Annotated in this window: 121 protein-coding genes and 2 tRNA genes (2 of these 123 cut by a window edge); 61 read left to right on the top strand and 62 right to left on the bottom strand. The window is 64.3% G+C overall.

Translation table 11 applies throughout. The features are described from left to right. From GGR23_RS17835 to infC, 9 genes are all read right to left on the bottom strand, one after another. Positions 1-104: the 5' portion of a DUF4160 domain-containing protein gene (locus GGR23_RS17835; protein WP_183367679.1), read on the bottom strand. It extends 130 nt beyond the left edge of the window; only the first 104 of its 234 coding nucleotides appear in the window; it begins with the start codon at positions 102-104; the stop codon falls past the left edge of the window. A 1-nt stretch (position 105) separates the two neighbouring features. Further along, positions 106-1,188, bottom strand: a complete 1,083-nt coding sequence (gene pheS / locus GGR23_RS17840; RefSeq protein WP_183367680.1) for a phenylalanine--tRNA ligase subunit alpha — start codon at positions 1,186-1,188, stop codon at positions 106-108. Positions 1,189-1,328: 140 nt separating this feature from the next. Continuing rightward, on the bottom strand, positions 1,329-1,733 hold the full coding sequence (gene rplT, locus GGR23_RS17845; protein WP_183367681.1) for a 50S ribosomal protein L20: 405 nt from the start codon (positions 1,731-1,733) through the stop codon (positions 1,329-1,331). A 36-nt stretch (positions 1,734-1,769) separates the two neighbouring features. Next, positions 1,770-1,973: a 50S ribosomal protein L35 gene (gene rpmI / locus GGR23_RS17850; protein ID WP_183367682.1), complete on the bottom strand. Its 204-nt coding sequence runs from the start codon at positions 1,971-1,973 to the stop codon at positions 1,770-1,772. 154 nt (positions 1,974-2,127) lie between these two features. Further along, on the bottom strand, positions 2,128-3,474 hold the full coding sequence (locus GGR23_RS17855) for a sensor histidine kinase (RefSeq protein ID WP_183367683.1): 1,347 nt from the start codon (positions 3,472-3,474) through the stop codon (positions 2,128-2,130). Next, positions 3,471-4,136: a response regulator transcription factor gene (locus GGR23_RS17860; RefSeq protein ID WP_183367684.1), complete on the bottom strand. Its 666-nt coding sequence runs from the start codon at positions 4,134-4,136 to the stop codon at positions 3,471-3,473. Before GGR23_RS17860 ends, GGR23_RS17855 begins: the two co-directional genes overlap by 4 nt. A 1-nt stretch (position 4,137) precedes the next feature. Next, entirely contained in the window at positions 4,138-4,719 is a 582-nt protein-coding gene (locus GGR23_RS17865) for a PepSY domain-containing protein (protein ID WP_183367685.1), read from the bottom strand. A 168-nt stretch (positions 4,720-4,887) separates the two neighbouring features. Further along, positions 4,888-5,508 carry a hypothetical protein gene (locus GGR23_RS17870; protein ID WP_183367686.1) on the bottom strand — a complete coding sequence of 207 codons (621 nt, stop codon included), beginning with the start codon at positions 5,506-5,508 and terminating at the stop codon, positions 4,888-4,890. A 156-nt stretch (positions 5,509-5,664) separates the two neighbouring features. Then, entirely contained in the window at positions 5,665-6,201 is a 537-nt protein-coding gene (gene infC / locus GGR23_RS17875) for a translation initiation factor IF-3 (RefSeq protein ID WP_343066701.1), read from the bottom strand. A gap of 276 nt (positions 6,202-6,477) precedes the next feature. Between infC and GGR23_RS17880 the strand changes: the two genes are divergently transcribed. Together GGR23_RS17880 and GGR23_RS17885 are read left to right on the top strand one after the other, a co-directional pair. Further along, positions 6,478-7,293: an alpha/beta hydrolase gene (locus tag GGR23_RS17880; RefSeq protein WP_183367688.1), complete on the top strand. Its 816-nt coding sequence runs from the start codon at positions 6,478-6,480 to the stop codon at positions 7,291-7,293. 110 nt (positions 7,294-7,403) lie between these two features. Beyond that, positions 7,404-8,006: a transglutaminase-like cysteine peptidase gene (locus GGR23_RS17885; protein WP_382342408.1), complete on the top strand. Its 603-nt coding sequence runs from the start codon at positions 7,404-7,406 to the stop codon at positions 8,004-8,006. Positions 8,007-8,075: 69 nt separating this feature from the next. Here the strand turns inward: GGR23_RS17885 and mbfA are convergent, their stop codons facing one another. After that, positions 8,076-9,059 carry an iron exporter MbfA gene (gene mbfA / locus GGR23_RS17890; RefSeq protein WP_183367690.1) on the bottom strand — a complete coding sequence of 328 codons (984 nt, stop codon included), beginning with the start codon at positions 9,057-9,059 and terminating at the stop codon, positions 8,076-8,078. Positions 9,060-9,231: 172 nt separating this feature from the next. On the opposite strand from mbfA, the gene GGR23_RS17895 reads away from it, so the two are divergent. Further along, entirely contained in the window at positions 9,232-10,020 is a 789-nt protein-coding gene (locus GGR23_RS17895; RefSeq protein ID WP_246365829.1) for a C40 family peptidase, read from the top strand. After that, positions 10,013-10,492, top strand: coding sequence for a group III truncated hemoglobin (locus GGR23_RS17900; protein ID WP_183367691.1), 480 nt, complete (start codon positions 10,013-10,015; stop codon positions 10,490-10,492). The genes GGR23_RS17895 and GGR23_RS17900 overlap by 8 nt, the downstream gene beginning before the upstream one ends. A 30-nt stretch (positions 10,493-10,522) precedes the next feature. On the opposite strand, the gene GGR23_RS17905 is transcribed toward GGR23_RS17900, so the two are convergent. From GGR23_RS17905 to GGR23_RS17915, 3 genes are all read right to left on the bottom strand, one after another. Continuing rightward, on the bottom strand, positions 10,523-10,891 hold the full coding sequence (locus GGR23_RS17905) for a hypothetical protein (RefSeq protein WP_183367692.1): 369 nt from the start codon (positions 10,889-10,891) through the stop codon (positions 10,523-10,525). A gap of 69 nt (positions 10,892-10,960) precedes the next feature. Then, positions 10,961-11,506, bottom strand: coding sequence for a GNAT family N-acetyltransferase (locus GGR23_RS17910; RefSeq protein WP_183367693.1), 546 nt, complete (start codon positions 11,504-11,506; stop codon positions 10,961-10,963). Beyond that, complete coding sequence (locus GGR23_RS17915) at positions 11,507-12,076, bottom strand: helix-turn-helix domain-containing protein (protein WP_246365785.1); 570 nt, start codon at positions 12,074-12,076, stop codon at positions 11,507-11,509. A gap of 156 nt (positions 12,077-12,232) precedes the next feature. Here GGR23_RS17915 and GGR23_RS17920 point away from each other — a divergent pair, with 156 nt between their 5' ends. Both GGR23_RS17920 and lepA read left to right on the top strand, forming a co-directional pair. After that, the gene (locus tag GGR23_RS17920) at positions 12,233-13,384 is read left to right on the top strand and encodes an MFS transporter (protein WP_183367695.1); all 1,152 of its coding nucleotides are present in this window, start codon (positions 12,233-12,235) and stop codon (positions 13,382-13,384) included. 71 nt (positions 13,385-13,455) lie between these two features. Continuing rightward, the gene (gene lepA / locus GGR23_RS17925; RefSeq protein WP_183367696.1) at positions 13,456-15,282 is read left to right on the top strand and encodes a translation elongation factor 4; all 1,827 of its coding nucleotides are present in this window, start codon (positions 13,456-13,458) and stop codon (positions 15,280-15,282) included. Between the two features lie 122 nt (positions 15,283-15,404). Here lepA and GGR23_RS17930 read toward each other — a convergent pair whose 3' ends face one another. Next, positions 15,405-15,980 (bottom strand): hypothetical protein, encoded by a 576-nt coding sequence (locus tag GGR23_RS17930; protein WP_183367697.1) that lies wholly within the window; start codon positions 15,978-15,980, stop codon positions 15,405-15,407. Between the two features lie 73 nt (positions 15,981-16,053). Continuing rightward, positions 16,054-16,755 carry a type 1 glutamine amidotransferase gene (locus GGR23_RS17935; protein WP_183367698.1) on the bottom strand — a complete coding sequence of 234 codons (702 nt, stop codon included), beginning with the start codon at positions 16,753-16,755 and terminating at the stop codon, positions 16,054-16,056. A 119-nt stretch (positions 16,756-16,874) separates the two neighbouring features. Between GGR23_RS17935 and GGR23_RS17940 the strand changes: the two genes are divergently transcribed. Beyond that, positions 16,875-17,186: an Rdx family protein gene (locus tag GGR23_RS17940; protein ID WP_183367699.1), complete on the top strand. Its 312-nt coding sequence runs from the start codon at positions 16,875-16,877 to the stop codon at positions 17,184-17,186. Positions 17,187-17,209: 23 nt separating this feature from the next. On the opposite strand, the gene GGR23_RS17945 is transcribed toward GGR23_RS17940, so the two are convergent. Continuing rightward, on the bottom strand, positions 17,210-17,641 hold the full coding sequence (locus tag GGR23_RS17945) for a BA14K family protein (RefSeq protein WP_183367700.1): 432 nt from the start codon (positions 17,639-17,641) through the stop codon (positions 17,210-17,212). 163 nt (positions 17,642-17,804) lie between these two features. Here GGR23_RS17945 and GGR23_RS17950 point away from each other — a divergent pair, with 163 nt between their 5' ends. The 8 genes from GGR23_RS17950 to GGR23_RS17985 all read left to right on the top strand — a co-directional run bounded on the left by GGR23_RS17950 (position 17,805) and on the right by GGR23_RS17985 (position 24,352). Further along, entirely contained in the window at positions 17,805-19,238 is a 1,434-nt protein-coding gene (locus tag GGR23_RS17950; protein ID WP_183367701.1) for a phosphomannomutase, read from the top strand. A gap of 81 nt (positions 19,239-19,319) precedes the next feature. Further along, a tRNA-Leu gene (locus GGR23_RS17955) sits at positions 19,320-19,404 on the top strand. Between the two features lie 675 nt (positions 19,405-20,079). Continuing rightward, positions 20,080-20,820, top strand: coding sequence for a septum site-determining protein MinC (minC, locus tag GGR23_RS17960; RefSeq protein WP_183367702.1), 741 nt, complete (start codon positions 20,080-20,082; stop codon positions 20,818-20,820). A gap of 31 nt (positions 20,821-20,851) precedes the next feature. Further along, positions 20,852-21,667, top strand: a complete 816-nt coding sequence (minD, locus tag GGR23_RS17965) for a septum site-determining protein MinD (RefSeq protein WP_183367703.1) — start codon at positions 20,852-20,854, stop codon at positions 21,665-21,667. Further along, positions 21,664-21,927, top strand: a complete 264-nt coding sequence (minE, locus tag GGR23_RS17970; RefSeq protein WP_183367704.1) for a cell division topological specificity factor MinE — start codon at positions 21,664-21,666, stop codon at positions 21,925-21,927. Before minD ends, minE begins: the two co-directional genes overlap by 4 nt. A gap of 191 nt (positions 21,928-22,118) precedes the next feature. Then, positions 22,119-22,547 carry a MerR family transcriptional regulator gene (locus tag GGR23_RS17975; RefSeq protein ID WP_183367705.1) on the top strand — a complete coding sequence of 143 codons (429 nt, stop codon included), beginning with the start codon at positions 22,119-22,121 and terminating at the stop codon, positions 22,545-22,547. Next, positions 22,483-22,911 carry a carboxymuconolactone decarboxylase family protein gene (locus tag GGR23_RS17980; protein WP_183367794.1) on the top strand — a complete coding sequence of 143 codons (429 nt, stop codon included), beginning with the start codon at positions 22,483-22,485 and terminating at the stop codon, positions 22,909-22,911. The genes GGR23_RS17975 and GGR23_RS17980 overlap by 65 nt, the downstream gene beginning before the upstream one ends. Positions 22,912-23,188: 277 nt before the next feature. Further along, positions 23,189-24,352, top strand: coding sequence for a DUF2778 domain-containing protein (locus tag GGR23_RS17985; RefSeq protein ID WP_183367706.1), 1,164 nt, complete (start codon positions 23,189-23,191; stop codon positions 24,350-24,352). Between the two features lie 78 nt (positions 24,353-24,430). Here GGR23_RS17985 and GGR23_RS17990 read toward each other — a convergent pair whose 3' ends face one another. After that, on the bottom strand, positions 24,431-25,297 hold the full coding sequence (locus GGR23_RS17990) for an NAD(P)-dependent oxidoreductase (protein WP_183367707.1): 867 nt from the start codon (positions 25,295-25,297) through the stop codon (positions 24,431-24,433). Between the two features lie 273 nt (positions 25,298-25,570). On the opposite strand from GGR23_RS17990, the gene GGR23_RS17995 reads away from it, so the two are divergent. Both GGR23_RS17995 and GGR23_RS18000 read left to right on the top strand, forming a co-directional pair. Then, a complete protein-coding gene (locus GGR23_RS17995) occupies positions 25,571-27,049 on the top strand; it encodes a DHA2 family efflux MFS transporter permease subunit (protein ID WP_183367708.1) in 1,479 nt (492 codons plus the stop codon). A gap of 110 nt (positions 27,050-27,159) precedes the next feature. Continuing rightward, positions 27,160-27,960 (top strand): DUF2066 domain-containing protein, encoded by an 801-nt coding sequence (locus GGR23_RS18000; protein ID WP_183367709.1) that lies wholly within the window; start codon positions 27,160-27,162, stop codon positions 27,958-27,960. Between the two features lie 42 nt (positions 27,961-28,002). Here GGR23_RS18000 and GGR23_RS18005 read toward each other — a convergent pair whose 3' ends face one another. Further along, positions 28,003-28,377 (bottom strand): VOC family protein, encoded by a 375-nt coding sequence (locus GGR23_RS18005; RefSeq protein WP_183367710.1) that lies wholly within the window; start codon positions 28,375-28,377, stop codon positions 28,003-28,005. Positions 28,378-28,636: 259 nt separating this feature from the next. On the opposite strand from GGR23_RS18005, the gene GGR23_RS18010 reads away from it, so the two are divergent. Next, entirely contained in the window at positions 28,637-29,566 is a 930-nt protein-coding gene (locus tag GGR23_RS18010; RefSeq protein ID WP_183367711.1) for an aldo/keto reductase, read from the top strand. Positions 29,567-29,590: 24 nt separating this feature from the next. Here GGR23_RS18010 and GGR23_RS18015 read toward each other — a convergent pair whose 3' ends face one another. Further along, positions 29,591-30,403, bottom strand: coding sequence for a PfkB family carbohydrate kinase (locus GGR23_RS18015; RefSeq protein WP_183367712.1), 813 nt, complete (start codon positions 30,401-30,403; stop codon positions 29,591-29,593). 55 nt (positions 30,404-30,458) lie between these two features. Then, the gene (locus tag GGR23_RS18020; protein ID WP_183367713.1) at positions 30,459-31,472 is read right to left on the bottom strand and encodes an SIS domain-containing protein; all 1,014 of its coding nucleotides are present in this window, start codon (positions 31,470-31,472) and stop codon (positions 30,459-30,461) included. 207 nt (positions 31,473-31,679) lie between these two features. On the opposite strand from GGR23_RS18020, the gene GGR23_RS18025 reads away from it, so the two are divergent. Continuing rightward, positions 31,680-32,411, top strand: coding sequence for a UTRA domain-containing protein (locus GGR23_RS18025; RefSeq protein ID WP_183367714.1), 732 nt, complete (start codon positions 31,680-31,682; stop codon positions 32,409-32,411). Positions 32,412-32,425: 14 nt separating this feature from the next. On the opposite strand, the gene GGR23_RS18030 is transcribed toward GGR23_RS18025, so the two are convergent. From GGR23_RS18030 to GGR23_RS18075, 10 genes are all read right to left on the bottom strand, one after another. Beyond that, the gene (locus tag GGR23_RS18030; protein WP_183367715.1) at positions 32,426-33,313 is read right to left on the bottom strand and encodes a DMT family transporter; all 888 of its coding nucleotides are present in this window, start codon (positions 33,311-33,313) and stop codon (positions 32,426-32,428) included. Beyond that, positions 33,303-34,274: an amino acid ABC transporter permease gene (locus tag GGR23_RS18035; protein WP_183367716.1), complete on the bottom strand. Its 972-nt coding sequence runs from the start codon at positions 34,272-34,274 to the stop codon at positions 33,303-33,305. The genes GGR23_RS18030 and GGR23_RS18035 overlap by 11 nt, the downstream gene beginning before the upstream one ends. A gap of 46 nt (positions 34,275-34,320) precedes the next feature. Continuing rightward, a complete protein-coding gene (locus GGR23_RS18040; protein ID WP_183367717.1) occupies positions 34,321-35,601 on the bottom strand; it encodes an NAD(P)/FAD-dependent oxidoreductase in 1,281 nt (426 codons plus the stop codon). A gap of 65 nt (positions 35,602-35,666) precedes the next feature. Then, positions 35,667-36,482, bottom strand: a complete 816-nt coding sequence (locus GGR23_RS18045) for a transporter substrate-binding domain-containing protein (RefSeq protein ID WP_183367795.1) — start codon at positions 36,480-36,482, stop codon at positions 35,667-35,669. Between the two features lie 210 nt (positions 36,483-36,692). Beyond that, complete coding sequence (ppk2, locus tag GGR23_RS18050) at positions 36,693-37,709, bottom strand: polyphosphate kinase 2 (protein WP_183367796.1); 1,017 nt, start codon at positions 37,707-37,709, stop codon at positions 36,693-36,695. A 115-nt stretch (positions 37,710-37,824) separates the two neighbouring features. Next, on the bottom strand, positions 37,825-39,195 hold the full coding sequence (locus GGR23_RS18055; protein WP_183367718.1) for an HD-GYP domain-containing protein: 1,371 nt from the start codon (positions 39,193-39,195) through the stop codon (positions 37,825-37,827). Between the two features lie 65 nt (positions 39,196-39,260). Then, a complete protein-coding gene (locus GGR23_RS18060; RefSeq protein WP_183367719.1) occupies positions 39,261-39,596 on the bottom strand; it encodes a hypothetical protein in 336 nt (111 codons plus the stop codon). 26 nt (positions 39,597-39,622) lie between these two features. Beyond that, positions 39,623-40,480 carry a C40 family peptidase gene (locus GGR23_RS18065; RefSeq protein WP_246365813.1) on the bottom strand — a complete coding sequence of 286 codons (858 nt, stop codon included), beginning with the start codon at positions 40,478-40,480 and terminating at the stop codon, positions 39,623-39,625. 61 nt (positions 40,481-40,541) lie between these two features. Beyond that, complete coding sequence (locus GGR23_RS18070) at positions 40,542-40,889, bottom strand: MarR family transcriptional regulator (RefSeq protein ID WP_183367720.1); 348 nt, start codon at positions 40,887-40,889, stop codon at positions 40,542-40,544. Between the two features lie 41 nt (positions 40,890-40,930). Continuing rightward, positions 40,931-42,319: a leucyl aminopeptidase family protein gene (locus tag GGR23_RS18075; protein ID WP_183367721.1), complete on the bottom strand. Its 1,389-nt coding sequence runs from the start codon at positions 42,317-42,319 to the stop codon at positions 40,931-40,933. Positions 42,320-42,452: 133 nt separating this feature from the next. On the opposite strand from GGR23_RS18075, the gene GGR23_RS18080 reads away from it, so the two are divergent. Then, the gene (locus tag GGR23_RS18080; protein WP_183367722.1) at positions 42,453-43,289 is read left to right on the top strand and encodes a tetratricopeptide repeat protein; all 837 of its coding nucleotides are present in this window, start codon (positions 42,453-42,455) and stop codon (positions 43,287-43,289) included. An 88-nt stretch (positions 43,290-43,377) separates the two neighbouring features. Here the strand turns inward: GGR23_RS18080 and GGR23_RS18085 are convergent, their stop codons facing one another. The 10 genes from GGR23_RS18085 to GGR23_RS18130 form a co-directional block, all read right to left on the bottom strand. Further along, positions 43,378-44,364, bottom strand: a complete 987-nt coding sequence (locus GGR23_RS18085; RefSeq protein ID WP_183367723.1) for a type II secretion system F family protein — start codon at positions 44,362-44,364, stop codon at positions 43,378-43,380. A 12-nt stretch (positions 44,365-44,376) separates the two neighbouring features. Beyond that, complete coding sequence (locus tag GGR23_RS18090; protein WP_183367724.1) at positions 44,377-45,375, bottom strand: type II secretion system F family protein; 999 nt, start codon at positions 45,373-45,375, stop codon at positions 44,377-44,379. Between the two features lie 9 nt (positions 45,376-45,384). Further along, on the bottom strand, positions 45,385-46,869 hold the full coding sequence (locus GGR23_RS18095; RefSeq protein WP_183367725.1) for a TadA family conjugal transfer-associated ATPase: 1,485 nt from the start codon (positions 46,867-46,869) through the stop codon (positions 45,385-45,387). A 33-nt stretch (positions 46,870-46,902) separates the two neighbouring features. Continuing rightward, on the bottom strand, positions 46,903-48,195 hold the full coding sequence (locus GGR23_RS18100) for a CpaE/TadZ family protein (RefSeq protein ID WP_183367726.1): 1,293 nt from the start codon (positions 48,193-48,195) through the stop codon (positions 46,903-46,905). A 34-nt stretch (positions 48,196-48,229) separates the two neighbouring features. After that, positions 48,230-48,946: a CpaD family pilus assembly protein gene (locus GGR23_RS18105; RefSeq protein WP_246365816.1), complete on the bottom strand. Its 717-nt coding sequence runs from the start codon at positions 48,944-48,946 to the stop codon at positions 48,230-48,232. A gap of 11 nt (positions 48,947-48,957) precedes the next feature. Continuing rightward, positions 48,958-50,511, bottom strand: coding sequence for a type II and III secretion system protein family protein (locus tag GGR23_RS18110; RefSeq protein ID WP_183367727.1), 1,554 nt, complete (start codon positions 50,509-50,511; stop codon positions 48,958-48,960). 13 nt (positions 50,512-50,524) lie between these two features. Beyond that, entirely contained in the window at positions 50,525-51,328 is an 804-nt protein-coding gene (gene cpaB, locus GGR23_RS18115) for a Flp pilus assembly protein CpaB (RefSeq protein ID WP_183367728.1), read from the bottom strand. A 98-nt stretch (positions 51,329-51,426) separates the two neighbouring features. Beyond that, the gene (locus GGR23_RS18120; protein ID WP_183367729.1) at positions 51,427-51,945 is read right to left on the bottom strand and encodes a prepilin peptidase; all 519 of its coding nucleotides are present in this window, start codon (positions 51,943-51,945) and stop codon (positions 51,427-51,429) included. 224 nt (positions 51,946-52,169) lie between these two features. After that, positions 52,170-52,346, bottom strand: coding sequence for a Flp family type IVb pilin (locus GGR23_RS18125; protein WP_183367730.1), 177 nt, complete (start codon positions 52,344-52,346; stop codon positions 52,170-52,172). A gap of 193 nt (positions 52,347-52,539) precedes the next feature. Next, the gene (locus GGR23_RS18130) at positions 52,540-52,716 is read right to left on the bottom strand and encodes a Flp family type IVb pilin (RefSeq protein WP_183367731.1); all 177 of its coding nucleotides are present in this window, start codon (positions 52,714-52,716) and stop codon (positions 52,540-52,542) included. A 435-nt stretch (positions 52,717-53,151) separates the two neighbouring features. On the opposite strand from GGR23_RS18130, the gene GGR23_RS18135 reads away from it, so the two are divergent. The 7 genes from GGR23_RS18135 to GGR23_RS18165 all read left to right on the top strand — a co-directional run bounded on the left by GGR23_RS18135 (position 53,152) and on the right by GGR23_RS18165 (position 58,690). Further along, entirely contained in the window at positions 53,152-53,598 is a 447-nt protein-coding gene (locus GGR23_RS18135; RefSeq protein WP_183367732.1) for a pilus assembly protein N-terminal domain-containing protein, read from the top strand. Between the two features lie 175 nt (positions 53,599-53,773). Further along, positions 53,774-54,355 (top strand): TadE/TadG family type IV pilus assembly protein, encoded by a 582-nt coding sequence (locus GGR23_RS18140; RefSeq protein WP_246365819.1) that lies wholly within the window; start codon positions 53,774-53,776, stop codon positions 54,353-54,355. Between the two features lie 62 nt (positions 54,356-54,417). Further along, complete coding sequence (locus GGR23_RS18145) at positions 54,418-54,999, top strand: TadE/TadG family type IV pilus assembly protein (RefSeq protein WP_183367799.1); 582 nt, start codon at positions 54,418-54,420, stop codon at positions 54,997-54,999. Positions 55,000-55,111: 112 nt separating this feature from the next. After that, positions 55,112-56,332 (top strand): phosphopentomutase, encoded by a 1,221-nt coding sequence (locus GGR23_RS18150; RefSeq protein ID WP_183367734.1) that lies wholly within the window; start codon positions 55,112-55,114, stop codon positions 56,330-56,332. Beyond that, positions 56,329-57,297 (top strand): adenosine deaminase, encoded by a 969-nt coding sequence (locus GGR23_RS18155; protein ID WP_183367735.1) that lies wholly within the window; start codon positions 56,329-56,331, stop codon positions 57,295-57,297. Before GGR23_RS18150 ends, GGR23_RS18155 begins: the two co-directional genes overlap by 4 nt. A gap of 119 nt (positions 57,298-57,416) precedes the next feature. Beyond that, positions 57,417-58,046 carry a uracil phosphoribosyltransferase gene (gene upp, locus GGR23_RS18160; RefSeq protein WP_183367800.1) on the top strand — a complete coding sequence of 210 codons (630 nt, stop codon included), beginning with the start codon at positions 57,417-57,419 and terminating at the stop codon, positions 58,044-58,046. A 137-nt stretch (positions 58,047-58,183) separates the two neighbouring features. Continuing rightward, positions 58,184-58,690: a TIGR02281 family clan AA aspartic protease gene (locus tag GGR23_RS18165; RefSeq protein WP_183367736.1), complete on the top strand. Its 507-nt coding sequence runs from the start codon at positions 58,184-58,186 to the stop codon at positions 58,688-58,690. A 3-nt stretch (positions 58,691-58,693) separates the two neighbouring features. Here the strand turns inward: GGR23_RS18165 and deoA are convergent, their stop codons facing one another. The 10 genes from deoA to GGR23_RS18215 form a co-directional block, all read right to left on the bottom strand. Beyond that, on the bottom strand, positions 58,694-60,007 hold the full coding sequence (gene deoA / locus GGR23_RS18170) for a thymidine phosphorylase (RefSeq protein WP_183367801.1): 1,314 nt from the start codon (positions 60,005-60,007) through the stop codon (positions 58,694-58,696). Then, positions 60,004-60,768 carry a deoxyribose-phosphate aldolase gene (gene deoC, locus GGR23_RS18175; RefSeq protein ID WP_183367737.1) on the bottom strand — a complete coding sequence of 255 codons (765 nt, stop codon included), beginning with the start codon at positions 60,766-60,768 and terminating at the stop codon, positions 60,004-60,006. The genes deoA and deoC overlap by 4 nt, the downstream gene beginning before the upstream one ends. Next, positions 60,761-61,570 carry a purine-nucleoside phosphorylase gene (locus GGR23_RS18180; protein ID WP_183367738.1) on the bottom strand — a complete coding sequence of 270 codons (810 nt, stop codon included), beginning with the start codon at positions 61,568-61,570 and terminating at the stop codon, positions 60,761-60,763. Before GGR23_RS18180 ends, deoC begins: the two co-directional genes overlap by 8 nt. After that, positions 61,567-61,959, bottom strand: a complete 393-nt coding sequence (locus GGR23_RS18185; RefSeq protein WP_183367739.1) for a cytidine deaminase — start codon at positions 61,957-61,959, stop codon at positions 61,567-61,569. The genes GGR23_RS18180 and GGR23_RS18185 overlap by 4 nt, the downstream gene beginning before the upstream one ends. A gap of 3 nt (positions 61,960-61,962) precedes the next feature. Then, complete coding sequence (locus GGR23_RS18190) at positions 61,963-62,934, bottom strand: ABC transporter permease (RefSeq protein WP_183367740.1); 972 nt, start codon at positions 62,932-62,934, stop codon at positions 61,963-61,965. A gap of 10 nt (positions 62,935-62,944) precedes the next feature. Next, positions 62,945-64,048 carry an ABC transporter permease gene (locus GGR23_RS18195; RefSeq protein WP_183367741.1) on the bottom strand — a complete coding sequence of 368 codons (1,104 nt, stop codon included), beginning with the start codon at positions 64,046-64,048 and terminating at the stop codon, positions 62,945-62,947. A gap of 10 nt (positions 64,049-64,058) precedes the next feature. After that, entirely contained in the window at positions 64,059-65,570 is a 1,512-nt protein-coding gene (locus GGR23_RS18200; RefSeq protein WP_183367742.1) for an ATP-binding cassette domain-containing protein, read from the bottom strand. Positions 65,571-65,854: 284 nt separating this feature from the next. After that, positions 65,855-66,847, bottom strand: coding sequence for a BMP family lipoprotein (locus GGR23_RS18205; protein ID WP_183367743.1), 993 nt, complete (start codon positions 66,845-66,847; stop codon positions 65,855-65,857). A gap of 268 nt (positions 66,848-67,115) precedes the next feature. Further along, positions 67,116-67,766, bottom strand: coding sequence for a peptide-methionine (S)-S-oxide reductase MsrA (msrA, locus tag GGR23_RS18210; protein WP_183367744.1), 651 nt, complete (start codon positions 67,764-67,766; stop codon positions 67,116-67,118). A gap of 39 nt (positions 67,767-67,805) precedes the next feature. Continuing rightward, on the bottom strand, positions 67,806-68,123 hold the full coding sequence (locus GGR23_RS18215) for a hypothetical protein (RefSeq protein ID WP_183367745.1): 318 nt from the start codon (positions 68,121-68,123) through the stop codon (positions 67,806-67,808). A 196-nt stretch (positions 68,124-68,319) separates the two neighbouring features. On the opposite strand from GGR23_RS18215, the gene GGR23_RS18220 reads away from it, so the two are divergent. Further along, positions 68,320-68,409: transfer RNA gene (locus tag GGR23_RS18220), tRNA-Ser, on the top strand. Between the two features lie 351 nt (positions 68,410-68,760). On the opposite strand, the gene GGR23_RS18225 is transcribed toward GGR23_RS18220, so the two are convergent. Continuing rightward, a complete protein-coding gene (locus GGR23_RS18225) occupies positions 68,761-69,174 on the bottom strand; it encodes a MerR family transcriptional regulator (protein WP_183367746.1) in 414 nt (137 codons plus the stop codon). Between the two features lie 77 nt (positions 69,175-69,251). Here GGR23_RS18225 and GGR23_RS18230 point away from each other — a divergent pair, with 77 nt between their 5' ends. From GGR23_RS18230 to merA, 4 genes are read left to right on the top strand one after another with little or no spacing between them, the layout of a single operon-like run. After that, positions 69,252-69,644, top strand: a complete 393-nt coding sequence (locus GGR23_RS18230) for a mercuric transporter MerT family protein (protein ID WP_183367747.1) — start codon at positions 69,252-69,254, stop codon at positions 69,642-69,644. Positions 69,645-69,656: 12 nt separating this feature from the next. After that, on the top strand, positions 69,657-69,989 hold the full coding sequence (locus GGR23_RS18235) for a heavy-metal-associated domain-containing protein (RefSeq protein ID WP_183367748.1): 333 nt from the start codon (positions 69,657-69,659) through the stop codon (positions 69,987-69,989). A gap of 4 nt (positions 69,990-69,993) precedes the next feature. After that, positions 69,994-70,242: a mercury resistance system transport protein MerF gene (merF, locus tag GGR23_RS18240; protein WP_183367749.1), complete on the top strand. Its 249-nt coding sequence runs from the start codon at positions 69,994-69,996 to the stop codon at positions 70,240-70,242. Position 70,243: 1 nt separating this feature from the next. Continuing rightward, positions 70,244-71,671: a mercury(II) reductase gene (gene merA / locus GGR23_RS18245; RefSeq protein WP_183367750.1), complete on the top strand. Its 1,428-nt coding sequence runs from the start codon at positions 70,244-70,246 to the stop codon at positions 71,669-71,671. Here the strand turns inward: merA and GGR23_RS18250 are convergent. The 5 genes from GGR23_RS18250 to GGR23_RS18270 form a co-directional block, all read right to left on the bottom strand. Continuing rightward, the gene (locus GGR23_RS18250; RefSeq protein ID WP_183367751.1) at positions 71,623-72,063 is read right to left on the bottom strand and encodes a hypothetical protein; all 441 of its coding nucleotides are present in this window, start codon (positions 72,061-72,063) and stop codon (positions 71,623-71,625) included. The two genes, merA and GGR23_RS18250, sit on opposite strands and share 49 nt — an antisense overlap. Further along, positions 72,060-73,397 carry a recombinase family protein gene (locus GGR23_RS18255; protein ID WP_183367752.1) on the bottom strand — a complete coding sequence of 446 codons (1,338 nt, stop codon included), beginning with the start codon at positions 73,395-73,397 and terminating at the stop codon, positions 72,060-72,062. The genes GGR23_RS18250 and GGR23_RS18255 overlap by 4 nt, the downstream gene beginning before the upstream one ends. After that, a complete protein-coding gene (locus tag GGR23_RS18260; RefSeq protein ID WP_183367753.1) occupies positions 73,394-73,903 on the bottom strand; it encodes a DUF2924 domain-containing protein in 510 nt (169 codons plus the stop codon). The genes GGR23_RS18255 and GGR23_RS18260 overlap by 4 nt, the downstream gene beginning before the upstream one ends. Before the next feature lie 414 nt (positions 73,904-74,317). Continuing rightward, positions 74,318-75,250, bottom strand: coding sequence for an ImmA/IrrE family metallo-endopeptidase (locus GGR23_RS18265; RefSeq protein ID WP_183367754.1), 933 nt, complete (start codon positions 75,248-75,250; stop codon positions 74,318-74,320). Beyond that, positions 75,247-75,570 (bottom strand): helix-turn-helix domain-containing protein, encoded by a 324-nt coding sequence (locus GGR23_RS18270; protein WP_200815355.1) that lies wholly within the window; start codon positions 75,568-75,570, stop codon positions 75,247-75,249. The genes GGR23_RS18265 and GGR23_RS18270 overlap by 4 nt, the downstream gene beginning before the upstream one ends. Positions 75,571-75,710: 140 nt before the next feature. Here GGR23_RS18270 and GGR23_RS18275 point away from each other — a divergent pair, with 140 nt between their 5' ends. From GGR23_RS18275 to GGR23_RS18415, 29 genes are all read left to right on the top strand, one after another. After that, entirely contained in the window at positions 75,711-75,953 is a 243-nt protein-coding gene (locus GGR23_RS18275) for a DUF2188 domain-containing protein (RefSeq protein ID WP_045449871.1), read from the top strand. 11 nt (positions 75,954-75,964) lie between these two features. Further along, positions 75,965-77,152, top strand: coding sequence for a hypothetical protein (locus GGR23_RS18280; protein WP_183367755.1), 1,188 nt, complete (start codon positions 75,965-75,967; stop codon positions 77,150-77,152). Next, on the top strand, positions 77,136-78,080 hold the full coding sequence (locus tag GGR23_RS18285) for a hypothetical protein (RefSeq protein WP_183367756.1): 945 nt from the start codon (positions 77,136-77,138) through the stop codon (positions 78,078-78,080). The genes GGR23_RS18280 and GGR23_RS18285 overlap by 17 nt, the downstream gene beginning before the upstream one ends. A gap of 101 nt (positions 78,081-78,181) precedes the next feature. Next, positions 78,182-78,391: a helix-turn-helix transcriptional regulator gene (locus GGR23_RS18290; RefSeq protein ID WP_050474479.1), complete on the top strand. Its 210-nt coding sequence runs from the start codon at positions 78,182-78,184 to the stop codon at positions 78,389-78,391. Positions 78,392-78,401: 10 nt separating this feature from the next. Next, complete coding sequence (locus GGR23_RS18295) at positions 78,402-78,890, top strand: hypothetical protein (protein WP_183367757.1); 489 nt, start codon at positions 78,402-78,404, stop codon at positions 78,888-78,890. Next, complete coding sequence (locus GGR23_RS18300; protein ID WP_133675955.1) at positions 78,887-79,183, top strand: hypothetical protein; 297 nt, start codon at positions 78,887-78,889, stop codon at positions 79,181-79,183. Before GGR23_RS18295 ends, GGR23_RS18300 begins: the two co-directional genes overlap by 4 nt. Next, the gene (locus GGR23_RS18305; RefSeq protein WP_183367758.1) at positions 79,183-80,070 is read left to right on the top strand and encodes an ATP-binding protein; all 888 of its coding nucleotides are present in this window, start codon (positions 79,183-79,185) and stop codon (positions 80,068-80,070) included. Before GGR23_RS18300 ends, GGR23_RS18305 begins: the two co-directional genes overlap by 1 nt. Positions 80,071-80,087: 17 nt before the next feature. Further along, on the top strand, positions 80,088-80,684 hold the full coding sequence (locus tag GGR23_RS18310) for a hypothetical protein (protein ID WP_183367759.1): 597 nt from the start codon (positions 80,088-80,090) through the stop codon (positions 80,682-80,684). Between the two features lie 7 nt (positions 80,685-80,691). Next, complete coding sequence (locus GGR23_RS18315; RefSeq protein ID WP_183367760.1) at positions 80,692-82,395, top strand: DEAD/DEAH box helicase; 1,704 nt, start codon at positions 80,692-80,694, stop codon at positions 82,393-82,395. A gap of 207 nt (positions 82,396-82,602) precedes the next feature. Next, positions 82,603-82,809 (top strand): DUF6511 domain-containing protein, encoded by a 207-nt coding sequence (locus GGR23_RS18320; protein ID WP_183367761.1) that lies wholly within the window; start codon positions 82,603-82,605, stop codon positions 82,807-82,809. After that, a complete protein-coding gene (locus GGR23_RS18325) occupies positions 82,809-83,576 on the top strand; it encodes a PD-(D/E)XK nuclease family protein (protein WP_183367762.1) in 768 nt (255 codons plus the stop codon). The genes GGR23_RS18320 and GGR23_RS18325 overlap by 1 nt, the downstream gene beginning before the upstream one ends. After that, the gene (locus tag GGR23_RS23540) at positions 83,543-85,861 is read left to right on the top strand and encodes an AAA family ATPase (RefSeq protein WP_210297013.1); all 2,319 of its coding nucleotides are present in this window, start codon (positions 83,543-83,545) and stop codon (positions 85,859-85,861) included. The genes GGR23_RS18325 and GGR23_RS23540 overlap by 34 nt, the downstream gene beginning before the upstream one ends. 434 nt (positions 85,862-86,295) lie before the next feature. Further along, positions 86,296-86,829, top strand: coding sequence for a crossover junction endodeoxyribonuclease RuvC (locus tag GGR23_RS18335; protein WP_183367764.1), 534 nt, complete (start codon positions 86,296-86,298; stop codon positions 86,827-86,829). Then, on the top strand, positions 86,826-87,257 hold the full coding sequence (locus tag GGR23_RS18340; protein WP_183367765.1) for a DUF6362 family protein: 432 nt from the start codon (positions 86,826-86,828) through the stop codon (positions 87,255-87,257). Before GGR23_RS18335 ends, GGR23_RS18340 begins: the two co-directional genes overlap by 4 nt. Before the next feature lie 15 nt (positions 87,258-87,272). After that, positions 87,273-87,782 carry an HNH endonuclease gene (locus tag GGR23_RS18345; protein WP_343066700.1) on the top strand — a complete coding sequence of 170 codons (510 nt, stop codon included), beginning with the start codon at positions 87,273-87,275 and terminating at the stop codon, positions 87,780-87,782. Between the two features lie 141 nt (positions 87,783-87,923). Beyond that, a complete protein-coding gene (locus tag GGR23_RS18350) occupies positions 87,924-89,315 on the top strand; it encodes a DNA methyltransferase (RefSeq protein ID WP_183367766.1) in 1,392 nt (463 codons plus the stop codon). Next, positions 89,312-89,542, top strand: a complete 231-nt coding sequence (locus GGR23_RS18355; RefSeq protein WP_183367767.1) for a DUF7220 family protein — start codon at positions 89,312-89,314, stop codon at positions 89,540-89,542. The genes GGR23_RS18350 and GGR23_RS18355 overlap by 4 nt, the downstream gene beginning before the upstream one ends. Before the next feature lie 16 nt (positions 89,543-89,558). Continuing rightward, complete coding sequence (locus GGR23_RS18360; protein ID WP_183367768.1) at positions 89,559-90,029, top strand: phage terminase small subunit P27 family; 471 nt, start codon at positions 89,559-89,561, stop codon at positions 90,027-90,029. Then, positions 90,013-91,785 carry a terminase TerL endonuclease subunit gene (locus GGR23_RS18365; RefSeq protein WP_183367769.1) on the top strand — a complete coding sequence of 591 codons (1,773 nt, stop codon included), beginning with the start codon at positions 90,013-90,015 and terminating at the stop codon, positions 91,783-91,785. The genes GGR23_RS18360 and GGR23_RS18365 overlap by 17 nt, the downstream gene beginning before the upstream one ends. 20 nt (positions 91,786-91,805) lie before the next feature. Next, on the top strand, positions 91,806-93,119 hold the full coding sequence (locus GGR23_RS18370; protein WP_183367770.1) for a phage portal protein: 1,314 nt from the start codon (positions 91,806-91,808) through the stop codon (positions 93,117-93,119). Then, complete coding sequence (locus tag GGR23_RS18375; protein WP_156460106.1) at positions 93,116-93,274, top strand: hypothetical protein; 159 nt, start codon at positions 93,116-93,118, stop codon at positions 93,272-93,274. The genes GGR23_RS18370 and GGR23_RS18375 overlap by 4 nt, the downstream gene beginning before the upstream one ends. Continuing rightward, positions 93,271-94,122 carry a head maturation protease, ClpP-related gene (locus GGR23_RS18380; RefSeq protein WP_183367771.1) on the top strand — a complete coding sequence of 284 codons (852 nt, stop codon included), beginning with the start codon at positions 93,271-93,273 and terminating at the stop codon, positions 94,120-94,122. The genes GGR23_RS18375 and GGR23_RS18380 overlap by 4 nt, the downstream gene beginning before the upstream one ends. A 10-nt stretch (positions 94,123-94,132) precedes the next feature. After that, a complete protein-coding gene (locus tag GGR23_RS18385) occupies positions 94,133-95,419 on the top strand; it encodes a phage major capsid protein (protein ID WP_183367772.1) in 1,287 nt (428 codons plus the stop codon). A gap of 67 nt (positions 95,420-95,486) precedes the next feature. Continuing rightward, positions 95,487-95,873 carry a hypothetical protein gene (locus tag GGR23_RS18390; protein ID WP_183367773.1) on the top strand — a complete coding sequence of 129 codons (387 nt, stop codon included), beginning with the start codon at positions 95,487-95,489 and terminating at the stop codon, positions 95,871-95,873. Between the two features lie 77 nt (positions 95,874-95,950). After that, entirely contained in the window at positions 95,951-96,520 is a 570-nt protein-coding gene (locus tag GGR23_RS18395) for a head-tail connector protein (protein ID WP_183367774.1), read from the top strand. Continuing rightward, positions 96,520-96,867, top strand: coding sequence for a phage head closure protein (locus tag GGR23_RS18400; RefSeq protein WP_183367775.1), 348 nt, complete (start codon positions 96,520-96,522; stop codon positions 96,865-96,867). The genes GGR23_RS18395 and GGR23_RS18400 overlap by 1 nt, the downstream gene beginning before the upstream one ends. Before the next feature lie 52 nt (positions 96,868-96,919). Beyond that, on the top strand, positions 96,920-97,204 hold the full coding sequence (locus tag GGR23_RS18405) for a DUF6127 family protein (RefSeq protein WP_183367776.1): 285 nt from the start codon (positions 96,920-96,922) through the stop codon (positions 97,202-97,204). A 74-nt stretch (positions 97,205-97,278) separates the two neighbouring features. Further along, positions 97,279-97,953, top strand: coding sequence for a YcbK family protein (locus GGR23_RS18410; protein WP_183367777.1), 675 nt, complete (start codon positions 97,279-97,281; stop codon positions 97,951-97,953). Continuing rightward, positions 97,950-98,207: a hypothetical protein gene (locus GGR23_RS18415; protein ID WP_183367778.1), complete on the top strand. Its 258-nt coding sequence runs from the start codon at positions 97,950-97,952 to the stop codon at positions 98,205-98,207. Before GGR23_RS18410 ends, GGR23_RS18415 begins: the two co-directional genes overlap by 4 nt. Positions 98,208-98,404: 197 nt before the next feature. Here the strand turns inward: GGR23_RS18415 and GGR23_RS18420 are convergent, their stop codons facing one another. The 6 genes from GGR23_RS18420 to GGR23_RS18445 form a co-directional block, all read right to left on the bottom strand. Next, positions 98,405-99,169, bottom strand: coding sequence for a nucleotidyltransferase domain-containing protein (locus GGR23_RS18420; protein WP_183367779.1), 765 nt, complete (start codon positions 99,167-99,169; stop codon positions 98,405-98,407). Next, positions 99,166-100,278, bottom strand: coding sequence for an HNH endonuclease (locus GGR23_RS18425; protein ID WP_183367780.1), 1,113 nt, complete (start codon positions 100,276-100,278; stop codon positions 99,166-99,168). Before GGR23_RS18425 ends, GGR23_RS18420 begins: the two co-directional genes overlap by 4 nt. A 235-nt stretch (positions 100,279-100,513) precedes the next feature. Next, positions 100,514-104,380: a helicase-related protein gene (locus tag GGR23_RS18430; RefSeq protein ID WP_183367781.1), complete on the bottom strand. Its 3,867-nt coding sequence runs from the start codon at positions 104,378-104,380 to the stop codon at positions 100,514-100,516. After that, on the bottom strand, positions 104,377-107,595 hold the full coding sequence (locus GGR23_RS18435) for a DUF1156 domain-containing protein (protein WP_183367782.1): 3,219 nt from the start codon (positions 107,593-107,595) through the stop codon (positions 104,377-104,379). The genes GGR23_RS18430 and GGR23_RS18435 overlap by 4 nt, the downstream gene beginning before the upstream one ends. Positions 107,596-107,614: 19 nt before the next feature. Further along, a complete protein-coding gene (locus GGR23_RS18440) occupies positions 107,615-108,223 on the bottom strand; it encodes a DUF7680 family protein (RefSeq protein WP_183367783.1) in 609 nt (202 codons plus the stop codon). Then, positions 108,220-110,318, bottom strand: the 3' portion of a protein-coding gene (locus GGR23_RS18445) for an ATP-binding protein (RefSeq protein ID WP_183367784.1). Its footprint extends 1,207 nt past the window's final position; the window shows 2,099 of its 3,306 coding nt (coding positions 1,208-3,306); its start codon lies beyond the right edge, outside the window; it ends in the stop codon at positions 108,220-108,222. Before GGR23_RS18445 ends, GGR23_RS18440 begins: the two co-directional genes overlap by 4 nt.

Genomic DNA, 110,318 nt, shown 5'->3' on the forward strand with positions numbered 1-110,318 from the left:
TTCGCTTCGCCGCCGTTTCCCTCCACATGGATATGTGGAGGCTCGTAACGGTCGCCGGAATAGAAGTGAAAGCGCAGGCCGTACTTGCGGAGCACCGTCGGCATCTTACTGGCTCAAGCCCCCGAACAGCGTCGGCATGTCGAGGGGGCGGAAGCCGTAATGGGTCATCCAGCGGACATCGGCGTTGAAGAAGTCGCGCAGGTCGGGCATGCCGTATTTCAGCATGGCGATACGGTCGAGGCCCATGCCCCAGGCAAAGCCCTGATATTCGTCCGGATCGAGCCCGCCCGCGCGCAGCACGTTCGGGTGAACCATGCCGCAGCCGAGGATTTCCATCCAGTCCTTGCCTTCGCCGAACTTCACCGAGGGGCCGGAGCGGTCGCACTGGATGTCGACCTCGAAGGACGGTTCGGTGAAGGGGAAGAAGGACGGCCGGAAGCGCATGGTGACCGAGGGCACCTCGAAGAAGGCCTTGCAGAACTCTTCCAGCACCCAGCGCATGTTGGCGACATTCGCCTTGCGGTCGACCACGAGACCTTCCACCTGATGGAACATCGGGGAATGGGTGGCGTCGCTGTCCTGGCGGTAGGTCTTGCCCGGAATGATGATGCGGATCGGCGGGGTCTCGGCTTCCATGGTGCGCACCTGGACCGGCGAGGTATGGGTGCGCAGCACCTTGCGCTCGCCCTTCTCGTCCGGATGGAAGAAGAAGGTGTCGTGCATCTCGCGGGCCGGATGGCCTTCCGGGAAGTTCAGGGCCGTGAAGTTGTAATAGTCCGTCTCGACATCGGGGCCTTCGGCAATCGAGAAGCCCATGTCGCCGAAGATCGCGGTGATCTCGTCGACGATCTGGCTGATCGGATGGATGCGGCCGCGCTCGGCGGGGGAGGAGCGAACCGGCAGGCTGACATCCACCGTCTCGGCCTTGAGGCGAGCGGCGATGGCGGCTTCCTTCAGCTCGGCCTTGCGGGCGGCGATGGCCTCCGTCACCTCGTTCTTGAGCGCATTGATGGCGGCACCGCGGGTCTGGCGCTCCTCGGCGCTCATGGCGCCCAGCGTCTTCAGGAGTTCTGAGACCGAGCCCTTCTTGCCAAGGGCGGATACGCGCACGGCCTCGATGGCGGCTTCATCGGCGGCCCCGGCCACCGCGCCCAGCAGTTCGGTTTTCAAAGTGTCGAGATCGGACATTCCTGGTTTTCCTGGCTTGAATCGGACAGAGTCGGGATCGGAAAAAGGCAGAGGGAGGCGGGCATAAGAAAAACCCGCGCCAGCCCAGCCAGCGCGGGTTTCCCAATCGGTTTTAGTGCAAAAGCTTGGGAAGCGCTGGCTTACTTGACCGCGCTTTCAAACTCGTTTGCCGTACCGGTTTCCTTGAGGTAGGCGAGTGCCTTCTTGGCGGCTGCGACGAGCGCGCCGAAAGCTGCCGGCTCATGGATGGCCATGTCGGACAGGACCTTGCGGTCAACGGCGATGCCGGCCTTGTTCAGGCCGTCGATGAAGCGGCCGTAGGTCAGGCCGAATTCACGCACAGCGGCGTTGATACGCTGGATCCACAGAGCGCGGAAATTCCGCTTCTTGATCTTGCGGTCCTTGTAGGCGAACTGCTTCGAACGATCCACAGCGGCCTTTGCGGCGCGGATCGTGTTCTTGCGGCGGCCGTAGAAACCCTTGGCTGCCTTGAATACCTTGTTGTGCTTGGCGCGGGACGTTACGCCACGTTTTACGCGTGCCATGTCATGATCTCCTTGAAGTTACGCGGGCTGACAGTCTCAGAGACCGTTGGGCAGGTAGTTCTTGATGACCTTCTTGCCATCGGGCTCGGCCAGAACCATCGTGCCGCGTGCGTCGCGGATGAACTTGTTGGTACGCTTGATCATGCCATGGCGCTTGCCGGCGCCTGCGGCCTTCACCTTGCCGGTCGCGGTGATCTTGAACCGCTTCTTGGCAGACGATTTCGTCTTCATCTTGGGCATTTTGCTACTCCATTGTTCTTGTATCGAAACAGGCAGACGAAGCCCGTTTTCAAGCATAAAGAACGGCCACGGCATGCCCTGCCGGACCGTTCGGACGGGCGCTTATAACCGCAGGCTTGAAAAAGTGCAACGGGAGCGACGCCAGAATCTTCGCTCAGATGCCCGCTGCGGCGGGGAAATCGATCGTGACCGCAAGGCCGCCCAGGCGAGCCTCGCCCAGCGTCAGATCGCCGCCATAGGCGCGCGCGATGTCGCGGCTGATCGCAAGGCCGAGACCGCTGCCCCCGCTTCCCTCTCCCGGCGGCAGAGACCCGATCTCGCCCCGTTCGAGGAGCCGCGCCGCATCTGCCGGTGCAATCCCCGGCCCGTCGTCGGAAATGCGGATCGCGATGCGGCCCGCAACGGCAGGTCCTGCCGAGATCTCGATGGCCGCATGGGCGTAGCGGGTGGCGTTGTCGAGGACATTTCCGAGACATTCGGCCACGTCGGCCGCATCCGCCTGGACGGCAAGATCGCCGGGCACGTCGAGACGCCATTCGATGCCCTTGCCGCGGGTGACGGGGGAGAGCACCATCACCAGCTTGCCGCAGAGGCTCGCAAGATGGGTGCTGACCATCTGCTCCACGCCAAGGCGGGCGGCCTGAAGCTGCCGGTCGGCGCGCTGGCGGACCAGCTCCACCTGCTGCCTCGCGAGGGCCCTCTCGGCCTCCGGCAGATGATCGGCGAGTTGCAGCAGAACGGTCAGCGGCGTCTTCAGCCCGTGGGCGAGATCGCTTGCCCGGGCCCGGGCACGCTCGACGGCGTTTTCCCGCTCCCGAAGAAGAGAATTGAGTTCGCTCACCAGCAGGGAAAGCTCGCTCGGCCCGTCGTCCTCGATCAGGCTCGCGGTGCCGGCCCGGACCCGCGCCACGTCGTGGCGCAGGCGGGTGAGCGGCCTCAGCCCGATCGCACCCTGCAGATAGGCGGCTGACATCAGCACGGCCGCCGTCGACAGCAGCATCAGCCGCAGGGTGGAATGGTAGCCGCCAAGCGCGGAGGCGAGCTCCTCTTCCGGGAAGGCCGCCATCATCCGCAACGGCAGGGCCCCGCCCTCTCCCACCTGCAGGACCAGCGCCCGCTCGACCACCAGCACCGGCTTGCCATCCGGCCCGTCAGCGGCAGCGAAGCCATGCACACCGCCCGCCCGGTCGGGTGCGAGCACCGTGTCCCAGAGGGAGGCGGAACGCAGCGGATCGCCGCGCGCCGGCACGACCTGCCAGTAGCGGCCGCTTGCCGGAAGACGGAAGCGCGGGTCTGCCGGTTCCCGGTCGAGCACCAGCCGGCCGTCGCGCACCTCCACCTCGGCGGTGAGCTGATCGATGATGGCATTCATGTCGGCCCGGTAGCGGTCGACGACGTAATCGGTGAAGACCCCGCCGAGAATGGAGCCGGTGGCCAGCAGGGCAAGCGCAATGGCGATCAATGCGCCGGCCGCCAGGCGGAACCGCAGCGATCGCATCATTCCGCAACATCCGGCATGCAGTAACCGAAACCGCGCCGCGTCTCGATGGCAGACGGATCGGTCTTGCGGCGAAGCCGGGCGATCATCGCCTCAACCGCATTCTTCGCGGCGTCGTCGTCGCGGCCCTGAACGTGATTGGCGATCTCGATGGGGGAAAGGACGCGGCCCTTCTCCTTGATGAATAGCGAGACCAGCCGGTATTCCTGCGGGCTGAGATCCAGAACCCGCCCATCGAAGGTCACGCGCTTTGCCGCATCATCGATGACGAAGCGGCCGGCCGCCCGCACGGCGGACGGTGTCTGCGATGCGCGGCGCAACAGCGCCTTGAGACGCGCGACAAGCTCTTCGGACCGGAAGGGTTTGGGCAGGTAATCGTCAGCCCCGGCCTCGAAGCCGTCGACGCGCTCCATCCAGGAGCCGCGCGCCGTCAGCACGAGGACAGGGGTATTGACCCCTGCAGCCCGCCAGCGCTTGAGAATCGAGAGCCCGTCCATGCCGGGCAGGCCGAGATCGAGAATGATGGCGGCATAGTCGCCGGTCTCGCCGCGATCCCAGACATCCGGGCCGGTATTGCCATGATCGACGGCGAAGCCTTCGGCACTCAGCCGGGCAATGGTGTGTTCCGCAATGTCGGCATCGTCTTCCGCCAGAAGAAGGCGCATCTTACCGGATCCCGTTCATCAGCACGCGCCCCGTGCGCGCGTCCACGGTCACGGTCGAGACAAAGCCTGCCTCGTCCTCGACCCGCATGCGATAGACCGGCTTTCCGGCAGCACGGTCGAGCTCCACGCGAAGAACCCGGCCGGAGCTGCGGGAGCGAAGCTTCTCGAGAACGTCGCGGTAGGGCATGACCTCGCCACGGCTCACCGCGCTGCGGGCGGCATCATGGGCCATCGGGGCCCCGGATGCATCGTCGTCGCCGTCGTCGTCGTCCGAATTCTTTCCCGAATTGCCCTTGCCCGACCCGGAATTGCCCCGGCCGGATCCGCTTCCGCTGCCCGAGCCGCCCTTGTCGCCGGAGCCCGAACCACTGCCGGAGCCATGATCGCTGCCGCCATCGGAATCGCTGTCGCCGTCGCCGCCCTTGCCTGAGCCGCCCTCGCCGCCGTTTCCGGAGCTTTCGCCCTCGCCCTCGCCCTCGCCGTCCCCATCGCCGCCCTTGCCCTCGCCATCCTTGGCAAGGACGGGCGCGGCAAGGCCAAGCCAGGCAGCGGACAAGGCAAGAATGAAGGTTCGGCGATCCATCGGGCTTCGATCCATGATCATGTCGTCAAGGTTACGCTTCTCGACCGGCGTTTCAAGCGCTCAACCACGAAAAGAAGGAACCCTGCCCGGGGCGGCGGCGACCAGGGCAGGGTTCCTGTCTTGCCGGTCCACATGAAACGGGGGCGTGTGGACCGGCAATGGGGTGGGTCAGGTGGCGGGCACGATGCTCACGCCGGTGATCGGCTGGCTGTCGTCGACATCGTCGTGCAGCTTCACCTCGACGCGGGTCGTGCCGTGTTCGACCTCGATCTCCACTTCCAGTTCGCGGCCAAGGCTGTCGACGGCCTTCAGCGAGCCATCCTTCAATCCTTCGATGGCATCATCGGAGGCGGAAATGGCAACGCGGCTGTTTTCGTTGGCATGGGCACGGGCGACGTCATTGCCGTGGCGACGACGGCCATTGTCGTGATGGTCTTCGGATTCGACACCATGTTCCGTCTCGGTGTCGCCGTCGTCATCGGAGGCGCTGTCATCGTGGCCGCGGCCCTTGCCGTTGCCGCCGGCGTTCGAGTCATGATCGCCCTTGCCGCCATCGGAATCGTGATCGCCACCATCGGAATCGTGGTCGCCACCGTCGGAGTCGTGGTCGCCGCCATCCGAGCCCCGCCCGCCGCCGTCGGAATCGTGCCCGCCGTCCTTGGCCTGGGCCGCGCTGTCCAGCAGCGGAGCAACGCCCTTCGGCACCAGCGTATGGGCGGCAGGGGCGAGTGACAGGGTGGCGATGGCAGAGAAGGACAGCAGCAGGATCTTTCGCAGACGGACGGTCATGGGTCACCTCAATTCGCTTATTTCGATGGGGCGATCCTGCCACGCCCTTGCTGACAGAAACCCGATGCGGGCTGTCAGCAAACTGTCAGGAAGCGGAAAAGAAAAAGCCGCCCCGGACGGGACGGCTTGATCCATCGCGATCGCGGCCGGGCAGGATTACTTCGGCGCAAGCACCATCATCATCTGGCGGCCTTCGAGCTTCGGTTCGGCCTCGACCTTGGCCACGCCCAGCGTATCTTCCTTGACCTGCAGCAGCAGCTTCAGACCGAGTTCCTGGTGGGCCATCTCGCGGCCGCGGAACTTCAGGGTGACCTTGACCTTGTCCCCTTCCTCGAAGAACCGGTTCATCGCCTTCATCTTCACCTCATAATCGTGGGTGTCGATGTTCGGCCGCATCTTGATTTCCTTGACCTCGACGATCTTCTGCTTCTTGCGCGCTTCAGCCGCCTTTTTCTGGGTCGCGTATTTCAGCTTGCCGAGATCGAGGATCTTGCATACCGGCGGCTCGGCGTTGGGAGAAATCTCCACGAGGTCGAGGCCTGCCTCGTCGGCAAGGCGGAGTGCCTGATCAATCGGAACGATGCCCAGGTTCTGGCCTTCGGCATCGATAAGCTGGACGCGGGGAACGCGGATTTCACGGTTGGCGCGCGGCCCGTCCCGGGTCGGGGCATCGGCTTTGAAAGGTCTGCGAATGGTCGTATTCTCCTCAATTGTGGATATTTGCCGCTGCCCTTGCGGCACCTGCAGGACGCCCATGGCCTGCCGTGCGGTTCAGCGACGCGGGCCTATGTAGCATGCCTCCCGGAAAAAATCACCTCCCGTGCGGCCCGCGACGGGCGTTTTTGCCGGAGAAAATCAGCATATGTGGCGGCAGGTCCGCAACTTTTGCCTGCCCTTCCCGCCTTGCCGATTGCCAAAGGCGAATTTATGCGGAAAAGAACCTTGCCCCACACGAGCGAGCCCATACCCATGACCGGCGATACCACAGCACCCGAATTCATCGACGTCGGCACCGGCGAGGAGCGGCGACCGATCGCGATCCGCCATCGCCCGGCGACCCGCAACAGCCCCGGGCCCGCCCTCCTGTGGCTGTCCGGCTACCGTTCCGACATGCTGGGCTCCAAGGCGGTGGCCGCAGACCAGCTGGCCGAGCGCCTGGGGATTGCCTGCATCCGCTTCGACTATTCCGGCCACGGGGAATCGGGCGGCGTCTTCACCAACGGCACGATCAGCCGATGGCTCGAGGAGGCGCTTGCCGTCATCGACCATCTGGAGCCGGAGGAACTGGTGCTGATCGGCTCGTCCATGGGCGGGTGGATCGCGCTGCGTCTTGCGGAGGAGCTGCGCCGCCGGGGCCGGGCGCCGAAGGTGAAGGGAATGGTTCTCATCGCCCCTGCCCCGGATTTCACCAGCGAGCTGATAGAGCCTGCCCTGACCGACGCGCAGAAGCGCTCTCTGGCGGAGCGCGGTTTCTTCGACGAACCCTCCGCCTACAGTCCCGAGCCCAACATCTTCACCCGTGCGCTCATCGAGGACGGACGCAACAACCGCGTGCTGAAGGGGATCATCGAGACGGGATGCCCCATCCATATCCTGCAGGGCATGCAGGACCCCGACGTTCCCTTCTCCCACGCACTGAAGCTCCTGGACCACCTGCCCGCCGACGACACGGTGCTGACCCTCATTCGCGACGGGGACCATCGCCTCTCCCGTCCGCAGGATCTCGAGCGCATGGTCAGCGCCATCACCGAGCTTTCGGGCATCCCCCGGCTCGACGGATCTTAACCATAATTCCGGATGGGTATGGTTAACAGAACCCTAACAGATTGACTCCCCGGCACGCCCGCCCTTAATTCTTTGTTAAGGATTAGCGAGGCGGCGTCATGATCAAGCGTTTGAAGGTTGCACAGTTTCTGGGAGCACTGCTCGCCGTCGCAGCGACCGCATCGGCCGCCACGCCCTCGCCGAACGCCATGGTGGCGATGATCACCGGCAGCGTCACCTCGCAGCCCATCGGTCATTACGAGTTCTGCCGCACCAACCCTTCCGAATGCCACGCGATCAAGAGCAGCCTTGCAGCGCCGCGGATCACCGAGGCCGGCTGGAAGGTCGTGCGCGACATCAATCTTGCCGTGAACCGCGAAATCACCCCCGTCACCGACCAGGAGCTGTTCGGCCGCGACGAGGTCTGGGCCTATCCCGTCAATGCCGGCGACTGCGAGGACTTCGTGCTCGCCAAGCGCAAGATCCTCATGCAGAAGGGCTTCCCGGAATCCTCCCTGCTGATCACCGTGGTGCGCAAGCCCGATGGCGAAGGCCATGCGGTGCTCACCCTGCGGACCGCCTCCGGCGACTTCGTGCTCGACAATCTCGAGGACGAGGTGAAGCCCTGGTACCGCACGCCCTACACCTATCTGAAGCGTCAGGCGACCTTCGATTCCGGCCGCTGGGTATCCATCGAGAACGGCGCGGACGTTCTGGTCGGCGCGCTTCAGTAAGTCTCGAAGCTTCGGTTACATGAAAAGGGCCGCTCTCGCGGCCCTTTTCGTCGACGCTTTCCGGAACCGCTAGCCCTGGCCGATGAGAATGCCGGCGGCCAGCACCAGCGAACCACCCAGCACGACCTGGAGCGCCGCCTTGAAGAAGGGCGTCTCCATGTATTTGTTCTGGATGAAGGCGATGGCCCACAGCTCCACGAAGACGATGGCAACCGCCACGATCGTCGCCGTCCAGAAATGCGGGATGAGATAGGGCAGGGCATGACCCAGACCGCCGATGGCGGTCATGACGCCCGAGGCAAGGCCGCGCTTCCAGGGTGAGCCGCGGCCGGAGATCTTGCCGTCGTCATGGGCCGCCTCCGTGAAGCCCATGGAGATGCCGGCACCGACCGCTGCCGAAAGACCGACGAGGAATGTCTGCCAGGTATCCTGCGTGGCAAAGGCGGCGGCGAAGATCGGCGCCAGGGTCGACACCGAACCGTCCATCAGCCCGGCGAGGCCCGGCTGCACATAGGTGAGCACAAACTGCCGGTGGGCAGCCTCGTTTTCCTCGGCCCGCGCCTCTTCCGGAAGGTGGCGCTCCTCAAGCATGCGGGCGGTATCCTCGTGCCCCTGCTCGGCCAGCGCGAGCTCTCCCAGAAGCTTGCGGGTCGAGGCATCGGAGGTGCGCTGCGCCGCGGCAAGATAGAAGCGGTGCGCCTCGGCCTCCATCGATTCGGCCTCCGCGCGGATCTGGTCGAGCGTGAGATTGGCGCGAAGCCAGTCCGGCTTGCGGTCCATGAAGCCGCTGACATGGGCGCGGCGAATGAGCGGGATCGTCTCGCCGAAGCGTCGGCGGTGCATGTCGATCAGCATGGCACGATGGGTGTTTTCGACCTCGGCCATGTCCTCGAAAACCTTGGCGCTCTGGGGATAGTCGGGCTTCAGCCGTTGCGCATAGGCAAGGTAGACGCGGGCGTCATCCTCTTCGGAGGAAATCGCAAGTCCCAGGATCTCCTGCTCGGTGAGGGAATCGAAGGACCGGCGGCCTGTGGGGAAGAACTTGCCAAGCATCAGGGGCTCCATTTCTTAGAATAATTCTAAACTAATGGCGACGTTGCGCCGCGTCAAGCACCGCGGGTCTCGACAGCTCTTCGACCTTCTGCTGACATGGCGCGACGACGCACAGGGAAAACGATATCAGATGAGCGGACCGATACAGGCCCCGGAGACCTTCCTGGACTAGCTGGGACGCTTTCTCGCGGCACGCCTGGAGCAGAAGACCTCGGGATACCAGCCCTACACGCCGTCCGATCCGGATACGCTCGGGCGGGTTCTGGAACCGGGCGACATCCTGCTGGTGGAAGGCAACGCCAAGGTTTCGACGGCCATCAAGTACCTCACCCAATCGACCTGGTCTCATGCCGCGATGTTCGTGGGCGCCCACATGCCCCTGACGGAGGAGCAGCGCGCCCTGCCCGTTCCGGAGCGGCCGCAACTGGTGGAGGTCAATCTCGGGGAGGGCTGCGTCAGCGCCCCGCTTGGAAAGTACGCCACCTACAATACGCGGATCTGCCGCCCGGTGGGCCTGACGGCGGAGGACCGCGAAGCCGTCGTCCGCTTCATGGTGTCGCGGCTCGGCCTGCGCTACGACCTGAAGAACATCTTCGACATGCTGCGCTATTTCCTGCCCACGCCACCGGTTCCGGTCCGCTGGCGCAGGCGCATGATTGCCTTCGGCTCCGGCGACCCGACCCGCGCCATCTGCTCGACGCTGATTGCACAAGCCTTTGAATCCATACGCTATCCGATCCTGCCCGACATAGAACCGACACCAGGACACGCGCGCGCCGTCTCCCGGTTCTCGCGCGACGAAATCCTGCATATCCGCCATCACTCGCTGTTCACGCCGCGCGATTTCGACCTTTCGCCCTATTTCCGCGTTGTGAAACCGACGCTGGAATACGGATTTGACTACAAGCGGCTCACATGGGAAGGCGGTGAGACCGAAAGCAGGGAAACGGACGATGCGTGAGGAACTGGTGGGCCGCGCGGCCCATGTGGAGGCCATCCGGCAGAAGGCCGAGGCGGAGATGGCGGCCATCGGCATCGACCAGGCGCTGATCGAGCGCGTGGTGGAAACCTTCTACGGGCGGATCGCCCGCCACCGCACGCTCGGGCCGGTTTTCGAGGGACGGCTTGCGGGGCGCTGGGACGATCACCTCGCCAAGATGAAGCGTTTCTGGTCGGCAATCGCCTTCAAGAGCGGCGCCTATGGCGGCAAGCCCGTGCAGGCCCATCTGGGCATTTCCGGCATGCGCGAGCCGCTTTTCGCCGATTGGCTGGCGCTTTTTGCCGAAACGCTTCAGGACGTGGTGCCGGATGAACGGGCGCGCGCGTGGTTCATGGCGACGGCGGAGCGCATCGCGAAGAGCCTTCAGCTCGCGCTTTTCTACAACCCCGCCATCGACGATCCGGCAAAAAGCGGTCTTCCATCGGCCGGCTGAGGCCGCCGCACGTCAAGGCAGCGCCCTGCCCTATTCGACGAGGTTGATCTCTTCGGTTTCGCCACCGACGCAGGTGTAGCAGCAATCGGTGCAGCGCTGGGCATTGTCCGGCCCCGTGCCCCAGAAGGTGCCCTGGTCGCCCGCGACCCAGGCGCCGTAGCAGATCTTCTCGCCCTCCTCGCAGGACAGCGACATCTCCTTGGTCTCGCCATCGTCGAGATAGTAGACCTCGCTGCCGCCGGGCCAGACATGTTCGCGATCCTGGCTGTACAGTTCCACCTCTACGGCGTTCGGATGGCTGTTGCGCATGACAAAGGTTACATCCGACGCAAAACCCGTGGCATGCATGCCGGCCAGGACGACTGCAGCTGCAACGAGCCGCTTTGCAATAGGCATCATGATCACTCTCCCGTTCCCCGGGAAAGGACTAAGACACAACCATCTCTAGGGAAAGAGCCCGCTTCGCTTTCACCCAGTTTTTGTCGGCGAAACAGGCTGGTCGAGCCGCTTGTAGTAGAATGTGCTGTCGCAGAAGCGCCCGTCGGGGAAAAGCGCATAGTTCGGGATCGTGCCCGACATCGTCCAGCCGAGACGGCGGTAGACCTCCTCCGCCGGGCTGCCGGTGGCGGTATCGAGCACCAGCAGGATCCTGCCGCGCCTGACCGATTCCTCCTCTGCCGCGGCCATCAGGCGTCGGGCGATTCCGCGTCCGCGGGCGGCGGAGTGCACAAGGAGCTTCTTCAGATCGGCCCGGTGGGGCTGGTTGGGAAACTGCTGGACGCCCACCTGGACCGTGCCCACGAGGCGCCCATTCTCGTCCTCCGCGGCAAAAAGCAGCGTGCCGCCGCTCTCGACACCGGGCAGCACCCCCTCCCAGTAGAGACGGGCCTGGGCGTGATCATAGGGCGACATGAAGCCCACGGAAGCGCCGCCCTCCACGCAATCCACCAGGATCTCGCAGAGATCGTCCATCGCAGCACGCGCTGCCGAGGCGTCGAGCAGTCTCACGGTCATTCACATCCCCTTTTGCCTGCGCCGGCCATGCTCCAGCGCCACCATGTATCGCACCGGCTTTCCGCCGATATTTTGAAAGACATGCCCCCGGCCGATCTCGTGGTAGAGGCAGTCGCCTTCCTCGAGCGTGAAGACCGCGTCGGCCACGGAGAGTTCGAGCCGGCCGTCGAGCACCCAGACATGCTGCATGATGCCGGCGCTGGAGGCCTGCGGCGGAAAGCGCACCGCCTTTCCGGGAGGCAGCGTGACATCGACCAGATCGACCGGCGAGGCGGTGCCCGGCGGCGAGACGGCGCGCCTGACATAGCCGGTCTCGGGGTCCTGCCAGACATGCTGCTCTTCCCGGCGCTGGAGCGGTGACGAGGCCTCCTCCTCCGCGAAGAAGGACGACAGGGACTGGCCGAGCGCGGCACAGAGCCGGGCAAGCAGCACCGCCGTCGGGCTTGCCTCGCCGCGCTCGATGCGGGAGATCATCGCCCGGCTGACGCCGGAGGCCTCCGCCAGCGCCTCGAGCGTCATGCCGCTTTCGGCGCGCAGGGCCCGCAGACGCCGCGCCGCGAACTCTTCCATTTTATGATCACCGTTTTCCATTATCGTAGAATTGCCTGCCTGCCTGAGAAAGGCAAGGAAAATTTGCGACGCTGCCGTTTCGCCGGCGGGAGAGACTTGTCAGACAATTCCCCCTACCGTTAGCTTCCACTCCGCTTCGCCCTCCAGGATCCCGCCATGACCCAGTCCCCCTCGCCGCTCTCGATCATCAGCCTGATCGGCACCATGTCCCTGGTTGCGGCCGGAAACGGACTTCTCTTTACCTACGTGCCCTTCGTTCTCGGCAGCCGCGACGCCGAACCCTGGTTTGCGGGCGCCGCCGTGACGGCAGTGGCCTTCGGGGGACTGGCGGGCTGCGTGCTCGCCGGGCCGCTGATCCGGCGCGTCGGCCATGCACGGCTCTTTCCGGTTTCGCTTGCGCTTGTCATCATCGCGGCGCTGATGATCGCCGTCGGGTTCTATCCGGTGGTCTGGGTGCTGGCGCGCGGGCTCTACGGCCTTGCCTCCAACATCAACTTCATCCTCGCACAGAGCTGGATAAACCATGCCGCCAGCAATTCCTGGCGCGGCAAGGCGCTCTCCTTCTTCTACATGTCCTACATCCTGTGCTTCGGGGCGGGGTCGTGGATCTTCGGGCAGCTTCCGGCGACGGGCAATCTCGGGCCGCTCGCCACCGTCTTCCTCACCTCGCTCGCCATCATCCCGATCGGCCTGACACGGCTTCCCGCGCCGCCGATGCCGCCTGCGCTCTCCATGGTGAAGGCGGTGCCGCTCGCCTGGCGCGTGTCGCCCGTCGGCTTCATCGGCGTTCTCACGGCCGGCGGCATCTCCATGGCGGTGCAGGGCTTCACGCCGATCTATGCCACCGCCGCCCGCATTCCGCAGGCCGATGTGGCGATGCTGTCGCTCGTCATGCAGACCGGCCTTCTCTTCGTGCAGTACCCCATCGGCATGCTGTCCGACCGCATGGACCGCCGTCTGGTCATCCTGATCACCTGCGGGCTGATCTTCGGCGCGGGGCTCGCGGCGCTGACCATGGACTTCGGCCGCCTCGGGCTGCTGATGATCACCTTTGCCGTCTGGGCAGGCGCCATCGAGAGCATCTATTCGCTCGCCAATGCCCATGCGAACGACCGCTCGGCACCGGACCATTTCGTACCCCTGTCCTCCGCGCTCCTGGTTTCCTGGTCGACGGGAGCGACGATCGTGCCCATGCTGATCACGACTGTCACGCCGCAATTCGGACCGCAAACCTTCATCTTTGCCATCCTCATCCTCAGCCTGGCCTATGCACTCTTCGTGGCAAGCCGGATGATCGTGCGGAAATAGCCGGCGGCTGCGGCGAAATTGAACCGCTTTTTAGCTTTGCGCAGGGCCCGCCCGCTGATATATGCCGGGCCATGAGCACCAATTCGACCCGCACTCCCCTCGACCATATCCGCAACTTCTCGATCGTGGCCCATATCGACCACGGAAAATCGACGCTGGCGGACCGGCTTATCCAGACTTGCGGCGGCCTTGCCGAACGCGAGATGTCCGAGCAGGTGCTCGACAACATGGAAATCGAGAAAGAGCGCGGGATTACCATCAAGGCCCAGACCGTGCGCCTGCACTACCAGGCGAAGAACGGTGAGACCTATATCCTGAACCTCATAGACACCCCCGGCCACGTGGACTTCGCCTATGAAGTCTCGCGTTCGCTCTCGGCATGCGAAGGTTCGCTGCTGGTGGTCGATGCCTCCCAGGGCGTGGAAGCCCAGACGCTCGCCAATGTCTACCAGGCGATCGACAACAATCACGAGCTGGTGACGGTTCTCAACAAGGTCGACCTGCCCGCCGCCGAGCCGGAGCGCATCAAGGAACAGATCGAGGAAGTGATCGGCATCGATGCCTCGGAAGCGGTGCTGATTTCGGCCAAGACCGGCCTTGGCATTCCCGACGTGCTGGAAGCCATCGTCGAGAAGCTGCCGCCGCCGAAGAGCCCCGGCGGGGAAAACGCGCCGCTGAAGGCGCTCCTCGTCGACAGCTGGTACGACACCTATCTCGGCGTCATGGTTCTGGTGCGCATCATCGACGGCGTGCTGACCAAGGGCCAGCAGATCCGCATGATGGGCACCGGCGCCCGTTACGGCGTGGAGCGCATCGGCGTGCTGACGCCGAAGATGGTGAACGTGGACAGCCTCGGCCCCGGCGAAATCGGTTTCATTACCGCCTCGATCAAGGAAGTGGCCGATACCCGCGTCGGCGACACGATTACCGACGACCGCCGCCCGACGGCCGAAGCCCTGCCGGGCTTCAAGCCGGCACAGCCGGTAGTCTTCTGCGGCCTCTTCCCCGTCGATGCGGCGGATTTCGAGGATCTCCGCGCTGCCATGGGCAAGCTGCGCCTCAACGACGCCTCCTTCTCCTTCGAGATGGAAAGCTCGGCCGCGCTCGGCTTCGGCTTCCGCTGCGGCTTCCTCGGCCTTCTCCACCTCGAGATCATCCAGGAGCGACTGGAGCGCGAGTTCAACCTCGATCTCGTCGCGACGGCACCTTCGGTCGTCTATGAGATCGCCATGACCGACGGCACCGAAAGGGAGCTGCACAACCCTGTCGACATGCCCGACGTGGTCAAGATCGACCACATCCGCGAACCGTGGATCAAGGCAACGATCATGACGCCGGACGAATATCTCGGCGGCATCCTGAAGCTCTGCCAGGACCGGCGCGGCATCCAGACGGAACTGACCTATGTGGGCAGCCGCGCGATGCTGACCTACGAACTGCCGCTCAACGAAGTGGTGTTCGACTTCTATGACCGGCTGAAGTCCATTTCCAAGGGCTATGCCTCCTTCGACTATCATCTGACCGATTACCGCGAGGGCGATCTGGTGAAGATGTCGATCCTGGTCAACGGCGATCCGGTCGATGCGCTGTCCATGCTGGTGCACCGCTCGGCTGCCGACCGTCGCGGCCGGGCCATGTGCGAGAAGCTCAAGGAGCTCATTCCGCCGCACATGTTCCAGATCCCGATCCAGGCCGCGATCGGCGGCAAGATCATCGCCCGCGAAACGGTGCGGGCGCTTCGCAAGGACGTGACGGCCAAGTGCTATGGCGGCGACGCCACCCGCAAGCGCAAGCTGCTGGACAAGCAGAAGGAAGGCAAGAAGCGCATGCGCCAGTTCGGCAAGGTGGAGATCCCGCAGGAAGCCTTCATCGCCGCGCTGAAGATGAACGACGAGTGACGCTGCCCCGGCAGCGCGCCTTGCTTCGCCGGGCATCGGCCTCGACGAGGGGCCGCGCGGGGCCTGCCACCTGACCGGCGGGCCTCGGGGCACCCCGTCTTCCCGAGGGGCCGGCAGGATCTTCAGATCAACCCCGCAGCCTTTCCGGCAAGGCCGGCCGCAAAGAAGAGAAGGGCGCTTGAGGCCGCGCGCATGATGAGTGCGGGATGGCGCTCCGACAGCCGGCGGATGGCGGTTGCCCCAAGGCTGAGCCAGAGCAGGGCCGCGGCGGGAATGAGGACCGCCATCAGGACGAGGCACAGATAAAGGTCTGCTCCCGGCTGCCCCGGCAGCAAGGCCAGCGCTATGACCAGCCCTTTCGGATTGAGCACCGTCGTGACATAGACGAGGCGCGGCGTGACCGCGACCGTCGCATCCGTTTCAAGGGAGCGGCCCCACAGGCGGATGGAGAGGGTCAGCACCCAAAGCGCGGCGACTGCGCTCACCACCCGTCCCAGCTCGGGATGCGCCGCCAGCACCGGTGCCGCCAGCACATGCACCGGCAGAACGGTGGTGAAATAGCCCGCCAGTTCGGCCCCCATGCAGCAAAGCCCGGTGCGGCTGCGCCGCGCCGTTCCGGCAAGGGCCAGCAGCGTGTTGGTCGGACCGGGGGTCAGAAGCAGCAGGCTGAGTGCAAGCGCAAAGATGAGGGGCGACACCGGGTAGGCTCCAGATGGCGAGGAACGATGCCACGGCTTTAGCAGCTGGCGGAGATGGCCGTTTTGACCGAGGTCAAGTCCGGATCTGTTTTACCCAGGCCCGGGCAATCGCCAGACCTGCCTTGTCTGCTTCCGCGCCGTCCTTTTCGGCAAGGGCAGGATGACAATCGATCCAGCCCGGTGCCATCGCCTCGATCAGGTGGCCGAAATTGCTGTTCCATTCCTCGACCACGGGTCGGCTTGCCTCGAAATGGAACTGGGTGCCATAGGCCGCGCGGCCGATCCGGAAGGCCTGGTTGGTGACCGCCTCGTTCCTTGCCAGGTGCACGGCCCCTTCCGGCAGGGTGAAGGTATCGCTGTGCCACTGGAAGATCGGGAAGCCTTCTTCAACGGCGGAGAGGACAGGATCGTTCCTGCCTTCATCGGTGCGGTAGATGCGGTGCCAGCCGAACTCCCGCGTCTGTCCGAGGATGTTGCGCCCGCCGAAGGCGCGGGCGAGAATCTGGCTGCCGAGGCAGATGCCGAGCACCGCCTTTCCCGCCTCGGCCGCCTGCCGCATGCGGGCGGCAAGATGGGGCAGATAGGGATGCAGGTCGTCATCGATCGCGCTCTGTTCGCCCCCCAGCACGACGAGCCCGTCATAACGGGTCACATCCGGCAGCACCTCTCCGCGGAAGGGACGGTAAAGCACGATCTCCGCTCCCGCCTCCTCAAGCGCGACCCCGACCTGGCCAAGATGGGAAATGACGGTATTTTCAACGACGGCGACGCGCATTTCTGTTCCTGATTCCCCGGATTTGCGATGATGACGGACATGATCACGGTGCGCGCCGCTTCGCAAGGCGGTAGAAATCAGGCAAATACGGCGCAGACAGCCAGCCGCGGGAGGACCCCATGCAGGACACACGACCGAAGCCGACCGTGAGCATTCTCTATTGCACCCAGTGCAACTGGCTGCTTCGCGCCGGATGGATGGCGCAGGAGTTGCTCCAGACCTTCCCGGACAGCCTTGCGGGTGTAATGCTCATTCCCGGCACGGGCGGCAATTTCGAGATCCGGGTGGATGGGGAGATCGTGTGGGAGCGCAAGCGCGACGGCGGCTTTCCCGGGCCCAAGGAGCTCAAGCAGCGCATCCGCGACGTGATCGACCCCGAACGGGATCTCGGCCATACGGACAGGCGGAAGGACGAGGCCCCGGATCCCTGAGGTTCCGGAGCCTGTTGCAAGGCTCAGCTATAGGGCGAGATGCAGCGCCGGTAGACGTTCTTGCGGGCCAGATAGAGGTCGGTGCGCGGATTGTAGGAGCGATAGCGCTCCAGGCACCAGCGCACATGCGCCCGCGGCATGACCTGCACCCGCTCGCGATAGACCGGCGGCGGCTCCACATAGATGCGGCGCTGGACACGCGGGCGGACATAGACCGGCGGATCGTCATAATAGTAGGGATCGTCGTAATAGGGCGGCGGTGGCGGCTCCACATAGATGCGCCTGCGGGTCTCGTAGGTGCGGCAACCATTGAGGTCGCACACGATGCCGCCCGTCTTCACGACCAGCGAATCATCGCCGGCGGTCACCCCCCGGGGCATGGACAGCGCCATGTCCGGTGCCAGAATCCCCAGGGAAAGGGCCATGGCCATCGCCAACTTGCTGCGAATAAGCATGATTGGTTCCTTCCTTATCGCTTTGGTTTCCGCCGCCCCCGACGTTGCGATACGTCTCGCTTTTACTGAATCACCAATTTTGCGCACAAGGCAACGGGGATTCATGCTCTTTAAAGCGCCGGGGGCTTTAATGCGGCCATCATAGCCTTGGAGTTGCATTTCGATGAGCCTGAAGTTTGGAACCAGCGGCCTCCGCGGCCTGTCGACGGATTTGGTGGGCCGGGCATCCGCCCTTTATGCCACCGCCTTTGGCCGCAGCCTGCTGGAGGCCGGGATCGTCGCTGCCGGCAGCGCCATCCTGATCGGCCGGGACTTCCGCCCCTCGAGCCCCGAGATTGCCGCAACCGCTGCAGCAGCGCTGGAGAAAATCGGCTTCAGGCCCGTCGATTGCGGCGCCCTGCCCACGCCTGCGCTTGCCGCGCGCGGCCTCGCCGAGGGCGTGGCCAGCCTCATGGTGACCGGCTCGCACATCCCGGCGGACCGGAACGGGATCAAGTTCTATCGCCCCGACGGGGAGATCGACAAGGCGGACGAACAGGCCATCGGCGCCATGGCGGCGAGGCTGGCGGACGATCCGGCGATCGGTGTTGCAACGCCCGCGCGCTTTCCCGACGAGCATGCCGAGACTGTCGCCACCTTCATGGCACGCAACCGCGCGCTCCTGCCGCAGGACCTGCTCCGCGGGAAGACGATCGGGATCTATCAGCACAGCACGGTCGCGCGCGACATGCTGGCCGACCTGCTGTCCGGCCTGGGAGCGGAGGTCGTGGCGCTCGGGCGTTCCGACGTCTTCATCCCGGTCGATACGGAGGCGGTCTCAGCCGAGACGCTCGCGCGTCTCAAGGCATGGGCTGCAGAACACCGCCTCGACGCGATTGTCTCTGCCGATGGCGACGGCGACCGGCCGCTGGTGGCGGACGAGCGCGGCGAACCCTTGCGCGGTGACCTGCTGGGGCTCATCGCCGCGAGGTTTCTCGGCGCGCAGGTGGTGGTGACGCCCGTGACATCGAATTCCGGCATCGAGGCTGCCGGGACCTTCGAGACGCGGCGAACCCGCGTCGGCTCGCCCTTCGTCATCGAAGGCATGATGGCGGCGCTGAAGGAGGGCAGGACGGGCGTGATGGGTTTCGAGGCCAATGGCGGGCTGCTGACGGCAAGCCCTTTCCGGATCGAGGGGCGGAAGGTCGCGCCCCTGCCGACAAGGGACTGTTTCCTGCCGATCCTTGCGGTCCTCGCGTCATCGGCGGAAGCCGGGCTGAGCCTTAGGGCGCTTGCGGCGGAGTACCGGCTGCCGGTGGCCGATGCCGACCGGCTGGAAAATTTCCCCCAGGAGGCAAGCAGTGCCCTCATGGCCCATCTCCGCGCCTCGCCGGCAAACCTACAGGCGTTTCTCGCACCTGTGGGACAGGTCTCCGGGATCAGCGACATCGACGGGCTGAGGGTGACGCTTGGCGACCGCTCCGTCATCCATTTCCGTCCCTCGGGCAACGCACCGGAAATGCGCTGCTATGTGGAGGCGGCGGATGCAGCAGCGGCCAGGGCCCTGCTGGCCAAGGGGCTGGAGCTCATCCGGGACTTCCAGCAACTCCATGGGTGAGAAGGGTTTTTTGCTTTTTTGGCAAAAAGGTGAAAATCGTTGTTGACACCGGAACGCCCCCCAATTACATCGCTCCTCGTCGCCCAGATGGCGGAATTGGTAGACGCGCAGGTTTCAGGTACCTGTGCCGCGAGGCGTGGAGGTTCGAGTCCTCTTCTGGGCACCAATTTCAAGTTCCGGCAAATCCCGGAACATCCAAAAACCCCGCTTCGGCGGGGTTTTTTGTTGGGTTTCTGCGCAATGACATCGAATCAAGCTCACCGCCGAGGCCAGTGGTACTGTCATTTCCAGCCCGTGCAGAGTCCATGAAGGTGGGCGATCCACGAGACGCTATCGTGGCGTTTCCCGATGATGCTGAAATAACAGTCGGCAGCCTCGTCCTTGAGGACGAGGTGTAGGGCTCTGCGGTTCGGTCGGTTCCAACTGTGGTTCGACGGTGAGCCGCTTGAAGGATGAAGTATAGGGGTTTTCGAGTCCAGCAATACAATCCTGCCCGATACGCGCCCGCCCTGTGTATGATACGATCAACTCAGTATTTTGATTTTCTGGGAGCCCAATCCTCTTCGAGGCATTACAGTCGTGTTTCGGCTTGCCTCTGGATTGCACTCTTGGCAGCGGGGGCCATGCTGCCCCCAGGCTTCGTGGATGTGCCGACAGCCTTTGACGTCCTGCCGCTGCGCCCTTGATGGCACATCGAGATCAGCCCGTTCGGACCGCCGCAGCCATCCCCGCTCCATCCTCGCGCAAGCTACCGGGGTGAGTTTGGGAGATCACTCCATGGGCCGTTAACCTCTTGTTAACCATTCCCTCGCTACATCCCTGTAACGCAAAATTAACCAAGTTGAACACAGTGTTAACCCAACCTCGCCCCATCCGCCTCAAGGGACGGTCCTTCCTTGCGCTGGCCTTGAGCCCCGAGCTGCCGGTCGACGACTGGCTGGCACGGCTGGACGATCTTGCGGCCCGCTCAGCCGGGTTCTTCCTGCGCAAGCCCATCGTGCTCGATCTGGCGAACCTCGATATCGGGCAGGCCGAGCTTCGCGATCTTCTGGCCAAGCTCGCGGCGCGAAACGTGCGCATCATGGGCATCGAAGGCGCCCGGGCTTCGCTGCTTGCTCCCGACCTGCCGCCCGCCCTGACCGACGGCAAGGGAACGTCCGACATCGAGATACCGCCCGCAGAAGAGACCGCCGCGCCCGTTCCTGCGGCAAGCCCCGCACCGGCCGGTCCCGCGCCGGTTCAGGCGCGCGCTCACGCATCGCTGGTGCTCAACCAGCCGGTTCGCTCGGGCCAGTCCCTGTATCACGCGGATGGCGATGTGACCGTCATCGGCTCGGTGGCATCGGGGTCCGAGGTGGTGGCGGGTGGCTCCATCCACGTCTACGGCGCCCTGAGGGGCCGGGCCATGGCGGGGACGATGGGCAATGCCACCGCACGCATCTTCTGCAGGAAGCTGGAGGCGGAACTGATCGCCATCGACGGCTTCTACAAGACGGCCGAGGATCTTGAACCGGGCCTGCGCGGCAAGGCCGTCCAGATCTGGCTCGAGGGCGAGACGATCAAAGTGGCCGCGTTGAGCTGAAAACAAGAGTTTGGAAAAAAATGGAGATGATATGGGCAAGGTCATAGTCGTTACGTCTGGCAAGGGCGGCGTCGGCAAAACGACGTCCACGGCCGCATTGGGTGCCGCGCTTGCACAGACCGGTGCAAAGGTGGTCGTCGTGGATTTCGATGTCGGCCTGCGCAATCTCGATCTGGTGATGGGTGCGGAACGGCGCGTGGTCTACGACCTCGTGAACGTCATCCAGGGGGAAGCCAAGCTGACCCAGGCGCTGATCCGCGACAAGCGCGTGGAAACGCTGTTCCTGCTTCCCGCTTCGCAGACCCGCGACAAGGACAACCTCACGCCCGAGGGCGTGGAACGGGTGATCACCGCGCTGAAGAAGGCCTTCGACTGGGTCATCTGCGACAGCCCGGCGGGGATCGAACGGGGCGCGACGCTTGCCATGCGCCATGCGGATGTGGCGATCGTCGTCACCAATCCGGAGGTCTCGTCGGTGCGCGATTCCGACCGCATCATCGGGCTGCTGGATTCCAAGACGCTGAAGGCCGAGAACGGCGAAACGATGGAGAAGCACCTTCTGCTGACCCGTTACGATTCCGCCCGTGCCGATCGCGGCGACATGCTGAAGGTAGACGATGTGCTGGAGATCCTGTCGATCCCGCTGCTCGGCATCATCCCGGAAAGCATGGATGTGCTCAGGGCGTCGAATGTCGGCTCCCCCGTCACCCTGGCCGATGGCCGCAGCGCGCCGGCTATCGCCTATTTCGAGGCTGCCCGCCGGCTCAATGGCGAGGCCCTGCCGGTTGTCGTGCCCGGAGACAAGCGCGGCCTGTTCGGGAAAATCTTCGGCAGGAGAGCAGCATGAATCTTCTGCGTTTCTTTACACGGCAGCAATCCGGAGCGGCCGCGCGCGAGCGCCTTCAGGTGCTTCTCGCCCATGACCGCGCCTCAACGGGCGATTCGGAACTGGTCACCAAACTGCGCGACGAAATCCTCCGCGCGATTTCCAAGCACATGGAAGTCGACGCAGACAAGGTCAGCGTCAAACTGGAACGGGGCATCCCGGTGTCGACGCTGTTCGTCGATGTCGAAATTCCCCATGATGCGGAAAAGAAGGCGGCCTGAGGGCCGTCTTCCCCCTTTCTCGAGTTCGCCGGCACCCCTTTTCGCCGGAAAATCCGGACGGATTGGCAGGGCCCTCCCCGCCCTGCCGGCCGCGGCAGCGACCAATTCCGCCCGCACCCTTCGAACGGGCTTGACTTGGAGTGCGCTCTAACCGGTAGCTTCCCTGGCGTCGTGACGAAAGAAGGGTGCTCATGAAGATCGGGGAGCTTGCGAAGCGTTCGGGCTTGTCCGCCCATACCATCCGCTACTACGAGCGGATCGGGCTGCTTCCCCATGCGGACAGGGACCGGTCCGGTCAGCGGGACTACGACGCATCGATCCTGAGATGGATCGAATTTCTCGACCGCCTGAAGGCCACGGGAATGCCGATCCGGGACATGCTGCGCTATGCGGCGCTGCGCGAGCAGGGTTCCGGCACCGAGACCGAGCGCGGTGCGCTGCTCGAGAAGCATCGCGAACGCGTGCGGGCCCATATCCTCGAACTTCAAGCCTGCCTTGTCGTCCTCGACACCAAGATCGCCGGATATGCCGGCCACGAAAAGAGGATTGATGATCATGACGCAGCAACTCCAGAGCGCCGGCGAAAGCCGGCTCGAACGCGGCAAGCGGGCGCTCGCTGAAATCGACGGCGAGGCCGGCCACAAGGTCATTGCCGCCCTTGCGGACATTGCCCCGGACTTCGCGAACTACGTGTTCGAGTTTCCTTTCGGCGACATCTACAGCCGGCCGGGGCTCGATTTGCGGGCACGGGAGATCGCCACCATCGCGGCACTGACGGCGATGGGCACGGCGACGCCGCAGCTGAAGGTTCACATCGAGGCGGGCCTGAATGTCGGGCTCAGCAGGCAGGAAATCACCGAAGTCATCATCCAGATGGCCGTCTATGCCGGCTTTCCGGCAGCCCTCAACGGACTGTTTGCGGCCAGGGAGGTGTTCGCCGCCCGCCTTGCAGGGCACGAGCCGCCTGCCTCCGAAGCGCTCTAGACCCGGACGCGTCACGCTCCGTCAGGCGCGGCTCTGACGGGGCGCGGCCGTGAGGGCGACCCGGCCGAGGCCAGCGAAGGCGGGGAGGCGCCAGACCCAAAATCTGGCTTTCGATCCGGAACGGCACGGCCGTTTAGGATTTGCTTACCATATTTGTTCATGCTTTGACCGTTCGGCAGGTGCGGCAGCTCGGTCTGCGTGCTTCCCGGACGGTGTGGTGTCTTGCGGGTCGGTGGTTAACGCCCGCAACGAGTAGCGAGTATCGGGTAATCGAGTCATGGCGTCTGTGAACAAGTCTGCGCGTTCCGCGGCGATATCCCGCCGTGGTTTTTCCCTGAAGATGGCCATGGGCGCCCTGCTTTCCTGCAGCGTTGTCGCCGGCTCTGCCTGGGGTCTTGCATCGACCCTCGGCGCCATGCATGGCGCTGCCCGCACATTGTCCGAGGGACGGCTCGACATCATGGTGGCGGTGGCGAGTGCCCCCGGCCCTCAATCCGCGCCCCTGGCAATCAAGTCCTCCCGTTTCAAGAGGCTGTCGGAACACGACGTGAGGGGGCATCAGCTCACCGATGATGCAATCCGCGTGGCCCATCAGCGCACGCTTGCTGCCCAGCTGGCACTCGCCGAGAAGCAGAAGCGGGAAGAGAGCGCGAGGCTTCTTGCCATGTCTGCCCCGCGCATTTCTCCGGCGCAGGCAGAGGAAAAAACGGACGAGAAACCGGCTGTCGTCACCGCCCTGGTGGAGGATGTTCCCGTCAAGGACATGGAGCCCTTCAACCTCGTGATGGCGAGCCCGGAGGAGGAGGAAACCTTCGCGCTTCCGAGCGAGGTTCCGCTGCCGGAGACGAAGCCGCAGATCGGCAAGGCCACTGCGGACCGGAAGGCCTCCGATGAGAAACCTGTCCTCGGCAAGCGCAGCACCGCACGGCAGGAGCTCGCCTATGCCAAGCCGGAACGCTCGATTTTCGGCGGGCTGTTCAGCCGCAAGAACGATGATGCCCTGTGGCCCGGAAATGACACGCGGGTCGCGATCTACGATGTATCCAACGCGACCGTATACATGCCCGATGGCACCAAGCTGCGCGCCCATTCCGGCATCGGCCACATGCGCGACAATCCGCGCTACGAGCATGTCAAGATGAACGGCCCGACGCCGGCCGGGATCTATCGCCTGTCCATGCGCGAGAAACGTTTCTATGGCGTGGAGGCGATCCGGATGACCTCGATCGACGGCCGTGACCCGAAGAACCGCACCGGGCTTCTGACCCATACGAACCTTCTGCGCGGACGGATCGGCTCGCACGGCTGCGTGGCGTTTCAGAATTACGAGCCCTTCCTCAGGGCCTTCAAGCGCGGCGAGGTCAAGATGCTGGTCGTGGTACCGGAGCTGCCGTCATCGCGCACCCAGCTTGCCGCGCTGTACCGCAAGGCGGGCGCCTGATCGGTCCCCGACAACCCGGCCCTTCGCGGTGCCGGCGCCGATCATGGTGGTGCCCCGGCAGCGCGAACGGAACCATGATCAGTCTTCGTCGGTCTGAAGCAGGCGCGAAACATTCCAGTCCCCTTTACCGGCGGCAACCGCCCGTTCGTAGAAGGACAGGGTCGCTTCCGCACAGGCACTTGCTCCGCCAAGGTCCCGGCTCATCGAGAGGAAGTAGGTCAGGTCCTTGAGGGCATGGGCGACGGAAAACCGGTAGCCGTCGAAATTGCCCTCCAGGGCGGGCTCGACGATGCGTCGCAGGGCAACGGAATTGTTCGATCCCTGCAGCATGGCCCCGTACAGCATGGCCCAATCCACATCCGCGCGGCGTGCCATGCGGAAGGTTTCCGTGATGCTCGCGACCATGCTTACCACCAGATAGTTGGAGATGAGCTTGGCCTTTGCGCCCGATCCCGGGGGGCCCATCGGGGAAATGCGGGCGCACAGGACGGAGAGCACGGGCGTGATCCTTTCCAGCACCTCGGAACTCGCGCCGACGAGCGCGCCCAGTGTTCCCTCGGCGGCCTGTGCCGCCCCGCCGGCAACAGGCGCATCGGCAAAGAAGCAGCCCCGCCTTCCCAGCCGATCCACCATCTCCTCTGCAAGGGCAGGCTCGGACGTGCCCATGTCCATGACAATCTGGCCTGGTTCGAGGTCTGCTTCGAAGGCCTCGATCATCGAACGGGCGGCATCGGTGTCCGGGAGGCACAGGATGATGATGCCGGCACCTCGCGCGAGCTCGCCGGGCGAATGCACCTCGCGAGCCCCCTGCGCCACGAGTGCCTCGACATTGGTTCGGCTGCGGTGCGCCATGACGGCCAGCGCATGACCGGCGGCGAGCAGCCGCTCACCCATGCCCTTCCCCATGATACCGGCCCCTGCCAGGGCGATGCGCATTTTCTCCATTCCGTCCTCCCGGTCTGCGGCGAAGCCATGCGAGAGGCTGCCCGTTTTCGTGATGCTGCCAGAAAGGCCCGGCCAAAGCGAGCTTTGACGGCGCGGAAATTCCCCATGTCCCGCCCGGTGTGTGGAAGGGGCACGGCCGGCGCCGCTTCAATTCCCGATATCAGGCCATTAAATCTGACAACCTGCGATTTTTTCTGATTTTCGCCGGGCATGCGGACTGTGCTAGGCACGTCACTCTCGTCCTGCGCATCTTTTCCAGCGGAAGGCCTTCACATGACCGTCGATCGTCAGACCGAACTTGAGGCCGGCCGGGAAGCACCGCCGGAGAACATCGCCGCCCGCAACCGCCTCGTCATCGGGCTCCTGCTGGTATCGGCCTTTGTGGTCATCCTCAACGAGACGATCATGGCGGTGGCGCTGCCGCGGCTCATGGCGGACCTCGAGATCTCCGCGAGCCTTGCGCAGTGGCTGTCGACGGCCTTCATGCTGACCATGGCAGTGGTGATTCCGGTGACCGGTTACCTGCTGCAGCGGCTGAACACGCGGCCGGTCTTTATTCTGGCCATGTCGCTGTTTTCGCTCGGTACGCTGGTTTCGGCCGTCTCGCCCGGCTTCCCGACGCTGGTGCTCGGCCGCATTGTCCAGGCTTCGGGCACGGCCATCATGATGCCGCTGCTGATGACCACCGTCATGCACCTCGTCCCGCCGGAAACCCGCGGGAAGACGATGGGCAACATTTCCATCGTCATTTCCGTTGCGCCGGCAATCGGCCCGACCATCTCCGGCCTGATCCTGTCGGTGCTCGACTGGCGCTGGATGTTCCTGCTCGTGCTGCCGATCGCGCTCGGCGCGCTGGGCCTCGGCGCGTGGAAGATCCGGAACGTGACCGAACCTTCCCGCGCGCCCATCGACATCCCGTCGGTACCGCTGGCCGCGCTGGGATTTGGCAGTTTCGTTTACGGTCTCAGCGGCCTTGGAGAGGCCGCCGTCGCGCCGCAGGCGGTATCGCCCTCCATACCGCTTGCCTTCGGTGCGGTGGTGATCGTGCTTTTCGTGTTGCGGCAACGCGCCCTGCAGCGCCAGGACCGTGCATTGCTCGACATGCGCACCCTGGCCATTCCCGCCTTCACCCTGCCGGCTGTCATGATGGCCATCTTGATGATGTCGATGTTCGGCGTTTTCATCCTGCTGCCCATCTTCCTCCAGAACGTGCTCAAGCTCACGACGCTGCAAACGGGCCTGCTGCTGCTGCCGGGCGGGCTGATCATGGGGCTCTGCGCGCCCAAGGTGGGAAGTCTCTACGATGCTCATGGACCGCGGCCGCTGGTCGTCCCGGGAGCCCTTCTCTTCAGCGCGCTGATGTGGGGGCTGACCTTCATCCATGCCGGGACGCCCGTCTGGCTGTTGCTTGCCGCCCATGTTGTGCTGAGCATCGGGCTGGCGCTGATGTTCACGCCGCTCTTCACGGCCGGCCTCGGCTCTCTGCCGCCGGCACTCTATTCGCATGGCAGCGCCATGATCGGCACCACGCAGCAGGTTGCGGGTGCCGCCGGCACGGCTCTCTTCGTGGCGATCATGACCATGCAGGCGGCAGCGGCAGCAGGGGCCGGCGCCATGCCGGCAGATGCAACGGCCGCCGGCATTCGCGCCGCCTTCCTCTGCGGCGCCGTGATTTCCATCGGGGCCCTCGCCACCGCCTTTTTCATCCGCAAGCCCGAGACGTCCGGGGACGCACCGCACCCTTCCCATTGAGGCGCTGCCTCTCGGCAGGCAAAGTCTGGCAGATTGCCACGGCCGACGGGTGAGTTAGGCTTCGGATCGCAGTCCGGCCACCGGAGAGCCGGGCGGAAAGGCGAAGGATCATGCGAAGACCGCCGAAACGGGTGCTCACGCTCCTGATGATCGCCGCATCGTTTTCGTCCCTGCGATGCGAGCCGCTCGACGCGCTCTACTCGTCGCGGGCAATCGTCACGGGAACAGGGGCAAGGAACCGGGAGCCCGGTTTCCGCGATTGCCTCACCCGCGTTCTCATGCGTGTCTCGGGAGACCAGCGCCTTGCCGCGAGGCCGGAACTCGAAAGACTGAAGGCAGAGGCCGGCCGCTTTGTGCTGTCCTTCTCCTATCGCGACCGGCTGGCGGGAAAACCCGTTCACGACGAACAGGGCACCTACGACCGGCCCCACGATCTCACCTGCCGTTATGACCCTCCCGTGGTGGACAGCCTGCTCCGCAGTCTCGGCAGCCGTCCGTGGCTTGCGAACCGGCCGCGCCTGGCGGTTTTTCTCGATGTGGAGCGGAACGGCGTTTCCTATCGCCTGTCGAGAGACAATCCACGCGACCAGGCCATGCGGGAAGCCTTCCAGGCAAGCGCTTCGCCCATGGCGATGGCCGTTGCCTTTCCCGGGGCAGAAAACGAAGCCTTGGCCGCCACCGGTTCCGGCTTGCCGCATCTCTCCCGCGCGGCAAGGGCCGCAGGCGCGGACCTGCCCCTGGAGGGGCGTCTTTTCTGGAGCGACCCCGATCTCGGCTGGGTTGCAACCTGGCGGCTGGAGGTGGACGGGACGGCGCATGAGTGGACGGTCAGGGGCGTCAACTTCGACGAGGCCTTCCGGGTTGCCATTCGGGGAGCTGCACAGATCCTGTCCGGCAATGGCACGCCCTGAGGCGCAACAAAGGCCTCCGGCGGGCAAGGACCTCCTCGCGCTTCATTCTGCCGGCTTGTGGCAGACCGCCTCGATATTGTGCCCGTCCGGCGCGATGACGAAGGCGGCGTAGTAGTTCCGGTGATAACGGGGGCGAAGGCCGGGCGCACCGTTGTCGCGGCCGCCAGCCCGAAGAGCTGCCCGGTAGAAGGCATCGACCTCCTGTCTCGTCCCGGCCGAAAAGGCGATGTGCAGATGCGCCGGCTTTTCCTCGGTCTGGTAAAAGCAGAGCGACTCGTTGCCCCCGACAAGGATCTCCACCCCCTGGTCGGGCGCGCCTTCGGAGACGATCCTTGCGCCCAGCGGCTCGAGGGCCGCGACAAAGAAATCACGGCTCGCCTGAAAATCGGTCACTCCGAACTTCACGTGATCGAACATGCGTTGCTCCACCCTTCCTTCCTTTGGCCGCTCCAGAAGATGCTCTCCCCGATCCTGCTTTCAACCCCTTGAATTCGCAGGGTGGAGTGCTCAAGCACGGCTTTCCGCTCCCCGACGAAGAGCGTAAGCAACTGCTGACGGAAAGTTGCCTTTCCCTGCCCGTCGCGGGCGCGGGACGGCCTTTCACCGGCCGTGCTTTTCCGATAGGGCTTTGGCTTTCGCCCTCACCTCTCCCACTGTTCGCAAATGGAGCGCCCGAATGAAACGCCTTTCGATCGGCCGGACCGGTCTCGAAGCCTCTTCGATCGTCCTCGGCATGATGCGCATCGAAACGCTGCGCGACGCGGAGATCGACCGGCTGGTGCGAAGCGCGCTGGAGGCGGGTATCAACGTGATCGACCATGCCGATATCTACGGCAATCAGCGCCACGGTTGCGAGGCCCGGTTCGGAGCGGCCGTGAAGCTGACCCCGAGCGAGCGGGATCGGGTCGTCCTGCAATCCAAGGCAGGCATTCGCGACGGCTATTTCGACTTCTCCGCCCGGCATCTGACCGAGAGCGTCGAAGGCTCGCTTGCCGCGCTGCGGACGGATTATCTCGACCTCTTCCTGCTTCATCGTCCGGATGCTCTGATGGAGCCGGAAGAGGTCGCCCTTGCATTCGACAGCCTGCACGCCTCGGGAAAGGTGCGGCATTTCGGTGTCTCGAACCACAGTGCAGCGCAGATCGAACTCCTGAGGACGGCTGTCCGCCAGCCGCTTTCGGTCAATCAGGTGCAGCTATCGGTCGCCCATGCGCCGCTGATTGCGGCCGGCCTCGCGCTCAACATGCAGGGCCTCGACCAATCGGTCGACAGGACCGGCAGTCTGCTTGACCGGTCCCGGCGGGAGGGCATGACGCTGCAATGCTGGTCGCCGTTCCAGAAGGGATTCTTCGAAGGCACCTTCATCGGCGATCGGGAGGGATATCCCCTGCTGAATGACGCGCTGGAGGAGTTGGCCGCCCGTCACGGGATAACGCCGACCGGGGTTGCCGTCGCCTGGATCACGCGCCATCCCGCGCGCATGCAGGTGGTCGTGGGCTCGACGCGGCCCGAACGGGTAAGGGAATGTGTCGCCGGTGCCGGCATCGAGCTCACGCGGGAGGAATGGTACCGTCTTTTCCGCGCGGCGGGCCATGTCCTGCCATGACCCGGCATCCGGCGGAACCGCATTCTAGAACCGGCCCGGCACCTGCGGAAAACCGCCCGCATGGGCACAGGTCCGCGCCGCCTGCGCACATCCGGCAAGAAGTGCCTCGTGCAGCCGCTGGCCAGCGCGGTGGGCGATCAGAAAGGCGGCGATGAAGCTGTCTCCGGCTCCGGTCGTATCGACCGGCGTGATGGGCACGGCCGGCACCTGCGCTTCCTCGCCCGTTGCGGAAAGGCCGTAGGCCCCGCGGGCACCGCGCGTGACCACGGCGAGCCTTGCGCCACCGGCAAGCATTGCCACGGCGAGCTGCCGTGGGTCGGCCGCGTCTCCTCCGGAACGAAAGGCGACCTCGAGACCTTCGACGCCGAGATGCTCGGGTGCGATATTGATGGAGAGATCCTGGGAGCAGCTCACCCCCGCCTCGACCAGCCATCGGCGCAGCGCTCCTCCATCGTCCAGCCAGCCGATATGGACATGATCCATGCCGAGCAGGGCCTTACGGGCGGCTTCGTCCGGACGGTAACCGCGGCAGACGCCGAATTCCTCGAGCAGGAAGACCCGCTCCCCCGACGGTTCGACGGCAATGTCGGTATAGGCCGTTTCGCCGGGAAGCGTGACCAGATGATCCAGGCAGACATTCTTCGCGGCCAGGGCCTCGCGCGTCGCCTCACCCGCCGTGTCCGGGCCGACCGCACCGAAATACCAGCTCTCGTGGCCGGCCATGGCGCACTGGGCCGCGACATTCAGCGCATTGCCACCGATCAGCACCTGACTGACGGGCGGGCGGAAGCGGTCCACGCAGTTGTCGCCCACGGCAGCAAGACGCAAGACGTTCATGTCGGTTCCTCCGGAGAGACGAGGCTGGCGGCCTTGGGTCGCCAGCCTTGCTTGGTCAGTAGGCGACCCGCTTGTAATAGCGGCGCGTGGTCAGGGGATGGTTCCGCATCACCTCGAGATGCGCGCTCGCCCGTTCCAGAACGGTGGCCAGCACGATCGGCGAGACCATGGCACGCACGGTATCCGACAGACCAGGAAGCGGGAAGTCGCGCGTGTCCAGGATGGTGAAGCGGTCCGTGTAGGACGGAACGAAGGCTTCGACCCGATCCGCCAGGGGACGGAACTGGTCCTCGCCCTTGAACAGGATGACGCTGACGCCCTTCTCCACCAGCTCCAGCGTACCGTGGAAGAAGTGGGAGGCGTGGACGGGCCGCGTGCGGATCCACTGCATCTCCTCCAGAATGCACATGCCGTAGTAATGGGCCTCCGGCCAGACGTTACCGGCACCGGTCATGATGTGGTAGTCAGAACCGGCGAGCACCCGGGCGAAGGCGTCCGCCTTGGGCTCGAAGGCCTTCTTCACGTCGAGAAGCAGGCCAGGCAGGCGCTTGAGCTGGGTGACGATATCCGCATGGCCGGGGCACTCGCCGCGATGCTTCATGACAGCAAGGGCGATGTAGAGGGACTGCAGGTAGAAGGATTCGCAGGACGTGTCGTCTTCCGCAAAGTTGAGGAAGACGTGATCCGCGCCCTTTCCAAGCGGGGTTTCCGCATGGCCGACGAGCGTGATGGTCATCGCGCCGCGGGCCTTCAGCTGCTCGAGCAGGGCAACGCTTTCCTTGGTGGTGCCGGAGAGCGAAGGCATGACCACGATGGACCGGGGCCCGAGATTGACGGAGCCGGAGATGGAAAGCTCGGCGGTCATGCCGCCGAAGGCCGGAAAGCGGGACTCGCGCTGCAGAAGCTCGAGCGCCGGCTGCATCAGGATCGCCGCACCGCCGGTGCCGAGGAAATAGATGTTCTCCGCACCCTTTTCGAGGCACTCGCCCACCACCGCATCGAAGCGATCCGCAAGCTCCGCCGCACCTGTCTGGATCCTCAGGAAACGTTCTTCGTCAAAATTCAGCATCGGTCTCTCTCTGGCTGCCGGCGCATGGCCGCTGAAACGCTTTGCCCTCGCAAAGTTGTAAGACAACTGACATCTTGTGTTTTGGCTGTCAAGGCCGCGCCTCCCATTATTCGACCGTATAACAACGGACGCAGGGCCTTTGGCCTTGCTTGACCCCCGCATATTTGTCTGACAATGAAGGAAGAACCTACATCTGGAGTCAAGGCCGTGGACGAACCCCTGCGCGACACACGCACCCTGGTGGTGCAATTGCGAGATCGCATTGCGGATCTGATACGCGAGCAGGACATGAAGCCGGGAGACAAGCTGCCAACCGAAGCGCAGCTGACGGCCCGCTTTCACATCTCCCGCCCTGCCCTGCGCGAGGCGCTGAAGCTTCTGGAGCAGGATGGCATCATCTATGTGGAGCATGGACGGGGACGCTTCGTTTCCGCCATGTCCGCTGCCCAGGTGGAGAGGCCGATAACGGTGTTCGAGAGCATCACCGACATGACGCGCCATTACGGCTACAGGACCTCCAACAAGGTTCTCTCCATCTCGGAGGAGGCCGCCGATGCGGAGGTGGCCGCCAGGCTGAAGCTCGAGCCGGGCGAGCGGGTGATCCGTCTGGAACGGCTGAGGCTTCAGGACGAGGAGCCGATCCTCTACTGCATCGATTACGTGCCGCGCTCCCTCATTCCCGCGCGGCTTTACGACATAGACTGGAGCGGCTCGCTGCTCGGCATACTCGAAGAGCACAAGCAGCGCCCGCGCATGTCATCGGCAACCGTGACCGCGGTGCCGCTGCCGCGCGACGTGGTGGAGCGGCATGATCTGGGAGATTTCGGGCCGGCGCTGCTGATAACCGAGACCTGCTTCAATCTCTCGGGCGTGCCGGTCATCTATGCCATCGACTATCACCGCGGCAGCCACTTCTCCTTCAGCCTCGTGCGCAAGTAGGCGCAGGAGCGCCTTCAGCGCAGCACGAGCCAGCCGGAAAAGATGATGATGGCCGCGCCGGCAAGGGTGAAGGGCTCGAGCGGCGTTTCGAAGATCAGCAGGCCATAAAGGCAGCCCCAGATGATCTGGCTGTACTGGAAGGGAGCGATGACGGATGCATCCCCCATCCGGAAGGCGCGCACCAGCAGCATGTGACCGCCGAAGAGCATCAGCCCGCCCGCGACCGCAAGCGACCAACCCCAGGCGCTGACGGAAACGAAGCCGCCGTTCAGCATCGTCACGGCACCCGATATCACCAGCAGCAGCGTCATCAGCGTGACCACCAGCGCGGTATCGGATTCGGCAGCCTTGGCGCGGCGCAGGAGGATGAGCGAGAAGGCGAAGCACAGTGCCGCACCGAGGGCCGCTGCATGCCCCAGGTTGAGCGGCTGCACGCCGGGCCTCAGGGCAAGGGCGACACCCGCAAAGCCGAGAAGGATGCCACCCCAGGCGACGAGCGACAGCCGCTCCCCGAGAAAGAGCGCAGCAAGCCCGGCGACCAGAATGGGCGTTGTGAAGGCGATCATGTAGGCCTCGGACAGCGGCAGCCGCGCAAAGGCGTAGTAGATCAGCAGCGTATCGATCGAAAGCAGTGCCGCGCGCAGGATCGCAAGCGTCGGGTAGCGTGGCAACAGGTCGGCCGCATTGCCCGTGAAGAGGCCCTGCAGCAGGCTGAGCGCCAGGGCGATGGCGGTGATCAGGAACGTGACCTGCGGCACCGGCACCGTCTCCGCCATCAGCTTGACGGTGACATCCGTGCCGGAGAAAACCGAAAAGGACAGGAGGACGATCAGGATCGCCTTCAGGTTGGACCGGCCGGACACGGCATGGGGTACGGCCGCCGAACCGGCCTTATCGGACATTGAATTTGCCAAAGCGTTCCTCGATGCGAGCCTGCAGGAGTTCGAGCGCGACGGAGAGAATCCAGTAGATCATCGATGCGGTGATGAGCATCTCGATGTGGCGGAATTCCGTCTGGCCCTGGGTACGGGCGAGGTACATGATTTCCCAAACACCCACAACCGACACGAGGGAGGAATCCTTCAGCATCGCAATGAACTGGTTCCCGGTCGGCGGAATGATGACACGCATGGCTTGCGGCAGGATGACGAGCATCATCGTCTGTGCGGGGCTGAGGCCGAGCGCGGTTGCGCCCTCCGTCTGGCCGCGCGGGATGCTTTCGATGCCGGCGCGGAAAATCTCGGTCATGTAGGCGCCATAGCAGAGCGAGAGCGCCATGATCCCGGCAGGAACGGCTCCGATGACATAACCGATCTGCGGCAGTCCGAGATAGATGATGTAGATCTGCATCAGCAGCGGCAGGCCGCGGAAGAGCGAGGTGTAGAAGGTCGCAAGCCCGTAGATGACGCCGTTCTTCGACAGCTTGGCGATGGCACCGGCCAGCGCGATGATCGTGGCGATCAGGATCGAGATCGCCGAGATATAGAGTGTGGTCGTCACCCCTTGCGTGATCAGGAAACCGATCTTCTTGCCGATGAAGGCGAAGGACAGGTTGAAGGAATAGAAGAAGAGCATCAGCAGCACGAAGAGCTCGATCCAGACCCCGGCGATCTGGTGCGGCCGCGGCAGGAGGCGGAGCACAACCCAGTTCAGCGCCAGGATGAGCGCCACCGCGAGGCCGCCGGCGAGCCGTGCCGTCTCCGGATAGGCTTCGAGAAGCGGGGCGGCCGGAGGCACGAGCTTGCCGATCCAGGCGGCGCTGACCCCGAGGGCATACAGTCCGAGCGTGATGACGAGGAGAAGCAGCGCGACGAAGATGCGCCGCGCTGCATCGGGATGGATGAGAATCAGTCTGCCGATCATGTCTACGCCCCCTCCGGCTTGTTCCTGTCGTTGTGGAAGGCGCCGCTCAGGCGGCGCGCTCCCGCCACCAGTCCTGTGCCTGGAGCTTCCAGTAGGTCAGCTGTGCAACGGCAAGGCCCGCAATGCCGCCGGCCCAGACGAGGCCGAAAGGCTTGAACAGCCGGTAGCGGTCGCTGGTGCCGAGGATACCCTCTGCGACGACCTTCCCGCCGATGGCGGTGGTGTTGAGGCCGTGCCCGCCGAAGGCGGTGCAGCACCAGACCCCGGGCGCAATCGGACCGATCTGGGGCATCAGATGGCGGGCGTAAGACATGAGGCCGGACCAGGCGAGTTCCGTCTTCAGGCCCTTCAGCTGGGGATAGGTGCCGGTCATCTCGGCGCGCAGTTCGCGCACCAGCCCCTCCGTCGAGGCGGCGCGGGTGGTGATGCGACCGCCCCACAGAAGACGCCTGCCGCCATCGACGACCCGATAGTAATCGCCCGCCCGGCGATTGTCGCCGATGGCATCCGTGGTGGCGATGGCGCTGGCGATGAGGTCCGGCGCTTCCTCGCTGACCATCACATAGGTGGCGATCGGCAGATAGGAGCGCTTGAGCCGCGGCAGGAGGCTGCCCGTATATCCGCCTGTGGTGATGACCACCTGGCGCGCGCGCACCTCGCCGGCCGGCGTCCTCACGCGCTTCTCGGCAGCATCCAGATCGGCGGAAACGGCAGGTGACTGTTCGAATATCCGGCCGCCCAGGCGTTCGATCTCGGCGGCGATGGCCCTGAGATAGTTGAGCGGGTGAATGTGAAAGGCACGCGGATCGCGCAGCGCCTGAAAATAGCGTTCGGACTTCAGGACATGGCGCACCTCGGCGGTGTCCAGGAAATTCAGCTCATAGCCATAGGTGTTGGCGAGCGAGGCCGCATAGGCCTTCAGATCGTCGGGGGCGCTATAGCGCAGGACGCTCATGATGCCCGGCGTCATGCCGGCATCGGCGACGGCGAGATCGGCAATCGTCTGGCGGACATATTCCATGCCCTCGATGGAGAGCCGATGGATGTCCCTTGCCGCAGCCGCACCGGCGCGGCGCGCGATATCGTCCGAGCCGGTCGCAAATCCGGGGCTGACAAAGCCGCCATTCCGCCCGGAGGCGCCGAAGCCCACGGCCTTTTCTTCGAGAAGCACCACCTTCTGGCCACCGCGGACGAGTTCGAGCGCCGTGGTCAGGCCGGCGAGCCCGCCGCCGACGACCACCGTGTCGCACTCGACCGTGCCGTTCAGCGAGGCGCGCTCGCGGCCATCAGAGAGGGTGCGCTTGTAGTAGGTATCGGGATAGGTCATGGAATTGCGGTGTCCCCAGAAAGAGAGGGAGCGCCACGCAGGGCGTGACGCTCTTCCTGTCGATGTCAGTCGGCGCTGTAGTCCTTGCCATACCACTTCGTGGTCAGCTTGGAGAGGGTGCCGTCGGCCTTCATGGCGGCAATCAGCTCGCCGATCTTGGCCGTCCACTCCGCATCGCCCTTCTCGGCGATGACGACGAGCGGCTCGCGGAAGGCGTATTCGCCTTCGATCACCTTCAGCGGGTAGCCGTTCTTGATCGCGTTGAGCGCGGTCTGTTCGGGGGCGATGACCGCGTCGAGGCGCATGCCGTCACCGAGGCGCAGATCGTCGAAGGGCAGCATCGAATCGGCAAAGGTGCGGACCTCGCCCGGCTCCAGCTTGTACTCGACCGGGGGCAGGCCCGGAGCGTCGATCTGCAGCTGGCGGCGGATATAGTCTTCCGAGGTGGTGCCGGTTTCAACGCCGATCACCTTGCCGTTCAGATCGGCGACACCCTTTGCCTGGCTGTCCTTGTGAACCACGAAGACATAGGGGCTGTAGTAATAGATCCCCGCGAAGTCGATGACCTGCGCGCGTGCCTTGGTCGGCGTGACCGATCCGACGCCGAGATCGTAACGGCCCTGCCAGTGGCCGCCGGTCAGGGTCTGCCAGTCGGGGGTTTCGAAGCTGACCTCGACCCCGAGACGCTTTGCGATCTCGCGCGACACGTCGATGTCGAAGCCCACCATTTCGTTGTTGTCGTCGAGATAGCTCTGGGGCGGCCAGCCGCTGTTGGTGGCGACCACCATGGCCTTCTTGCCCATGACGCGATCGAGCGTCTCGCCCGCATGCGCCTGTACCGAAAGGGCCACGGCCGCAGCCGCAGCCGCGAGATGAATCATCAGCTTCTTCACGCCTTCCTCCTTGATCTGATCCGTCAGTGTTCCGCCGAATTTTATGTAAGATGTCTGACAACATCAAATTGACGGCTCGCAGGATCGGAGTCAAGCGGGCTTAGCACGCGAGTTCATGAAACAGCGTGATGACATCATGCGAAATTGGAATGGACCGGGCTGACGGGCAGGCGGGGGCCTGGAGGCCCCGCACGGGGTTCAGCGTGTGTTGCGCCGGCTCTGGGGATGCAGCGTCTTTCCGAGGATCCCGTCGTCCCGCCCGATGACGTGGGCACTCGAGCCGACGATCAGCGGATCGGGCTGATGCACGTGCTTGGGCACGGTTTCGGAATAGGGCAGCGAGGAGAGGAAGTGGCGCATGCAGTTGAGCCGCGCACGCTTCTTGTCGTCCGACTTCACGATCGTCCAGGGCGCATCCGCCGTATCGGTGAAGAAGAACATCGCCTCCTTGGCTTCCGTATACTCGTCCCACTTGCCAAGCGAAGCCTTGTCGATCGGCGAGAGCTTCCACTGCTTGAGGGGATCCGTTTCGCGGGCCTCGAAGCGGCGGGCCTGCTCTTCGCGGGTAACGCTGAACCAGTATTTGAAGAGGCGGATGCCGGAGCGCACCATCATCTTCTCCAGCTCCGGGCATTCCCGCATGAATTCCAGATATTCGGACGGGGAACAGAAGCCCATGACCCGCTCGACGCCGGCGCGGTTGTACCAGGAGCGATCGAAGAAGACGATCTCGCCGCCCGCCGGCAGATGCTGGAGATAGCGCTGGAAATACCATTGGGTGCGCTCGCGTTCGGTCGGCTTTTCCAGGGCGACGACCCGCGCGCCGCGGGGATTGAGATGTTCCATGAAACGCTTGATCGTGCCGCCCTTGCCGGCGGCATCCCGGCCCTCGAAGAGCACGACGACCTTCTGGCCCGTCTCCTTGATCCAGGCCTGCGCCTTGAGCAGTTCTACCTGCAACTCGGCGATCTGGGCCATGTAGATCTTGTTGGACAGACGCCCCTTGTAGGGATACTCGCCGGTCTCGAAGGTGTGGCGGATGGCCTCCGGGTCGCGCCTGAGGCTCCTGAGATCCATGGGATAGGCAGCGCTGTTTTCGGCCGCCTGCCCGCGGCCCGCCTCTCCTGCTGCCGGATCCGGTGCTTCCGCCACCGGTGCCTCGGTGCCGGGCGCCACCGCGTCCACACCCGTCTCCAACGCCAATGCCTGTTCCATGTCACTCATGTCCGCCCCTCCTTTTCCTTGGCCTTTGCCAAGAGTGCGCCTCGGGGAGCGGCCTCACTTTGCGCTAGATCAAGCGGAGCGGCCTATATTGCGGGCCCGGTCCGGCTCAGGCCGCCATCGACCGGTCGGCGCGGGCAAGCGCCCGCTTCAGCGCATCGAGACAAAGGGGATCAATGGCGGTTCCGCGCACCTCTTCCATGATCGAAAGCGCCTTCGCCACCGGCATGGCCGCCCGGTAGGGCCTGTCGGCGGTCAGCGCGTCGAAGAAGTCGGCTGCGGTGATGATGCGGGTCTCGAAGCTGATGTCGGTGGCTTCTATTCCACGCGGGTATCCCTTGCCGTCCAGCCGCTCGTGATGGGCGCCGCCGATGCGGGCGATCTCGCTGAAGGCGGCGATGCGGTTGAGGATTTCCTCGCTGTAGACCGCATGGCGCTTCATCTCGTCCCACTCGTCGTCATCGAGCTTGGCGGGCTTGTCGAGAATGCTGTTCGAGACGCCCAGCTTGCCGATGTCGTGGAGCAGCGCGGCCCGTTTCAGCCAGCGCCGCTCGTGGGGACCCATGGCGAGTTCCTCGGCGATCAGGTCGGCAAAGATGCTGACGCGGTCGCAGTGACCGCTGGTATAGGGACTTTTGGAGTCCACCACCTCTCCGAAGGCCGCGGCGATATCGTCGAGGTAATCGTCATCGAGCACCGCGGCGGTTCTGGCGGGCGGCAGGGTCAGGAGATAGCGCATCAGGTCGGGCGAGCGCAGCTGCTCCCAGAAGCCGGGATCGGCCGCCAGTCCCTCGAAAGCCTTCACGAGGGCGGGATCGAACCAGGTTCCGCTTCGCCGGCGAACCTCGGCGAGCGCGGCCTGTGTCCCGCCCTCCTGCTGGAAGACGTCGACAACCTGCGCCAGGAGCGCGATCCGGGAAAAGAGCGGGATTGCCTCGCCCTCCAGTCCGAGTGGCTTTCCCTTCCCGTTCCAGTGCTCGTCGAGACTGAGAATGCCGGAAACCACCTGATCGGAAAAGCGCAGCTTGCGGGCGATCTCCCCTCCCCGCTGGCATCGGGTTTCGATCAGCTCGCGCGCGATCTCGCCACCGTTCTGCAGAATGTTGACGATCGCGCGGAATCGTTCGGCCATGCTGGATTTCAGCCCCGTATGACCCAGCACGAAGCGCAGCACCTGGGGCAGGCTGTCGCCGATGGTCTTGAAGTCGCCCTTGAAGGTGAGATCGTTGGTCAGATACAGCTCGCAGATGCGCGCCGCATTGCTGCTGCAGCCGAGATCCTTGAGCAGGAGCATGAAATAGAGATCGTTTCGGACCGGTTCCGGCAGGCCGATCATGGCACCGATCCGCGTGCCGATATAGCAGCAGCGGGCGCAGTGACCCTGCGGCTGGCCCTCGGTGATATCGAGCGCATGGCTCAGGGCACCGATCAGCTCGGCGAGACTGAGGCTCTCCGCCTTCGGCCATTCCACGGTCTTCATGCGCATTCCTCCCAGGGAGCCGGGATTGTGGCGAAGAAGACTTAACAAAAGGCAATATCAGGTAATTATTGTTCGTCCAGCGGATTCCAGTATTTCCGCAGCGGAGGCCGCGCGCTTTCGATGACGATGCCGTCCTTCTCGCAGCGATAGACCATGCCGGGGCTGTCGGATGCATAGAGGTCGCGCCGCAGGGCACTGCGCATGCGAACTTCCTGGGTGCACGTGGCCGGGTCTTCCGGCTCCTTTGCCTTTTCCGGCGACTGAACCCCCGGAAGGTCCTTGTAGGGAAAGGCCTTGTCCATGGCGCCCGGGGAAAAATCCTGCGCAGCGAGCATCCCGGCACCGAAGAGCGCGGCAGAGAATGCAGCAATTGCGGAAGTCCTCAGGGTCACGACATTCACCTTCTTCATCCTAGCATGACAGCGTCTCACACAGGTCTGCGGCAAAGTGTGGGCGGTCCGTACAGATATCCTATCCGCTCGACCGCCTCCCGGAAGCCTTCCCGCGTGACAGACATGGTATGTCCGCTGGCGTGCAGCAAGGTCTCCGGGTCCTCCATGATTCCCACATGCCCCTTCCAGAAGACAAGATCGCCCCGCTCGAGCGTCTCGATCGCGACCGGATCGCCATAACCGTCCCGCTGCATGTCGGAATCGCGCGGCGCCAGCCGGCCCGTCATCTGATGGGCGAGCTGGACAAGCCCGGAACAGTCGATGCCGAAACCCGACCGTCCGCCCCAGAGATAGGGGGTTTCCAGGAAGCGAAGTGCAATCGAGACCGGGTCGGGCGATGCCCAGCTGCCGAGCGGCAGGCAATGGGCTGCGATGACCGCTTCCCCGGTTTCCAGCAGCAGGTAGCGGGTTCCGCGGGTTTCCGCCTCGCCGGCCACCTTCAGCCGGCTGCCCAGGGAAAGGACCGAGAGCGGAGGCCGCTTCAGTTCCGGCCCCGGATAGGAAAAGCTGCGGGGCACGACGACGATGTGGGTTGCGGCAGCCTCGCCCTCGGCGATCTGGTTCTCGGGCAGATAGCCGACATAATGATCCAGCCGCGCCTGCACGAAGGCCCAGCCGTTGCGTCTCTCGAAGACAGCGACCTCCTCCCCGCGCAGAAGCTGTGTATCGATGCCGGCGGCCATGTCGGGCTCAGGTCGCAGATCGGCAACCGGAACCGTCACGTGAGCGGGAAGGCCTTCCACGAAGCGCTCGGCTTCGACCACGCCCTTCAGCGCGGCGCTTGCGAGATCGGGGCGGTAGGCATGGGTTCGGCGGTCCGGCATTCTGCTCATGCGGATGGCTCCTCGCGCGAGGTCTGAATCGGTATGGCCTCAATAGCAGCGCGGGGGCGTTTCAGTCGAGCGCCTGCGCGGCCGCGATGACCTGGTCCCCGAACCGTTCGAGAAAGAGCGCGCCCTTGACGGTGCGCTTGATCACGACGTTCCGGCGATCGCGGGGATCCCGCTCGCGGTCGACGAGGCCGAGCTCGCCCATGCGGTCGAGGGCGCGCGTGATGACCGGCTTCGTGACAGCCAACAGGGCCGCAAGCCCCCTGACCGTGTGCGGTGGCGGCACCAGATAGATCTGCAGCAGGATTGCCATCTGCCGGACCGTCAGGTCCGGCATGTCATCCTGCACCTGGGCGACATGCACCCGGTGCCAGAGGCTGAGGGCCTGCAGCGCGCTGAGTTCCACGGTCATGGCGGAAACGGTCCTTGCATCGGGGGCTTCGCCGGCGCGCCTCAGCCGTGGTTTCGTATGCAGTGATAGAGGGCACGGATGGCCTGTGCCTCTCCGCCGACCGGCGAATGCGGACGTTCGGAAGGGGTCCAGGCATAGATGTCGAAATGCGCCCAGTTGCGGGTCCTGGTGACGAAGCGTTTCAGGAACAGCGCCGCGGTGATGGCTCCGGCCATGCCGCCCGAGGGGGCGTTGGTGAGGTCGGCAATCCGCGCGTTGATGTCCTTTTCGTAGCCCCGGTAGAGCGGCAACCGCCAGAGCGGGTCGTCCATCTCGAGGCTCGATTCCTCGATCGCCTCGGCCAGATCGCGGCTGTCGGTGAAGAAGGGCGGCAGGTCCGGGCCGAGAGCGACACGGGCAGCGCCCGTCAGCGTGGCCATGTCGATCAGCAGGTCCGGCTCGTCCTCGTCGGCATAGGCAAGCGTATCGGCGAGGATCAGCCGGCCTTCCGCATCGGTATTGTCGATCTGGACCGTCAGGCCCTTGCGGCTGCGATAGATGTCCCCGGGGCGGAAGGCATTGGCGGAGATCGAATTCTCCACCGCCGGCACCAGCACGCGCAGATCGACCTTGAGCTTCGCATCCATGATCATCAGCGCCAGACCGAGGACATTTGCGGCTCCGCCCATGTCCTTCTTCATCAGCAGCATGGACGAGGACGGCTTGATGTCGAGGCCGCCGGTATCGAAGCAGACGCCCTTGCCGACCAGCGTCACCTTCCGGTGCCCCTTCTTGCCCCAGCGCATCTCGAGAAGCCGCGGCGCATCCGCGCTCGCCCGCCCGACGGTGTGGATCAGCGGGAAGTTGGATTGCAGCAGCGCTTCGCCGCTGATGACGTTCACCTCCGCCTTGTAATGCGCCGCAAGCTGGCGGAATGCCGCTTCGAGCTGTACCGGGCCCATGTCGTTGGTGGGCGTGTTGATGAGGTCGCGGGCCAGAAAGACGCCGGCAAGCTGCCGCTTGATGTCGGTGGCATCCGCATCCTGCGGGATGAGGAGCTTCGGCCCCGGCTCGGCCTCGGTCCGGTATTTCTCGAAGCGATAGCTGCCGAGCCCGAAGCCGAGCGCCAGCCGGTTCGCCGTCAGCGGGGCCGTTTCCACATGCCATTCGCCGGCCGGCAGGGCCCGGGCGAGCTTGCCTGTCAGAAAGGGCGCGTCGGAAGGATTCTTGCCAAGGCCGAAGAGCGCGCCGCCCAGATGGCCATCGGCGGAGGGGATCGGGAGCACGGAGCCCGTCTCTGCCCGGTAGCCGGCCTTGCGCGCCCAGTCCAGCGCAATCGGATCGATGGTGCCGGTCTCGATATGCGCCGGGGTGACGGCAAAGATCGGCAGGGTCTTCCCCCCTTTCGTGGTGAAGGGCGTGGGGCGTTCGATATACTGATACGGAGCCATGGTCTTTACTTTCAGCCTTTCGGCAATGCGGATGTTTAACCGTCTGTTAAGGTTAACAGATTATTGCTTACCCCAGAGGCGGAACGTGGCCTTCGCAGGGACATGGCCACAAAATGCAATCCAGGGGCTTTTCATGACAGCTTTGGCGCAATCGACACCAGGCAAGAGCCGTCTTCTTCAAGGTGTATGTCTGGTCCTGTGTACCCTTTCGCTCGCAAGCTGCACCACCGCGAGAAGCAACCTCACCACCGGTTCGATCACCCGCTCCTTCTCGAAGCCCATCGAGGAAATGAACGAGACCGAACTCCGGCAGGCGGAGGAGAGTATCGGCCGAGCTTATGAAAAAAGTCCAAAGGATCGCAATGCCGGATTGAACTACGCCAATCTGCTGCGCATGACGGGCAAGAACACGCAGGCCCTGGCGGTGATGCAGCAGGTGGCAATCAACTTCCCGACCGATCGCGAGGTCCTTGCCGCCTATGGCAAGGCGCAGGCGAGCGCGGGCCAGCTCGAGCAGGCGCTCCAGACGATCGGTCGCGCCCAGACTCCGGATCGGCCCGACTGGCGTCTGGAATCGGCGCGCGGCGCCGTGCTCGACCAGATGGGTCGCACCGAAGAAGCCCGCCTGGCCTATCGCAGCGCGCTGGACATCAAGCCGAACGAACCTTCGGTCCTCTCCAATCTCGGCATGTCCTACCTGCTGACGGGCGATGCCCGCACGGCGGAAACCTACCTGCGCAACGCCGCCGCCCAACCCGGAGCAGACAGCCGCGTCCGCCAGAACCTTTCCCTGGTCGTCGGTCTTCAGGGCCGTTTCGAGGAAGCGGAGCAGATTGCGATGCGCGAGCTCGATCCGCAGCAGGCCACCGCCAATGTCGCCTATCTCCGCTCGATGCTGACGCAGCAGAACTCCTGGTCGAAGCTTGCCCAGCAGGACAAGGGCGGCAAGGCGGCAAGCGCCGTCAACTGAGCGGGCAGGACGAAAAAGAAAGAAGGGCCGGATCGTCGATCCGGCCCTTTCTGCATTTCCGTTTCGACGCGGCCCGTGCCCCTGCCCCTCACTTGAAGGTTTCGGCGATCTGGATGCCGGCCGGCCCGAGAATGACGGCCATCAGAACCGGCAAGAAGAACAGGATCATCGGAACGGTGAGCTTGGGCGGAAGTGCCGCCGCCTTCTTCTCCGCTTCCGCCATGCGGTCGTCACGGCTTTCCTGCGCCAGCACGCGCAGCGCCTGCGCGATCGGGGTACCGTAGCGTTCGGCCTGGATGAGCGCCTGCGTCACGCTCTTCACCATGTCGAGCTGCGTGCGGTTGGCGAGATTTTCGTAGGCCTGACGGCGCTCCTGGAGGAAGGAAAGCTCGGCGGTGGTCAGCACCATTTCCTCGGCCAGCTCCGGCGACTGTTCGACCATTTCCTCCGAAACGCGCCGCATGGCAGCTTCGATGGAAATACCCGATTCCACGCAGATGAGAATGAGATCGAGACCGTCGGGCCAGGCGCGCTTGATCGACAGCTGCCGCTTCGTCGCCGTGTTGGAGACATAGAGGTTGGGCAGGTAGAAGCCGAGATAGGCCCCGCCGAGCACCACCAGCATGCGCACCATGAAGGTCTTCGATTCCATGTAGCCGAGACCGAAGATGAAGAGGGCCGTCAGTGCCAGGAACAGGAAGGGCAGCAGGAAGCGCGCGACGAGGAAGATGTTCAGCGCGTTCTGCGACCGGAAGCCGGCGGCGCGCAGCTTGTTCATCGTGTTGTCGTCGACCAGTGCCTTCCGAAGATTGAACTTCTCGACGATCGTGCGCACCGAGGCGTTGTTCTGGCCACGCAGCGAGCCGCGGCTGCTTGCCTCGGCATTTGCGCGGGCCCGTTCGCGCGCGCGGATCTGCTCGCGTTCGGTGGAGACGGCCTTCATCCGCTTGTCGAGATCGCCGCGTGCGAAGTAGGGGCCGACAAGCGTGTAGAGGGTGGCGAAGACGGAGATGGCGACCAGCAGGGCCAGCACGAGGCTCGGATCTGTGAGACGGGCGGCAAGTTCCTCGGACAAGGGGCTGTCTCCTCAGATGTCGAAGTTGATCATGTTGCGCATCACGATGATGCCGATGCTCATCCAGATGCCGGAGAAGCCGATGATGAAATGTCCGCGCGGATCGTTGAAGAGCACGCTGATGTAATCGGGCGAGGTAAGGTAGACCAGCAACGCCACGATGAAGGGCAGCGAGCCGATGATGGCGGCAGAGGCCTTTGCCTCCATGGAGACGGCGGCGATCTTCTGCTTCATCTTGCGCCGTTCGCGCAGCACCTTGGAGAGGTTTGCAAGCGCTTCGGAAAGATTGCCCCCGGCCTGCGACTGGATGGCGATGACGATCGAGAAGAAGTTCAGCTCCTGCAGCGGGAAGGACTGGTACATGCGCGAGACCGCCTCCGGGATGCTGAGACCCACGGCCTGCGCTTCCACCACCTTGCGGAACTCGCCCTTGACCGGCTCCTGACCCTCGGCAGCGATGAGACGCAGCGCGTCGTTGAGGGGAAGACCGGACTTGATCGAGCGCACCATGACGTCGAGGGAGTTCGGCAATTCGTCGAGGAACTTGTTCTTGCGGCGCTTGATGATGTAGCCGAGCATCCAGCGCGGCAGGCCGAAGGCGACCGCAAAGGACAGGCCGAGCGCGACGAACAGCGACGCGCCGAACATCAGCATCATGACGAAGGCACCGACGCCGACGCCGGCGCTGATCAGGTAGAACTGGCCGGGCGACAGCTTCAGTCCGGCCTGGGCGATGCGCGCCTTGACCGTCAGGTTCTTCTTGTTGTTCTCCTGCTGGCGCTTCTCGAGCGCCTTGAGATCGTCCTGGATGGACTTGCGCCGCTTGGCGAGATCCTGCACGCGGTCGCGCGCCGCCTTCACCTTGTTGCGGTCGGTTTCGGCGGACTTGACCTTGGCCATGCGGCCCTCGGTCTTCTTCTCGGTCTCGATCCGCGAAAAGAGAATGCCATAGGACACCGCTGCAGCGGAAATCGCGGCCAGGAGCACAATCGCGATGACGTTGATGTCCATGACGGGTCCTTATCTCGACTTCTTCTCCAGGTCCTCAAGGGCCTGGGCGAGCCGGCGCTCTTCGTTGTAGTAGCGGGCACGATCCCAGAAATGCGGCTTGCCGATACCGGCGGAGACGTGCCGGCCGATGAGCTTCCCGCGCTCGTCCTCGCCCTCGATCTCGTAGCGCAGAAGGTCCTGGGTGATGATGACGTCGCCTTCCATGCCCATCACTTCCGTGATGTGGGTGATGCGGCGCGAACCGTCGCGCAGGCGGGCGGCCTGGATGATGATGTCGACGGAGGTGGAGATGATCTCGCGCACCGTCTTCGCCGGCAGGGTGTAGCCGCCCATGGCGATCATCGATTCCATGCGGCTCAGGCATTCGCGCGGCGTGTTGGCGTGGATCGTTCCCATGGAGCCGTCGTGGCCGGTGTTCATGGCCTGGAGGAGGTCGAACACCTCCGGGCCACGCACTTCGCCGACGATGATCCGCTCCGGCCTCATGCGGAGGCAGTTCTTGATGAGATCGCGCATGGTGATCTCGCCCTCGCCTTCGATGTTCGGCGGGCGGGTTTCGAGGCGCACCACATGCGGCTGCTGGAGCTGCAGTTCGGCCGTGTCCTCGCAGGTGATGACGCGTTCGTCCGTATCGATATAGCGGGTCAGGCAGTTCAGCAGCGTGGTCTTGCCCGAGCCGGTACCGCCGGAGATGACCACGTTGCAGCGCACGCGGCCGATGATCTGGAGGATCGTCGCGCCCTCGGGCGTGATCGCGCCGAACTTGACGAGCTGATCGAGGGTCAGCTTGTCCTTCTTGAACTTGCGGATGGTGAGCGCCGGGCCGTCGATGGCAAGGGGCGGGGCAATCACGTTGACGCGGGAGCCGTCGGGAAGGCGCGCGTCGCAGATGGGGCTGGATTCGTCGACGCGACGGCCCACCTGGGACACGATGCGCTGGCAGATCGACAGCAGCTGGGCGTTGTCCCGGAAGCGGATCTCGGACTCGATGGTCTTGCCGCCCACTTCGATGAAGGTCTGGCCGGCGCCGTTGACCATGATGTCGGCAATGTCGTCGCGGGCGAGCAGCGGCTCGAGCGGACCGAAGCCCAGCACGTCATTGCAGATGTCCTCGAGCAGTTCCTCCTGCTCGGAAATCGACATCGCGAAATTCTTGATGGTGATGATATCGTTGACGATATCGCGGATTTCCTCGCGCGCGCTCTCCCCATCCAGCTTGGAAAGCTGCGACAGGTCGATCGTGTCGATCAGCGCGGAAAACACCTGGGCCTTTGTGTCGTAATAGCTCTCGGTCCGCTGCGACCTCTTGCGGCCGCCGGGGGCCGGCGCCAGGGGCGGCGGGGAAACGGACTGGCGCGGGCCTTCGTCCCGCACCGGCTCCTTGAGGACCGGGGCGACCGGGGCTGCGGACGGTGCCGCGGCCGGAGGCGGGGCGACCGGCGCTGCCGGGCCGCTTCCCTTTCCAAAACCTTCTGTGCCACGCTTGCCAAACATGCCTGTTCTTCCCGATCTTGCTAGCTGCCCGTCTTACTTGCGCTTGAGAAGCGACATCATGCGTCCGAGGCCGCCGCTCTTCTTGCCCTTCTTGATCGTCGCGCGGCCGGTCAGCAGATGGGCCAGCTGCGAGAAGGTTTCCGCGGTGGGGGACTTGTTGTCCATCTCGGAGATCATCCGGCCGCTGTTGGCCGCATTGCCGAAAAGCGGTGCATCGAAGGGAATGATGGCCACGGCCTCCATCTCCAGCGGCTCGCAGAAGTCGGCGATGGAGATCTCGGGACGTTTCGGCATGCCGACCTGGTTGAGGATCAGATGCGGCGGCTTGTCGTTGGGCCTGAGGCGCTTCAGGCTGTCCACCAGGTTCTTGGTGTTGCGCAGGTTCGCGAGGTCAGGCACCGCCGTGATCACCACCTCGTCGGCTTCGGCCAGAACGGTGCGGGTCCAATCCGACCACTGATGGGGGATGTCGAGCACCGTCACCGGCACGCTGCGCTGCAGCACCTCGATCACCGGCTGGAAGGCCGTGCGGTCGAAATCGTAGGGACGGTCGAGAAGCGAAGGGGCCGCCAGCAGCGACAGATGCTCCGAGCATTTCGTCAGCAGGCGGTCGAGAAACACCTCGTCCAGCCGGTCGGGCGAAAACACCGCCTCGGCAATGCCCTGGGCCGGGTCCTGGTCGAAATCGATATTGGCCGTGCCATAGGGCAGGTCGAGATCGGCGAGGATCACCTCGGTGGAAAACAGGTTGGAGATGCCGAAGGCGCAGTTGTGCGCGATGGTGGAGGACCCCGTTCCGCCCTTCGCGCCCAGAAAGGCGAGGCTGCGGCCCAGCGGCTCGGCATCGGGATCAACGAAGATGGCGGAGATCGCCGCCATCAGCTCCGCCATGCCGACCGGCGCCACGATATACTCGGAAATGCCGTTCCGCATCAGCTCCCGGTAAAGGGAGATGTCGTTGTAGCGCCCCACCAGAACGACCTTGGTCGACGGGTCGCAGACCTCGGCAAGCGGTGCGAGCTCGTGCAGGATGTTCGAGGGTTCGGTCGCGGTTTCGAGGATCAGCAGGTTGGGGGTCGGCGTGCTGGTGAACATGTTCGCGGCAGCGCCGACGCCGCCCGCGGTGACCCGGAGGTTCACCTTGGACATGCGGCGGTCCTGCTGCAGCCGCTCGATCACGGCCTGCGTCTCCGCGGTTTCGCAGAAGGCATGGATGGAGATGCGCGGCAGGGGCCGGAGCGTCTCGAGGTCGCCCACGGAAACCGGCTCGAAACCCTGAGGCTCGTTCAGGCCGTCTGTCCTGATCTCGTAGTCAATCGCGCTCATCGTTCAATCCTGTGTTCTTCGCCGGTTGCCGTCGTCAGTTGCTGGCCGTCGACTTGCCGTCGCGGTAAAGGCCGATCACGGTGGTGCGGCGCTTTGCATCGATCGGGGTCATGGCACGCGGAGCAACCAGATCGGTCGGATTTGCGATCTGAGCCGCCAGGTTGCTCTGGGTGGCGCAGCCGAAGTTTTCCCAGTTGGTGTTTTCGCTCGTGTGCAGGATGTCGCTCGGCCACTGCCCGCACTGCTCGGTGGTGGCCTTGACGGCATTGAAGCTCATCCGCACCGGTGCAAGCCCGCCGTCGGGCTCAGCCTGGTAGGTGCTTTCGCGGATGCGCTTGGGCGGGATGCCGGCCTGGATGGCGAGCTGACGGAACTGGCGGCGCATTCCCTGCGCGGCAGCCGCGTTCACCGAACCGGAGGGATAGGCTATCGTCAGCACTCCGGAGGACTGGTTGCGGTAATCCGCCAGGAAGCCCGAAATCACGTCCTGCGTGCCGATGGTCAGGGCCCGGTCCCCGGAGGCGACGGGAATGTCCACCGATTGCTGGACTTCGGCCAGCACGATCGGATGCTTCGTGCGATAATCGTCGGGAATGGCGCCGGTCTTCAGATCGTCGTGCGGCGTGCCGCAGGCCTGCAGCACCATGGCGGCAAGGCCGAGCGCCGAAAGGCGGAGCAGCTTGCGGTGAGACATGAACTTTTCCTTCAAAAGCCGGGCGGTCAGGCCGGTGCGTGCGATGAGATCCTGCATGTCCGCTCCCCTTACTTGTAGATGTAGCCGATGGCGCCGTTGTACTGGCCGACCGCCGCAGCATCCTGACGCCGGCCGTAGACCTTGTTCACGCGGTCCATGAAGAAGGTCGCGGCGTCGTTTGCCGGGTTGAAGTTGTCATCGGGACGCGACAGCTCGCTGCGCGCCACCGGGCGCACCAGATAGGGCGTCGCGATGATCACCATTTCGGATTCGTTGCGCTGGAAATCCTTCGAGCGGAACAGTGTGCCGAGGATCGGCACCCGGGCAAGTCCCGGGAAGCCGGAGACGGCCTGACGGACATCGTCGCGCACGAGGCCGGCGATGACGATGGAGCCGCCGGAGGGCAGTTCGACGCTGGTCGATGCCTCGCGCTTGCGAAGACCCAGATAGGTGACACCCGGAATGTTCTTGCTCGTATTGCCGGAAATGAAATTGCCTTCGAAGGTCGGCTCGGAGACCTTGGTCTCGATCCGCAGGCTGATGCGGCCGGGCGACAGCACCACGGGGCGGAAATTCAGCTCGACCCCGTATTCCGTCGACTCGGCCTCGCGGGAGATTTCCAGTTCGCCCGTCGCCTGATCCTTCTTGATCGTCTGGCTGGACGCCAGGCGGAACTCGCCGCCAACCTTGAACTTGGCCTGCTCGCCGGAGATGGCGGTCAGGCTCGGTTCGGCAAGCGTGCGCATGACACCGGCCTGTTCCAGGGCGTTGAGATAGGAGGTGATGCCGAGGCCGCCGATGTTTCCGGTCAGGTAGTTCTGCGGATACCAGTCGCTCGAGGAACCGAGGTTCGTCGGGTTCTTGAAGGTGATCGCGCCATCTGCGCCGCCGATGGAGCCGCTGAAGCCCAGCTGCTTCAGGACCGTGCGGGAGACTTCCGCCACCGTGACCTTCAGCGTGACCTGATCCTCGCCCTCGATGGTGAGCAGGTTGACGATCTGCGACTGCTGGCGGTCTTCGGCAAAGATGGCGACGCCGCTGTTGGAGTTGCCGCCGGTGACGGTCTGGTTGCGGGTGGTGGCCTCACCGCCCTTGAGGAACGCGCTCGTCAGGCGCTCCGCCTGCGCGGCATCCTGCGGCGTGCGCACCGTGCCCGTCAGCACGACGTTGTCCGAGATGATCTCGACCTTGATGTTGGAATCGGGGATGAATCGGCGGAGATTGTCCTGAAGGCCGGCGATGTCGCGCTCGATCTCGAGGTCGAGGCTGACGATCTCCTGCCCGTTGGCGCCGAAGATGAAGATGTTGGTCTGTCCGACGGTCTTGCCGAAAAGATAGATGCGGCGCGAGGTGCGCGTCACGGCATCCGCCATCTGCGGGTCCGACACCAGGATGTCATGGGCATCTTCGGGCAGATCGACGACAATGGCCTTGTTGAGCCCGAGCTTCAGCCGCTTGTGGGCGCCGGGCCCTGCCTGTGCGATGCGGATCACCGTTTCGACGGCCTCGGCGCGCGACAGGAGAAGCTTCGCCAAAGGCTCGAAGCCGGGCGTGCCGGAGAGCGCGAGGCAGAAGGACAGGCTGCCTGCCAGCGTGGAGCGAACGTTTTTCTTCAAAGACATCTTCCGGTCTCCGTTACTGGCTTGCAGGCGTGCTGGTAGACTTGACGATATTGCCGGCCTTGATCACCTGGACTGCATTCGAGCCGGAGCCCGTGAGCAGGTAATCGGGGGCGCTGGTATCAGGCTCCTGGCTGTCGGCGACGGAGCGGAGCGCAAGCGACAGGCGCTGCGCCATCTGCTGCGCGACGGTGATGACGCGCGCCTGGTCAGGGGTCAGTTCGAGCGTGGCGGTTGCACCCACCACGGAGCGCGTCTCGTCCTTCTTTTCCTCGATCTGCTGATCGATGGCGAGAACGCGGATGTTGGTGAGGACCGTTTCGGTCACGAAGGATCCGTCGTCGGCCTTGCGGACCATGATGACATCGACCCGGTCGTTGGGCAGGATGAAGCCGCCGGCACCGGTCGCCACGCTGATTTCGGTTGCAACCGCCCTCTTGCCGGCCGGAAGCATGGACGACATCGTGGGGCCCTTGCCGTCCACGATCTTCTCCGCCCGCATGGGTTCGCCGGCGAAGATCGGCAGGCGAACCACGCTTCCCTTCAGCTCATCGATGGCGTTGGGGCGTTGCGTGTCCGTGATGGAGCCATCCGTCACGGAGGATTCCGGCCAGGCCGCCCAGTTCATGGATTGCAGCTGCAGGCGCGTGCCGGTCGGAAGGTTCTCGGCGGCGACCAGCACGTTGACGGTCGGCTCTCTCTCGGTAATCACTTCCTGCTGTGGCGGCGAACTGCGCCCGGCCATCTTCATGGCCAGGACACCTGCCAGACCCGCAGTTGCGACGGCAACGCCGAGAATGATGATACGAGCGGGCTTCATGGTTCTTCCTTGGACGAAGCGGAATTCTTCCCCAGAGAAGAGCAGCAAACCCTTTAATTATGGTTAACAACGTCCTTATAAAGCTGGTTAATGAAATTTTACCAGAGGGCGGACTGAGCCAGGAGCGCCTGGGCCACGGGCGAACTCGGATAGGCAAGAAAACCGCCGATTGCGATGGCGATGCCATAGGGGATCTTCTTTGCCATCAGCACGGAGCCGGGCAGGTTGAGGCCCATCGCGTGGATCAGCTGGGCCTGCGAGCGGAGGATGACGATGACCACCGTCAGCAAGCCGCCGATGAAGGAGACATAGATCGCGAATTCCAGAAGCGACATGTTGAGGCCGAACCAGAGCGCGGAGGCCGTGAGCAGCTTCGCGTCGCCACCGCCCATGACATTGGCGGCAAAGAGCGCGAGACAAACCGCAAAAACGGCGGCCGCCGCCCCGACATGCAGTCCGATATCCGCAAGCGGAAGACCGGCAAGGACCGCTGCGACCGGGAAGGCCACGATCAGGGCGAGGGATATCCTGTTCGGGATCGTCATCGAGAACAGGTCGGTAAAGGCCGCCATTGCCAGGCAGAAAGGAAATATGGCGCAAATCGCAGCAGCAACCACGGTGAAGGCTCCTCATGCTGTGGAAGCCGCATTCTAGGGCTGAAAACTAAATATTCCCCAAACCGGTAGAGCCGTACGGGGATCGGGCGGATGGCCGGCCCGCATCATTCCGGCACCGGCTTGAAGCCTTCGCCGCGAAGAGAAGCCGCACCCCTCATGGAAACGGCATCTGCCGGGCCTGTCGGCCCCTTGGTTCGGCGTCTCATGACAACCGGTGCGAAGCCTCAGCCGTTGGCGTTGTCGAGCTTCGTGTCGAGGGCGTTGAAGGTGGCTCCGATCTGGTTGCCGAGCGCCGTGGCCCCCGCGATGAGCGCGACCGAAATCAGTGCAGCGATCAGGCCGTACTCGATTGCGGTGGCGCCACTCTCGTCCTTCAGGAAACGTGCAAAAACCTTGCTCATTCTTTCTCTCCGGTTGGGTGGACCCACCCCTGCCTTGCGAGGAGCGGATGCCGGCAGTGTAGGCCGCCATTTGTTGAAATGGGATTAAAAGCCGCGCGGAGGTTGCGCCCGAAGGACAAAAATGACAAAAGCCGCCTCCCCGTTCGGGAAGCGGCCTTGCCAAGACCTGCGTCTGCCGGTGTCGCTGCGGCGATTAGCCGTTGGCGTTGTCCAGCTTGGTGTTCAGGTTGTTGAAGGTCGTGCCGATCTGGTTGCCGAGAGCCGTTGCGCCAGCGATCAGCGCTACGGAGATGAGGGCTGCGATCAGGCCGTATTCGATGGCGGTCGCACCAGATTCGTCCTTCAGGAAACGTGCAAAAAGCTTGGTCATGGGGGTCACTCCTACTCTACGTGTTGTTCAGCACTTCCGCCAACTGTTTCCGTTGATCGGATGGCTGCAACTTAGCGGAGGCCTGTTGCCATCGGCTTAAGGAACAGGGTTATCGGCCCGTTAACAGAAACTTGCCGTTGGCATGGTAAATGTTGTTCAAACATACTTATATCAAATAAAAATAATGCAGCGATATGAGACCGGCGAGGCGCAGCCTGTCGCATTGAAATACGCGCGCGTGCCCGCGAGGGAGGCATCAAGGCCTTGAAAAACCGTGGGTTTCTCGGGGGCCGAAAAGGCGGCGTCTCACCGGAGCCCGCAGGAGGCCGCTTTTCCCTGCAGGGTGCAACTTAAGCCTTCATTTACCATTCTCGGCCATGCTCACCGGCGGAAGCGCCCTGTGACTGGGCAGATTTTGAACGAAAGTGGCTCGCAATGCCGTTATCCAAGTCCGCCTCCCTGTCCGCCGGCGCCTTTCTGGCGGGTTGCCTGGCCCTTGCCGGCGCCGTTCACGCGCAGGATAGCGAAGACTACCTGCAGCTTTCCCTCGATCATGCCCGTGTGCTGAAGCTGGACAGATCCGTTTCCAAGGTCATCATCGGCAATGACGAGATTGCCGACGCCACCGTGGCGGATGCCAGGACCATCGTGCTGACGGGACGCAATTTCGGCACCACGAACCTCGTGCTGCTCGATGCGGACGGCAATGCGATCGTGGACGAGAAGATCCTCGTGGCGCTCGACGAAGCCAAGACTGTCAGGGTTTACAGGCAGACGGACAGAGCTGTCCTGTCGTGTGCCCCGAACTGCGAAACCAAGAAGGTGGGCGGCTCCGACAGCAGCGGGTCGTCCTCGGGCGGCACCACGGCCACCGGCAGCTGAGATGTGACCACAGCCTAAACGGGTATCCTCGGGTTTGAGTCGAATAAACAGGACACGCTAAACTATTTTTAAAGACACCGACCATATGCTCGGGTCGTAGTCGCTAGGGCGGATCGGATAGATGGACGGCTCAAATACCATGGCAGGTCATGATGGCGTGTCACCGGAGGGACTGATGTCTCGCTGGAAGCGGTTTTTCCGTTCGCGCGATGGCTCGGCAGCCATCGAGTTCGCCATTCTCTCCCTCCCCTATTTCATGATCGTGATCGCGATCCTCGAGACCTTCCTGGCCTTCACGGGCGAGCAGGTGGTGGCCAATGCCACCGACACCCTGAGCCGGAAGCTGCGGACCGGCCGCATCACCTACAATCTCGGCCGCACCACCGACATGACGCAGGCGCAGTTCCGCCAGGCCTTCTGCAACGAGATTGCCGTCCTGATCCGCTGCTCTGCAACCGAGGTGACGAACCCGCAAAAGCTCTATCTCGACGTCCAGACCTTCGCGAGCTTCTCCACCATCCCGAAGACGATCCCGCGCGTCTCGACGGCGAAATATGCCGATCTCGACACGACCAAGTTCAAGTACACGCCCGGCGGTCCGGGCTCGATCAACATGTTGCGCGCCTATTATCGCTGGGAAATCATGACCGATCTCGTGCGTCCCTACCTGACGACCATCCGTCCTGCGGGCGGCGGAATGCCCCGGGATTTCCTGATCGTCTCCACGGCAGCCTTCCAGAACGAGCGGTATCCCTGATGGCCGGACCGGACAGCCCTTCCCCCCTGTTGCGCTGGCGCGTGCTGGCGGCAGGCGTTTGCATGGCCGTTGCGGAGCCGCTGCGGCAGGTCGGCGCGCGGGTGGGCCGGCTTCGCCGCGACCGCTCGGGCGCTGGCGCGGTCGAATTCGCCATCCTCGCGCCCATTCTGCTGATGCTCTATATCAGCGCCTTCGAGATCACCGTGGGCATGAGCGTGGCCAAGCGGGCCAGCCGTGCTGCGGGCACCATTGCCGACCTCGTCACCCAGCAGTCGAACCCGTGGACGAAGGCAACCCTCTCCACCATGGTGGGCGTGGCGCAGAGCGTGTTCGCGCCCTACAACCCGGCCAACCTGAAGCTGAAGATTTCCGGCATCAACATCGACTCCACGGGCGTCGCCCGGATCACCTGGTCCTGGCAGCAGGACAATACCCGCCCCTACACGCTGAACGCGGTCGTCACGATCCCGACCGATCTGCGGAACCCCAATTCGTTCCTCGTTCACGCGGAACTCCAGCTCGACCATCAGCTCGGCATGTTCCTGGCCAACACCATGTCCTACAGCACGCGCACGGTCACGATTAAGCGGGACTTCTACTTCCGCCAGCGCGTCGGCGATGCGGTGACCTGCGGCGACTGCTGAGCGCCGCCCCTTCACGCGAATTGCATTGGCCATCGCCAGAGGCTAGACCAGTCCATCCGGCTGCGCTTGTCGCAGCCACGAACCAGGACCGGAATTCACGCAGGAAGACCCGATGGCACGCGCCTTTCTCTTCGTCATGGACTCCTTCGGCATAGGCGGAGCACCCGATGCCGCCAATTACGGCGATCTCGGCGCCAACACGCTCGGCCATATCGCCGAGTTCTGCGCGTCCGGCGCGGGCGACCGGGCAGATCTGCGCGAAGGCCCCCTCAAGCTTCCCAACATGTCCGCCCTCGGCCTTCTGGAAGCCGCGCGCCTCGCCACGGGCTCCTACCCGCCGGGCATGCCAAAGCCGGAGCGGGTGTTCGGCCTGCATGGTGCGGCGAGCGAAACCTCCCGCGGCAAGGACACGCCCTCCGGACACTGGGAGATCGCGGGCACGCCCGTCGATTTCGACTGGGGATACTTCCCGCGGGAGGGAGATGCCTTTTCGCCGGAGCTCGTGGCCGCCATCTGCGAGGAGGCAAGGCTGCCCGGCATTCTGGGAAACTGTCACGCATCCGGCACGGACATCATCGCCCGCCTCGGCGAAGAGCACATCCGGACCGGCAAGCCCATCTGCTACACCTCGTCCGACTCCGTCTTCCAGATCGCGGCGCACGAAACCCATTTCGGGCTGGAGCGGCTGATCGAACTCTGCCAGATCGTCCGCCGGCTGCTCGATCCGCTGAACATCGGACGGGTCATCGCCCGGCCCTTCGTCGGTGAGACGCCCGCCACGTTCGAACGCACCGGCAATCGCCGGGATTTCTCCGTGACCCCGCCGGAGGCAACGCTCCTCGACCGGGTGATCGCCTCCGGCCACCAGGTGCATGCGGTGGGAAAGGTGGGCGACATCTTCGCGCACAAGGGTGTCTCCCGCGTCATCAAGGCCAGCGGGAATGCCGCCATCATGGAAGCCTCGCTGAAGGCCATGGAAGAGGCCGCACAGGGCGATCTCGTCTTTTCCAATTTCGTCGACTTCGACATGAATTTCGGTCACCGGCGCGACGTGCCCGGCTATGCCGCGGCGCTGGAGTCCTTCGACCGGCGCCTGCCGGAGGTGCATCGCCGGATGCGGCCGGGGGACATCTGCCTCTTGACCGCCGATCACGGCTGCGATCCCACCTGGCGGGGCAGCGACCACACGCGCGAGCGCGTGCCCATCATGGCCTTCGGGCCGGGCATCCGGGCCCGGCTGATCGGGGTCCGTTCCAGTTTTGCCGATATCGCCGAAACCATGGCCCAGCACCTGGGCCTGCCGGCAGGCCCGCACGGGAGAAGCTTCCTTTGACCATGAACCTGAAGAAAGTCGAGCTGCACTGCCATCTGGAGGGTGCCGCCCCGCCCGCGCTGGTTGCCGAACAGGCGCGGAAATACGGCATCGACACCTCCGCCTTTCTCAGCGACGGGGCCTATGTCTGGTCCGATTTCGCCGCGTTCATAGCCTGCTATGACAAGGTCGCCTCCGTATTCCGGACCGAGGAGGATTATGCCCTGCTCGCCGAGACCTACCTGCGCGAACTGGCGGGCGTGAACACCATCTACAGCGAGCTCATCGTGTCGCCCGACCACGGCGACAGGATCGGGCTTGGCGCGGACGGCTACATTGCCGGCATCAGCGAAGGCGTCCGGCGTGCCGCTGCCGCAACCGGCATCGAATGCCGCCTGATCGTCGTCGGCGAGCGGCATTTCGGCCCCGAAAGCGTGATCGCGGCCGCAAACTATGCCGCCCGCTCCGACAATCCGCTGATAACCGGTTTCAACATGGCGGGCGAAGAGCGGATGGGCCGCGTGGCCGATTATGCCCGCGCCTTCGACATCGCCCGGGATGCGGGCCTTGGCCTGACCATCCATGCGGGCGAGGTCTGCGGTGCCTTCAGCGTGGCGGATGCGCTGGATCTCGTGCGCCCCTCGCGGATCGGCCACGGGGTGCGCGCGATCGAGGATCCCGCACTGGTGCGTCGTCTCGCCGAACTCGGAACCGTGCTCGAGGTATGCCCCGGCTCCAATATCGCGCTCAAGGTCTATCCCGATTTCGACGCCCATCCCCTCCGGGCCCTGAAGGAGGCGGGCGTTCGCGTGACCATCAGCTCGGACGATCCGCCCTTCTTCCACACGTCCCTCGGCCGGGAATACCAGCTCGCCCGCGATGCCTTCGGCTTCAGCGACGAGGAGATAAACGGCCTGACGCGGACCGCCATCGAGGCAGCCTTCGTGGACGAGGCGACCCGAAACCGTCTGCTGGCGATGCTCTGACCGATTTGCGAGCGGGTGACTGGGGAGATTGGGGGCAAACATCCGCTGCGCACTTGCGAGTCCGGGCTTTTCCATGAAAGAAAAACCACATGCAAGACAAGCACCGAAGGCAGGAACCCATGGACGGCGTCACCGTAATCGATCATCCGCTCGTACAGCACAAGCTCACCATCATGCGCCGCAAGGAGACCTCCACGGCGAGCTTCCGGCGCCTGCTGCGCGAAATCTCCACTTTACTGTGCTATGAGGTGACCCGCGATCTCGAGCTGACCATGGAGACCATCGAGACGCCGCTGGAAACGGTGGACATGCCGATCCTCGAAGGCAAGAAGCTGGTCTTTGCCTCCATCCTGCGCGCCGGCAACGGCCTGCTCGAGGGCATGCTGGATCTCGTGCCTTCCGCACGCGTCTCCCATATCGGCGTCTACCGCGACCACGAAACCCTGCAGCCGGTCGAATACTACTTCAAGGCGCCGGAAAACCTGTCCGAGCGTCTGGTCATCGTGGTCGACCCGATGCTGGCCACGGGCAATTCCTCCATCGCCGCCATCGACAAGCTCAAGGAGCGGGGTGCGAAGAACATCCGCTTCCTCTGCCTGCTCGCAGCGCCGGAGGGCATCCGCAACTTCCGCAATGCCCATCCCGACGTGCCGGTCTTCACGGCCTCCATCGACAGCCACCTGAACGAAAAGGGCTACATCGTGCCCGGCCTCGGCGATGCCGGCGACCGCATGTACGGCACGAAGTAAAGGGCACGAAGCCTTAACCAACCGATCAAATCGGGCCGGGGATAACAGTGTTACCTCGGCCTTTACTTTGAATGTTAGCGAGATTTTGAAGCAGATTTCCTAGTCTTCCTGCAGACGAAGAAGAAGGAACAGCTTCCATGATTGCGCGTAACCTTTTCCTGGTTACAATCGGTGCGGTAGCCATGTCGCAGATCCCGAAGCTCATGGTCACGCCATCCGGGCTGCCGGCCCGGGCGGCCGCCGCGACGGCCGAGGCTGCCCTGCCCGTCACGCCCGGAAGCTACAGCATCACCGCGAATGAGGCAGGCCATTTCCAGGACAGCTTCCGGCTCAACGGACGTTCCGTGAGCGGTCTCGTGGACACCGGCGCCACCTTCGTCGCCATGAACGAATCCGTCGCCCGCCAGCTGGGCTTCACCGGGAACAGCCTCGATTTCCGCTACGCGGTCAACACGGCCAACGGACCGGCGCAGGCTGCCCATGTGGTCATCGACCGCGTCGAGATCGGCTCCCTGCGCGCCCAGGGCGTGGAAGCCTTCGTGCTGAAGGACAATGCGCTGACGGGCACGCTCATCGGCATGAGCTTCCTACGCAAGCTGAAATCCTACAGCGTCGAGGACGGGAAGATGGTGCTGCGCCAGTAGCGCTCACATCCGGGAGATGATGACGGGCCGTGCCGGGGGCGGATTGTCCGCGATGCGGAACAGGCGCGCCACCTCCCCGGAGACATGCTCGGCGCTTTCCCGGTCCGGCGCATGCAGCAGGGCGATCGGCTGCCCCTTCGAAACTGCCGTGCCGAGCGGCAGGATATCCGAGAAACCGGTGCTGTGATCGATGCTGTCCGACGGCTTGAGGCGGCCGCCGCCCAGCCGGATGACGGCCATGCCGAGGTCGCGGGTTTCGCAGGCGGCGAGATAGCCGTCTTCGGCAGCGGGCACCGGCACGACAACGGGTGCCTTCGGCAGGTGACGGTCCGGCGCTTCGAGCAGATCGGCGGGGCCGCCGAGCATGTGCACCATGCGGCCGAAATGTTCCGCGGCCCTTCCGGAGCGCAGCGCCGCCATCGCGGCATCGTGTCCGGCCTCGCGCGTGTCGGCCAGGCCGGAGGACACCAGCATTTCGGCCGCAAAGGCGAGCACCGCCTCCTCGAGCCGGGTTCCGGATTTTTCCCCCGCCAGAAAGGCGATGGCATTGCGCACTTCGACCGCATTGCCGGCGGCATCGGCCAGCGGCTGGTTCATGTCGGTGAGCAGCGCGGTGGTCTTCACCCCCGCACCGTTCGCGACCGCCACCAGCGAGCGTGCCAGCGTTTCGGCCTTGTCCATGTCGGTCATGAAGGAACCGTTCCCGACCTTGACATCGAGCACCAGGCTTTCCAGCCCCGCGGCAAGCTTCTTGGATAGGATGGAGGCCGTGATCAGCGGGACGCTGTCCACCGTGGCGGTGACATCGCGGACGGCATAGAGCTGCTTGTCGGCAGGGGCCAGCACCGCCGTCTGGCCGATGATGGCGCAGCCCGCCAGCCGCACCGTATCCCGGAACCGGCTTTCGCCGGGCATGATCGCATAGCCGGGGATCGACTCCAGCTTGTCGAGCGTGCCGCCGGTGTGGCCGAGGCCGCGGCCGGATATCATCGGCACGGCGAGACCGCAGGCTGCGGCAATCGGGGCCAGCATCAGCGAGACATTGTCGCCGACGCCACCCGTCGAATGCTTGTCTGCCACGGGCCGCCCGATATCCTTCCACTCGAGAATGTCGCCGCTGTCGCGCATGGCAAGCGTCAGCGCGATGGTCTCTGCCGGGGTCATGCCGCGGAACCAGACAGCCATGGCGAAGGCACCGATCTGCCCTTCGGAGAGATCACCGCGCGCGAGCTTCTCGATGAAGAAGGAGATTTCCTCCGGCTTCAGCACCTCGCCATTCCGCTTGCGTAGGATGACCTCCTGGGGAAGCATGGTCAGTAGCCCGCTCCGCCCGCCGTGGACTGGCCGCCGTCGAGCACCCGCAGAATGTCGTCGAGCAGGCCCGAAGCGCCAAAACGGAAGTTTTCCGCAACAGCCCAGCCTGCGCCCATCTTTTCGTCCGCAAGCGCGAGGTAGCGCGCGGCCACCGGAACCGAACCGATGCCGCCCGAGGGCTTGAGCCCGACCGGCCTGCCGCTTGCAAGGATCGCGTCGAGCATGATTAAGGCCGCCTCTTCCGTCGCGTTCCCGGCGGTCTTGCCGGTGGAGGTCTTGATGAAATCCGCGCCCGCCGCAATGGCAAGGTCGCTCGCGTTCCGGATCAGGCCGGCATCCTTCAGCTCACCCGTTTCCAGGATGACCTTGAGCCGGGCCGGCGCGGCGATTGCGGCCCTTACGCCGGAAACCATGGCCGAGACGGCATCCGCATTCCCCTTCGCGAATGCCTTGTAGGGAATGACCAGATCGATCTCGTCGGCGCCATCCTCCAGCGCCTGGCGGGTTTCGGCCACCGTTTCGGCGATGCCGGCATCGCCCGAGGGAAAGTTCATCACCGTGGCGATCCTGATGGCGGAACCCTGACCGAGACGGGCGCGCGCCTGCGCGACGAAGCGGGGCCAGATGCAGATGGCCGCGACATTGCCGTGGCGGGTCGCAGCCTTCTCCACCAGTGCATCGATCTGCTCCGGGGTGCAGTCTTCCTTCAGATTGGTGAGGTCGAGCACGGAAAGCGCACGGCGTGCGGCATCGAGATTATCCATTGTTCTTTCCTTCGGCCGCCAGCATGTCGGTCAGGATCGCGGCGAGCCTTCTGCCCCCGACGGGAGCCATTTCCTTGGTTTCGGCATGGGTGATCTCGTTGCCGGTCATGCCCGCCCCGAAATTGGTGATGACGGAGGCTGCGGCAACCCTGAGGCCCAGAAAACGGGCGAGGATCACTTCGGGCACCGTCGACATGCCGACCGCATCGGCGCCGAGGATCCGGGACATGCGGATTTCCGCCGGCGTTTCGAAGCTCGGGCCGGAGAACCACATGTAGACGCCGGTGTGGAGGGGCGTTCCCGTCCGGCTGGCGGCGGCATGCATGGCAGCGGCGAGCTCGGGATCATAGGCCGAGGTCATGCCGGTGAAGCGCTGGTCCGTCTCCTCGCCGATCAGGGGGTTTTCGCCGGAGAAGTTGATGTGATCGGTGATCTGCATCACCGAGCCCGGCGGCATGTCGTCCCTGACGGAGCCCGCGGCATTGGTCAGCACGAGGACTTCGATGCCGAAGGCCTTCAGCACCTCGAGCGGCAGGCGCATCGCCGCCGCATTGCCCTTTTCGTAGTAATGGATGCGGCCGGACATCATCAGCACGGGAACGCCGGCGATGGTGCCGCCGACGAGCTCGCCCGCATGGCCCGACACGGCGCTTTGCGGAAAGCCCGGAAGGTCGCCATAGGCAACCCGCAGCGGGTTTTCCACCGCCTCGACGAGCGAACCGAGGCCGGAGCCGAGAATGACCGCGTGGCGCGGCTTGAGCGCGCCGAAGCGCGCGGCGAGGATGTCGAGGATCGCCTTCATCCGAGCAGGTCCGTCTCGAAGCTGCCGGGCAGCATCTGCTCCAGCGTCATGGTTTTCTTCACGCCCACTTCGTCGCACAGATAGATGGGCGTGGACTTGTCGGCAAATTCCGCGATCTTCTGCCGGCAACCGCCGCAGGGCGGGCAGAGCGGCAGCTTCTCGGCGATGACGGCCATCTCGACGATGCGCTTTCCGCCGCCCATGATCATGCAGCCGATGGCCGTCGGTTCCGCGCACCAGCCCTGCGGGAAGGACAGGTTCTCGATATTCGCGCCGGTATAGATCTTGCCGTCATCGGCCCGGATCGCCGCGCCGACGGGGAATTTCGAATAGGGCGAATGCGAGAAGGCCATGGCGGCCTTCGCGGCTTCGAAGAGATCGTGCGACATCGGTCAACGCTCCTTGGTGTAGGGCACGCCACCGGCCTTCGGCGGATGGGCCACCCCGATGAAGCCTGCAAGCAGGATGCAGGTAAGGACATAGGGCAGTGCCTGGAAGATCTGTACCGGTACTTCGCCGATGCCGGGCACCGACTTGCCCTGCATGAAGTTGGCGAAGGCATCGAGGAAGCCGAACAGGAGGCAGGCGAACATCACCGGCACCGGCTTCCACTTGGCGAAGATGAGGGCGGCGAGCGCGATGTAGCCCTTGCCCGCCGACATGTCCTTGATGAAGGCAGCCGACTGGGCAATGGCGAGATAGGTGCCGGAGAAGCCGCAGAGAATGCCGGCGCAGATGACGGCGCGATACCGCAGCCAGCTGACGGAGATGCCCGCCGTATCCACCGCACCCGGATTTTCCCCCACGGCGCGAAGCCGCAGGCCGAAGCGGGTCCGGTACAGGATCCACCACGAAATCGGAACGGCGGCAAAGGCCATGTAGGTGAGGATGTTGTGGCCGGAAATCACGTCGGCATAGAACTTGCCGAGGTAGCCGGAATCGCGCAGCTCCGCCGCAAAGGGGAACCGGATCTCGCCGAAGCGGCCATCGGCCGTGAGCTGCGGCGTGCGCCCGCCCTGCCCGAACCAGGCCTGCCCCAGCACGATGGTAAGCCCTGCCGCACCGAAATTGATCGCGACGCCGGAGACGATCTGGTTGCCGCGATTGGTGATCGAGGCGAAGCCGTGCACCAGCGACAGCGCCACCGAGGTGGCAATCCCCGCCAGAAGTCCGGCCCAGGCATTGCCCGTCAGATAGGCGACGCAGGCCGCCGCGAAGGCGGAGGCCAGCATCTTGCCCTCGAGGCCGATGTCGAAGATGCCGGAGCGCTCCGAGAACAGCCCGGCCAGGGCCGTGAAGATCAGCGGAATCGACAGGCGGATGGTCGAGCCGAGGATGGAGATCAGAATGTCGATATAATCCATGGTGCTCTCCTCAGGCCTTGACGAAGTTCTGGTAGATGCGCACCAGCGCGGGGCGGAACATGAATTCCAGCGCGCCGGCAAAGAGGATCACCAGACCCTGGATCACGACGATCATGTCGCGGGTGATGTTGGGCATGTCGAAGGAGAGTTCGCCGCCCCCCTGGTAGAGAATGCCGAAGAGGAGCGCGGCCAGGACGATGCCGAGCGGATGATTGCGGCCCATCAGCGATACGGCGATGCCGACGAAGCCGGCGCCGCCGACGAACTCCACCTGCAGGCGCGCGGAGGCACCCATCACGGGGTTGAGCGCCATCATGCCGGCGAGACCGCCCGATATCAGCATGGTGATGATGACCGTGCGCGCATAGGGAATGCCCGCATAGCTGGCCGCCGAAGGGCTGATCCCGAGCGTGCGCATCTCGTAGCCGAACTTGGTCCGCCAGATGAGGAACCAGACCACCACGCACATGACGAGCGCGATGATGAAGGAGAAGTTGAAGGGTGCGGCCCCCAGCTTCAGCCCGAAGAGCTCCATCAGCCAGTCGAGCTTCGGCAATTGCCCGCCCTCGAGGAAGGTGCGGGTTTCGGGCGCCATCTTGCCCGGCACGATCAGCACGTTCACCAGCAGATAGACCATGAGGGCCGCGCCGATAAAGTTGAACATGATGGTGGTGATGACGATGTGGCTGCCGCGCTTGGCCTGGAGCCAGGCCGGAATGAAGGCCCAGGCCGCACCGGCAGCCGCCGCTCCGAGGATGGCGAAGGGCATGGTGGCATACCAGGGCAGGTAGTTGTCGAGCGCAAGCGCCACGAGCGCCGCCCCGAGGCCGCCGAGATAGGCCTGGCCTTCGGAGCCGATGTTGAACAGGCCCGCATGAATGGCAACGGCCACGGAAAGCCCGGTGAAGATGAAGTTCGTGGCATAGAACAGCGTGAAGCCGATGCCCTCGCCACGGCCGAGCGCGCCGATCAGCAGCAGCTTGACGGCCTCGAAGGGGTTTTCCCCGATCAGCCAGACGACAAGCCCCGAAATGACGAAGGCGAGCGTCAGGTTGAGGAGCGGCATGAGGCCGTAGGTGATCCAGTTGGGTAGCGATACGGATGCAGTGCTCATCAGGGCCTCGTCATGCGGCAATGCCGGCCATCATCAGGCCGAGTGTCTGTTCGCCGGCTTCCGCCGTCTTCTCGCCGACGATATGCCCGGCAAACATCACGAGAATGCGATCGGAAAGGGCACGGATCTCGTCGAGCTCGACCGAGACGAGCAGAAGCGCCTTGCCCTGGTCGCGCATGTCGATGATCCGGCGGTGAATGAATTCGATGGCGCCGATATCCACACCGCGGGTCGGCTGGCCGATCAGCAGGATGCGGGGATCGCGCTCGATCTCGCGGGCAACCACGATCTTCTGCTGGTTGCCGCCGGAGAAGTTCGCCGTCTTCAGGCGCGGGTTCGGCGGGCGGATATCGTATTTTTCGATCTTTTCCGTCGCATCGGCCTGCATGGCATCGAGGTCAAGCATGAAGCCACGGCCGTATTTCGGATCGCGATGATAGCCGAGGACCGCGTTTTCATATTCCTCGAACTTCAGCACGAGGCCCATGTGGTGGCGGTCTTCGGGAATATGGGCCAGGCCGAGCTCGCGAAGCCGCGCCGGGCTTGCCCTGCCGATCGGCTGGCCGTCGATGAGGATTTCGCCTGACGAGGGCTGGCGGATGCCGGAAAGTGCCTCGAGCAGCTCGGACTGGCCGTTGCCCGCAACGCCAGCGATGCCGACGATCTCGCCCGCCCGGACGTCGAAGGACACGTTGTCCACCATCGTCACGCCGCGATTGTCCTTGACCGTGAGATTGCGCACCGAAAGCACCACGTCACCGGGGCTTGCCTCGCCCTTTTCCACCCGCAGCAGCACGCGTCGGCCGACCATCAGCTCGGCCAGTTCCTCCACGGAGGTCTCCTTCGTCTTGCGCGTCGCCACCATCTCGCCGCGGCGCATGACGGAAACCGTGTCGGTGATCGCCATGATCTCGCGCAGCTTGTGGGTGATCAGGATGACCGTCTTGCCCTGGTCGCGCAGCACGCCCAGGATCTTGAACAGATGATCGGCCTCGGAGGGGGTCAGCACCCCGGTCGGTTCGTCGAGGATGAGGATCTCGGCGCCGCGATACATGGCCTTCAGGATTTCCACGCGCTGCTGCAGGCCGACCGCCAGCTCCTCGATCACCGCATCCGGATCCACGTCGAGCCCGTAATCGGTCTCCAGACGCTTCAGCTCGGCGCGCGCGGAAGCAACGCCCTTCGCCAGCAAGGCGCCGCCTTCGGCGCCCAGCATGATGTTTTCCAGCACCGTGAAGTTCTCCACCAGCATGAAGTGCTGGTGCACCATGCCGATGCCGGCATTGATCGCGGTCTGGCTGTCCTTGATGTTGACCGGCTTGCCGTTGATGCGGATTTCGCCGCTATCGGCCTGATAGAAGCCATAGAGGATCGACATCAGCGTCGACTTGCCGGCGCCGTTTTCGCCGATGATGCCGTGGATGGAGCCTTTTGCCACGGTCAGGTTGATGTTCTTGTTTGCATGCACGGCACCGAACTTCTTGTCGATGCCCACCAATTCGATAGCTGGTTGATCGGTCACGATACGGCTCCAGTTGAGGGATGGCAGGGCCGCTGCGACGGATCGGCCAGCCACGCAGCCTGCCTTCCGCCCCGTGCGGCTTTCCGCATCATGCGCCGAGGGTGCGGCACCGCATCGCGTGCGTGCCGTGAAAGCCTCGTCTCCCGGACGGGCTCCGCGCGAATTCGGCCATCCCCTCGGGCAAACCGGCGGCCCGAGAGAGCCGCGGCGCCTTCCCCTGTTTCAAAATCAAAAAGGCGGACGCCGGATGACGATCATCCTGGCGTCCGCCCTTCTTCATCCCATCACTTCGGGCAGGAATTGTCGCTCATGTAGTCATGAACCTTGACGGCGCCGGAGATGATGTCGGCCTTTGCCTTGTCCACGGCAGCCTGCATCTCGGGCGTGATCAGCGACTTGTTGTTGTCGTCGAGAGCCCAGCCCACGCCGTCTTCCTTCACGCCGAGAGCCTGGAGGCCGGGGGTGAACTTGTCGTTCTTGGCATCCATGTAGGCGTTGTAGACGGCGAGGTCGACGCGCTTGACCATCGAGGTGAGAACCGAACCCGGGTGCAGGTGGTTCTGGTTGGAGTCGACGCCGATCGACAGCTTGCCGTTGTCGGCTGCGGTCTGCAGCACGCCGAGGCCGGTTGCGCCGGCTGCCGCATAGATGACGTCCGCGCCCTGGTCGATCTGGTTCTTGGTCAGCTCGCCGCCGCGAACCGGGTCGTTCCAGGCAGCGCCGGTGGTGCCGGTCATGTTCTGGAACACTTCGATCTTCGGGTTGGCAGCGCGTGCGCCCTGCTCGTAACCGCATTCGAACTTGCGGATGAGCGGGATGTCCATGCCGCCGATGAAGCCGACCTTGCCGGTCTTGGAGGCCATGCCGGCAATCACGCCGACGAGGTAGGAACCTTCATGCTCGGCATAGACGACGGAACGGACGTTCGGCTTGTCGACCACGGAGTCGACGAGGACGAACTTGGTGTCGGGGAATTCTGCCGCGACCTTCTCGATGGCGGACGTCCAGGCGAAGGAGACGGCGACGACGGGGTTGTAGCCCTTGGAGGCGAAGTTGCGGATCGCCTGCTCGCCCTGGGTGTCGCCCGTGGGTTCGAAGTCGCGGAATTCGATGCCGGTTTCGGCCTTGAACTTTTCTGCGCCGTTGAAAGCTGCTTCGTTGAATGACTTGTCGAACTTGCCGCCGGTGCCATAGACCAGTGCCGGCTTGATGTCTGCCGCCAGCGCGGTGGCAGACATGGCCGCCATGGCGAGGAGACTGAGAAGGGTTTTCTTCATAGTGCAGCCCTATTCTTCTAATGATCTTGTTGGGTCCTCCCGCAAGCCCGTTTCCGGACATGTCTGCGGTTGAGCCGGCCCCTTATCCAAAGCCTGGCTGAAAGCATCCTTGCACGGCTTCGGGAAAAATTCATCAGAAATTTTTCAATTGGTAAAGAAGCCGGGCCGCCGGGCAGCGGGCGGCCGATCTCCTTGAAAACAATTCATTTTCGGCGCGAGCCACGCCGGGCGGCGCCGGTTTTTCCACTGAATAAGAAACCGCTGAACTTCAGGCGCCGGGGCAGGACACACCCGTACCGCGCAGGCCGCAATAACCGCCCGGATTCTTCGCCAGATACTGCTGGTGATAGTCTTCCGCGTAATAGTAGATGCCCGCGGGCCCGACCTCCGTGGTCACGGGACGGCTGACGCCGCTCTCCTTCAGCGCCTGCTGGAAGGCATCCCGCATCCGTAGCGCCACGGCCAGCTGTTCGTCGGTGGTGGCATAGATCGCCGAGCGATAGGTGGTGCCGATGTCGTTGCCCTGGCGCATGCCCTGGGTGGGGTCGTGCTCCTCGAAGAATACCTTGAGGATCCGCTCGAGCGGCAGCTCGGCCGGGTCGAAGACCACCTTCACCACCTCCGCATGGCCGGTCAGCCCGGTCGTCGTCTCGTGATAGGTGGGATTGGGCGTGAGGCCGCCGGAGTAACCGACGGAGGTCACCCAGACGCCCGGCATCTTCCAGAACAGGCGCTCGGCACCCCAGAAGCAGCCCATGCCCACATAGACGACCTGATGCCCCTCGGGATAGGGACCCTTCAGCGGGCGGCCGTTGACGAAATGGGTCTCGGCCGTCGGAATGGGATCGGGCCGTCCGGGCAGAGCGGTCTGCGCGGTCGGCATGGTGGTCTTCTTGCTGAGCATATCAAGTGCGAACATGATCGCCTCCCGGGCGTTCGAATGGCGGGCGGAAAAGCCTCAGGCCGCAAAGCGGCCGGCGGCAGGCAGGCGCCGGTAGCCGGCTACCCAGAACAGCAGCGAAAGCGCCAGCGCCACGGCAAAGGCCGGCTGGCCGAGGGTCCACTGGATGGCGCCATTGAGGCTCGCGGGCAGGCCGGCGGAGAGAACACCGGTCTCGACCCGCGAAAGGCTTTGCGGATCGATCGTGTTCCAGGCCATCTGGAGCGACGTCAGGCTCATGCCGGAATCGGCCACGGAGGTGATGGTATCCAGCGTCGCCGCGAAGACCGCCGCGACCAGCAGGAGAAAACTGGCGAAACGCAACACAAGACGCATGCTTCAAATCCTCCCCGCCCCTTGTCCGGCGGACCGCTTGCAAGAGATGTAGGACGGAGCCTGCCGGCGAGCAAGGAGAGAGGGAAAAGAGATTTGCGGGCCCAATTCAAATTTCTGTCAGATTTCGGTTGATCGGCCCGCGAACCTCTGTATATATCCCGCCCGTCCGGCGGTTCTTGCGAACCGATCCGCGATTGGACAGGTGGCCGAGTGGTTGAAGGCGCACGCCTGGAACGCGTGTATACGTGAAAGCGTATCGAGGGTTCGAATCCCTCTCTGTCCGCCAGTTTCCAGTCGCGAACCCAGAGCGACGCTCCCAGAGAGCCGAATTTATCCCAAGTTTCAAAGGGGTTTGCTGAAGCCGCCCGAACCTCAGAGACTGGCGCAGCGCCGACTTTCGGTCTCTGAACGGCTTTTGTCTCTTTCCGAGCGAACCTCGTCCAAATCGGTTCGGCTTCGCGAAAGCCGGTGTTTTCAGTAAGTTCCGCGCTCTGCGTTGATCAAAATTCTGCGGCTGTTCTTCTGGCTGGCGTCCGGGCCCCGAGAACGCGAGGTAGGCGTTACTCGGAGCGTGCCTGCGAAACATCGAGTACGACATCGATCGGGTGCAAACGCTCACCATTGCCAGTTCCGCGGATTACGACGCCAGCGCGTCCAATACCGGACACTCCGGCACCTCCTCGCCCGAGCAGTGTGCCGCCGTTGCGGCCAGAACCCTTTCGATCCGCTTGAGGTCTGCAATCTTCGAACGCACGTCCGTGAGATGGCGCTCGGTCCGCTCCTTCACCTCAGCGCAGGTCTGATTTCCCCTGTCGACGAGATCGAGCAGTCCACGGATTTCCTCGATGGAAAAGCCAAGCTCGCGCGCACGAAGGACAAACCGCAAACGCGCTACGTGATCCTCTTGATAAACCCGGTAGCCCGCAGCCGTGCGCGGTGGATCCGGCAGCATGCCGATCTTCTCATAGTATCTGATTGTCTCCAGGTTACAGCCTGTCCAGCGCGCCAGTGCGGCCCGCTGCAATCCCTTGCCCGAAGCGTGATCGCCCATTGGTGAAAATACCTCTTGAGTCTGTAGTTGCTACAGACCGTACACACGTCTCAAGACAATGGCGAGAAGGATTCCTTATGAATGTTATCCAGCAAGAGGGGCCCCCTATCGAACGCGATGTGGCTGACCGAAAAAGGAGCTGGTTTGCCGCTGGCGGCGTCATCGGCGCCGTCCTAGCCTCGACCTGCTGCATCGCGCCGCTGGTGCTGCTGACGCTGGGAATTTCTGGCGCCTGGATCGGCACGCTCACGGCGCTGGAGCCCTACAAGCCGTATTTCGCCGTCGTGGCGCTCATCTTCATCGGGCTTGGCTTCCGGCAGGTCTATTTCAAGGCCAAGCCTGCTTGTGTCGATGGATCGTACTGCGCCAAGCCGCAATCCACTCTCATCACCAAAACCGCCCTCTGGTTGGCGACAGTGCTGGTCCTCCTGGCCCTGACGATCGACTGGTGGGCGCCACTCTTCTACTAAGGAGCACTCGATATGAAACGACCCCTCATTCTCGCGGCCGCCGTGCTCGCTCTCGGCGGACTCGGTGCTTTCGGCTTTACGGCCGTCTCACCTGTTTCCGCGCAGTCCGCCGCCGTCCAGGTGGCCGCTGTGCAGTCGGCGACCTTCGCGGTGGAGAACATGACCTGCGCGCTCTGCCCGGTCACGGTGAAGAAGGCCATGGAGAAGGTGACCGGCGTGCAGTCGGTTCAGATCGATTTCGCCGCCAGAACGGCGACCGTCGTCTTCGACCCGGCCGTGACGTCCGTTGAAGCCATAGCCGCCGCTTCGGCCGACGCAGGCTATCCGGCGGAGGTCAGAGGCTGAACTGATGAAGGACGCCACCATCCTGAAGACGGGCATAGTCGGCTCGGTAATCGCCGCCATCTGCTGCGCCACACCGGTCTTGGTGATCGCCCTGGGCGCCGTTGGCCTATCGGCCTGGCTCGGCTGGATCGACTATGTGCTGCTCCCAACGCTCGCAGCCTTTCTGGCCATGACGGTTTATGGACTCTGGCGGAGACAGCGTGCGGCGGCCTGTTGCGCAGATGAAACGCAAACCACCAAGGAAAGCGCCTGACATGGTCGAGTGCTGCACGACCGACGGAAAGAAGAACACCTACGACCTCGCCGTCATCGGCGCGGGCTCGGCAGGCTTTTCCGCCGCCATCACGGCGGCCGAGCACGGGGCGAGCGTCGCCCTGATCGGCCACGGCACCATCGGCGGGACCTGCGTCAATGTCGGCTGCGTGCCGTCGAAGACCATGATCCGCGCCGCCGAGGCTCTCCATGGCGCGCGCGCGGCAAGCCGCTTTCCCGGCCTCGTGGGAGAGGCGCATGTCGGCGACTGGCAGCGTCTGATCGCCGCCAAGGACGACCTCGTCTCGACCCTCCGGCAGAAGAAATATGCCGACCTGCTGCCCGAGTATGGCGGGATTACCTATTTGGAGGGCGCGGCACGGTTGAACGGTGCCGGCGTGCTCGTCGAAGGCGGCCCTGTCGCCGCCGACAAGATCATCATCGCCACGGGCGGACGACCTGCCGTGCCGCCGATTCCCGGCATCGAGACCGTGGCCTACCTGACCAGCACGACACTGCTGGAACTGGAGACGCTGCCCAGGAGCCTGATTGTCATCGGCGGCGGGTATATCGGCGCGGAGCTTGCCCAGATGATGGCGCGCATGGGCGTCGAGGTGACGGTGATCTGCCGGTCACGCCTGCTGCCGCAGGTGGAACCGGAAGTGTCGGACGCGCTGGCTGCGGCCTTGCGCGCCGAAGGCATCACGCTTCATTGCGGCATCACCTACGATGCCTGCCGTGAAGATGAGACCGGCGTCACCGTCTGCGTCAGCGAAGGCGGCAAGCCGGTCGAGCTGAAGGCGGAGCGGCTGCTGGTCGCGACGGGACGCATCCCCAATACCGAAACCCTCGGCTTGGCGGAGGTCGGCGTCGCGCAAGACGGCCACGGTGCCATCATCGTCGATGGCCGTATGCGCACCTCGAAAGCCGGCGTCTATGCGGCGGGCGATGTGACCGACCGCGACCAGTTCGTCTACATGGCGGCCTATGGCGCCAAGCTCGCCGCGAAGAACGCGCTGAACGGCAACACCCTCACCTATGACAACAGCGCCATGCCGTGGGTGGTGTTCACCGACCCGCAGGTGGCGGGCGTGGGCCTGAGCGAGGCGGCGGCCAAGGCCGCTGGCCATGAGGTCAAGACTTCCATCGTACCGCTCGACCAGGTGCCGCGTGCGCTGGCCGCCCGCGACACGCGCGGTCTGGTCAAGCTGGTGGCGGATGCCAAGACCGACCGCCTGCTGGGCGGTCAGATCCTCGCGCCCGAAGGCGCGGACAGCATCCAGACGCTGACCATGGCGCTCAGGTTCGGCATGACCGCAAAGGCGCTGGGCGAGACGATCTTCCCTTATTTGACGACCGTCGAAGGCCTGAAGCTGGCGGCTCAGACGTTCGACAAGGACGTGGCGAAGCTGTCTTGCTGTGCCGGTTGAAGTGGGTGTTGATCGAACGCTATGTCCATCTGCTCTGCCCATGGCCGATCGGCAAGCGCAACGAGGTCGTTCAGCGAACGCGCCGGTGGCACGCGCCTGATGACGAGGTGTTCGAGCACCTCCGGCGACAGATAGGCGAGCCGCATCATTCGGCTTACGAACCGGTCGGAAACCTTCTCGGCCGCCGCGATGTCCTGGATCGTGGACGCGGCGCCCGTTTCCAGCTGCCGCCGCCAGCTCCAGGCGCGGGCTATGGCGCGCAGCACATGCGGATCCTGCGCCCGGCCGTTTCGCACGTCCACATCGTCAGGCGGCAGGATTTTCGGCCGCCCGTTGCGTTTGCGGATCGTCAGCGGAATGACGACGCGGATGGTGTCCGCCGTGCCGGTCATGCGCAGGCCTCCGTTTGGCGGGGCGCCATCATGTCCCGGAGAACCGAGCCTAGCCCCTCGTGGCGCAGATCGACGGCGATGCCGTCTTCCCCGACGGTCACCCGCTCCACCAGAAGCTGGACGATGCGGGTCTGCTCCGCCGGATAGAGCGCCGCCCAGAGCTGGTCGAATTCGCCGAGCGCCTGGACGACCGCTTTCTCATCGACGGCCGAGTTCTCATCGCGCAGGGCCTTTATGGTTCGGGCTGCAATCTCGGGTGCGCGGATCATGCGGCGGATTTCGCCGACGACGGCATCCTCGACCATGCCTGCGGGCAAGCGCAACGGGCCCGAGGCGTTGCCGGTCGCGCGGTTTCGGATCAGATCCATGGACACGTAGTAGCGGTAGAGACGCGTGCCCTTCTTTGTCGCCGTCGGCGTCATCGCCGTCCCTGTCTCGGTGAAGATGATCCCTTTCAGCAGGGCCGGCGTCTGGCGACGGGTGTTCTTCGCCCGCAGGCGCGGGCTCTCCTGCAGGATGCTGTGCACCTTGTCCCACAGGACCTGATCGATGATGGCCTCGTGCTCGCCGGGATAGGCCGTGCCCTTGTGGACGGCTTCCCCGAGATAGACCCGGTTGTTGATCAGTTTGTAGAGGAAGCCCTTGTCGATCGGCTTGCCGCGCTTGTTCAGAACGCCCTCGGCCGCGAGCGCTTTCGCCTGCGTCGTGGCGGAGCCGATGGCGACGAATCGCTCGAAGATCATCCGGACCGTCGCGGCCTCGGCCTCGTTGACGACCAGCTTGCGGTCGCGCACGTCGTAGCCCAGCGGGACGTGACCGCCCATCCACATGCCGCGCTTGCGGGATGCCGCGACCTTGTCGCGGATGCGCTCGCCGATCACCTCCCGCTCGAACTGTGCGAAGCTGAGGAGGATGTTCAGTGTCAGGCGGCCCATCGAGGTCGTGGTGTTGAACGACTGCGTGACCGAAACGAAGGTCACCTGATTGCGATCGAAGATCTCGACCAGCTTGGCGAAGTCCATCAGCGAGCGCGACAGCCGATCAATCTTGTAGACCACGATCACATCGATCAGACCGGCTTCGACGTCCTGAATGAGACGCTTCAAGCCGGGGCGCTCCAGCGAGCCACCGGAGAAGCCGCCGTCGTCGTAGCGTTCGCGAATGGTGGCCCAGCCTTCCGCCTTCTGGCTCGTCACGAAGGCCTCGCAAGCCTCGCGCTGGGCGTCGAGGCTGTTGAACTCCATGTCGAGCCCTTCCTCGCTCGATTTGCGGGTATAAATGGCGCAGCGTTGGCGGCGCGGAACGACCGCGACGGCTTCCTGATGACGGCTCATCGGTCGTCCCTCCGGGCCTCGCGGAGGCCGAAGAAGCGATAGCCGTTCCACTGCGTGCCGGTGATCGCCCGCGCCACCGCCGACAGCGACTTGAACTTGCGCCCCTGCCAGTCGAAGCCGTCCTTCATCACCGTGACGGTGTGCTCCACCCCGTCCCATTCACGCACGAGGCGGGTGCCGACCACCGGGTTGCGGGAATCCGCGATGATCGTCTTGCGCCCGACCCGGCCCTCGATTTCGTCAGCCAGCAAGTCCAGCGTCCGCCGCGTCTCGCGGGACAGGCCGCCGAGGGTCAGTTCCTGGACCCGGTAGCTGAGCCTCAGCTCGAGGTAACTGCGGCTGTTGTTCGGAGCGGGGGTGCCGAAGATGCTTTCCCACTTCGCCTTCAGCTCGACCACCGTCATTCGCTTCAGCGCTGCAAGCTGCGTGACCACGCTCGCTTCCGCCGCATCGCGGTTGCCCGGTTGCCATGGCGCAGCGTCAGTCTTTCTCTCTGTTCCTGGCATCATTGCCCTCCAACTCGGTTGCTCGGTTTGCGACGACCAACACGGCGTTTGAGGGCGAGAATGTCGAATGAACTGTCTTCGCCAGGTGCAGATAAAGAACTGGACTGTTCCGGCAGTATACGCCTCAGCCCCGCGGCAAGAATGAACGCGAGTTCATCGAGGCGTTCGCCCGTCGACAGACGGACGGGCAACAAAGGGTTCGGACCGGATCGGGCGTCTTGCATGAGACCGTTCGCAATAGAAGATGACTGGCGAAACGGTAGTCGCAAAACGAAGATACGCAATAAGATTCAACGGCTTATCGCGTCACAGCGGAATCATTAGAAGTAGATCGAAGCCGTTCGTCAGGCCTTTCCAGCGTGAACATCTGTGCAAGTCGCCCGGAGCGGCGCTGCCCGCAGCATTGTCGGGTCGTTACCTCGAATCATCGCGGGTGAACTGGTCGTAGCTATCCCAAGGTTCTTCGTCCTCGACCTCAGCTCCATCGACGGCGCGATCGAACTGCAGAAGAGACACCGCCAAACCGAGCCGGTCAGAGAAGAAGGTCAGTTCTCGGACGGGTTCGGAGCCCCGACTAAATGTCCAGATGCCGGCGGGCAAAGCCACCGGGCGCTGAGAACTGGTGTGCTGCGACGCCGACCCCATGGCCATGATGGAGCCGTCGGGAATCGGCATGCCCGATTGAATGAACACGCCGCTTCTGTAGGCGCGCGTGCTCGCTCTGCCCCACAACGCGAATCCGTCTCGCGCAACCACCATGGCCGCTCGGGTGTCGGTGAATTCGATCCACTTGCGCGCCGCCGCAAGAAGCGAAACTCCGTATCGGTCAGTCACATGGCCAAGGAGGTCGCGAGTTACCTCCTGACTGCCGACCTGGTTCCGATAGTCGTCGATCGGCATCAACAGGAAGGAGGCGAAGGTATCGGCCTCTTCTTCACGCTGCTTCTCCGCATCCTTCCAGCCGTTGGCTTGCAGCGGAAGGCACTCGAAGTCGAAATCGTCCGAGAGCTCGCCGTTACGGTAGTGCGCTGCGGTCAGCGGGCGCCGGTGCAGCAAGTAGTGCCCGAACTCATGAGCGAGTGTGAAGCGCTCGCGTCCGCGGTAGCGGGGCTGAGTGTTGTAGAGGATCTGCCAACCGGGCTTCTTGCGCCGTGCCCGGAGCATGCCCTCGAAGCCGTCGATGTCGACGCCCTTCACTGCCGTAATCGGGTCCTCGTGGTTTCGGGAGACTTCGAGCGCCAGCGCCTCCACGTCCACGGGGAACCGGTCTTCTCCCAGCACGGTGCGGAGAAGCACAGTCAGATCGTTCGCGGCCCTTCTGGGCGATTTTCTGCCGCTACTGCTCATTCATCCTCATCGTCCAGGATCTTGAGCATCTCGCGAAGCTTCTCTTTGCTCTTCGGTTTCATCTTCTGATACTTGCGAAAGAAAGCAGTGTCTGTCGCGTCCGCTTCGGTGACTTCGTCGGCAGATATCAGGTAGTCGGTCGTCGTCTCGAGGGCGGCTGCGATCTGGTGAAGTTTCTCGGCCGAAGGGCGCGCGACGTCCTTGTTCTCGATCTCCCACATGTAGCTCTTGCTGGATCCGACCCTTTCGGCCAGCGCCTCCAGGGTCAATCCTCGCTTCAGTCTGAGCTCGCGAACGCGCTCTCCCAAGGGTGTTGGCACCGGGTGTTCTCCTGTTTGTCCGCCGGGTTCGTTATCGCGATACATCTAGTCCTTGACACGCCGCACCTGCAATACCTATCTTGCTCACAAGTTCGTAGTTACGAACCCACTTTCGCGCTTTCACGAGACAGGAGGCCGTCATGGCTAAAGCAGGTAACGGTTCGGGCACCCATCACGTGGTCCCCAATCCCAATGGCGGATGGGATGTCCGCCGCGGCGGCGCCGAGCGCGCCAGCGGGCACTTCGATACGAAGCGGGAGGCGATCGACCGTGGGCGGGAGATCAGCCGCAACGCTGGGACGGAGTTCAAGATCCACAATCAGGATGGCCGGATCGGCCAGTCCGATTCCCACGGCAACGACCCCCGCAACATCAAGGGCTAAGGAGATCGACCATGGCCTCAGTGACGAGTTTCATCCGCAACATGCCTGCCTCGTCGCTGCAGGCCTATTTCCACCACACCGGCATCGAGCTTCCGACCGAGGTCGATTGGGAGGCGCCCGAGCCGGAAGTCGCCCGCGTCACTTTGCGGGCCGTCGACGAATTGGACGACGAAGCCCGCGCCCGCATCGTCAATGACGCCGAGCGTGTGAGCGCCCTGGCCGATGATGCGGGGCAGACCGCACTCTACAGCGTGATCGACGACCGCACGGTGCTCGATGATCTGGCAAATGGCCATGCGCGTTCGCTCTGGATGTTCCTGAACGAACCGGTTCGGTTCCGCCATGCCGAGGAGGTCCGTTACACCGATGAGCGGCGCCGTGGTCGGAGCTGGGACGGGTTCATCGGCGAGCCGAACCTCGATCTGCGGCGGGACGAGGCATCCATCAATGCCTTCAAGGCGGCGCTGCGCGAACGGTTCGCTTCCAACAACATCCACATCGATATCTTCGGGCGCTACCGGCCGACCTTCGACGGCGAGGATTGCGAGCTTGTCCAGATCGCGATTTACCGCGAAGGCCTCCTCGACGCTTTCCTGGCGTTCGATGACGCGGGAACGCTCGTCCGCCGCGCCCGCCGTCCCGTGTTCGAGGCGGCCATGACCTATGAACCGGCGACCGGCGTCATCGAAGTCGTCGCCAACGACCGCGAGAGCCGGGAAGAGATGGTTCGCTTCATGGCGCGCGACCTGCTGGGGATCGAGTTCCAGAGCGAGAAGGTGCCCTTCCGCACCTACGACCTCGCGGTTCTGCTTCATCCTTTCGATTTTCCGACCGACCCGGAGGATGGGATCGAGTCCGTCGAGGTCAAGCAGCTGCGTCTGATGCCCATCGACAATGTGGGCGAGCGCGTCACGCTGGAATGTCTTCGGAAGGCCGACCGCACTATCTGGAGCATGTCGGCGGAGCGGTTCGGCGCCAACGATCCGCTGGCTGGCGGTTGGGTGGCGACACAGGCCAAACTCTCCATCAAATTCCATCCCAAGGGCGATGCCAAACGCGGTCGGACGCTGCCGTTGACGATCACGATGCCGCATGGCTGCAATCTCAAGGACCAGACCGAAGAGGAGCAACTGATCGGCGAAAAGTATCTCCGGCGCTGGGGCATCCTTTCCGGAGACGGCGGTGTCGTCGTCGATTGATCGGAGGGCGGTTGATCTGCTCCTCTCAATTGTGGAGAGCACGGATGCCAAAGTCGCCGGCGCCGTGCTCTCCGACTATCACGCCAACAGCGCGGGGAAATTGCTGGCGGCGAATGTGCTGCGTCCCGATGGCCATAACGCGGCGGCCGCCTCGCTGGCTGATTTCGAAGACGAGCCGGTCTCCCTGATCTGGTCCTCGGAACGGAACGGCTACGGATACTTCAGCCCGTCTGCTGGCTGGGTCGGTGTCCCGAAAGAGCGGATGGGAGTCTACGGGGTCGACTTCCCGGTCCTCTTCGCCCGCTTGCTGGTCGGGCTGGACATTGCGTCCCGCGACGGCGCCAGAGTGCTCGTTCCACGAGCTTTGTGGGAGCTTGGCAACACACGCATCGGCCGTCGCCCTCAGCGAGTCCCGATATGGTTCGCGCGCCGCCTTTCGGACCGGAAGATTTGGGCAGATGTGGCTGATACGGCCCGAAGGCGACCAACACCCCATGTCCGCATTCTCTTGACCAGCACGCCCAGTAGTCGGCTCCATGAACCGGGGCTGCCGGGGCACCTCGTCGTGTCCATCGGCGATGCCATCGATTTCGATGACGGAATGGCGGTCAGCCCTGAAATCCTATCGGCACTTCTCGATGGCACACCCGCCGTCAGCCCTCATACGCCCCTGTCCCTCTCACCGAGCGGGCAGCGACTCACCATCCATGGCAACGTCACGATCGATCTCAAGTCGGACATCCATATCGCCATCATTCGCAAGCTGGTTGAGGGACACCAGGACGGCCGACGCTTCAGCGCTCGGGAACTCCTTGATCATGCCCACTCCAGCGCGAAGACGCTGCGTCAAGCATTTGGTGCGCAGCGATGGGCAGACCTCGAACCTTATCTGAAGTCCGAGAACGGTCTCTGGGGCTTCGCGCTCTGACGAAATTCTCTCTGTTCTTCTCCCTCTGACCGGGTCGGTTTTCTCCCTCCCGGCCAGCCATCGTCTCCGCAGGTTTTCGACCAAAACCGAAGGAGAAACAGATGGCTACGAAACACCTCAACCAGATCGACCTGGCTGCGCGCTGGAACATCAGCCACCGAACGCTTGAGCGGTGGCGCTGGACGGGCGAAGGCCCCCGCTTCGTCAAGCTCGGCGGTCGCGTCGTGTATCGCCTCGAAGACGTCGAGGAGTACGAGCGCGAGCAGATCCGAGCGAGCACTGCCGATCACCCCAGCAAGCCTGCGGCGTGAGGGGGCGGTGATGACGATCTCCAACCGCATCTCCCTCGATGAGCTCCGGCGCATGGCCGTCGGCGACATCGCCGCTCTGCCCGCCGAACAGCTCGCCCTCCTGCAGGACGAGGCCGCCGACGCTCTGCGTCGCGCCAAGACCGTCTGCGACTGGCTCGATGGGGCCGTCGCGCTCAGGTACGGCGATCGTGCCCACGCAACGCGCCAAGCCGCCGGCAAGGACACCGGCACGGTCCGTTTCGATGACGGCGCGGTCACCGTGATCGCCGATCTGCCGAAGCGCATCGACTGGGACCAGGACAAGCTCGCCGCTCTCGTCGAACGCATCCGGGCCGAGGGCGACGACCCCACCGAATACGTCGATGTCGCGATCAAGGTGCCCGAACGCAAGTTCGCGGCCTGGCCGAGCCACATCCGCTCCGCCTTCGAGGACGCGCGCACCGTCCGCACCGGCAAGCCCAGCTTCCGTCTTTCCCTGAACACCGAGGTGACGTCATGAGCATCACGAAGAAGCTCGCGGTGCTCCGCGAGCACCATTACGGGCTGGACAAGCTGCCCGAGACCATCCGGGTACCGGCCCTTGGCGAGCGTCGTGACGAGACCGTCAAGCCGGTCGGGGCGGCCTCGATCGACGACCTAGCCTTCGCCCTCATCGGGCTGAACGAGCGGGCATCGGCGCTCTACCGCGAGATCGACGCGGTGCGCACCCTCCACGATGAGGCCCGCAAGGCCGGCGCGTTCGGAGCCGATGTCGCGATCGACGCTCTGATCGCGGCGAAGGGAGGCAAGTGATGGCCCTCCCGATCATCTCCGCCGATCAGCGGCTCGCCGAGCCGCGCGGCGTCAAGGGCACGATCTTCGGCAAGTCCGGGATCGGCAAGACCAGCCTTCTCTGGACGCTCGACCCCGCCACTACATTGTTCATCGACCTGGAGGCGGGCGACCTGGCCATCGAGGGATGGCCCGGCGACAGCGTGCGGCCGCGCACATGGGCCGAGTGCCGCGACTTCGCGGTCTTCATCGGCGGCCCCAATCCGGCGCTGCGGGACGACCAGGTCTACAGCGAGGCCCACTTCGCGGCGGTGTGCGAGCGCTTCGGCGATCCGGCTTCGCTCGACCGCTACCACACGGTCTTCATCGACTCGATCACCGTCGCCGGGCGGCTCTGCTTCCAATGGTGCAAGGGGCAGCCCGAGGCGTTCTCGGAGAAGACCGGCAAGCCCGATGTCCGCGGCGCCTATGGCCTGCACGGCCGCGAGATGATCGCGTGGCTCACGCATCTCCAGCACACGCGGGCGAAGAACGTCTGGTTCGTCGGGATCCTCGACGAGAAGCTCGACGACTTCAATCGGCGCATCTTCCAGCCGCAGATCGACGGCTCGAAGACTGGCCTCGAGCTGCCGGGCATCGTCGATGAAGTCCTGACGATGGCGGAGATCAAGGACGAGTCCGGCGCGCCGTACCGTGCCTTCGTCTGCCAGACAATCAACCCCTGGAACTTCCCGGCGAAGGACCGATCCGGCCGTCTCGACCTGATCGAGGAGCCGCATCTCGGCCGCCTGATGGCCAAGATCCGCGGCCCCGTGAAGCCCGCCTCCGAGCGGCTGGCCTATCGCAGCCCGCCCCCGGCCGCGACGGCGCCGACCGCCGACGCCTCCACCCTTTCCGAAAACGCCTGACCGAGGAGACCCCAGCCATGACTGGATCCTGGAACGATTTCAACGACGCTAAGCAGAACAGCAACATCATCCCCAAGGGCACGCTGGCCAAGGTGCGCCTGACGATCCGTCCGGGCGGATTCGACGATCCGGCGCAGGGCTGGACCGGCGGATACGCCACACGGGGGACCACCGGCTCGGTCTATCTCTCGGGCGAGTTCACGGTTCTCGAAGGGCCCTTCGCCCGGCGCAAGATCTTCACCCTGATCGGGCTCTACAGCCCCAAGGGACCGGACTGGGCGAACATGGGCCGCAGCCTGATCCGCGGCATGCTCAACTCCGCGCGCGGCATTTCGGACAAGGACACGTCCGCTCAGGCCCAGGCCGCGCGTCGCATCAGCGGCTTTGCCGATCTCGACGGGCTCGAGTTCGTGGCGCGGATCGACATCGGCACCGACACCAACGGCGAGGAGAAAAACGAGATCCGCGCGGCCGTGACGCCGGATCACAAGGACTATGCCGCCCTCATGGGCGTGCCCGGTGCGGCGCCGCAGCCGCAGGCTCAGCCTTCCCAGCCCTCCATGCCCCAATCTTCAGCACCGGCGGCGGGCACGCGCCCGTCCTGGGCGCAGTGAGGCGGCCATGCTGCTGCGTCCCCGCCAGAAGCAGTTCGTCGAGCGCAGCGTCCGCGCGCTCGGCGAACACGGAAACACCCTCGGCGTCGCCCCGACCGGAGCCGGCAAGACGATCATGCTCTCAGGCGTCGTCGGTCGCATGGTCGGCGAAACAGCGAAGAGCACGGGCGCCAAGGCCTGCGTGCTCGCCCACCGCGACGAGTTGACCGCTCAGAACCGCAGCAAGTTCGGCCGGGTGAACCCGAAGATCACGACCTCGGTCGTCGATGCGAAGGAGAAGTCGTGGGCTGGACAGGTCACCTTCGCGATGGTGCCGACGCTGGCGCGCGCGGGCAATCTCGACCAGCTGCCCGCGCTCGACCTCCTGGTGATCGACGAGGCGCACCACGCGGCCGCCGACAGCTATCGCCGCATCATCGACGCCGCGCTGCAGCGCAATCCCGAGTGCCGGGTCTACGGCGTCACGGCGACGCCCAACCGAGGCGACAAGCGCGGTCTGCGCCCGGTGTTCTCGAACGTCGCCGATCAGATCCGGATCGGGGAGCTCATCGCGTCCGGTCATCTCGTGCCGCCGCGCACCTTCGTGATCGATGTCGGCGTCCAGGATCAGCTCACCAAGGTGCGCCGCACGGCCGACGATTTCGACATGGCCGAGGTCGACGCGATCATGAACCGGTCGCCGGTCACGGACGCCGTCATCCGCCACTGGCGGGAAAAGGCGGGCGAGCGCCAGACGGTGGTGTTCTGCTCGACCGTGGACCACGCGCGCAACGTGACCGCCGCTTTCAACGCGGCCGATGTCACCGCCGGGCTGATCCACGGCGACATGGCCGATACCGACCGCAAGACGACCCTCGACGCCTACGCCGCCGGAGAGCTGCGGGTCGTCGTCAATGTCGCGGTGCTGACCGAGGGGTGGGATCACCCGCCGACGAGCTGCGTCGTGCTGCTACGGCCGAGTTCCTACAAGTCGACCATGATCCAGATGGTCGGTCGCGGCCTGCGCACGGTCTCGCCCGAGGAGCATCCCGGCATCATCAAGACCGACTGCATCGTGCTCGATTTCGGCACCTCGACCCTGATGCACGGATCGCTGGAGCAGGACGTCGACCTGGACGGTCGTGAGCCCTCCGGCGAAGCGCCCACTAAGGATTGCCCGGACTGCGGAGCCATCGTGCCGCTCGCCACTATCGAATGCCCGCTGTGCGGTCATGTCTGGGAGCGTCCCGAAGGCGGCGAAGCAGCGCCGCTCGGCGACTTCGTGATGTCCGAGATCGACCTCCTGAAGCGGTCGAGTTTCCGCTGGTGCGATCTCTTCGGCGACGATGCGGCGCTCATCGCCAACGGCTTCAATGCCTGGGGCGGTGTCTTCTTCCTGAACGGCCGGTGGTACGGCATCGGAGGCCTCCAGAAGCAGCGCCCTCATCTGCTGGCCGTGGGCGAACGCACCGTTTGCCTCGCGGCGGCCGACGATTGGCTCAACGAGCATGAGAGCGACGAGAGCGCCCACAAGACGCGCCGCTGGTTGAACCAGCCGCCCACCGACCGGCAGCTTGCCTTCCTGCCGCCGGAGTACCGGCAGGATTTCGGGCTCACCCGCTATCAGGCATCAGCGCTGCTGGCCTTTCGCTTCAACCGCGACGCTATCCGCTCCCTCGTCTTCGGCGCGGCCGATGCCGCGCCCGAAGCAGCCATCGGGAGGGCTGCATGAGCCATGGCCTGTCCTACCCCCATCACGGCCGAGGACCGGCGGCGGCTCTGGCATCCGCGTGGAATGCTCTGTGCTGTCTGCCGGCGACCCACCCGTGGCTTTGGCTGGTTCGACCCGGTGCGGTCGAAGCAACCGCGCCCCTCGGTCTGGTTCTGCTCGATGGCCTGCCAAGGCTTCTGGACGCGCTTGGCGCGGGAGCGCTGGGCCATGGTTGATCTCACTGAACAGGAGAAGGCGGCGATCCGCGCTGCCATGAAGCCGGTCGCCGAGATCATGGAGGAGATCGGCTGGCAGGCGCGCTTCTCCGACCTCACGGAGGCGCAGGTGCTCACGCTCATCGAGGTCGCCGTCGGCGGCTTCCAGGACGCCATGCATGCCATGGCTGCCGACGCCGATGCGGGGGTGCCGTTCTGATGCTCGACTACAACCACCGCCCCACCTGCGCCGAACGCATCAATGCGGTGATCGACGAAGCGATCGCCGCTGAACGCGCGGCGGTTGCGCCCAGGACCTACCTCGGCGGCTCCCGCCTTGGACACGGCTGTGAGCGCGCTCTGCAATTCGAGTTCGCGGGTGCGCCGAAGGATGAGGGCCAGGAGTTCTCCGGCCAGACTCTGCGGATCTTCGAGATCGGACACGCGCTCGAAGATCTTGCCATCCGCTGGCTGCGCGGTGCCGGGTTCGATCTCTATACCCGCAAGGGCAACCGTCCAGATGGCGAGCAATTCGGCTTCTCGGTCGCTGGTGGCCGCATCCGCGGTCATGTCGATGGGATCATCGCCGCCGCACCCCAGCTGCTGGGCATCGGCGTTCCCGCGCTCTGGGAATGCAAGACGATGAACGCCAGGAACTGGCGCGAGACCGTGGCCAAGGGCGTAGTTGTCGCGAAGCCTGTCTATGCGTCCCAGATGGCCCTCTACCAGGCCTACATGGAGGCGCAAGTCCCCGGCATCTCCGACAATCCCGCGCTCTTCACCGCCATCAACAAGGACACCGCCGAACTGCACCACGAACTCGTGCCGTTCGACGCGGGGCTCGCTCAACGCATGAGCGACCGCGCCGTGCGGATCCTTCAGGCGACGGATGCAGGAGATCTGCTGCCGCGCATCGCCACGACGCGTGACTTCCACGAGTGCCGGATGTGCCCGTGGGCAGAACGCTGCTGGGGGCTGCCGGCATGAGCGGGAACAAGGTCATCTCCCTCGATGCCTGGCGCGACTTCAACGACGCCGCGCCGCAGGCCGATCCGTTCGACATCGAGCCGGATCCCGAGCAGATCGCCGTCTTTCTCGATGTGGTCTTCGGTTACTGCGATGGCAGGGTGCCCTTGCGCGGGTTCGTGGACAAGGGCCAAGGCATCGACGGCCGTCCCCACAACGCCTGGATCGAGATCGACGACAGTTTGCTGGAGAAGGCGGTTTCCTTCGCCGGTTGGGCAGCACGCGAAGGGGCGGCCTTCTATGTGGTGCCGGGAACGGTCGCCGAGACCGGCAAGGCCAAGGCCGCCGATGTCCAGCAGATGCAGACGGTCCTGGTCGACCTCGACGCGGGTGACATCGCCGCCAAGCTCGACCACCTCATCCGGCATCTCGGCGAGCCGACACTGCTCGTCGAAAGCGGCGGCCGGACGCCGGACGGTCTCGACAAGCTGCATGTCTGGTGGCGCTTGAGCGAACCGGCCGAGGGCGAGGATATCGGGCTTCTCTGTCGGCTGCGCGGCGACATCGCGGTCAAGGTCGGCGGCGACACGCATTTCCGATCGGCCCACCAGCCGATCCGTCTGGCCGGCTCCGTCTATCACAAAGGCGGGTTCAAGCGCCTGGTCAACATCCGCCGCCACAGCCCGCGGGTCGAGGTCCATCTGCGCGACTTCGCCGAGCTCGTCGCCGACATGCCGCCGCTTGCCGGCGTGGGATCAGAGCCAGGACCATCGAGCGACAAACCCTCGATCACGGAGATCCTGACCACCCCGGTCCGTGAAGGCGGCGAAGACGACTGGACGCGCTTCCAGGGGGCGAGCGCCGCGATCGGCCACTACGTCCGCATGGCGCATGAGGGCCGCATGAGCCGCGACGACGCGTGGGAGGCGATCTGCCAGTACAACGCCGCCCAGCTCCGTCCCAGCTGGCCGCTCGAACGTCTCGCCTCGGAAGCACAGCGCCTCTGGCGGCTGCACGAAGAGCGCCACGGACCGGCTCTCGAACGGATTGCCGTTTCGCCGATGTCCGCGCTGCCGGTTTTCACGCTCGGCGCACTGCTCGACGACGTGAGCCCGATGCCCGACGACATCATCGCGCCGCGTTTGCTGACGCCCGGCGGGATGCTGGTGCTCGGCGGCGCGCCCAAAGTCGGCAAGAGCGACTTCCTGATCAGTCTGCTTGTCCACATGGCGGCGGGCGTGCCCTTCCTCGGCTTTGCGCCAAGCCGGCCGCTGCGGATCTTCTATCTGCAGGCGGAGATCCAGTACCACTATCTGCGGGAGCGCCTCCAGGCCATCCGGATCGAGCCGGCGCTCCTGGCCGCGGCGCGCGACAATCTCGTCGCCACGCCGAAGGTCCGCATGCTGCTCGACGCCGGCGGCGTGGGCCTGACCATCGCCGCGGTTCGCGACCACTACGGCCATGGCGCGCCCGATATCCTCTGCATCGACCCGATCCGCAATCTCTTCGATGGGGGCCCCGACGGCGGCGGGGAGAACGACAACACCGCGATGCTCTTCTTCCTGCAGGAGCGGGTCGAAGCGCTGCGGGACGCCGTAGCCCCGGATGCCGGCCTGATCCTCTGCCATCACACCCGCAAGATCACCAAGAAGCAGCTCGTCGAGGACCCGTTCATGGCGCTCTCGGGCGCGGGCAGCCTCCGCAGCTTCTACACCTCCGGGGTGATCATGCACCGGCCCGACGAGGACCGACCGGAGCGGATGCTGCATTTCGAGCTCCGCAACGGCCCCGGCATCGAGCCGATGATCGTCGACAAGGCGGACGGACGCTGGATCGCGATCGACCGCTCGGAGACAAGGCTCGTGCGTCGCGAGTTCGGCGAGAAGCTCGACGCTGAGCGCGCGCGCAAACACGACGTGATCCTTCAACTGCTCTTCGATGAGGCCGAGGCCGGCCGGCTCTACACCGCTCTGCAATTCGCCGAGAGCTTCGAGAACCAGGCCGGGCTCGGCGGCAAGGACACGATCCGCGAACGGATCAGCGTGCTGGCCACAAAGGGTTTCATCAAGTTCGTTCGCGATGGCGCGCCGTTCGGTCTGCCGACCTCGCGCTCGAAGTTCGGCTATCTCTGCGTCGAGGGCATGACGTTCCCGACCGGAGAAGAGACGGCAGACCCCGACACCGGCGAGATCGTGCCCGTCCGGATCCCTGTCCTTCCCAGCACCTACAAATGCCCGCAGAGCGGCGCGGCGCTGCCGGTCGAGAACCCTCTGGTCTGGGTCTATCAGACGGAGGTGACCTCGTGATGCGCCAGCTCATTCCGATTACGCGGACTTACGCAGGATCAAGTTGTGGCAAGTTGCGGCGAGCTGGGCGGCCAGCTTCCCAACTACTTTCGCTGCTCTTCGCGCCGCCGCGCTCCGCCCAGCCATCCCGCGCACATTCAAGTTGGGAAAGCTCGTCCCAACTACCTTGGCTCCCGCGCGCCCCGCTGCGCGGCCTTTCGCAGATTCAAGTTGGGAACGCGACCCACGCCACGGGCTGTCCCAACTTCGATTTCTCCAAACGATTCAAGGCGTTGATGCACTCTCGAAGTTGTGGGGGTGAAAGCCACCCCCTTCGGGGGTGGGGGAGAACCGCGCCAAGCGGGTTCTCCCACTCCCACCCCCAGGGGCTTCGCGCGCGCAGGCACCGTGCCGTCCATCCACTCACCGACATCAGACGAGAAGGACCCACCACCATGAGCCAGTGCCCGTCACCCCTCCCCAAGAGCGCGCCCCATCCGGCCCCGGTCATCTCGACATCCGCGGGCAGCGCCATTCTCGCCCTGGATCTCGGCACCACCACGGGCTGGGCGAGCCTGGCGGGCGGGATCGTGCACAGCGGAACCGCCAGCCTCCGCTCCGGCCGCTACGACGGCGGCGGCATGCGCTACCTGCGCTTCCAGCACTGGCTCGAACAACTGGCCGACGACAGCGGTGGGTTGGCCGCGATCTATTTCGAGGAGGTCCGGCGCCATATCGGCACTGACGCCGCCCACCTCTACGGCGGTTTCCTGGCGACGTTGACCGCTTGGTGCGAGCGTGAGGGCGTCGTCTATCAGGGCGTTCCTGTCGGCACCATCAAACGCTTCGCTACGGGCAAGGGCAACGCCGGCAAGGATGCAGTCGTCGCCGCCGTTCGCGCCCGCGGCTTCAGCCCCGCCGACGACAACGAGGCCGACGCGATCGCGATCCTGCTTTGGGCGATGGAGACCCGGGGAGGTGTGCTGTGAGGTGGACGCCGAGCCTCGTCGAGGAACGTCTCGCGGAAGCGGCCATCGTGCTCAAGCGCCTGCCCGAACCCCGGCGTCAGGGATATTTCAGCGTCTGGCCGGAGGTCATCCATAGCTTCGCCGACAAGGTCGGACAGGAGCCAAAGCCGATGCGCGTCATCCCGTCACCCGCCGCGATCAGCCGGATGGAGGAGACGCTCAGCTGGACGGTGGGGCTCGATCCGATCGACGGCAAGATCGTCTGGCTGCGCGCCTACGGCGAGCGATGGAAAACCATCTGCTGGACCGTCGGATTGCAGCGCTCGGCGGCGCACGAGCACTGGCTCTACGCGCTCTGCGTGATCGCATTCCGGCTTAACGGTCGGCGGCTCAACCGCACCCTGTCGAAGCGGAAAGTGATCGAGCTGGCTGGCGCGTCGCAGCGGTGAGCGGGGGCGAGGAAGGTGTCCGGCGGACAGTTTTCGAACGGACGGAAACGGCTTGAATGGGGTAAATTCTGGCTATGCTCGGGAGAGGCGCGCCCGCGACGGATCGTCCCCTTCCTTGCGGGCGTTGTCGTTTCCGGTGTCGTCGCCATTGCCATCGTCACCATCATCGAGACCAGCATCATGCCCGTCCGCCCTCCGATCCATCGTCCGGTTGGCCGGCGCGAGAAGCGTGAGCGTGACCAGGACTATGCCCGCCAGCGCAATCGGGTGGCACGTGCGCTCTACCGCTCGAAGCGCTGGCGAACGGAACGCGCCGCGTTCCTGCACGATCATCCGCTGTGCGTGGAATGCGCGCGCCATGATCTGATCCGACCGGCCAGCGTCGTCGACCACATCGATCCCCATGGTGGTGATGAGACGGTGTTCTGGGATTGCAGCCGCTGGCAGGCGCTGTGTGCCTCGTGCCATGGCCGCAAGACGGCGGCGCAGGATGGCGGCTTCGGCAATGCGCGCCGCCGCTCGTGAGCCCAAGCCCTCCCCCCGGGGAGGTCAAATCTCTGGAGAGTTCGCTCCCAGGACCGCGCGCCACCAAACGCGCATCCGTGGCCAAAATGGAGCATGGGGGGTGCGACGATAAAATGAACGTGCGAATTGAAGGATAAACTCGTGCCTGCGACTGATCTTGGCCCTGTTGATCTCGGCGTTGCCGACCGCCAGCTTGCGGTCGAATACCGGCCGCTCGACAGCCTGGTGCCCTATGCGCGCAATGCCCGCACGCATTCGGATGCGCAGGTGGCCGAGATCGCCGGGTCGATCCGCGCCTTCGGCTTCACCAACCCGGTGCTGATTGCCGAGGATGGCACGCTGATTGCCGGTCATGGCCGCGTGCTGGCGGCGCGCAAGCTCGGTATGGAGACGGTGCCGACGATCGTGCTGACGGGACTGTCGGAGACGCAGCGCCGGGCGCTGGTGCTCGCCGACAACCGCATTGCCATGAATGCCGGCTGGGACGAGGAGCTGCTGGCGCTCGAGCTCTCCGACCTGCAGGAGGCCGGCTTTGACCTTGGCCTCACCGGCTTCGGCGACGACGAGTTGCAGAGCCTGCTTTACGGCAGCCATGACGAACAGGATGGGCTGACCGAGGACGACGCCATTCCGGAAGTTCCGGCAACGCCTGTCACACGGCGCGGCGATCTGTGGCTGCTGGGTGATCACCGGCTGCTGTGCGGTGATAGCACCTCGCCGGAAGATGTTGGTCGCCTGATGAACGGCGAACGGGCGGCGCTGTTTGCCACCGATCCGCCCTACCTGGTCGACTATGACGGAACCAACCATCCGACAAAGAAAACCGCCTCGGCGCGGGCGAAGAAAATCGCCAACAAGGACTGGGGCGACGATTATATCGAGCAGCCACACTGGGATGATTCTGCCCAAGGACCGCAGTTCTACGAGGCCTTCTGCAAGGTGGCGATTGAGCATGCCATTGCCGAGGATGTAGCATGGTATTGCTGGCACGCCTCGCGCCGCCAACGCATGCTGGAAACGGTCTGGGATCAGTTCGATGTGTTGCATCACCAGCAGATCATTTGGGCCAAATCGCGCCCGGTGCTGACGCGCTCGGTGATGCTGTGGGCGCATGAGCCGTGTCTGTTCGGATGGCGTCGCGGTAAGAAGCCCCGCATCAACCGCGAGGGGTTCGAGAGCTGGCCGACCACGGTGTGGAACATCCCATCCTCGGAGATCGAAACCCGCGAGCATCCGACTTCGAAGCCGGTGCGCGTGTTCACGCTGCCGATGCAGCTGCACACAAGACCGGGCGACATCTGCTACGAGCCGTTCTCCGGTTCGGGCTCACAGCTGATCGCCGGCGAGAAGACCGGCCGCCGCGTCTATGGCCTCGAACTGTCGGAGGCCTTCTGCGATGTCGTCGTCCGACGCTGGCAGGAATTCACCGGCAAGCAGGCAACGCTCGAGGGCGACGGCCGCAGCTTTGACGCGATCGCCGCCGATCGAGTGCCTGATGCCGGGTCCGCGACCAGGGATGCGGCAGCGGCATGAAGCAATCCCGCACCATGTCGCTGGTGGAATCGCTGACCAACGTCGCTATCGGCTATGGCATTGCCGTGGTGACGCAGATCCTGGTGTTCCCGCTGTTCGGATTGTCCACCACGCTGGCTGACAACATGGCCATGGGCGCCATCTTCACCGTGGTGTCGATCGCACGCAGTTACTGTCTGCGCAGGTTGTTCGAGGCGGTACGCCTTCGCGGTGACGGCACTGGATAATGCATGGAGTTTTGACATGGCCGGCCGCAAGCCGCTGCCAACGCATCTGAAGTTGGTCAAGGGCACGGCCCGTCCGCACCGTTTGAACAAGGCCGAGCCGAAACCGGTGGTGGCAGTTCCTGCGCCGCCCGATCATCTTGATGAGGACGTCAGGAAAAAGTTCTCCGAGATGGCCGAGCTGCTGGCCCGCCATGGCGTGATGACCGAGCTCGATACGCATGCGCTGGCCCGGTACGTGGTGATCTGGCGGCGCTGGCTGGAAGCCGAGCAGGAAGTCAAACGCCGCGGCCATGTGGTGAAGACGGCGAACGACAACATCATCCAGAACCCGTTCCTGGCGGTTGCCAACAAGTGCCTGGCGCAGATGGCACAGATCGAAAGCGAGTTCGGGCTCACACCCTCCAGCCGCTCGCGCATCCGCATGGCAGAGCCTGCCGAGACCAGCGACCCCTTCGAGGACTTTTTGACCCGTGGCCGAAAAGCGTAAATCCGGCTCGGTCAGGAAAGCGTCATCCTGTCCGGTCACGACCTATGCCCGCGCTGTCGTCAGCGGCAGGATCGTCGCCGGTCGCCTGGTGAAGCTTGCCTGCGAGCGGCATCTCGCCGATCTCAAATCCGGCGGCAAGCGTGGCCTCGTCTGGGACGGTGCTGCCGCACGCCACGCCATCGACTTCTTCGGCCATCTGCGCCATTCGACCGGCGAATGGGCCGGCGAGCCCTTCGTGCTGCAGGACTGGCAGCAGTTCGTCGTCGGCTCGCTTTATGGCTGGAAGCGCAAGAACGGATTGCGCCGTTTCCGCACGGCCTATGTCGAGGTGGCGCGCAAGAACGGCAAGTCGGTGCTGTTGGCCGGCACCGCACTTTATGCCCTGATCGCCGATGCTGAACCGGGTGCGCATGTCTATTCGGCAGCAACGACGCGCGATCAGGCGCGCATTGTCTTTGGCGAGGCCGAGCGCATGGTGGCGGCGAGTTCGGCGCTGCAATCGAGGATCACACGCACGGTGAACAATCTAGCCGTGCTGCCGACCTCGTCCTGGTTCAGGCCGCTGTCGGCGGACGCCAGCAAGATGGACGGGCTGAACATCCATTTTGCGGCCGTCGATGAAGTGCACGAACATCCGGGACCGGAGATCATCCAGAAGCTGAACACCGCCACCGGTGCGCGGCGCCAGCCGCTGATCTTCGAGATCACGACGGCCGGCTATGATCGCCATTCGGTCTGCCGCCAGCATCACGAGTTCTCGGTGAAGGCGCTGGAAGGCACGGTGCCGATGGAGTCGTCGGACAGCTGGTTTGCCTATATCGCCACCATCGATGAGGGCGACGACTGGACCGACGAAAAGGTCTGGGTGAAGGCCAATCCGAGCCTTGGCGTGACGGTGAAGCTGGATGACCTGAAGCGGCAGATCGACGAGGCTAGGGAAATGCCGGCGCAGCAGAATGCGATCCGCCGGCTGCGCCTCAACGAATGGACCGAGCAGGTCACCCGTTGGCTCGACATGAGCGTGTGGGAGGAAGGCGGCCTGCCAGCTGCCACCGACTGGCGCATCGTCAAACACGAACTGGAGGAACTGGAAGGCAAGCTGCTGGGGCGTGAATGCTATGGCGGGCTCGATCTTGCCCGCGTCAACGATCTGTCGGCATTCGTGCTGGTCTTCCCGCCGACACTGGATGACGTGCTCGGAGCGCTTGCCGACAAATGGATCGTTACCTGCCGGTTCTGGATTCCCGAGGACGACATAGTCCGCCGTGTGCGGCGCGACCGCGTGCCTTATGATGTCTGGCGCGACCAGGGATTTTTGACCGCCACGCCGGGCAACGCCACTGACTTCGCCTTCGTCGAGAAAGAAATCCTCGACCTTGCCGGCCGCTACGATCTGCGTGAACTCTCCTACGACCGCACCTTTGCCGGCGAGATCGTCCAGCATCTTCAGGATGAAGGCTTGAACCTTGTCCAGTTCGGCCAGGGGTTCTTGTCGATGGCCGCTCCGACGGCGGAACTGGAGCGCCTGTCGGTGTCGCGCTCTCTCTGGCATGGCGGGCATCCGGTGTTGCGCTGGAACGCCTCCAACGTCGCCGTGCGCCATGATCCGGCCGGCAACATCAAGCCGGACAAGGAGCGCTCCACCGAGCGTATCGACGGAATTGTCGCGATCTGCAACGCGCTCGGCCGGGCTCTGGCCCGTGACGTCAATGCCGGCCGCTCGGTCTATGAGACCCGCGGCATCCTGATGTTGTAAAGAGCTGACGAAAGAACCCAATGGCATTCTGGTCGAACTGGTTCGGCGGCGCAAAACCGCCGGCCGCCTCTCCGCGCGCGTCGTTCCAGGATGCGGGTGGCGGGATCGTCATCACCACGGCGCAGCAGCTGGAAGAGGCGCTGCGCTCGGGAACGGTGACCGCCTCGGGGGCTGCGGTGACGCCCGACAGCGCCATGCGGGTGGCGGCCGTCTATGCCTGCGTGCGCATCATCTCGGGCGCTGTGGCGACGCTGCCCTTGCACATCAAGCGCCGGGTGGATGAGCGCACCCGGCAGGATGCGTCCGACACGCCGATCTGGAAGGTGCTGCGACGACGCCCGAACCGCTGGCAGACGCCATCGCAGTTCCGGCGCATGCTGCAGGCGCATCTCTTATTGCGCGGCAATGCCTATGCTATGATCGTGCGCTCGCGGAGATTGGTGCAGGAACTGATCCCGCTGCACCCCGATCGCGTCGAGGTGAAGCAAGGCGACGACCTCCGGCTGGAATATTCGTATACCCGCCAGGATGGCCGGCGCATCCGGTTGGCTCAGACGGAGGTGTTCCATCTGGTTGGCCTGACCCTCGACGGCGTCCATGGTGTGTCGGCAATCTCTTACGCTCGCGAGACCATCGGGCTGTCGCTGGCCATGGAAGATCATGGCGCGGCCACCTTCCGCAATGGCGCGCGTGTCAGCGGGGTGCTGAAGCATCCGAACAAGCTCGGGCCCGAGGCCGTCGCCAATCTCAAGGCCGGGCTCGAAGAGTTCCGCTCTGGCGGCGAGCAGGAGGGAAAGAACCTGATCCTCGAAGAGGGCATGGACTATGCCCGCATCGCCATGACGGCCGAGGATGCGCAATGGCTGGAGGCCCGCAAGTTCAGCCGCACTGACATCGCCATGTTCTTCGGCGTGCCGCCGCACATGATCGGCGACACGGAAAAGAGCACGTCCTGGGGCACCGGCATCGAGCAGCAGTCGATCGGCTTCGTCGCCTATACGCTCGAAGACCATCTGACCATGTGGGAAGAGGCGATCAACCGCGACCTGATCGGCGCGGAAGAGCAGCTTTATGCCCGCTTCAACCGGGCGGCTCTGGTCAAGGGCGACATCAAGGCGCGCTGGGAGGCTTACGTCAAAGGCCTGCAATGGGGCGTCTACAGCCCCAACGAAATCCGCGCGCTCGAAGACCAGAACCCGCGTGATGGCGGTGATGTCTTCTATCCACCGCCGAACACGGCAGGCGTGCCGGCAGATGAGGATCGTGATCGCCATGAAAATAATGGCGGCAGCGATGGTGATGTTGACCCCGATGATGGGGACGCAAGCAGATGAGCCTTTTGGATAGTTTGAAACTGGCCGCGACGATGGTGGTCATGGGCGTTGTCAGCGTCGCGGTCATCAACCCCGCCTTCCACTTCGGCACATTCATCGCCGGCATCACGCTTGGCGGATACTTTTTCCTGTTGGCGCTGGAGAACGTTCGATGAGCCTTCGCAAATTGCCCGAGGCGCGAACGTTCCCTCGGCCGCAGAACTACCAGTGGGATGCGCCGAGCGGCGTGCTGACGAAATGGGCCGAGCATCCGCTTGCCGCTGTGCCCCGTGCTGATGCCGACACCACCATTTCCATCCTCGACGTCATCGGGGAGGATTATTGGTCAGGCACCGGCGTCACGGCAAACCGCATCTCGGCCGCACTGCGCTCGATCGGCAGCCAGGACATCACCGTCCGCATCAACTCGCCGGGCGGCGACATGTTCGAGGGGATCGCGATCTACAATCTCCTGCGGGCCCATCGAGCGAAGGTCACGGTCGAGGTGCTGGGCTGGGCGGCTTCCGCTGCTTCCATCATCGCCATGGCCGGTGACGACATCCGCATGGGGCTCGGCTCCTTCATGATGGTGCACAATGCCTGGGGCATGGTGATCGGCAATCGCCATGACATGCGCGAGGCCGCCATCGTGTTCGAGCAGTTCGATGCGGCCATCGCTGACATCTACGAGGTCCGCACCGGCATGAAGCGCTCCGATATCGAGCAGCTGATGGATGCGGAAACCTTCATGACGGCGGCACAGGCTGTCGAATACGGCTTTGCCGATGTCGTCGACGATGCCCAAATCCATCCAGAGACCAATGCGTCCGCGCCGATCCGCCCCGAAATCCAAGCCAGGCGCCGCATCGATGCCGCCCTGGCGAAACAGGGCGTCTCGCGCACGGAGCGGCGCAAGATGTTCAACCAGATTGCCGGCATGCACGACGCTGCCGACACGGCCACGCATGACGCTGGCTTCCATGCAGCCGCCATTCAGCGGCTGATCGACACCATTAGATCATAGGAGACCCGAGATGGGTATCGAACTGAACCCCGGTGGCCGCGGGCCAGTCCGGGGTATCCTCGGCGTGCGCGCCGATTCCGGCAGCGCCACCAAGATCCTCGCCGAACTCCAGAGGACCTTCGAGGACTTCAAGGTCGAACGCGACAAGGAGCTGGCCGACATCAAGGCCGGCATGGCCGACGTGGTGCAGACCGAAAAGGTCGATCGCATCAATGCCGAGATCACCGCCCTGCAAAAGGCGCTCGACGAAACCAACGCCATGCTGGCAGCGGTGAAGGTCGGTGGTGTCGGCGGGACGACCGATCCGGACAAGGCCGAGCATGCACAGGCCTTCGACCGCTTCTTCCGCCGCGGCGTCGATGCCGGCCTGCGTGATCTCGAGGTCAGGGCCAAGCTGACCACGCAGTCCGACCCCGACGGTGGCTATCTGGTGCCGGAAGAAACCGAAGCTGGCATTGACCGCGTGCTTGGTACGGTGTCGACCATCCGCTCGCTTGCCCGCACCATCTCGATCTCGACCAGTACCTACAAGAAGCTGGTCAATATGGGCGGGGCGACGTCGGGCTGGGTCGGTGAGGAGCAGGATCGTCCCGGCACCGCCACGCCGACCTTGCGTGAAATCGCCATCAATACCGGCGAGATCTACGCCATGCCGGGCGCCACGCAGACCTCGCTCGACGATGCCCGCATCGATCTGGCGGCATGGCTGGCCGACGAGGTGTCGATCGAGTTCGCCGAGCAGGAAGGGGCAGCCTTTGCCAATGGCGATGGCATCAACAAGCCGCGCGGCATTCTTGCCTACGACACGGTGGCCAATGCCTCCCATGCATGGGGCAAGCTCGGTTTTATTGCCTCGGGGAAAGCGGATGGCTTCCTGGCTGCCACCGCTTCGGTCAGCCCGGCCGATGCGCTGATCGATCTCTATTATGCGCTCAAGTCCGGTTACCGGAACGGGGCGTCGTGGCTGATGTCGGATGCGACCATGAACACAGTGCGCAAGTTCAAGGACGCGGAAGGAGCTTACATCTGGGCGCCACCGTCGGGTGCTGCAGAAGTCGCGACCATCCTCGGCAAGCCGGTCTACACCGACGACAACATGCCGGCGGTGGCGGCGAACGCCTTTCCCGTCGCCTTCGGGGACTTCGGCCGCGCCTATCTGATCGTCGACCGCATCGGCATCCGCGTCCTGCGCGATCCCTACACCGCCAAGCCGAACGTGTTGTTCTACACCACCAAGCGGGTCGGCGGCGGCGTGGTCAACTTCGAGGCGCTCAAGCTGCTGAAGGTCAGCACCTGATCCACATGACGGGCGGCTCCGGCTGCCCGTCTCTTCACAATTCCCATTCATCGAAAGGACTCCTGTCATGAAGGACGGTATCTCCGGCCTCAGCCTGGTTGCGTCTCTGGTTCCGGCCGTGGTCACGGCCACCACCAAGGGCAGCCATGCCGATCTGCAGGGCTTCAACTCCGCAACCCTGATCATCAACACCGGCGCGATTGCCGGCGATGGCCTCTTTGTCGTCGCCATCCAGGAGAGCAACACGACCACGGATGGCGATTTTGCCGATGTGGCGGTCGGCGATCTGCTTGGAACCCTGCCGGCAGAGCTTGCGGCCAACACGGTCTACAAGCGGGGCTACAAGGGCACGAAGCGCTATATCCGCGCCGTCATCACCAAGACCTCCGGCACGTCGATCGCCGCGGGTGCGATCTTTGCGCTCGGCCATCCCCACGACGCGCCGGTCGCCTGATCGGTCAGAGCGGCCAGACAGTCGGCAGCGCCGAGATTCTGGCCCCCCCCGTTCATCAACCTGTTTGGAAGACAGCCATGCTCGCTCCCGTCCGCACGGTTGCGCCCGCGACCATGCCGGTGTCGCTGGCCGAGGCCAAAGCCCATCTGCGCGTCGATCACGATGACCAGGACGATCTGATCAGCGCCCAGATCAGGGCGGCGACCGCTTGGCTCGACGGCTGGTCCGGCATTCTCGGGCGTGCACTCGTCACCCAAACCTGGCGGCAGGAGTTTGGCCGCTTTGCCGTCCACCTGCCATTGCCGCTGGCGCCGGTGACCGCGATAGACAGCATCAGCTACTTCGACGGCGACAATGTGCAGCAGACATTGGACACCGGCGTCTACGATCTGTTTGCCGACGCGCGCGGTGCCTATGTCACCCGGCGGTCAGGCCAATCCTGGCCGGCTACCTTCCGTCGCGCGGATGCCGTCTCGATCATCTTCACCGCCGGCTATGGCGCGGCGGCCGACGTGCCGGAGCCCATCCGTCAGGCCATCCTGCTCATCGTCCAGCGCCTGTTCGATGGTGCAGACACCAGCATTGATGCCGGCATCGAGCACACCGTCCATGCCCTGATCGCACCCTATCGCAGAAGCCCGATCTGATGGCCAGGATCACCGCCAATGCCCTGCGCGACCGCGTCCGCCTCGAAAAGCGCGAGGAGATCGATGATGGCTATGGCAACACCTATGGCCAGTGGGTGCCACAGTTCGAGCGTGACGCCTGCATCCTGCCCTCCAAGGGCGGCGAGACGGTCATTGCGTCGCGCCTGCAGGAAATCCAGCCGGCCCTGATCATCGTGCGCTTCGATGCCGAAACGGCAACCATCACCGCCGCCTGGCGCCTGATCGATGCCCGTTCCGGCATGATCTACAACATCCGCACCGCCGCCGACATGGAGCGCCGCCGCCGCTTCATCACCATGCTGTGCGAGGCCGGTGTCGCGACCTGAGCGGCCACCGGCAAAGCCGCGAGCCAAAACCAGACTCTCCGGGAGAACCGCTATGACGCCGCCGCAAGCGAACGAGCAGTTCCGCATGTCAGAGACCGAGTTCGAGGTGCTGCTGGCACGCGCAGCCGAAACAGGCGCGCGACGCGCCCTGCAAGAGGTCGGGCTCGGAACGGACGCCGCGGAGGACATCCGCGACCTCCGATCGCTGCTGGCCGGGTTCCGGCTGGCCAAACGCACCGCGGTGCAGACCACCGTCCGCATCATCACCACTGGCGTCCTGCTCGCCCTCATGGCGGGCATCGCCATCAAGCTCAAGATCTTCGGTCCGTCGCCATAAGCCTCGGCCACGTCCGAAAGTCCCACCGCCCGCCCTCGTCGAGGAGCGGGCTTTTTTGTGCCTGGAGACCTGCGATGACGACTATGACTTACAAACATTGGCGCGACGTGCCGGAGCACACCTGGCGCTGGCCGAACTTCAGCCCGGCCGAAATCGCCTGCCGGGGTACCGGCAAGCTGCTGATCAACGAGCCCGCGCTCGACAAGCTGCAGGCGCTGCGCGACCGGCTGGGCAAGCCGCTGATCGTCCGCTCGGCCTATCGCAGCCCCGAGCACAACCGCGCCGTCGGTGGCGCCACGAGGTCGAAGCACATGGACGGCGCCGCCTTTGACATCGCCATGGCGAACCACGACCCCATGACCTTCGAGGCCGCGGCGCGCGAGGTCGGGTTCCTCGGCTTCGGCTTCTATCCGCGCTCGGGGTTCATCCATGTGGACCTCGGCCCCGCACGCCAGTGGGGCGAGCGGTTCCCGGTCCGAGCGACCGCATTCGCAGCCGAGGCGCCGCCCGCCCGCGAGGTGCTGGCCGAAAGCCGCACCATGAAGGGCGGCGGCGCGGCGGGTGTCGCGACGCTCGGCGTGGCCGGGGTGGAAGTGGCCCAGCAGGTGCTGGCGGAGACGCAAAGCGCCGTCCTACCGCTGGTCCCGCATCTCGACACCCTGCGCTGGGTATTCATCGCCGTGGCGCTCGCGGGCGTCGCCGTGACGATCTACGCCCGCATCGACGACTGGAAGCGGGGGCGTCGATGATCGTCGCTCCGTTCACCGGGATCGCTGCCAGCCCCTGGGTACGGACAGCCCTGCGCTACGGCACCATCGCACTCGCGGTCTGCCTGTTCCTGCTCACACTCCGGCGCTCCGGCGAGCGAGCGGGACGCCTCGCCGAACGCCTCGAAACCTCGGAGAAGACCAATGACGTCCAACGCCAGATGCTCGATGCGGCGGCTCGCCGTCCTCGTGATCGCAGCGATCTCGCTGACCGGCTGCGCGACGGGCGGTTCTGAACCCCGAATCCCCACCATCTGCCCACCCGTTGTCGAGTATAGCCGCGAGTTCCAGGCGCGCGCAGCCGACGAGCTCGATCTGCTGCCGGATGGGTCGGCAATCGCCGAAATGCTCGCCGACTACAGCGTCATGCGGGATCAGGCGCGAGCGTGCTTGGCTCGGCCATGATCCTCTGTCGAGGGACTCGGATGAGCGTTTAAGGCTCAAACACCGCGCCCCAAGACGTCGCCGCCGCTGCAGCGGCGGCTGCGGCCTGAATCTGAGCACGCCGTGTGCGATCCAAGTCGTCGGACAACGAATTGTTCGAGTTCGCCGGGTCACGAACACTGCCGGTCAGAATATTATCTCGAATGTAACAAAGGCTGGCTTGAACCTGACTTCCTAGATCTTCAAACCGAGTTCCCTTGCAGCCTTCAATGGTCATGAGTTCAAGCAGGAACGATTTTTTGAAAGGGACATTTCTCCGCTCGCGCCAGAGCTTCATGAGCCGGATCACGTCGCGCCGTCCGCTGCTCCGGACAGTATCGATGTGCGTCTTCAGGCTCGTTTTTAATGTCGTTCCGGTGTCGGTGCGATGAAGGTTGGCTTCAAAGAATTGAGAATCAAGTGCCCGTCCGGGAACAACATCAATGTGAAAACCTCCCTGAAATGGCAACTCCCAGGACACGGTCTTTTCGTTCACGTAGGCCCAGTGCCTCTTAAGAACGTTGCCAACAGCATCGTAAATTCCCTTAATGGTATAGTTAACCGTATTCGGCCAATACATGACGATATCGAGGTCGTAGCGCTGGCGGATAATCGTTTTCTTCCCGAACGACCCTGCATAATAAAATCGAGGGCCACCCTCGAGAACTGAGAGTTTCTGCTGAATATCGTCGCGAAGTCCGCGCAGGGCGCTTAACTCCGCCTCGGAAAGATCCTGCTCAGCAAGGAGCCTCCTGAGGTATTGTTCTGCGCTCATGCTGGCCGTGCTCCCAGACAGATGCTGGACCGGTAGGGCGGTGTTTCTCGCATCCTGAACTCATAAAGCTGAACCGGTGGGCACATCGTAGGATTGACCTGCTGTCCAATTGCGATCGCCGCCGGGGCGGGTCCAGCATAAAACAGGTGCCAGTGCGCTGCCGCGGGGAAAAGGCGGAGCGCTGACTCGAATGCCCGCCGTGCAGCCGATGCAAGTTCCTTGAGTTGCTCGGGATGCTGGAGCCACGCCGTGCTAGGCTCCGGTACCCGAATATTGACTCGCCTTGCTCCAGCAGCCGGGGTATCGGCGATCGCGGCATCCGCAACGATGGCGCTGAGGTGGAACACGAACGCGACTTCATTGCAGTCCCGGTCCTCTTCTTCAAGCCCTGTTACTTCTATGTTCCGCGGCGGCGGATCCTGCCGTTGCCAAACCCAGGTGCGATCATCACGATGGAACTGGAAGAGGCGCAGATGTGGGCGGTTGGTAAGCTGAAATCCGAGAGAAAGACAGGCGCTCACGGGCGCCAGCGGAAACACCGCCAGACGAAAATCGAAGGCGTCGGCGCCTGCCATCAGTTCTGCGACGCATGAAGCGATGGCGGTGTCCACTGCCTGCCAGTCATCGGTTTCGCCGGGGACCCGAAGGGTTTGGGGCTCTCCCGCAATGTAGTCGGGCGACAACGCGGCGGTCACGGTGCCAAGATCAATCGGGTGGTCACCCCGCAGGCAGAGAACTGACCAACCAGTAACAGAACGGCCTCGTTCCGGCAGCGATGCCCTTACCCAAAGCTCATGATCGGCCTTGATCTGCTTCACACGCTCGACTGTGAAGGTGCCCGGCTGGCCGTCGATAACTGCATGACAGTTCTGGCAAAGGAGGATCAGGTTGTCGTAGTCATTCCGCTGCGCTGCAGGCATTGCTTGATCCGCACGGGGCCCACCATTTTGCGCAGCTGCGATATGCGCGATTTCACCGATGACGACGATAGGATCGTAAGTGGTTGCATCAGCGAGCAGCTCAACCCTGCACTCAGGCATTGCGCAGCGGCCGCCTGCGCGTCCCCAGAGCAGTTTTAGTGTCCGGTCTGAATAATTGCGCGCTGCCATCGACTATCTACCTATGTCTCTGTCTCTCGCGTCCTGCGTTAAGGCTTGGGGCTGCCCGTCATATTTGATGCTCTCTGAAATACGTTCGAGCGGTGCCAGGTCAGTCGCTTCCGATGCTTGTCGGTCAACGGGATCGGAGCCTGCCAGCGCAATTCGGCGCGAGCGCTGTCGCTCAAGCAAGGTGAGAATTGCGGCTGGCCTTCGCTAGACCCTTGATCGGGATTAGCATAGGCTTTCAGAGCTTAGCCACTTTCCGCCTTAAACGAGTGGCTGCTTCTTCCCGATACATCTCCTCCCCCTGACGCCGCATCTCCTTGATCACCCCGTCAATCTTGACCTCCGCCCCTTTCAGCTGCGGGGGGGAGATGTGGACGTTCGCCTCCTCCCCCGGGATGCCACGGAAGGAGGTCTCCGACAGCATCGGGGTCCGGTGCGCGAGACGGGTCGGCCGCATGCGGACCAAGAGCCCGTGGGGCTTGTTCGGGATCAACTCATCCCGGAGACGCCGGTGCAGGTCATCCGCGTCAGTTGCGCCGGTCGCGGTCTCCATGTAGGCCGCGGCGATCTCATAGGACAAGACCAGTTGCTCTGCGGAGGCCCGTCTGTTCGCGTCGACGTCCTCAACCCCCTTCTCGACGGTGCGGATCTCAGCTGCGAGTGCCGAAGCGAGCCCGGCCTCAACCCGACGCGCCTCCGCGTCCCCGATAATAGTGTCTGGGTCGATCTCGATTTCGCGCAGGTCCGACACCCCCATTACGCTCACCGGACCGGTGCAGGTGGCGACAGAGAAGCCGACCCGCTCAATCCGGTTGTCTCCGATCATGCTCGTGACGCTGACGCGACGCATCCAGGAGGCGGCGTCCCGTTCCGGGATCAGCTCCAGAAGTTGGTCGAACGCGGGGGCCCCATAGGAGGCGAACTCCAGACCGGTCCGCACCTCAAGGGGCGGCCGGTCAAAGATATCCCGTGACGCGGTAAGATAAGAGACACGGCCGTCCTCGTGGCGGAGGGCGAATACGCCCGGATGCTCAGTCAGGGACAGGAGGTCCGGGGCTACGTTCGCGAGGGAAGCCAGCGCGGCGTCGATGTCGTCTAGCGTGACCGGGGCGGCGAAATCTCCGGACCGCTCCCACGCCCGGTAGAACTCCTGCAACTCCTTAGGCGGGATTTCGAGCGCCTCAGCGGCCGCCTTGGACCGGCGGAGCCGTTCGGCCGCCTCCGCCTCTATCCGCCGGACTTCCTCCGCCGACACCTTCGGGTTCTCGAGCGCCCGGAAATCTGCCTCTGTAACCGGAAGCAGCGCAATCTGTTGGGGACCGACGATGAGACCCGCCTCAGCGAGCCGAGAGAGGAGACGCCCGTAGACCCGCTCTTCCGCCGAGCCCGCATACGCGTAGTTGGCGACGAAGATCTCCTGATACTTCTGGCCAATCCGGTCGATACGCCCGATCCGCTGCTCCACCTTCGCCGGGTTCCAGGGAAGGTCAAAATTGATCAGCAGGTCTGCGGTCTGGAGGTTCAGCCCCTCTGCCGCGGCGTCCGTGCAGAGCAGGACGTCGATGTCACCGCGTACGAAGCTCTGGGTGATCTCGAGGCGTGTAGTGCTGATCATCTTGCCCGCGGCAGGGTCGTAACGGCTACCGCCCGCCCCGGAGAAGGTGCCAACCAGCGCGCTCGGCATCCGGGACCGGAGCTCGTCGACCAGGTGATCGAGCGTGTCTTTGAACCGGGTGAATACCACCGCCTGGCGAATTCGGCTCCCTTGGCGCCGCGCGTTCAGCTCGGACAGGAGCCGGTCGAGCTTTGACGGTACGCCGACCAACTCGTCGAGGCGGTCCAATAAGCCCCGGAGCGCCTCCTGCTCCCATAGGAGGTCAGCTTCGGTGCGCCCGTCCAGCAGAGCCTCGACAGCGACCTCGTCCCCCTCATCATCCCCCTCGAAAACGGCCTCTGCCAGCTCTTCGTCGGTCGGGTTGAACCCGGCGTGCTGATGCGCCCGGAGGGTGGCTTTCACCTTCTCTGTGCGTCGCTCCAGTGTCTTGCGGATCGCGTGAAGGCTGGAAGCGAACCGGAGCCGAAGGAAGCTCAGATAGAAGCCGACAGAGGCGACGCGGCGCTGGTCTTCCTGGCGGGAAGAGGCCCGAACGCGGGCGTCTAAATCCCGACAGTACGCCTCGAGCGCGTCATAGACCCGCCGCTCGGTGGGGGAGAAGTTGATCGGGTCCAGGGGCCGCACGTGGCGTTGGGCAAGGTTCGCGTTCAGCTTGCCGCTGTCCCGGTAGAGGCGGAGAAGGTCCCTGGTGTGACGCAGCATGACGCGCGAGAGCGGGGCGGCCGCGCGCAGCACCCGGGCGATAAGTCGCCAATCCCCGGCCGGGAACGGGCGCGCTTCCTCTACCCAACGGGCCACGGTCCGCTGATCCGCTGGCGAACGGTAGGCGCTCATAATGAACGTCCAGTACTCCGGGTCGAGCAGCTTGATCTCGAGAATGGCGCGGCGCAGGAACTCCAGCGTCGCGTCGGAGATCCGGCCCCGGCTCTGGACGAACTCCTGAACCGCCTCGTAATACTGCCGCGAGATGTCGTCATCGAGCCCGAAGCTGCCGACCCGTCCGGTGAGCCGCATCAGGTCGAACGCCTCCTGCATCGAGAGCTGCATTGGGGTCGCCGTCGCGAGTAGAAGGGCGCGGGCTTTCGGCCGGATCACCTCATCAATGAGTGAGTAGAGCTGGTTCTGCCGGTTGACCGCACGCGCATAATGGGCCTCGTCTACGAGCGCGATATCCCACCCCTTGGCGCCCCGGACCTCGCCACGCCTGGTCCGGTGCGTCAGTAGGCCGGTCGAGGCGATCACCAGATCCGGGGCGAGAAGGCCCCCTTCGGAAACCTCGAACGGGGTCGAGTCCTCGTTCAGGCGCTCATGGCTCATCCGCCCCCTCGGGGCCGTCCTGGCGAAATCGAGCAAGAACTTCGACTTCATTTCGCGCTGCCACTGACGCGTCAGCGAGGCCGGGGAGGCGATCAACACCCTCGAGGCGATACCGGAAAGGGTCAGAGACCGTATCGCGAGACCTGCCTCGATCGTCTTCCCGAGCCCCACCTCGTCGCACATCAGAAAGCTGTGGGGCCAGGAGGTCACGAGGCGTCGGGCGACGAAAGCCTGATGCGGCCAAGGGACTACTGGGGCGGTCTCGATCCCGACGAACCGCCCACCGGGCAATCGCGGCCCGTCCTTTATGAGGCGCCACCGAAGATAATCGACCGGGGCGAGCGCGGCGAATGGGCTTTCCGGAGCCTTGGGCGGGGCGGGCGCCTCCGTCCCGTCGATCTCCTTCGGCTCGATCACGTCCCGTCCCATCCGGATCAGACGCGCCTGGACCGCCTCCGGCAGGGCCATCACCCGGATCCCGTCGCTCCCATGACGCCAAAGGTGTTCGAAATCCTTCAGGGCCTTACCGGTCTGACGACGACTTCGCTCATCCCACCAGGAGCAGTGCAGCAGGACGTTCTCGGCGTTGATCGACAGGGCCGTCTTAGACTCGTTCAGGGACCCGTCGATCCGGATCACGTTTCCCTCTCCGTCCACGAACACGGCCCATTTCTCGTGAACGTATCCGTCGGCCGTGGATTCGACTGAGAGCGGATCGCCGGTTCCCTTGTGAACCCGAAAGGCTACCTTCACCTCGAGAATCCCCTTGGAGACCAAATAGGCGAACAGGTCGACGCCCCGGGTCGTCTCCGCGCTCCAGGACCCGTCATTTTCGAGGGCGGCCGTCAGGTGCGCAACGAGCGCCTCGTCAGCACCCCTTAGCGCCGCTTTCACGTCCTCCGCGTCCAGATCGCAGCCGACAAGGAAGCGGGCCTTCGCCCCGTTCCGAGCGAAGGCCGTGAACCCTTGGGAGGCGGCCGCGAGGGACGAGGACCGGAAATACCCGGCGACCCGGTCATAGCGGACCGACCGCTCCAGGGCCGGGATATAGAACTCCTTCAGGATGTCGGTCGCGGGCTCGCCGGGCCGGATCTCCGAGGTCCGGTACTCGTCCCGCCACTCGACGTCCCGGAAGGACGCTGGCGTCCCTTTCACGCCGGCCGTTTCTGTCACTGCGCGCGCCCGAAGCTCTCAAGGGCAAAGCGCACCCAGTCGACCTCCTTCTGGAGTCGCTCATCCCCGATTTCGGCCCGGTAAACCTCCAACAGGTCTCGCAGCAGTTGCGCCTGCGGCAGACAGTGCTTCTCGAAGTAGGCGCGAACTAGGACGTCCTCCCCCTGCCGATAGGCGGCGATCAGACCGTGGAGCCGGTCCCAAGCAGTCTGCGGTTTCTCAAGGCGCGCCGGGGCTCGCTCTTCGGGGGCCGCAAGGCGTACCTTCGAGCCGGACTTCACAAGGGGGGCGGCATAGTTCGCCCCGGGCTGCAGCGTCGCGAGGCCCACCCGGCGATCGGCGACGGTATAGTTACCGCTCTTCCCCTCGATCGCGACGTTCAGAGCGTTCGCGAGGTTCCGGGCGTCATCGAAGGCGAACTCACCTGTGCCAAAGGCCCCTAGAATGGTGAGCGCGACACCGGTTTCTGTGTCCAGCTCCTCGACCGAGAGGCGTCCCTCGGTGATCCGAGTGATCTGGTGGGCGGCCACAACGGCGCTGGCGGCGGTCATCGCCTGAACCGGCGAGACCACCTCGTCCCCGTCATACACTGGCCAGCGCTCGGACAGGACCTGAAGCGCCCGCCCGAAGCTGGCGATCATCTCGTCGACCGGGCTGAGGTTCAGACGGTCGAACTCGGCCAAGCCGTCCCGGACCGCCTTGCGGATCCGCGCCGCGACCCCGGTTCCGCCGATGCCCTGCCAAGCGGCAGCTTCGGTGTCCTCATCGACCCGCTTGCGGCAGGTGATGAAGATGGTCGACGCAGCGGAGGCCATGTTCATCTGGTGGGTCGAGTATCCAGACTCGGACTCCACGGGCATGCAGGCGGTGATGACCCAGCCGGACTCGATCAGCGACCGGGTCAGCGTCTCCCATGCCTCCTGTTTCTTGTGGGTGAACATCAGGGTCATGACGCCGTCATCGCTGAGAACCCGACGGCACTCGGCAAAGATCTCGCCCATCATCCGCTCATAGGCGGCCTTGGCATTCGCCGCCGATCCGTCACGGGCCGGGTTGGCGACCGCCTCATCCTTCTTGTTCACGTGGCGCCGGGAGAACAGGCCAGGGAAGACGTCGCGCAGCCCGCGCTTCTGCCAGACGTAGTAGAAGTCGGACAGCTCTCCGTACTGTACGTTGTCGTAGTAGGGAGGGTCGAAGCAGACCAGGTCAACGGATCCTGTTGCGACCTCGGACATGTTCCCTGCGGGTCCGTTGATGATCTTCAGCGGCAGTTTCGTGCCTTGGGCCTGGTGAACGGAAAGAGCGAGTTCCGATATCCCCTGGTAGGCGTCCAAAACCTGAGAGAGAGCCCATCGAAGTCCGCTCGAGGGACCGGCGTAGGGCATTTCTCCATAGGTCCATTTCAATGAGTAGTCGTGCCGTCCAAATGTCCCTTTAACAACGCCACGGGTGAACTCCCAACGGGTCTGTCTGCTGTTGTAGTCGACGAACTTGTCCACCATGAACTGGAGGTAGGTGATGACAGCATTGCCACGCACCTCACCGAGGGTCGCTCGTATCTCGGGCTGCAAGGCGCGGAGCCGCTCTACCAGCGTCAGGTGCCCGAGTAGCTGGCGAGGAGCGAACATGTCACACCACCTCGGCATGCCGTAGTTCACGGGGCGCATGTCATTTCCTTCCGGAAAAGCTTCCGTCGGGATCAAGTCATCACGCTCCCAGCGGGCCCAGTTCTCATCGAGCCGCCGTTTTGCTTCAGCTAGGGCAGTTTCATCCTGATCAGTTGGAGCGCGGAAGAACTTCACCTTACCAGTCTTGATCTCTCCCGCTCGCTCGCCGGTAGCGTAACGCTGTGGACGCCCGCGGGCATCCATCTTGGGCTCTAGGCGAGCGGCGTGAACTGCGTATACGCGATCCCACCAGGTCCCATGTCGACTTTCTCCGCGTGCCTGCGCCTTGATCTCGTCCCCAGAGATCGCCTGACGACAATGCACACATTGGCCTATGCCGCGAGTCACGGTCGAATCTTCTGGGTTTTCTCCGTTCGGACCCCTCCCACTCGAAATCTCGTACACACCGAAATCGACGGTCTTGTCCCTGTTAGGAATAATCCGAACGCCCCACTGATCCCCTGGCACCTTGAGAAGCCAGAAGCTGTTCAGGAGAGGCGCATCTCCCCCGCAGGAGGGGCACTTGACCATCCGGCAATAGAGGATCCCGTTCTGGTCATGCTCGGTCTGACCATAGAGGCGCATCAGTTCCGGATCACCGCGCACGACCCCTTCCAGCTTCTGTCGCTCGGCCTCAGGCAACGGCGAGCGGGGGGTGACGTCGAGCATTTCCGCTTCGACTTCGGAAACGAGCCGCTCGCCCCATTTCTGAATGTCATTCAGGAGGTCCGGCCCGAACCGGGCCGGGAAATCGAGCGTCGCGTGAAGGATCGTCGTCGCCACCGGATTCAGCTCGTTGGCGATCACAGTATGCCCGAGGCGCAGCGCCTCGAACGGGATGCTGCCGCCTCCGGCAGTCGCGTCCAGAACCGTCAACCCGGTCGGTCGATACTCTGGTGAGTTCGCATAGGCTCGATCGTACGCGTAAAGATCCTCCGGGTCCCATCGGATGGTCTCTCCGAGCGCCTGCTTCACCCGGTCGAGCTTGGCGAAGGTGACGCGGTCGTTCACATGGGCCGGGTCTGCCGCGCGCTCCTCGACGCGGAGCCGGGTGCCTTCCGCCGGGAGCGGCAACCGAAATGCGAGAGAGTCCTGCGCCCAGCGTGTCACGACGGGGTCACGAGAGAAGGACGGATCAAAGGAGGTCAGCCGGTCGATGATCTCCCGGTTGCGCTCGCGCCGTTCAACCTCCGCCTCGAGGAACTTCATCCCCTTCTCGTCGAGGAAGAACACCTCGCCGGACGCGTCCCGCCGCACATGAGCCAGCGGCTTCCCGACGAGGGTCCATTCCTGGTCGCCGACGATCGCGACCTTCTTCATGATTCCGAGGTCCCGGACGAAGGCGTCCGGATCGGCATCGGACCCAAGGAGAGACGCCTGGATGGCGGCCCGGGACGGGATCAGGGGACGGCGCGCCCACCAGACATGGAGGAAGTAGAGGGGCGGAAGGGCCGAGCTGGACCCACGCTCCCGTTGCGTTTCCGCGCCCACCTGGTGGCACGGGAAGCCGCTCTCCATGAGCCGCAGATCGATCGACAAATCCTTCATACCATTCCCTCTTTTCCCGTTATTGGCGCGCGCGCAGCTTGGTGAGCATGGATTCGACCTCAGCGTCCGGTCCCTTTCCCTGCCCACACAGCATCACCCGCAGTCCGGATACGGCCCACCGGTTGGCGACCGGCCCATAATGTGTGATCCGGGAGAACCAGTAGACGGCCTCCTCCCGCGAAAAGGTCGCTACCCGGCGCGACAGGAGTTCCGACCGGTCAAGGTCCATCAGCCGCTCCTGAAGCTTGAAAATGATCCCGAGCTTCGCCCCGGCCTCTTCATCGAGAACGAGGGTCCGCTGCGTGCGCATCCCCTCCTCGGACAGGAAGGCGTCCACCTCCAGCGGGACGTCATGCTGGTTCCGGGCCCGGGATGCGATCGCCCGGACGACCGGCAGGAGGCGGCGGAGGCTGTCCCCATGCAGGCGCCCCCGATCCTGAAGATGTCCCGTCCGCGCATCCCCCTCGTCCCCATCACGAGCCCGCCGCTCCTTGATCACAAGGACCGGGGGCGGCACGTCGTTGTGCCGAGTGATCCGTAACGCGAAGGGCGCCGCGGAGAGAGCGCCTTCGTGGAGCGTCTTGTATAGTTCCGCATGCCGGTGCGGACGCCCCTTCTTGGTAGTCATTCAGCACCTTTCTTGAGCTCTGCCACCAAGGCGCACTCCTCATCCGGGTGTTCGATTTCGATCGACGCAAATGTGTCGGCATCGACCCGGCCGACCGTCATAAGAGTTTCGAACAACTCATCCAGTGCCTTCAGGCTTTCTGGTGTTGCACCTGAAATCTTGAGGTCGATCGACGCTCCTCCGGGTACCTTGAGGGCTTGGATCCTGAGGTCATCCACGGTCGATTTGGTCCCATTGGCACCAACGCGCCCCAAACGCTTAACCAAGGGCAGGAGAACCTTCGGAGCGTCCCCTTCTTCTTCGATCAGGAGGGTCTGCGGTGCGCTCGCGAGCCAGCCGCGCTTGGCAGCTTCAGCCCGGACAATCAGGAAGTCATCGGGACGAGGGGGACGAATAGTCGCCTCAATACCTTCTCGAAAGCCATTCGGCTTCTCTTGCTGCTCCGGTTCGCCGTCGTGAACAAGGTATCGGTCCTGCGCGATCACCTTCGGGATAACGTTTAGAACATCCGCGTCCGTCACGGCCTCGGATTTCTCTTTGACCTTCTCTATGATCTCCGAGACGCGGGTTTCAGCGGATTGCCGCGCCACCTCTGCTGCCCATTCCCTGATCTTATCCTCGGACGGCTTCTCCCCCTTGATCCAGCCGCGGGCCCGCGCCTTCGTCACCTGAATGATAGACCACCCGTCGGCAGAGAGATCTGCGTTCAGAGGGACTTGGTTTTGCGCGTCATAAATCTCGTCAGGCCGATCGCTCTTGGCGTCGGCAAAGCGGAACAAGCACCAGACCCCTCGCTCCACGCCTGCGGAGATGACCCGATTCAAGACGCTCGGGTTCTCTAGGATCGGCCAGCGCCGTTGCTGCGCGAACGCGTCACGGATCCCGTTTACGGTCGGCGTGTCCCCGCCGAGGCCGAAAAAAAGCTGGGCAAGGCCACGAACGATTTCCACGGTCGCTGCCCGATCAGCCTCGATCACCTCTCCATCCTTGCGCAAGATCTCCTTGACCTGCTCGGCGACTGGGGCGCCACCTTCACCGCCAGCGACCCGGATCTCTCGGATCGCGATTCCGTCGGCTCCCGGATAGACGAGCCGGGTGTAGCTCTTGCTGACCGCTACGTTTAGGTCGTTCCGGGCCCGCGCTCGGCGGCCCTGGAAATCGTCATCAAGTTGCCGGAGCGTGAGCCCATAGGCGCCGGGGTCCGCCGCCAGCTTCTCCATTGCCCGGACATCGCGCGCCAACTCGAGGAGCCGGTCCAGGCTCTGTTGCGCCCGCTGATCACCGAACATTCCGTCACTATCCCGGTCCGTCGCAACTGTGTTCGGGATCAGGAGCGCCACGTGGTTCTGAGATATGCGGGGCTGCCCGTTACCCACCGTCTGGATGAATTCGTCGACCACAATACGCGGGGCATCGACCCGGACGATCCCGATCGAGGGCCGACGCGGGGACTCCGCCATGTCCTGAGGGGCGGTCACGTCTTCCCGGACCTCGAAGATCCCGTTCTGGTTCGTGATTACCTTCCGGGACGCCTCGAGGATAAGCCGCAACGCGTCATCCCGCTTCACCCCCTCACGGATGTCGCTGAGGGCCCGGTTGATGGTCGGGTCGGTGTTCGCGAAGAACTTTCCCCCATCCTCGCGCAGGTAGTAGGCGTGCTTCTGGATCGCCTCGAGGGCGGTCTTCACAGCGGTCGCAGGGAGCCCCGGCATAAGGACCGACAGGAGAGCGTCGGCCTCGTTGATCCCGAACAGATTGCTGGACACCCCGCCGGCTCGGCCAACTAGGCTGTTCACCAGCACGACGCGCCAAGTCATCTCGTGGTATGGGATCCCGGACGGGAGCGGGTTCGCGGCGTCGCGCATCTGAGCCCGGCTCCGGTTCGACGCGAGAGCATCCGACTGCGGCCCCCCGACGTCGGTGTTGAGGACGATCTGCATGTCGCCCGCTTTCAGACGGCTCCCCACGATCTCGTCCGCCATTAGCCGATCCGAGAAGTCGAGATGCCCCACATGGATCATGGGCGCGTTCGGGCGTTTCTCCCAGAGGAGCCGGATCGCGAGGGTCATCACCCGGAGAACCCCGCGGGTCCCCT

It is taken from the genome of Gellertiella hungarica, from assembly GCF_014197145.1.
Lineage (GTDB): Bacteria > Pseudomonadota > Alphaproteobacteria > Rhizobiales > Rhizobiaceae > Gellertiella > Gellertiella hungarica.

Bases quoted from the DNA above. Each gene is read 5' to 3' on its own strand.
- pheS (WP_183367680.1), bottom strand. From the start codon at position 1,188: ATGTCCGATCTCGACACTTTGAAAACCGAACTGCTGGGCGCGGTGGCC.
- rplT (WP_183367681.1), bottom strand. From the start codon at position 1,733: ATGGCACGCGTAAAACGTGGCGTAACGTCCCGCGCCAAGCACAACAAG.
- rpmI (WP_183367682.1), bottom strand. From the start codon at position 1,973: ATGCCCAAGATGAAGACGAAATCGTCTGCCAAGAAGCGGTTCAAGATC.
- GGR23_RS17855 (WP_183367683.1), bottom strand. From the start codon at position 3,474: ATGATGCGATCGCTGCGGTTCCGCCTGGCGGCCGGCGCATTGATCGCC.
- GGR23_RS17860 (WP_183367684.1), bottom strand. From the start codon at position 4,136: ATGCGCCTTCTTCTGGCGGAAGACGATGCCGACATTGCGGAACACACC.
- GGR23_RS17865 (WP_183367685.1), bottom strand. From the start codon at position 4,719: ATGGATCGCCGAACCTTCATTCTTGCCTTGTCCGCTGCCTGGCTTGGC.
- GGR23_RS17870 (WP_183367686.1), bottom strand. From the start codon at position 5,508: ATGACCGTCCGTCTGCGAAAGATCCTGCTGCTGTCCTTCTCTGCCATC.
- GGR23_RS17880 (WP_183367688.1), top strand. From the start codon at position 6,478: ATGACCGGCGATACCACAGCACCCGAATTCATCGACGTCGGCACCGGC.
- mbfA (WP_183367690.1), bottom strand. From the start codon at position 9,059: ATGCTTGGCAAGTTCTTCCCCACAGGCCGCCGGTCCTTCGATTCCCTC.
- GGR23_RS17900 (WP_183367691.1), top strand. From the start codon at position 10,013: ATGCGTGAGGAACTGGTGGGCCGCGCGGCCCATGTGGAGGCCATCCGG.
- GGR23_RS17905 (WP_183367692.1), bottom strand. From the start codon at position 10,891: ATGATGCCTATTGCAAAGCGGCTCGTTGCAGCTGCAGTCGTCCTGGCC.
- GGR23_RS17910 (WP_183367693.1), bottom strand. From the start codon at position 11,506: ATGACCGTGAGACTGCTCGACGCCTCGGCAGCGCGTGCTGCGATGGAC.
- GGR23_RS17915 (WP_246365785.1), bottom strand. From the start codon at position 12,076: ATGGAAGAGTTCGCGGCGCGGCGTCTGCGGGCCCTGCGCGCCGAAAGC.
- GGR23_RS17920 (WP_183367695.1), top strand. From the start codon at position 12,233: ATGACCCAGTCCCCCTCGCCGCTCTCGATCATCAGCCTGATCGGCACC.
- lepA (WP_183367696.1), top strand. From the start codon at position 13,456: ATGAGCACCAATTCGACCCGCACTCCCCTCGACCATATCCGCAACTTC.
- GGR23_RS17935 (WP_183367698.1), bottom strand. From the start codon at position 16,755: ATGCGCGTCGCCGTCGTTGAAAATACCGTCATTTCCCATCTTGGCCAG.
- GGR23_RS17940 (WP_183367699.1), top strand. From the start codon at position 16,875: ATGCAGGACACACGACCGAAGCCGACCGTGAGCATTCTCTATTGCACC.
- GGR23_RS17945 (WP_183367700.1), bottom strand. From the start codon at position 17,641: ATGCTTATTCGCAGCAAGTTGGCGATGGCCATGGCCCTTTCCCTGGGG.
- GGR23_RS17950 (WP_183367701.1), top strand. From the start codon at position 17,805: ATGAGCCTGAAGTTTGGAACCAGCGGCCTCCGCGGCCTGTCGACGGAT.
- minD (WP_183367703.1), top strand. From the start codon at position 20,852: ATGGGCAAGGTCATAGTCGTTACGTCTGGCAAGGGCGGCGTCGGCAAA.
- minE (WP_183367704.1), top strand. From the start codon at position 21,664: ATGAATCTTCTGCGTTTCTTTACACGGCAGCAATCCGGAGCGGCCGCG.
- GGR23_RS17975 (WP_183367705.1), top strand. From the start codon at position 22,119: ATGAAGATCGGGGAGCTTGCGAAGCGTTCGGGCTTGTCCGCCCATACC.
- GGR23_RS17980 (WP_183367794.1), top strand. From the start codon at position 22,483: ATGACGCAGCAACTCCAGAGCGCCGGCGAAAGCCGGCTCGAACGCGGC.
- GGR23_RS17985 (WP_183367706.1), top strand. From the start codon at position 23,189: ATGGCGTCTGTGAACAAGTCTGCGCGTTCCGCGGCGATATCCCGCCGT.
- GGR23_RS17990 (WP_183367707.1), bottom strand. From the start codon at position 25,297: ATGGAGAAAATGCGCATCGCCCTGGCAGGGGCCGGTATCATGGGGAAG.
- GGR23_RS17995 (WP_183367708.1), top strand. From the start codon at position 25,571: ATGACCGTCGATCGTCAGACCGAACTTGAGGCCGGCCGGGAAGCACCG.
- GGR23_RS18000 (WP_183367709.1), top strand. From the start codon at position 27,160: ATGCGAAGACCGCCGAAACGGGTGCTCACGCTCCTGATGATCGCCGCA.
- GGR23_RS18005 (WP_183367710.1), bottom strand. From the start codon at position 28,377: ATGTTCGATCACGTGAAGTTCGGAGTGACCGATTTTCAGGCGAGCCGT.
- GGR23_RS18010 (WP_183367711.1), top strand. From the start codon at position 28,637: ATGAAACGCCTTTCGATCGGCCGGACCGGTCTCGAAGCCTCTTCGATC.
- GGR23_RS18015 (WP_183367712.1), bottom strand. From the start codon at position 30,403: ATGAACGTCTTGCGTCTTGCTGCCGTGGGCGACAACTGCGTGGACCGC.
- GGR23_RS18020 (WP_183367713.1), bottom strand. From the start codon at position 31,472: ATGCTGAATTTTGACGAAGAACGTTTCCTGAGGATCCAGACAGGTGCG.
- GGR23_RS18030 (WP_183367715.1), bottom strand. From the start codon at position 33,313: ATGTCCGATAAGGCCGGTTCGGCGGCCGTACCCCATGCCGTGTCCGGC.
- GGR23_RS18035 (WP_183367716.1), bottom strand. From the start codon at position 34,274: ATGATCGGCAGACTGATTCTCATCCATCCCGATGCAGCGCGGCGCATC.
- GGR23_RS18040 (WP_183367717.1), bottom strand. From the start codon at position 35,601: ATGACCTATCCCGATACCTACTACAAGCGCACCCTCTCTGATGGCCGC.
- GGR23_RS18045 (WP_183367795.1), bottom strand. From the start codon at position 36,482: ATGATTCATCTCGCGGCTGCGGCTGCGGCCGTGGCCCTTTCGGTACAG.
- ppk2 (WP_183367796.1), bottom strand. From the start codon at position 37,709: ATGGAACAGGCATTGGCGTTGGAGACGGGTGTGGACGCGGTGGCGCCC.
- GGR23_RS18055 (WP_183367718.1), bottom strand. From the start codon at position 39,195: ATGAAGACCGTGGAATGGCCGAAGGCGGAGAGCCTCAGTCTCGCCGAG.
- GGR23_RS18065 (WP_246365813.1), bottom strand. From the start codon at position 40,480: ATGAGCAGAATGCCGGACCGCCGAACCCATGCCTACCGCCCCGATCTC.
- GGR23_RS18070 (WP_183367720.1), bottom strand. From the start codon at position 40,889: ATGACCGTGGAACTCAGCGCGCTGCAGGCCCTCAGCCTCTGGCACCGG.
- GGR23_RS18075 (WP_183367721.1), bottom strand. From the start codon at position 42,319: ATGGCTCCGTATCAGTATATCGAACGCCCCACGCCCTTCACCACGAAA.
- GGR23_RS18080 (WP_183367722.1), top strand. From the start codon at position 42,453: ATGACAGCTTTGGCGCAATCGACACCAGGCAAGAGCCGTCTTCTTCAA.
- GGR23_RS18090 (WP_183367724.1), bottom strand. From the start codon at position 45,375: ATGGACATCAACGTCATCGCGATTGTGCTCCTGGCCGCGATTTCCGCT.
- GGR23_RS18095 (WP_183367725.1), bottom strand. From the start codon at position 46,869: ATGTTTGGCAAGCGTGGCACAGAAGGTTTTGGAAAGGGAAGCGGCCCG.
- GGR23_RS18100 (WP_183367726.1), bottom strand. From the start codon at position 48,195: ATGAGCGCGATTGACTACGAGATCAGGACAGACGGCCTGAACGAGCCT.
- GGR23_RS18105 (WP_246365816.1), bottom strand. From the start codon at position 48,946: ATGCAGGATCTCATCGCACGCACCGGCCTGACCGCCCGGCTTTTGAAG.
- GGR23_RS18110 (WP_183367727.1), bottom strand. From the start codon at position 50,511: ATGTCTTTGAAGAAAAACGTTCGCTCCACGCTGGCAGGCAGCCTGTCC.
- cpaB (WP_183367728.1), bottom strand. From the start codon at position 51,328: ATGAAGCCCGCTCGTATCATCATTCTCGGCGTTGCCGTCGCAACTGCG.
- GGR23_RS18125 (WP_183367730.1), bottom strand. From the start codon at position 52,346: ATGAGCAAGGTTTTTGCACGTTTCCTGAAGGACGAGAGTGGCGCCACC.
- GGR23_RS18130 (WP_183367731.1), bottom strand. From the start codon at position 52,716: ATGACCAAGCTTTTTGCACGTTTCCTGAAGGACGAATCTGGTGCGACC.
- GGR23_RS18135 (WP_183367732.1), top strand. From the start codon at position 53,152: ATGCCGTTATCCAAGTCCGCCTCCCTGTCCGCCGGCGCCTTTCTGGCG.
- GGR23_RS18140 (WP_246365819.1), top strand. From the start codon at position 53,774: ATGTCTCGCTGGAAGCGGTTTTTCCGTTCGCGCGATGGCTCGGCAGCC.
- GGR23_RS18145 (WP_183367799.1), top strand. From the start codon at position 54,418: ATGGCCGTTGCGGAGCCGCTGCGGCAGGTCGGCGCGCGGGTGGGCCGG.
- GGR23_RS18150 (WP_183367734.1), top strand. From the start codon at position 55,112: ATGGCACGCGCCTTTCTCTTCGTCATGGACTCCTTCGGCATAGGCGGA.
- upp (WP_183367800.1), top strand. From the start codon at position 57,417: ATGGACGGCGTCACCGTAATCGATCATCCGCTCGTACAGCACAAGCTC.
- GGR23_RS18165 (WP_183367736.1), top strand. From the start codon at position 58,184: ATGATTGCGCGTAACCTTTTCCTGGTTACAATCGGTGCGGTAGCCATG.
- deoC (WP_183367737.1), bottom strand. From the start codon at position 60,768: ATGGATAATCTCGATGCCGCACGCCGTGCGCTTTCCGTGCTCGACCTC.
- GGR23_RS18180 (WP_183367738.1), bottom strand. From the start codon at position 61,570: ATGAAGGCGATCCTCGACATCCTCGCCGCGCGCTTCGGCGCGCTCAAG.
- GGR23_RS18185 (WP_183367739.1), bottom strand. From the start codon at position 61,959: ATGTCGCACGATCTCTTCGAAGCCGCGAAGGCCGCCATGGCCTTCTCG.
- GGR23_RS18190 (WP_183367740.1), bottom strand. From the start codon at position 62,934: ATGGATTATATCGACATTCTGATCTCCATCCTCGGCTCGACCATCCGC.
- GGR23_RS18195 (WP_183367741.1), bottom strand. From the start codon at position 64,048: ATGAGCACTGCATCCGTATCGCTACCCAACTGGATCACCTACGGCCTC.
- GGR23_RS18205 (WP_183367743.1), bottom strand. From the start codon at position 66,847: ATGAAGAAAACCCTTCTCAGTCTCCTCGCCATGGCGGCCATGTCTGCC.
- msrA (WP_183367744.1), bottom strand. From the start codon at position 67,766: ATGTTCGCACTTGATATGCTCAGCAAGAAGACCACCATGCCGACCGCG.
- GGR23_RS18215 (WP_183367745.1), bottom strand. From the start codon at position 68,123: ATGCGTCTTGTGTTGCGTTTCGCCAGTTTTCTCCTGCTGGTCGCGGCG.
- GGR23_RS18225 (WP_183367746.1), bottom strand. From the start codon at position 69,174: ATGGGCGATCACGCTTCGGGCAAGGGATTGCAGCGGGCCGCACTGGCG.
- GGR23_RS18230 (WP_183367747.1), top strand. From the start codon at position 69,252: ATGAATGTTATCCAGCAAGAGGGGCCCCCTATCGAACGCGATGTGGCT.
- GGR23_RS18235 (WP_183367748.1), top strand. From the start codon at position 69,657: ATGAAACGACCCCTCATTCTCGCGGCCGCCGTGCTCGCTCTCGGCGGA.
- merF (WP_183367749.1), top strand. From the start codon at position 69,994: ATGAAGGACGCCACCATCCTGAAGACGGGCATAGTCGGCTCGGTAATC.
- merA (WP_183367750.1), top strand. From the start codon at position 70,244: ATGGTCGAGTGCTGCACGACCGACGGAAAGAAGAACACCTACGACCTC.
- GGR23_RS18250 (WP_183367751.1), bottom strand. From the start codon at position 72,063: ATGACCGGCACGGCGGACACCATCCGCGTCGTCATTCCGCTGACGATC.
- GGR23_RS18255 (WP_183367752.1), bottom strand. From the start codon at position 73,397: ATGAGCCGTCATCAGGAAGCCGTCGCGGTCGTTCCGCGCCGCCAACGC.
- GGR23_RS18260 (WP_183367753.1), bottom strand. From the start codon at position 73,903: ATGCCAGGAACAGAGAGAAAGACTGACGCTGCGCCATGGCAACCGGGC.
- GGR23_RS18265 (WP_183367754.1), bottom strand. From the start codon at position 75,250: ATGAGCAGTAGCGGCAGAAAATCGCCCAGAAGGGCCGCGAACGATCTG.
- GGR23_RS18275 (WP_045449871.1), top strand. From the start codon at position 75,711: ATGGCTAAAGCAGGTAACGGTTCGGGCACCCATCACGTGGTCCCCAAT.
- GGR23_RS18280 (WP_183367755.1), top strand. From the start codon at position 75,965: ATGGCCTCAGTGACGAGTTTCATCCGCAACATGCCTGCCTCGTCGCTG.
- GGR23_RS18290 (WP_050474479.1), top strand. From the start codon at position 78,182: ATGGCTACGAAACACCTCAACCAGATCGACCTGGCTGCGCGCTGGAAC.
- GGR23_RS18295 (WP_183367757.1), top strand. From the start codon at position 78,402: ATGACGATCTCCAACCGCATCTCCCTCGATGAGCTCCGGCGCATGGCC.
- GGR23_RS18300 (WP_133675955.1), top strand. From the start codon at position 78,887: ATGAGCATCACGAAGAAGCTCGCGGTGCTCCGCGAGCACCATTACGGG.
- GGR23_RS18305 (WP_183367758.1), top strand. From the start codon at position 79,183: ATGGCCCTCCCGATCATCTCCGCCGATCAGCGGCTCGCCGAGCCGCGC.
- GGR23_RS18310 (WP_183367759.1), top strand. From the start codon at position 80,088: ATGACTGGATCCTGGAACGATTTCAACGACGCTAAGCAGAACAGCAAC.
- GGR23_RS18315 (WP_183367760.1), top strand. From the start codon at position 80,692: ATGCTGCTGCGTCCCCGCCAGAAGCAGTTCGTCGAGCGCAGCGTCCGC.
- GGR23_RS18320 (WP_183367761.1), top strand. From the start codon at position 82,603: ATGGTTGATCTCACTGAACAGGAGAAGGCGGCGATCCGCGCTGCCATG.
- GGR23_RS18325 (WP_183367762.1), top strand. From the start codon at position 82,809: ATGCTCGACTACAACCACCGCCCCACCTGCGCCGAACGCATCAATGCG.
- GGR23_RS18335 (WP_183367764.1), top strand. From the start codon at position 86,296: ATGAGCCAGTGCCCGTCACCCCTCCCCAAGAGCGCGCCCCATCCGGCC.
- GGR23_RS18355 (WP_183367767.1), top strand. From the start codon at position 89,312: ATGAAGCAATCCCGCACCATGTCGCTGGTGGAATCGCTGACCAACGTC.
- GGR23_RS18360 (WP_183367768.1), top strand. From the start codon at position 89,559: ATGGCCGGCCGCAAGCCGCTGCCAACGCATCTGAAGTTGGTCAAGGGC.
- GGR23_RS18370 (WP_183367770.1), top strand. From the start codon at position 91,806: ATGGCATTCTGGTCGAACTGGTTCGGCGGCGCAAAACCGCCGGCCGCC.
- GGR23_RS18375 (WP_156460106.1), top strand. From the start codon at position 93,116: ATGAGCCTTTTGGATAGTTTGAAACTGGCCGCGACGATGGTGGTCATG.
- GGR23_RS18380 (WP_183367771.1), top strand. From the start codon at position 93,271: ATGAGCCTTCGCAAATTGCCCGAGGCGCGAACGTTCCCTCGGCCGCAG.
- GGR23_RS18385 (WP_183367772.1), top strand. From the start codon at position 94,133: ATGGGTATCGAACTGAACCCCGGTGGCCGCGGGCCAGTCCGGGGTATC.
- GGR23_RS18390 (WP_183367773.1), top strand. From the start codon at position 95,487: ATGAAGGACGGTATCTCCGGCCTCAGCCTGGTTGCGTCTCTGGTTCCG.
- GGR23_RS18395 (WP_183367774.1), top strand. From the start codon at position 95,951: ATGCTCGCTCCCGTCCGCACGGTTGCGCCCGCGACCATGCCGGTGTCG.
- GGR23_RS18400 (WP_183367775.1), top strand. From the start codon at position 96,520: ATGGCCAGGATCACCGCCAATGCCCTGCGCGACCGCGTCCGCCTCGAA.
- GGR23_RS18405 (WP_183367776.1), top strand. From the start codon at position 96,920: ATGACGCCGCCGCAAGCGAACGAGCAGTTCCGCATGTCAGAGACCGAG.
- GGR23_RS18410 (WP_183367777.1), top strand. From the start codon at position 97,279: ATGACGACTATGACTTACAAACATTGGCGCGACGTGCCGGAGCACACC.
- GGR23_RS18415 (WP_183367778.1), top strand. From the start codon at position 97,950: ATGATCGTCGCTCCGTTCACCGGGATCGCTGCCAGCCCCTGGGTACGG.
- GGR23_RS18420 (WP_183367779.1), bottom strand. From the start codon at position 99,169: ATGAGCGCAGAACAATACCTCAGGAGGCTCCTTGCTGAGCAGGATCTT.
- GGR23_RS18425 (WP_183367780.1), bottom strand. From the start codon at position 100,278: ATGGCAGCGCGCAATTATTCAGACCGGACACTAAAACTGCTCTGGGGA.
- GGR23_RS18435 (WP_183367782.1), bottom strand. From the start codon at position 107,595: ATGAAGGATTTGTCGATCGATCTGCGGCTCATGGAGAGCGGCTTCCCG.
- GGR23_RS18440 (WP_183367783.1), bottom strand. From the start codon at position 108,223: ATGACTACCAAGAAGGGGCGTCCGCACCGGCATGCGGAACTATACAAG.